The 115,343-nt window shown below is 39.4% G+C and carries 100 protein-coding genes, 1 other RNA gene and 1 pseudogene (2 of these 102 only partly in view); 59 read left to right on the plus strand and 43 right to left on the minus strand.

Going from position 1 to position 115,343, the window contains the following annotated elements:
- Together F928_RS11615 and F928_RS11620 are read left to right on the plus strand one after the other, a co-directional pair.
- A protein-coding gene (locus F928_RS11615) for an SLC5/6 family protein (protein WP_005075306.1) crosses the window boundary here: on the plus strand, positions 1–556 show its 3' portion. 512 nt of this gene lie to the left of the window's left edge; 556 of the gene's 1,068 nt are visible here — the last part of the coding sequence; its start codon lies off the left edge, out of view; the stop codon is at positions 554–556.
- The gene (locus F928_RS11620) at positions 556–870 is read left to right on the plus strand and encodes an RnfH family protein (protein ID WP_002121714.1); all 315 of its coding nucleotides are present in this window, start codon (positions 556–558) and stop codon (positions 868–870) included. Before F928_RS11615 ends, F928_RS11620 begins: the two co-directional genes overlap by 1 nt.
- A gap of 64 nt (positions 871–934) precedes the next feature.
- Here the strand turns inward: F928_RS11620 and omlA are convergent, their stop codons facing one another.
- Complete coding sequence (gene omlA / locus F928_RS11625) at positions 935–1,333, minus strand: outer membrane protein assembly factor BamE (RefSeq protein WP_002121740.1); 399 nt, start codon at positions 1,331–1,333, stop codon at positions 935–937.
- Between the two features lie 111 nt (positions 1,334–1,444).
- Here omlA and fur point away from each other — a divergent pair, with 111 nt between their 5' ends.
- On the plus strand, positions 1,445–1,882 hold the full coding sequence (gene fur, locus F928_RS11630; RefSeq protein WP_002121758.1) for a ferric iron uptake transcriptional regulator: 438 nt from the start codon (positions 1,445–1,447) through the stop codon (positions 1,880–1,882).
- Positions 1,883–1,951: 69 nt separating this feature from the next.
- Here the strand turns inward: fur and pilU are convergent, their stop codons facing one another.
- A complete protein-coding gene (gene pilU, locus F928_RS11635; protein WP_002121759.1) occupies positions 1,952–3,070 on the minus strand; it encodes a PilT/PilU family type 4a pilus ATPase in 1,119 nt (372 codons plus the stop codon).
- Between the two features lie 19 nt (positions 3,071–3,089).
- On the minus strand, positions 3,090–4,127 hold the full coding sequence (gene pilT / locus F928_RS11640; RefSeq protein WP_002121749.1) for a type IV pilus twitching motility protein PilT: 1,038 nt from the start codon (positions 4,125–4,127) through the stop codon (positions 3,090–3,092).
- A 126-nt stretch (positions 4,128–4,253) separates the two neighbouring features.
- On the opposite strand from pilT, the gene yggS reads away from it, so the two are divergent.
- Positions 4,254–4,946: a YggS family pyridoxal phosphate-dependent enzyme gene (yggS, locus tag F928_RS11645; RefSeq protein WP_005075313.1), complete on the plus strand. Its 693-nt coding sequence runs from the start codon at positions 4,254–4,256 to the stop codon at positions 4,944–4,946.
- A gap of 200 nt (positions 4,947–5,146) precedes the next feature.
- On the opposite strand, the gene sbcC is transcribed toward yggS, so the two are convergent.
- Positions 5,147–8,743 (minus strand): AAA family ATPase, encoded by a 3,597-nt coding sequence (sbcC, locus tag F928_RS11650; protein WP_005075315.1) that lies wholly within the window; start codon positions 8,741–8,743, stop codon positions 5,147–5,149.
- Between the two features lie 9 nt (positions 8,744–8,752).
- Entirely contained in the window at positions 8,753–10,021 is a 1,269-nt protein-coding gene (sbcD, locus tag F928_RS11655) for an exonuclease SbcCD subunit D (protein ID WP_005075321.1), read from the minus strand.
- A 166-nt stretch (positions 10,022–10,187) separates the two neighbouring features.
- Here sbcD and F928_RS11660 point away from each other — a divergent pair, with 166 nt between their 5' ends.
- A complete protein-coding gene (locus F928_RS11660; protein WP_005075322.1) occupies positions 10,188–10,661 on the plus strand; it encodes an OsmC family protein in 474 nt (157 codons plus the stop codon).
- Positions 10,662–10,737: 76 nt separating this feature from the next.
- Here F928_RS11660 and F928_RS11665 read toward each other — a convergent pair whose 3' ends face one another.
- Positions 10,738–11,115, minus strand: coding sequence for a VOC family protein (locus tag F928_RS11665; RefSeq protein WP_005075324.1), 378 nt, complete (start codon positions 11,113–11,115; stop codon positions 10,738–10,740).
- Between the two features lie 380 nt (positions 11,116–11,495).
- Here F928_RS11665 and F928_RS11670 point away from each other — a divergent pair, with 380 nt between their 5' ends.
- Complete coding sequence (locus F928_RS11670; RefSeq protein WP_005075329.1) at positions 11,496–11,948, plus strand: ABZJ_00895 family protein; 453 nt, start codon at positions 11,496–11,498, stop codon at positions 11,946–11,948.
- 83 nt (positions 11,949–12,031) lie between these two features.
- Positions 12,032–12,937: a TIGR01777 family oxidoreductase gene (gene yfcH / locus F928_RS11675; RefSeq protein WP_005075332.1), complete on the plus strand. Its 906-nt coding sequence runs from the start codon at positions 12,032–12,034 to the stop codon at positions 12,935–12,937.
- On the opposite strand, the gene F928_RS11680 is transcribed toward yfcH, so the two are convergent.
- Both F928_RS11680 and hemB read right to left on the minus strand, forming a co-directional pair.
- The gene (locus F928_RS11680; protein WP_005075334.1) at positions 12,929–14,044 is read right to left on the minus strand and encodes an NAD(P)/FAD-dependent oxidoreductase; all 1,116 of its coding nucleotides are present in this window, start codon (positions 14,042–14,044) and stop codon (positions 12,929–12,931) included. The two genes, yfcH and F928_RS11680, sit on opposite strands and share 9 nt — an antisense overlap.
- A 25-nt stretch (positions 14,045–14,069) precedes the next feature.
- Positions 14,070–15,083, minus strand: coding sequence for a porphobilinogen synthase (gene hemB, locus F928_RS11685; protein WP_005075335.1), 1,014 nt, complete (start codon positions 15,081–15,083; stop codon positions 14,070–14,072).
- A gap of 142 nt (positions 15,084–15,225) precedes the next feature.
- On the opposite strand from hemB, the gene F928_RS11690 reads away from it, so the two are divergent.
- From F928_RS11690 to F928_RS11715, 7 genes are all read left to right on the plus strand, one after another.
- On the plus strand, positions 15,226–15,723 hold the full coding sequence (locus F928_RS11690) for a thioesterase family protein (protein WP_002121786.1): 498 nt from the start codon (positions 15,226–15,228) through the stop codon (positions 15,721–15,723).
- A 267-nt stretch (positions 15,724–15,990) separates the two neighbouring features.
- Positions 15,991–17,142, plus strand: a complete 1,152-nt coding sequence (locus F928_RS11695) for an EmrA/EmrK family multidrug efflux transporter periplasmic adaptor subunit (protein WP_005075337.1) — start codon at positions 15,991–15,993, stop codon at positions 17,140–17,142.
- Positions 17,143–17,148: 6 nt separating this feature from the next.
- On the plus strand, positions 17,149–18,672 hold the full coding sequence (locus F928_RS11700) for a DHA2 family efflux MFS transporter permease subunit (RefSeq protein ID WP_005075338.1): 1,524 nt from the start codon (positions 17,149–17,151) through the stop codon (positions 18,670–18,672).
- A gap of 304 nt (positions 18,673–18,976) precedes the next feature.
- A complete protein-coding gene (gene ggt / locus F928_RS11705) occupies positions 18,977–20,959 on the plus strand; it encodes a gamma-glutamyltransferase (RefSeq protein ID WP_005075339.1) in 1,983 nt (660 codons plus the stop codon).
- Between the two features lie 160 nt (positions 20,960–21,119).
- Positions 21,120–21,479, plus strand: a transfer-messenger RNA (tmRNA) gene (gene ssrA, locus F928_RS21965).
- Between the two features lie 455 nt (positions 21,480–21,934).
- Positions 21,935–24,037 (plus strand): McrB family protein, encoded by a 2,103-nt coding sequence (locus tag F928_RS11710; RefSeq protein WP_005075342.1) that lies wholly within the window; start codon positions 21,935–21,937, stop codon positions 24,035–24,037.
- Positions 24,034–25,434, plus strand: a complete 1,401-nt coding sequence (locus tag F928_RS11715) for an McrC family protein (RefSeq protein ID WP_005075344.1) — start codon at positions 24,034–24,036, stop codon at positions 25,432–25,434. Before F928_RS11710 ends, F928_RS11715 begins: the two co-directional genes overlap by 4 nt.
- Positions 25,435–25,745: 311 nt before the next feature.
- Here the strand turns inward: F928_RS11715 and F928_RS11725 are convergent, their stop codons facing one another.
- The 6 genes and pseudogenes from F928_RS11725 to F928_RS22760 all read right to left on the minus strand — a co-directional run.
- Positions 25,746–26,273, minus strand: coding sequence for a hypothetical protein (locus tag F928_RS11725; RefSeq protein WP_005075347.1), 528 nt, complete (start codon positions 26,271–26,273; stop codon positions 25,746–25,748).
- A gap of 126 nt (positions 26,274–26,399) precedes the next feature.
- A complete protein-coding gene (locus F928_RS11730) occupies positions 26,400–26,888 on the minus strand; it encodes a hypothetical protein (RefSeq protein WP_005075349.1) in 489 nt (162 codons plus the stop codon).
- A 14-nt stretch (positions 26,889–26,902) separates the two neighbouring features.
- A complete protein-coding gene (locus F928_RS11735) occupies positions 26,903–27,511 on the minus strand; it encodes a hypothetical protein (protein ID WP_005075352.1) in 609 nt (202 codons plus the stop codon).
- A 9-nt stretch (positions 27,512–27,520) separates the two neighbouring features.
- The gene (locus tag F928_RS11740) at positions 27,521–28,066 is read right to left on the minus strand and encodes a PAAR domain-containing protein (RefSeq protein ID WP_005075354.1); all 546 of its coding nucleotides are present in this window, start codon (positions 28,064–28,066) and stop codon (positions 27,521–27,523) included.
- Positions 28,067–28,260: 194 nt separating this feature from the next.
- A complete protein-coding gene (locus F928_RS11745; RefSeq protein WP_005075358.1) occupies positions 28,261–28,545 on the minus strand; it encodes a hypothetical protein in 285 nt (94 codons plus the stop codon).
- Between the two features lie 644 nt (positions 28,546–29,189).
- Positions 29,190–29,285 (minus strand): annotated as a pseudogene (locus F928_RS22760) (hypothetical protein); the annotation flags it as partial.
- Between the two features lie 227 nt (positions 29,286–29,512).
- Here F928_RS22760 and F928_RS11750 point away from each other — a divergent pair.
- A complete protein-coding gene (locus F928_RS11750) occupies positions 29,513–30,913 on the plus strand; it encodes a type I restriction-modification enzyme R subunit C-terminal domain-containing protein (RefSeq protein ID WP_005075360.1) in 1,401 nt (466 codons plus the stop codon).
- Between the two features lie 86 nt (positions 30,914–30,999).
- Here the strand turns inward: F928_RS11750 and F928_RS11755 are convergent, their stop codons facing one another.
- From F928_RS11755 to F928_RS11765, 3 genes are all read right to left on the minus strand, one after another.
- Positions 31,000–32,346, minus strand: coding sequence for an OprD family outer membrane porin (locus F928_RS11755; RefSeq protein ID WP_005075362.1), 1,347 nt, complete (start codon positions 32,344–32,346; stop codon positions 31,000–31,002).
- Positions 32,347–32,423: 77 nt separating this feature from the next.
- Entirely contained in the window at positions 32,424–33,809 is a 1,386-nt protein-coding gene (locus tag F928_RS11760) for an MFS transporter (protein ID WP_005075364.1), read from the minus strand.
- Between the two features lie 172 nt (positions 33,810–33,981).
- Positions 33,982–34,926 (minus strand): dihydrodipicolinate synthase family protein, encoded by a 945-nt coding sequence (locus F928_RS11765; RefSeq protein WP_000050879.1) that lies wholly within the window; start codon positions 34,924–34,926, stop codon positions 33,982–33,984.
- Between the two features lie 187 nt (positions 34,927–35,113).
- Here F928_RS11765 and cynR point away from each other — a divergent pair, with 187 nt between their 5' ends.
- Complete coding sequence (gene cynR / locus F928_RS11770; protein WP_005075367.1) at positions 35,114–36,004, plus strand: LysR family transcriptional regulator; 891 nt, start codon at positions 35,114–35,116, stop codon at positions 36,002–36,004.
- Positions 36,005–36,017: 13 nt separating this feature from the next.
- On the opposite strand, the gene F928_RS11775 is transcribed toward cynR, so the two are convergent.
- Positions 36,018–36,293 carry a hypothetical protein gene (locus F928_RS11775; protein WP_000061136.1) on the minus strand — a complete coding sequence of 92 codons (276 nt, stop codon included), beginning with the start codon at positions 36,291–36,293 and terminating at the stop codon, positions 36,018–36,020.
- A 412-nt stretch (positions 36,294–36,705) separates the two neighbouring features.
- Between F928_RS11775 and F928_RS11780 the strand changes: the two genes are divergently transcribed.
- The 7 genes from F928_RS11780 to F928_RS11810 all read left to right on the plus strand — a co-directional run bounded on the left by F928_RS11780 (position 36,706) and on the right by F928_RS11810 (position 45,978).
- Entirely contained in the window at positions 36,706–39,333 is a 2,628-nt protein-coding gene (locus F928_RS11780; protein WP_005075370.1) for a type VI secretion system Vgr family protein, read from the plus strand.
- The gene (locus F928_RS11785) at positions 39,334–40,239 is read left to right on the plus strand and encodes a DUF4123 domain-containing protein (RefSeq protein WP_005070783.1); all 906 of its coding nucleotides are present in this window, start codon (positions 39,334–39,336) and stop codon (positions 40,237–40,239) included.
- 8 nt (positions 40,240–40,247) lie between these two features.
- The gene (locus tag F928_RS11790) at positions 40,248–40,697 is read left to right on the plus strand and encodes a hypothetical protein (protein ID WP_005075374.1); all 450 of its coding nucleotides are present in this window, start codon (positions 40,248–40,250) and stop codon (positions 40,695–40,697) included.
- Between the two features lie 201 nt (positions 40,698–40,898).
- Positions 40,899–41,315, plus strand: coding sequence for a hypothetical protein (locus F928_RS11795; protein ID WP_002117504.1), 417 nt, complete (start codon positions 40,899–40,901; stop codon positions 41,313–41,315).
- 13 nt (positions 41,316–41,328) lie between these two features.
- Positions 41,329–43,017 (plus strand): T6SS phospholipase effector Tle1-like catalytic domain-containing protein, encoded by a 1,689-nt coding sequence (locus F928_RS11800; protein ID WP_005070781.1) that lies wholly within the window; start codon positions 41,329–41,331, stop codon positions 43,015–43,017.
- A 191-nt stretch (positions 43,018–43,208) separates the two neighbouring features.
- A complete protein-coding gene (locus F928_RS11805; protein ID WP_005075376.1) occupies positions 43,209–43,916 on the plus strand; it encodes a YoaK family protein in 708 nt (235 codons plus the stop codon).
- Between the two features lie 148 nt (positions 43,917–44,064).
- Positions 44,065–45,978 (plus strand): esterase/lipase family protein, encoded by a 1,914-nt coding sequence (locus F928_RS11810; RefSeq protein ID WP_005075379.1) that lies wholly within the window; start codon positions 44,065–44,067, stop codon positions 45,976–45,978.
- Positions 45,979–46,033: 55 nt separating this feature from the next.
- Here F928_RS11810 and arcD read toward each other — a convergent pair whose 3' ends face one another.
- The 7 genes from arcD to betI all read right to left on the minus strand — a co-directional run bounded on the left by arcD (position 46,034) and on the right by betI (position 55,024).
- Positions 46,034–47,368, minus strand: coding sequence for a basic amino acid/polyamine antiporter (arcD, locus tag F928_RS11815; protein WP_002117544.1), 1,335 nt, complete (start codon positions 47,366–47,368; stop codon positions 46,034–46,036).
- Positions 47,369–47,373: 5 nt separating this feature from the next.
- Entirely contained in the window at positions 47,374–48,252 is an 879-nt protein-coding gene (locus tag F928_RS11820; RefSeq protein ID WP_002117706.1) for a homocysteine S-methyltransferase family protein, read from the minus strand.
- A gap of 216 nt (positions 48,253–48,468) precedes the next feature.
- Positions 48,469–48,939 (minus strand): hypothetical protein, encoded by a 471-nt coding sequence (locus tag F928_RS11825; protein ID WP_016806446.1) that lies wholly within the window; start codon positions 48,937–48,939, stop codon positions 48,469–48,471.
- 91 nt (positions 48,940–49,030) lie between these two features.
- Positions 49,031–50,671: a malate dehydrogenase (quinone) gene (gene mqo, locus F928_RS11830; protein WP_005075384.1), complete on the minus strand. Its 1,641-nt coding sequence runs from the start codon at positions 50,669–50,671 to the stop codon at positions 49,031–49,033.
- A 510-nt stretch (positions 50,672–51,181) separates the two neighbouring features.
- The gene (betA, locus tag F928_RS11835; RefSeq protein WP_005075386.1) at positions 51,182–52,840 is read right to left on the minus strand and encodes a choline dehydrogenase; all 1,659 of its coding nucleotides are present in this window, start codon (positions 52,838–52,840) and stop codon (positions 51,182–51,184) included.
- Positions 52,841–52,935: 95 nt separating this feature from the next.
- Positions 52,936–54,408, minus strand: coding sequence for a betaine-aldehyde dehydrogenase (gene betB / locus F928_RS11840; RefSeq protein ID WP_005075388.1), 1,473 nt, complete (start codon positions 54,406–54,408; stop codon positions 52,936–52,938).
- Entirely contained in the window at positions 54,401–55,024 is a 624-nt protein-coding gene (betI, locus tag F928_RS11845) for a transcriptional regulator BetI (RefSeq protein ID WP_005070763.1), read from the minus strand. The genes betB and betI overlap by 8 nt, the downstream gene beginning before the upstream one ends.
- A 264-nt stretch (positions 55,025–55,288) precedes the next feature.
- Here betI and F928_RS11850 point away from each other — a divergent pair, with 264 nt between their 5' ends.
- The 4 genes from F928_RS11850 to vdlD all read left to right on the plus strand — a co-directional run bounded on the left by F928_RS11850 (position 55,289) and on the right by vdlD (position 60,491).
- Entirely contained in the window at positions 55,289–56,911 is a 1,623-nt protein-coding gene (locus F928_RS11850) for a BCCT family transporter (protein ID WP_002117782.1), read from the plus strand.
- Positions 56,912–57,032: 121 nt separating this feature from the next.
- Positions 57,033–59,099, plus strand: a complete 2,067-nt coding sequence (locus F928_RS11855; protein WP_005070759.1) for a choline transporter — start codon at positions 57,033–57,035, stop codon at positions 59,097–59,099.
- An 11-nt stretch (positions 59,100–59,110) separates the two neighbouring features.
- Positions 59,111–59,725 (plus strand): MarC family protein, encoded by a 615-nt coding sequence (locus F928_RS11860; protein ID WP_002117499.1) that lies wholly within the window; start codon positions 59,111–59,113, stop codon positions 59,723–59,725.
- Positions 59,726–59,975: 250 nt separating this feature from the next.
- Positions 59,976–60,491, plus strand: a complete 516-nt coding sequence (gene vdlD, locus F928_RS11865; protein ID WP_005070756.1) for an acyl-CoA thioesterase — start codon at positions 59,976–59,978, stop codon at positions 60,489–60,491.
- Positions 60,492–60,621: 130 nt separating this feature from the next.
- On the opposite strand, the gene F928_RS11870 is transcribed toward vdlD, so the two are convergent.
- A complete protein-coding gene (locus F928_RS11870; protein ID WP_000761577.1) occupies positions 60,622–60,822 on the minus strand; it encodes a hypothetical protein in 201 nt (66 codons plus the stop codon).
- A gap of 500 nt (positions 60,823–61,322) precedes the next feature.
- On the opposite strand from F928_RS11870, the gene F928_RS11875 reads away from it, so the two are divergent.
- Positions 61,323–62,321 carry a CobW family GTP-binding protein gene (locus F928_RS11875; protein WP_005075392.1) on the plus strand — a complete coding sequence of 333 codons (999 nt, stop codon included), beginning with the start codon at positions 61,323–61,325 and terminating at the stop codon, positions 62,319–62,321.
- Between the two features lie 45 nt (positions 62,322–62,366).
- Here the strand turns inward: F928_RS11875 and dctA are convergent, their stop codons facing one another.
- Positions 62,367–63,629: a C4-dicarboxylate transporter DctA gene (gene dctA, locus F928_RS11880; RefSeq protein WP_005075395.1), complete on the minus strand. Its 1,263-nt coding sequence runs from the start codon at positions 63,627–63,629 to the stop codon at positions 62,367–62,369.
- Positions 63,630–63,818: 189 nt separating this feature from the next.
- Here dctA and yaeQ point away from each other — a divergent pair, with 189 nt between their 5' ends.
- The 5 genes from yaeQ to pgaD all read left to right on the plus strand — a co-directional run bounded on the left by yaeQ (position 63,819) and on the right by pgaD (position 68,788).
- A complete protein-coding gene (yaeQ, locus tag F928_RS11885; protein ID WP_005075397.1) occupies positions 63,819–64,349 on the plus strand; it encodes a YaeQ family protein in 531 nt (176 codons plus the stop codon).
- Between the two features lie 87 nt (positions 64,350–64,436).
- Entirely contained in the window at positions 64,437–64,775 is a 339-nt protein-coding gene (gene fbp / locus F928_RS11890) for an FKBP-type peptidyl-prolyl cis-trans isomerase (RefSeq protein WP_002117532.1), read from the plus strand.
- Positions 64,776–65,017: 242 nt separating this feature from the next.
- Positions 65,018–67,012, plus strand: coding sequence for a poly-beta-1,6-N-acetyl-D-glucosamine N-deacetylase PgaB (gene pgaB / locus F928_RS11895; RefSeq protein WP_005075399.1), 1,995 nt, complete (start codon positions 65,018–65,020; stop codon positions 67,010–67,012).
- A 13-nt stretch (positions 67,013–67,025) separates the two neighbouring features.
- Positions 67,026–68,285 carry a poly-beta-1,6-N-acetyl-D-glucosamine synthase gene (gene pgaC / locus F928_RS11900; RefSeq protein WP_002117710.1) on the plus strand — a complete coding sequence of 420 codons (1,260 nt, stop codon included), beginning with the start codon at positions 67,026–67,028 and terminating at the stop codon, positions 68,283–68,285.
- An 83-nt stretch (positions 68,286–68,368) separates the two neighbouring features.
- The gene (gene pgaD / locus F928_RS11905) at positions 68,369–68,788 is read left to right on the plus strand and encodes a poly-beta-1,6-N-acetyl-D-glucosamine biosynthesis protein PgaD (RefSeq protein WP_005075401.1); all 420 of its coding nucleotides are present in this window, start codon (positions 68,369–68,371) and stop codon (positions 68,786–68,788) included.
- A 102-nt stretch (positions 68,789–68,890) separates the two neighbouring features.
- Here pgaD and F928_RS11910 read toward each other — a convergent pair whose 3' ends face one another.
- The gene (locus F928_RS11910) at positions 68,891–69,679 is read right to left on the minus strand and encodes a crotonase/enoyl-CoA hydratase family protein (RefSeq protein WP_005075403.1); all 789 of its coding nucleotides are present in this window, start codon (positions 69,677–69,679) and stop codon (positions 68,891–68,893) included.
- A 247-nt stretch (positions 69,680–69,926) separates the two neighbouring features.
- Here F928_RS11910 and pnuC point away from each other — a divergent pair, with 247 nt between their 5' ends.
- Together pnuC and F928_RS11920 are read left to right on the plus strand one after the other, a co-directional pair.
- Entirely contained in the window at positions 69,927–70,508 is a 582-nt protein-coding gene (gene pnuC / locus F928_RS11915) for a nicotinamide riboside transporter PnuC (RefSeq protein WP_005075405.1), read from the plus strand.
- A gap of 14 nt (positions 70,509–70,522) precedes the next feature.
- Complete coding sequence (locus F928_RS11920; RefSeq protein WP_005075406.1) at positions 70,523–70,822, plus strand: hypothetical protein; 300 nt, start codon at positions 70,523–70,525, stop codon at positions 70,820–70,822.
- 46 nt (positions 70,823–70,868) lie between these two features.
- Here the strand turns inward: F928_RS11920 and F928_RS11925 are convergent, their stop codons facing one another.
- Positions 70,869–71,681 (minus strand): IclR family transcriptional regulator, encoded by an 813-nt coding sequence (locus F928_RS11925; protein WP_005075410.1) that lies wholly within the window; start codon positions 71,679–71,681, stop codon positions 70,869–70,871.
- A 273-nt stretch (positions 71,682–71,954) separates the two neighbouring features.
- Here F928_RS11925 and ndoA point away from each other — a divergent pair, with 273 nt between their 5' ends.
- The 14 genes from ndoA to F928_RS11995 all read left to right on the plus strand — a co-directional run bounded on the left by ndoA (position 71,955) and on the right by F928_RS11995 (position 85,408).
- Positions 71,955–72,260 carry a non-heme iron oxygenase ferredoxin subunit gene (ndoA, locus tag F928_RS11930; RefSeq protein WP_002117586.1) on the plus strand — a complete coding sequence of 102 codons (306 nt, stop codon included), beginning with the start codon at positions 71,955–71,957 and terminating at the stop codon, positions 72,258–72,260.
- A gap of 27 nt (positions 72,261–72,287) precedes the next feature.
- Positions 72,288–72,587, plus strand: coding sequence for a recombinase-like helix-turn-helix domain-containing protein (locus tag F928_RS11935; RefSeq protein WP_005070730.1), 300 nt, complete (start codon positions 72,288–72,290; stop codon positions 72,585–72,587).
- A gap of 16 nt (positions 72,588–72,603) precedes the next feature.
- The gene (locus tag F928_RS11940) at positions 72,604–73,671 is read left to right on the plus strand and encodes an aromatic ring-hydroxylating oxygenase subunit alpha (protein ID WP_005070727.1); all 1,068 of its coding nucleotides are present in this window, start codon (positions 72,604–72,606) and stop codon (positions 73,669–73,671) included.
- The gene (locus F928_RS11945) at positions 73,664–74,428 is read left to right on the plus strand and encodes an SDR family oxidoreductase (RefSeq protein ID WP_005070723.1); all 765 of its coding nucleotides are present in this window, start codon (positions 73,664–73,666) and stop codon (positions 74,426–74,428) included. The genes F928_RS11940 and F928_RS11945 overlap by 8 nt, the downstream gene beginning before the upstream one ends.
- An 11-nt stretch (positions 74,429–74,439) precedes the next feature.
- On the plus strand, positions 74,440–75,369 hold the full coding sequence (mcpII, locus tag F928_RS11950) for a VOC family protein (RefSeq protein WP_005075412.1): 930 nt from the start codon (positions 74,440–74,442) through the stop codon (positions 75,367–75,369).
- Between the two features lie 28 nt (positions 75,370–75,397).
- Positions 75,398–76,609 (plus strand): NAD(P)/FAD-dependent oxidoreductase, encoded by a 1,212-nt coding sequence (thcD, locus tag F928_RS11955; protein ID WP_005075414.1) that lies wholly within the window; start codon positions 75,398–75,400, stop codon positions 76,607–76,609.
- A gap of 42 nt (positions 76,610–76,651) precedes the next feature.
- Positions 76,652–77,875 carry an MFS transporter gene (locus tag F928_RS11960; RefSeq protein ID WP_005075416.1) on the plus strand — a complete coding sequence of 408 codons (1,224 nt, stop codon included), beginning with the start codon at positions 76,652–76,654 and terminating at the stop codon, positions 77,873–77,875.
- A 23-nt stretch (positions 77,876–77,898) separates the two neighbouring features.
- Positions 77,899–78,420: a cupin domain-containing protein gene (locus F928_RS11965; RefSeq protein WP_002117566.1), complete on the plus strand. Its 522-nt coding sequence runs from the start codon at positions 77,899–77,901 to the stop codon at positions 78,418–78,420.
- A 35-nt stretch (positions 78,421–78,455) separates the two neighbouring features.
- Positions 78,456–79,280 (plus strand): alpha/beta fold hydrolase, encoded by an 825-nt coding sequence (locus tag F928_RS11970; RefSeq protein ID WP_005075418.1) that lies wholly within the window; start codon positions 78,456–78,458, stop codon positions 79,278–79,280.
- A gap of 15 nt (positions 79,281–79,295) precedes the next feature.
- A complete protein-coding gene (locus tag F928_RS11975) occupies positions 79,296–80,090 on the plus strand; it encodes an SDR family oxidoreductase (RefSeq protein ID WP_005075421.1) in 795 nt (264 codons plus the stop codon).
- 15 nt (positions 80,091–80,105) lie between these two features.
- Entirely contained in the window at positions 80,106–80,897 is a 792-nt protein-coding gene (gene nadX, locus F928_RS11980; protein ID WP_005075423.1) for an aspartate dehydrogenase, read from the plus strand.
- A 13-nt stretch (positions 80,898–80,910) separates the two neighbouring features.
- Complete coding sequence (locus tag F928_RS11985; protein ID WP_005075425.1) at positions 80,911–82,377, plus strand: aldehyde dehydrogenase; 1,467 nt, start codon at positions 80,911–80,913, stop codon at positions 82,375–82,377.
- A 38-nt stretch (positions 82,378–82,415) separates the two neighbouring features.
- Positions 82,416–84,056, plus strand: coding sequence for a thiamine pyrophosphate-binding protein (locus tag F928_RS11990; protein WP_005075428.1), 1,641 nt, complete (start codon positions 82,416–82,418; stop codon positions 84,054–84,056).
- Between the two features lie 155 nt (positions 84,057–84,211).
- The gene (locus F928_RS11995) at positions 84,212–85,408 is read left to right on the plus strand and encodes a hypothetical protein (protein ID WP_005075431.1); all 1,197 of its coding nucleotides are present in this window, start codon (positions 84,212–84,214) and stop codon (positions 85,406–85,408) included.
- A gap of 57 nt (positions 85,409–85,465) precedes the next feature.
- Here the strand turns inward: F928_RS11995 and proP are convergent, their stop codons facing one another.
- Entirely contained in the window at positions 85,466–86,764 is a 1,299-nt protein-coding gene (proP, locus tag F928_RS12000) for an MFS transporter (RefSeq protein ID WP_005075433.1), read from the minus strand.
- Between the two features lie 234 nt (positions 86,765–86,998).
- On the opposite strand from proP, the gene def reads away from it, so the two are divergent.
- Positions 86,999–87,481 carry a peptide deformylase gene (def, locus tag F928_RS12005; RefSeq protein ID WP_005075435.1) on the plus strand — a complete coding sequence of 161 codons (483 nt, stop codon included), beginning with the start codon at positions 86,999–87,001 and terminating at the stop codon, positions 87,479–87,481.
- Positions 87,482–87,659: 178 nt separating this feature from the next.
- On the plus strand, positions 87,660–88,982 hold the full coding sequence (gene glsA, locus F928_RS12010) for a glutaminase (RefSeq protein ID WP_002060167.1): 1,323 nt from the start codon (positions 87,660–87,662) through the stop codon (positions 88,980–88,982).
- On the opposite strand, the gene F928_RS12015 is transcribed toward glsA, so the two are convergent.
- Positions 88,949–89,737, minus strand: coding sequence for an AraC family transcriptional regulator (locus tag F928_RS12015; protein WP_005075440.1), 789 nt, complete (start codon positions 89,735–89,737; stop codon positions 88,949–88,951). The genes glsA and F928_RS12015 overlap by 34 nt on opposite strands.
- A 106-nt stretch (positions 89,738–89,843) precedes the next feature.
- Between F928_RS12015 and fsr the strand changes: the two genes are divergently transcribed.
- A complete protein-coding gene (gene fsr, locus F928_RS12020; protein WP_005075442.1) occupies positions 89,844–91,064 on the plus strand; it encodes an MFS transporter in 1,221 nt (406 codons plus the stop codon).
- A gap of 66 nt (positions 91,065–91,130) precedes the next feature.
- Here the strand turns inward: fsr and mro are convergent, their stop codons facing one another.
- Positions 91,131–92,276, minus strand: coding sequence for an aldose epimerase family protein (mro, locus tag F928_RS12025; RefSeq protein WP_005075444.1), 1,146 nt, complete (start codon positions 92,274–92,276; stop codon positions 91,131–91,133).
- Between the two features lie 192 nt (positions 92,277–92,468).
- Between mro and F928_RS12030 the strand changes: the two genes are divergently transcribed.
- Entirely contained in the window at positions 92,469–92,915 is a 447-nt protein-coding gene (locus tag F928_RS12030; protein WP_005075445.1) for a hypothetical protein, read from the plus strand.
- 9 nt (positions 92,916–92,924) lie between these two features.
- On the opposite strand, the gene F928_RS12035 is transcribed toward F928_RS12030, so the two are convergent.
- From F928_RS12035 to metH, 3 genes are all read right to left on the minus strand, one after another.
- Positions 92,925–93,128: a hypothetical protein gene (locus tag F928_RS12035; protein WP_005075447.1), complete on the minus strand. Its 204-nt coding sequence runs from the start codon at positions 93,126–93,128 to the stop codon at positions 92,925–92,927.
- A 220-nt stretch (positions 93,129–93,348) separates the two neighbouring features.
- Positions 93,349–94,776, minus strand: a complete 1,428-nt coding sequence (locus F928_RS12040; protein ID WP_005075449.1) for a nucleoside phosphorylase-I family protein — start codon at positions 94,774–94,776, stop codon at positions 93,349–93,351.
- A 68-nt stretch (positions 94,777–94,844) separates the two neighbouring features.
- Positions 94,845–98,531 carry a methionine synthase gene (metH, locus tag F928_RS12045; RefSeq protein ID WP_005075451.1) on the minus strand — a complete coding sequence of 1,229 codons (3,687 nt, stop codon included), beginning with the start codon at positions 98,529–98,531 and terminating at the stop codon, positions 94,845–94,847.
- 462 nt (positions 98,532–98,993) lie between these two features.
- Here metH and pitA point away from each other — a divergent pair, with 462 nt between their 5' ends.
- Together pitA and dsdA are read left to right on the plus strand one after the other, a co-directional pair.
- On the plus strand, positions 98,994–100,625 hold the full coding sequence (pitA, locus tag F928_RS12050; RefSeq protein WP_005075453.1) for an inorganic phosphate transporter: 1,632 nt from the start codon (positions 98,994–98,996) through the stop codon (positions 100,623–100,625).
- A gap of 165 nt (positions 100,626–100,790) precedes the next feature.
- Positions 100,791–102,125 (plus strand): D-serine ammonia-lyase, encoded by a 1,335-nt coding sequence (gene dsdA / locus F928_RS12055; RefSeq protein ID WP_005075455.1) that lies wholly within the window; start codon positions 100,791–100,793, stop codon positions 102,123–102,125.
- A gap of 47 nt (positions 102,126–102,172) precedes the next feature.
- Here dsdA and F928_RS12060 read toward each other — a convergent pair whose 3' ends face one another.
- The 5 genes from F928_RS12060 to F928_RS12080 form a co-directional block, all read right to left on the minus strand.
- Complete coding sequence (locus tag F928_RS12060) at positions 102,173–103,720, minus strand: hypothetical protein (RefSeq protein ID WP_005075457.1); 1,548 nt, start codon at positions 103,718–103,720, stop codon at positions 102,173–102,175.
- Between the two features lie 554 nt (positions 103,721–104,274).
- A complete protein-coding gene (locus F928_RS12065; protein ID WP_000854552.1) occupies positions 104,275–104,439 on the minus strand; it encodes a hypothetical protein in 165 nt (54 codons plus the stop codon).
- Between the two features lie 109 nt (positions 104,440–104,548).
- Positions 104,549–105,553: a formylglycine-generating enzyme family protein gene (locus F928_RS12070; protein ID WP_002117717.1), complete on the minus strand. Its 1,005-nt coding sequence runs from the start codon at positions 105,551–105,553 to the stop codon at positions 104,549–104,551.
- Entirely contained in the window at positions 105,550–107,226 is a 1,677-nt protein-coding gene (locus tag F928_RS12075) for an arylsulfatase (RefSeq protein ID WP_005075460.1), read from the minus strand. Before F928_RS12075 ends, F928_RS12070 begins: the two co-directional genes overlap by 4 nt.
- 170 nt (positions 107,227–107,396) lie before the next feature.
- Positions 107,397–108,014: a rhomboid family intramembrane serine protease gene (locus tag F928_RS12080; protein WP_002117778.1), complete on the minus strand. Its 618-nt coding sequence runs from the start codon at positions 108,012–108,014 to the stop codon at positions 107,397–107,399.
- Between the two features lie 158 nt (positions 108,015–108,172).
- Here F928_RS12080 and nfuA point away from each other — a divergent pair, with 158 nt between their 5' ends.
- Together nfuA and pfeA are read left to right on the plus strand one after the other, a co-directional pair.
- Positions 108,173–108,811 (plus strand): Fe-S biogenesis protein NfuA, encoded by a 639-nt coding sequence (gene nfuA, locus F928_RS12085; protein ID WP_002117617.1) that lies wholly within the window; start codon positions 108,173–108,175, stop codon positions 108,809–108,811.
- A gap of 169 nt (positions 108,812–108,980) precedes the next feature.
- Entirely contained in the window at positions 108,981–111,245 is a 2,265-nt protein-coding gene (pfeA, locus tag F928_RS12090; protein ID WP_005075462.1) for a TonB-dependent siderophore receptor, read from the plus strand.
- A 23-nt stretch (positions 111,246–111,268) separates the two neighbouring features.
- Here pfeA and F928_RS12095 read toward each other — a convergent pair whose 3' ends face one another.
- A complete protein-coding gene (locus tag F928_RS12095; RefSeq protein WP_005075464.1) occupies positions 111,269–112,276 on the minus strand; it encodes a hypothetical protein in 1,008 nt (335 codons plus the stop codon).
- 25 nt (positions 112,277–112,301) lie between these two features.
- Entirely contained in the window at positions 112,302–113,327 is a 1,026-nt protein-coding gene (locus F928_RS12100) for an alpha/beta fold hydrolase (RefSeq protein ID WP_005075465.1), read from the minus strand.
- A 284-nt stretch (positions 113,328–113,611) separates the two neighbouring features.
- Between F928_RS12100 and cynT the strand changes: the two genes are divergently transcribed.
- The gene (gene cynT, locus F928_RS12105; RefSeq protein ID WP_002117769.1) at positions 113,612–114,226 is read left to right on the plus strand and encodes a carbonic anhydrase; all 615 of its coding nucleotides are present in this window, start codon (positions 113,612–113,614) and stop codon (positions 114,224–114,226) included.
- A 35-nt stretch (positions 114,227–114,261) separates the two neighbouring features.
- Here the strand turns inward: cynT and tesA are convergent, their stop codons facing one another.
- The gene (gene tesA / locus F928_RS12110) at positions 114,262–114,885 is read right to left on the minus strand and encodes an arylesterase (protein ID WP_005075467.1); all 624 of its coding nucleotides are present in this window, start codon (positions 114,883–114,885) and stop codon (positions 114,262–114,264) included.
- A gap of 44 nt (positions 114,886–114,929) precedes the next feature.
- On the opposite strand from tesA, the gene ybbA reads away from it, so the two are divergent.
- Positions 114,930–115,343, plus strand: partial view of an ABC transporter ATP-binding protein gene (ybbA, locus tag F928_RS12115; RefSeq protein WP_005070633.1) — the 5' portion only. Its footprint extends 279 nt past the window's final position; only the first 414 of its 693 coding nucleotides appear in the window; its start codon is at positions 114,930–114,932; the stop codon falls past the right edge of the window.

The following is a 115,343-nucleotide window of genomic DNA, read 5'->3' on the forward strand; positions in this document are numbered from 1 at the left end:
GTTTAAAGAATGGGGTAATGCGACTGTACTTGCACTTGTTGCGAGTGGATTGGGCTTAGGGCTTTACTGGCAAAATAGTGTAGGTACTGTTCAGTCGCAAGAAGGTGCAACGAAAACTGTTCTTCCAATTTGGTTAGCTCAGTTAATTGCTGTGATTGCCTTTGGTTTCTTTTCTTTACAAGCACAGCTTCCTGTTTTTACTTGGATCTTTACCGCAGTAATGACCACAGCGTTATTTGTACAATTGGCTAGAGAGCAGCTTGCTCAGCGTCAGCTTATGCCTATTTTACAGTGGGTGATTATTGTTGTAACGATTGCTGTTTGGGCTGTGCCTGAGCTTCATAACATCTTTACGCTGATTTTGATGCTTTGGGGATTACTCATTTGCTTGATCTATGCCATTTTTGCTGGCTGGGTTATGAAAATTAGCCATTTACGTAAATCTATGAATTTTAGCAATGAGTTGTTTTATAACTTATGGCGCATTGCGGTACGTATTGTATTGCCGCTTTCAATTGTTATTGCCATGATTGCGGTGATTGGACAAATTATCTGATGGAAAAAGCTCAGCAAGTGTGGGTTGCTTATGCAGCCCCAGAGCAACAGTTTTTAGTTGCTATTCCATTTGAAGCTGGTATGACTGCATTACAAGCAGTTGAGGCGAGTGGCTTGCAGACACAGGTCAGTTTGCCTGAGCCATTACAATTTGGCATCTTTGGTGCAAAAGTTGAAGCACATGCGATTTTGCAAGCTGGTGATCGAGTTGAGGTTTATCGACCTTTAACGATTAACCCTAAAGATATACGTCGTAAACGCGCCGAGAAAAACCCTGTGGGGCGATATATTAAAAATAATCGCTTTAAGCAATAAGCCCCATAAACAAAACCCCTCAAAGTATTTCACTTGAGGGGTTTATTTTTATTAGAAAAAACGATTATAGTGGTGGTGCAGTTAAAATCGCTTCTTTAGAAGCAGGTAAACCTGGTTGCGATTCTGGAATAGTTTCTAAACCTTCAATTTTAGTTACTGTGCCAGTGCCATCAAAGTAAATTTTTAAATGCTGACCATGTGCTGCGGGGATTTTTGCTTTTTTAGCATAAGTTCCCGGGATATAGTTGTAAATGTAGTCCCAACGTAGAGGATTGAGGGGATCAGTCACAGTTGGACTACCAAGCAAAAAACGCACTTGCTGGAAATTCATGCCGACTTGTACTTGAGAGGCTTGAGCTTTGGTCAATGGAGTCCCTTGAGGAATATCAACCTTATATACACCAAAGATTGAACAACCAGCAAGGAGTGAAGTGACTAATAACGTCAGCACGAGTTTTTGCATTTTGCTACACTATCCCAATAAATTATGATGCATTTGATCAAAGGATAGATCATACTTCATCTAAATTCTATTGCCTATTCCAACTTGAGATTTGTTGAGAGACCTTTTTTCATGCCTATTTCCAATCAAGATTTGCGCAAAGCTGGACTTAAAGTTACCCTTCCTCGAATTAAGATTTTGGAATTATTAGAAAATTCAAAACAACATCATCTTAGCGCTGAAGATATTTACAAGACTTTGTTAGAACAAGGGGAAGATGTCGGTCTTGCGACAGTTTACCGTGTGTTAACACAATTTGAAGCTGCAGGTATCATTCAGCGCCACCATTTCGAAAATAATCATTCTGTTTTCGAAATTATGCAAGAAGATCATCACGATCATTTGGTTTGCCATAATTGCAACAAAGTTATTGAATTTACTAATGATGTTATCGAGAAAGAACAGCATGCTGTAGCTGAGCAACATGGGTTTACCTTAACGGGTCACTCATTAAACCTCTACGGTTACTGTAACGAACCTGAATGTCAGGAAGTACTGCGCAAGAAATAATCGTTTTCACACAAAGAAAACAAATAAAAAAGGAAGGTTACGTTTAACCTTCCTTTTTTTATGAAGAAATTACTGTCTGTCGAAGGTTAAATGCTGATTTGTGCCTGCAATTTGCTCAGGACCTTCTTCGGCAAGCTTAATTGTTAAACGTAAATCGTTTGGTGAGTCGGCATGTTTTAATGCATCTTTGTAGGTAATTTGTCCTGACTTATAGAGATCAAACAGTGCTTGGTCAAAAGTTTGCATACCGAGTTCACGTGAGCGTTTCATTAAATCTTTAATTTCATGAATTTCGCCTTTGCGAATATAGTCTGAAATTAGTGGTGAGTTAATGAGAATCTCGATCGCTGCACGGCGCGAATTACCATCTGGAGTCGGAATAAGTTGTTGTGCAATCATGGCCTTTAAATTAAGCGATAAATCCATGTAGAGCTGGCTATGACGGTCACTTTCAAAGAAGTGAATAATACGGTCAAGTGCTTGGTTGGCGTTGTTCGCATGCATCGTGGCTAAGACCAAGTGACCCGTTTCGGCAAAACCAATCGCATAGTCCATGACTTCACGCGTACGGATCTCACCAATCAAGATTACATCGGGTGCTTGTCGCAAAGTATTCTTTAAAGCAATTTCAAATGAGTCTGTATCGATCCCGACTTCACGTTGGGTAATGATGCAGCCAGCATGTTCATGAATAAACTCGATAGGGTCTTCAATGGTAATGATGTGACCTTTGGAGTTATGGTTACGATAGCTAATCATTGAAGCCAATGATGTCGATTTACCTGTACCTGTTGCCCCTACAAAAATAATGATGCCGCGTTTGGTCATCGATAAATCTTTAAGCACAGGTGGTAACTGCAAGTCATCAATTGAAGGAATTTTAGTTTCAATTCGACGTAGTACCATGCCGGGCATGTCACGCTGTTGAAAAGCACTCACACGAAAGCGGGCAGTTTTATCGCGGTTCATAATGGCAAAATTACATTCACGAGTCTCTGCAAATTCTTTGCGTTGTTTTTCACTCATGATGGAATGTAATAGTTGTCCAATAATTTCGCCTGAAAGACTATTTTTTGAAATGGGAACAATTTGCCCGTTAATCTTCATCGATGGTGCAACGCCATCTGTAATAAAGAGGTCGGATGATTTTTTTTCAACCATGAGGTTGAGTAGGTCGTTAAAATCCATATTTATTCTCTAGTTATTTTTATAGAAATGATTCTGGCTGTTTTGCAGCAGTACGAGCGGTTTGCGGGCTGATCACACCGCGAGACACCAAATTCTTTAAGCTTTGGTCGAGGGTGGTCATGCCATGATTTGCGCCAGTCTGAATAGCTGAGTACATTTGCGCGACTTTATTTTCACGAATTAAGTTACGAATGGCAGGAATACCAATCATGATTTCATGAGCTGCCACACGACCGCCGCCATTCTTTTTAAGCAGGGTTTGTGAAATTACAGCCTGCAATGATTCAGAGAGCATGGCACGAACCATGTCTTTTTCTTCGGCTGGGAATACGTCAATTACACGGTCGATGGTTTTCGCAGCAGACGTGGTATGCAGCGTGCCAAATACCAAATGTCCTGTTTCGGCAGCAGTAAGTGCTAAACGAATAGTCTCAAGGTCACGCATCTCACCGACCAAAATAATATCTGGGTCTTCACGCAGTGCTGAACGTAGTGCCTCATTAAAGCCGTGTGTATCACGATGCACTTCACGTTGGTTAATCAGGCATTTCTTTGACTGATGTACAAATTCGATAGGATCTTCAACCGTTAAAATATGGTCATAACGGTTTTCGTTGATGTAGTCCATCATGGCTGCAAGTGTGGTCGATTTACCAGAACCTGTTGGACCCGTAACTAATACGATGCCGCGTGGGTAGTCACAAATATCTTTAAAGATTTGACCTAGGCCTAAATCTTCCATGGTGAGTACTTTGGACGGAATGGTACGAAACACTGCACCCGCACCACGGTTTTGGTTAAATGCGTTAACACGGAAACGAGCAACGTTGGGTACTTCAAAAGAAAAGTCGGTTTCGAGTTTTTCTTCGTAGTCACGACGCTGTTTATCATTCATGATGTCGTAGACCAGACGATGAACATCTTTATGATCTAGAGCAGGTAAGTTAATACGACGGACCTCACCATCAACGCGAATCATTGGTGGCATGCCAGCAGACAAATGTAAATCGGACGCGCCATTTTTCACAGAGAAGGCGAGTAGCTCTGTAATATCCATAATTTCCCCAAGTAAATCAAAATATGTCATTATTTTGTAGAATAATATACGGCTTTCACCGAGGCTTACCAACACCTCGCTTTAGGTGAAAAGCAAAAAAGTTTTTTGAAAATGAGAACCTTGTCAATGAATTACCTGCAAGATGCGCGGCAGCACGTATTACAGCAAATCCGAAGTGCTTGTGAACATGCTCAACGTGCGCCTGAAACTGTGCAACTTCTAGCCGTATCAAAAACACATCCAAGTGAAAGTTTGCGTGAAATGTATGCAGCAGGGCAAAGAGCATTTGGCGAAAACTATTTGCAAGAAGCTTTGGAAAAAATCGAAGCTTTACACGACTTAGACATTGAATGGCATTTTATTGGTCATGTTCAACGCAACAAGACGAAGCATTTGGCCGAGAAATTTGATTGGGTACATGGTGTAGATCGTTTAATTATTGCCGAGCGATTATCTAACCAGCGTGGTGATGATCAATCTGCGCTTAATATTTGTTTGCAAGTGAATATTGATGGGCAAGACAGTAAAGATGGCTGCGCACCAGAAGAAGTTGCCGAGTTGGTTGCTCAAATGAGTCAATTATCAAAAATCAAATTACGCGGTTTAATGGTCATTCCAGCGCCTGACAATACTGCCGCTTTTGCAGATGCCAAAAAGTTATTTGATGGGGTGAAAGACCAACATGCCCACCCAGAAGATTGGGATACTTTAAGTATGGGAATGTCGAGTGATTTAGAAGCTGCAATTGCTGCTGGTTCAACCATGGTACGCGTGGGGACAGCTTTATTTGGTGCTAGAGACTATTCGCAAAAAGGCTGATGTAAGCTTTATCTTACAGAAGTTGCGGCCTTTTGCGGCTATGGCAGACAACGCTTTTTTCGTATTATGAACTCATCAGGAAACAGGATGTTTCTAAGAATAACAATAAACAGTGATGAATGGATGCATACAGGTACGACAGGAGTTATACCAACGCAGAATCTAAAAAAGCCCCGATAGGATGTCGGGGCTTTTTAGTTTTAACCTACTACTTCAATAGTACTTGCACCCGCGCCGAGAGGTTTTACCTGAATTTGTACTGGAATACGCTCATGCATTTCTTGAATGTGTGAGATGAGAATGACTTGGCGTCCCTGATTTTGCAATTGGTCTAAAGCATTCATCACCATGTGCAAAGATGAGGCGTCTAAAGTACCAAAGCCTTCATCAATAAACAGCGATTCAATTTTCATTGAGCCCGAGGCCATATTGGCAATCGCTAAAGACAAGGCAAGGGCAGTTAAGAACGACTCGCCGCCAGATAAAGAAGCAACAGAGCGGGTTTCGCCGTCCATGTCATGGTCAATAATCGCAAGGCTTAAAGACTGATCTAGACGTTTTAACGTATAACGTTGAGAAAGCATCGCCAGTTGCTGGTTGGCATGTTCCACTAAAATATCTAAGTGATATTGCTGGGCGTAGTCGCGGAACTCTTTACCTTTTGCATCACCAATCAAACCTGAAATTTTGCTCCAACGATGTTCTTCTTGCTGAATATTTTGAATTTGCTCAGCGTATTGTTGCTGTTTAGCCAGATTTTGCTGATGCACTTCGAGCTTAAGCTTAAGTCGATCACGTACTTCAAGTTGTGCTTTAAGCTCTGCAATATTGTCTTGAATAAGGCTAACAAGCTTTTCATATTCAATATCTGGCTGAGTTTGTAAGTGCTCGCTCAATTGCTCTTGCATGGTTTTAAGGGCAGAAGAGGCTTCACTTAATAAACGCTCGGCATGATTAAGACGGTTACGGATATCTTGCTCTTGAGCTGAATTAATTTGTATGAGCGCTGTAAGATCAGTTGCCTGAAAATCAGTATGGGCTTTTAACCAGTTTTGAATTTGCCCATCAATCTGCTGTTGATGTTGTTCTGTGTGTTGATACTGATGTTTAAGTTGATCGAGCGCCTGTTTTTGCTGTTCAAAGTGTTGTCTGGTTTGTTCGAAACGTTGTTTAGCCTCATGATACGCCGTTTGTTGGTGCTGACGTTTAGCGTCATGCTCAATTAACCATTCATGCGGCTTAATATCAGAGAGGCCCGTCATTTGCTGAATGAGCGATACCGCTTTTTCATTATTTTGTTGGCCTTTAAGCGTAATCTCTTGGAGATTTTGATCGATCTCATCAATTTGCTTGGTCATTTGTTCAAAGTTAGCAGTCAACATTTTAAGTTCTTGTTGCTGCTGTTCAAAACGATGTGAAAGCTGTTCTTGTTGCTCAAGCTGCTTAGCGCGTGCATCAAGAATAGTCCAAGTCTGCTTAGCCGTTTGGCTACTCGACTGCTGCCATGCATGCTGTTCGGCTTCAGATAAACACTCAACAATATGTTGAACTTGTTGTTGCCATTGCTGTGCCGTATTGAGCAAGCTTTCATTGCGCTGAATAGATTGAACCAGTTGATTGTGATGTTTAATCGCTTGGGTTAAACGCAAGTTTTCTGAGTCAAATGAACTTATGGCAGTTTGCGCGGCTTGTCTGAGTTCGTTTAGCGTTAGCAAGATCTGCTCAGGAGCTTGATTAAGCTCAATATGTAATTGATTGAGCTTAAACGTTTGCTCAAACTCTTGCTGCAAGCTTGATTGTTTTGTTTGAAGTTGAGCTAGATATTTCTGAACCTGTTCAAGTTCGGCACAGCACTGAGTAAGTGCATGCTGTTGGGTTTGCCATGCATTAAATTTAGTTTGCTCTAGTGCAACAGCTTGCTGCTCTTGTTGTTGCTGCAAATCGAACAAGGCCTTGGAGACTGCACTGTCATCAACACGATAGGGGTGATGTGTGCTTCCGCACACTAGACAAGCTTCACCTTCTTTAAGATTGGCTCGTAATTGCTCAATATTTTCAGTGTGTAGTAAACGCTGCTGTTGCAGGATGTGCTGTAAATTTTCACGCTCAGTTTTTGCTGTTTGGTATTCTTGTTCAGCTAACTGGCAAACGGTTTTAAGTTGCTGCTCTTGGGCTGATACTTGAGTTTGTTTTTCAGAGAATTGCTGAAGCTCAGCATATAGCTCATGATAAATTTTTATTTTTTGCTGAATCAGATCTAACTGCGTGACTTGAGCAAGTTTCTGATCTTTATCTTTACGTTGCTGTTCAAGCTTTAACTCAACTTGTTCAACTGTGCCGAGTGAAGCTGTGAGTTGTTCGAGTTCACCTTTAGCTTCCGATAATTTTTGGCGGGCAAGGGTAGGATTGCCAAGCTGTTGTTCAATCGCTTCGTAATTTTGAATAAATTGCCCAAGCTGATGCAGATGCGCTGAAAGGCCTTTGTCCAATACAACGTATTGCTGAGTATGGATAAGCTGCTGTTGTAGATGAACTTGGTTCTGCTCAAGCTGTGTAATATGCTGTTGCACAATGTTTTGCTGCTGTTGCAATGGACCGAGTTTTTGCTCAAATACATTTTTCTTTTCTTTGCACTTTTTATATTCATCGGCAATAAAAGCACGTTCTTGAATGGACTGCCGAACTTGATTTAAAGCTTGTTGATGCTGTTGTTCAAAATCGAGCGTTTGTTTGAGCTGTTGTTCTGCAACTTGATATTGTTTTTGGCTCGTTTCAAAAATTTGCACCAATTCATTAAACTTGCTTTGAGCTTGCTGAATTTGCGGCTCAAGTTGTTGTAGGGTTTGTAAATTTTGAGATTGCTGAAAAACTTGTGGGCGTATTTCAGAGAAAATTTCGAGTCGTTTTAATTGCTCACGCTCACCAGCCAATTGTTGATGATGATTTTGTTGAGTTTGAAACTGTTGTTGTTTCGCTTGAACTTCTTGCTCAAGTTTTGCTTTGCGCTCAAACCATTGTTGTTGTTTGTCTAAGACATGTTTTTGCTGTTCTAAGTTTTGATGATTTTGTTCGGCCTGCTGATATTGTTCGGTAAATGCAGCAATTTCTTCATCAGACAAAATTTCAATGTGGCCTAAGAACTCTTCAAGCTGTTTACGCTGCTTTGCAATATCGGCTGTTTTACGAAAGGCCAGTTCACCGATTTTGGCGAAAATGCTGGAGTTGGTCAGGTACTCGAGTAATTCACCGCGTTCGCTGTCTCGAGCTTTTAAAAATGCGGTCACTTCGGACTGGGCAAGTAGCACCGCACGCGTAAACTGTTCAAAAGAAAGCTGGGTAATTTGCTTAACTTTTTCATCAACCGCTTTGGCTTTGTCTGCAAGTACCACTCCATCGGTCAGGCATTTTAAATGGCGTTGCACGCTTTGTAATTTACCGCTTGGGTTTTCACGCGCACGTTTAATTTCCCAACGAGCCAAATAGCGCTTTTGATCTTGTGCGATAAAGCAAATTTCCGCAAAACCATGTCCTGTACCACGGCGTAAGACAGTTAAAGGTGAGTTAGTGAGTAACTCTGAACCATCGACATCTTTTAATTTGCCGTCGCTGTCTTTAAGGCGAGGAACCCGATTAAACAAAGCCAGACACATTGCATCTAAAATGGTCGACTTGCCTGCACCCGTTTTCCCCACAATTGCAATGAGACCTGCATGGGCGAGGGGCGCGCTTTCAAAATCAATAAAGTGTTCATCAGAAAGAGATGCCAGATTTTTTATTCGAATGGATAAAATTTTCATGACATATCCTTAAGGGGTTGCATCATTTTCAAGATTTTTTTGTGCTTCTTGTACCAAACTCAGAAAATCTTTTAAGACCGCATCATCAGCGTTGTAACCTTGTTTTTCCCAGATATTTTGAAAGAGTTTTTCTGGTGTTGGTGGTTCAAGTGCGATTTGCTGAGTAGTATTTGAGTTGATCGCGTCTTTATTCACATATTGACGTGAAATACGTACTAAACGATAGCGGTCAGGTGGTAGGGCCGCTTCAAACTGCTGACGTAGATTAGGCTGTGGCGGCGTTAAGCTATAATATTCAATATCGACATATTCACGGTGGTCAATATTCTCAATCACGCCGCTTGGTAAGGCTTTGAGTTGTTGCAAGACTTCATTTAATTCACCACGAATGCGGTGCAACTGTATACAACGCGGAATTTCTACAGCTTCAAATTGCAAACGGTTGTCTGTCTCTTGAGTCGGATCAACTTTGACCTCAACCACTTGATGCTTATAGTTAATTTCACTAAAAGAAAGTGGAATGGGCGAACCACTATAACGAATGTGTGGCTGACCTACTTTTTGTGGTTTATGCAAATGCCCTAAAGCCACATAGTCGACAGCATCTTCAAATAAAGTTGTTGAAAGTGCCTCTTCATTACCAATAATAATTGGGCGTTCAGAGTCGGATGTTTCCCCACCTTGCATATGCGCATGCGACATCAAAATAAGTGCTTGGTCTGGTGTCTTGCGACGTTTGGCTTCTGCTATGAGTTGCTGGTGCAAATAGGCAATTGCGTTTTTGCTATTGGTGGTATGTTCGTTAAAACCCGTAATTTCGGCCGAACGTAAAAAAGGCAGGGCAAGGCACCACGCCACAATATCCTGATTTTGATTATAAATAGGCAAAAGTAGTCGATCGAGATCTAGAGTTTTATCTTCATTCCAGCGAACCACGCCCACGGTTTTTGCATTGTATTTTTCTAAAAGTGGTTCGACCTGTTCAATACGGTAGCCTGAGTCATGATTGCCCGCAATCATGAGTGTTTGCATGTGCGGTGCAATGCGATGTGCATCTGCTAAAAATTGGTAGAGTTGTTTTTGTGCTTGAGATCCAGGGTTAATGACATCAAAAATATCGCCGGCAATGAGCAGAGCATGCGGTTGTTTTTCTTGAATTTGAGTGAGTAACCAGCTTAAAAATTGTTGGTGTTCGTAGTGGCGTGAATGATTATAAAAAAACTGCCCCAAATGCCAGTCAGAAGTATGTAGAAAATGTACGGACATAGAAACAGACATCAAGCCAAAATAAACACAGATACGTTAGCATAAATTGGCGAGAGATTTTATCAAGACATTTTAAAGTGCTCGTTATTTAAGCCTAAGTTGAAACTTGAATTAAAATTTTTCACTTTAAACACCGCTTTGTTACTATCGACTTAAACCTTGAACTTTGAGAAAAAAAATGACCATTCACGAATACGAAGTAAAAATACAGTGGGAAGGCAATACGGGTACAGGCACTTCATCTTATCGTTCTTATAAACGCGATTTTAGTATTCAGCATCCGCAAAAGGCCACCATTCAAGGTTCATCAGACCCTGCTTATTTGGGTGATGTGACCAGATGGAACCCAGAAGATTTATTGGTTGCATCAGCTTCAGCTTGTCATAAGCTTTGGTATTTACACCTATGTGCAGTCAATCATATTCATGTGCTGAGTTATGTCGACCATGCACTTGGCTTTATGGAGGATGCAGATCCAGTTAAACGTGGTCACTTTACCCAAATTATTTTAAGACCAGAAGTTGTTTTGGAAAAAGGCGCTGATCAAGAACTTGCTGCAAAACTACATGAAGAAGCGCATCATGAATGCATGATTGCCAATTCGATGAATTTCCCAATTACATGTGAAGCCAGCTTTAGCTTTGCTGAATAATTAATATGGAATAGCCACCGATAAAAAGGCGTTGGCTATACATTAAAAAAATAAATAGAGTCATTAAATAAGATCTTTAAGCTGCATTTTCATCGACTTGAAAAATACCAAAAACGTTGTGGTCTAAATCGACAAAATAACCATGCCAAGCGCGGCCCGGAATAGCGAATTTATCCATTGCGACAATACCACCTTGCGCTAAAATTTTTGCAGCTACCTCATCGAAGTTTTCCACCTGAACCGAACAGGTAAATGCATTGGTGCCATATTCCATCGGAGGTGTTTGAGCGGGGCGTTTTAATAGTCCACCCATAATCGAAGGTGTCTCTATGCGATAATATTCAATCGGTAAGTTTGGATCTAATTTAAATTGCCAACCAAACACAGCTTGATAAAACTGCGCATCGCGGGCAGGGTTTGAAGACTGGATTTCAAAATAGGCAATAGTGTTCATATTATTTAAATCATATTTTTATGGTGCAAAAAGTATACGCATAGCCTTTATAGCCACGAAAGCACTATTGTGTATGGTGAGCGTAAAATAAATGAAAGTGCTAGAAAATAAAAACCGACGATTCGAGTGATGAGAGAATCGTCGGTCAAAAACTTCATCAAGGGTTTCGGCTGCTAACAAAACCTAATCCGAAGGAAGGAAAGAGTCGTAATGAAAGGTCACCGAAACAATTTTGCGGATGCCGTGCAAAGGAAGTATTCGGTTGCTGCGACCTTGTTACCCTATATAACGTCAAGAGATCAGGATTGGTTGACAGAAAAATGAAAAAAAATCGAAAAAAATTTATAATTATTTTTTGAACCCATAAATTAGGCAAAAATATGACCAAATTACGTTCTTACTTTCTCTGGTTTTTTGGTTTATGCATTGTGCTCACCTTAATTGTAGGTGTGGTTGCAGCACTATTACCAGCGAGTGTAGGTGGTATTTTAACAGCCGTTCCATATTTAGGCGCAATGATTTTTGTCTTATTTAAATTTTTAAAGAAAGAACGCCGTGCACCGACTGTACCAGAAAAAAAGAAATTTACTTTAGGTTTTAGTCTGATTTTTTGGGGCTATAACTTGTGTGGTGTTTTATTTGGCCTGTTTTTATTTGCCAGAAAAGACCCTGAGATTTTGCAAAACTTTATGCTTTACCTCAAACAACCTCAGTTTTTAAGCATTATGGTGATTATGCTTTTAATGTTAGCTATTCCACTTTATTTAATTACCTACTGGTTTTATGGCAAACAAGCACAGCGAATGGCTGACAAAATGTTTAATGTGCAATAGATCACTATGAAAACTCATACGATTAAATATAAATGAGTCTTATACAATTAAATAAAACTTGAATCCTCAGCTTAGGAGGAAATATGAATAAGAATGTATTAATCACGGGTGCCAGTGGTTTTATTGGCACGCATTTAATTAAGTTCCTGCTACAAAAAAATTATAACGTGATTGCTGTGACACGGCAGGCTGGAAAGGCATCTGACCATCCTGCCTTGCAATGGGTGCAAAAGTTTGAAGATATTTCGACACGGCAAATTGATTATGTGGTGAATTTGGCGGGTGCAAATATTGGCGAGAAACGCTGGACCGAGTCACGTAAAAAACAACTCATTGAAAGCCGTGTAAATACGACCCGAAAATTGTATGCATGGCTCAAGCAGACTGAAGTTTTCCCCGAAGTAATTGTGTCTGGTTCTGCAATTGGTTATTACGGAATAGATGATCAAGAAAAGTGGACAGAGGTGTGCATTGAACAAAGCTCGCCACAGCCTATTTTTATGTCTCAGCTTTGCCAAGAGTGGGAGCGAGCAGCTTTAGCAGACGCTCAGCAAAATACTAAAATTATTCGTTTAGGCGTAGTGTTTGGGCAGGGCGGTGGCATTTTGCCTAAGATGTTGCTTCCTATTCGACTCAATTTAGTCGGTCAAATTGGTCACGGTCGTCAGCCTGTGGTTTGGGTACACACTAAAGATGTATTAAACGCAATTGAGTTTATATTTAAACATCCTCAATCTGCCCAAATTCACAATGTCGTGGCGCCAGAAAATGTGACTCAAAAAGCTTTTGTTGAACAAGCTGCCAAAGTTTTGAATAAGAAACCATTGTTGTCAGCACCAAGCACTGTTTTTCGCTGTTTGTTGGGCGAACAGTCTCAATTGATCTTAAATGGTCAGTACGTCAAACCCGCTGCCTTACAAGCAGAAGGATTTGAGTTTGCTTATCCTCAGTTAAAAATGGCTTTAGAGAATATATTGGCGTCAGGCTAAGATTTTATTTTGCAAACGCTCTGGCGAATATGCTTTGGCATCAACTAATGTCGGTTGATCCAGCATAAGCTGACGGAGCAATTGTGCAGAACCTGCACCCATACATAAACCATTTCTAAAATGACCAAAGTTTGCCCAGAGGTTATCCATTTCAGGCATTTTGCCAATGTATGGAACGCCATTTGGTGAACTTGGTCTGAGTCCTGCCCAGCGCTGTACAATCGGGAAATCGGCCAGTTCAGGCACCATTTCTAAACATGCTTCTAAAATATTGTGCTGGGTGGTTTCATCGGTAGAGGTGTCAAAACCACGATGTGCCATGCTTGATCCACACACAATATGACCGTCCATACGAGGAATCAGATACATCACTCGATTCATACACATGGTCGGTAGCCAGTGAGCAGGGGTTTTAAATAACAGCATCTGACCTTGAACAGGTTCGACTGGAATATCGAGTTGTAATTGGTAGTTCCAGTAATGACTCCAAGCACCGGAAGTTATTACAAAATGGTCTGCTGTATGTTTGCGACCATCTTCAGTTTGTAGTGCCTGTATCACATCGCTCTGTTGAATCAGTTTTTTAACAGGAGTGTGTTCGAAAAACTCAACATTTGGATGTTGTTTTAAATAGCGAATCAAGGACTGTAATACACGTGGATTACGAATATTAGACAGTTCAGGGAAATAAATGGCTTCTTGGAACTGATCGGAAATATGTGGATTGACTTGCTCTAGGGCATCTCGCTGTAAATATTCACAGCGCTGCATTGGTTCTTGATGCTGCTCGGCGTAAGAAAGCCCAACGTCAAAATCTTCTTCATCAAAAATCAGCATGCCTGTGTCATGAATTTCAAAATCAATCCCTGTAATAGGGTAGAGCTTTTGGTTCCATGCTTGATAAGAGGCTTTGCCAAATTGGGCAAGTTGGTTCACTGCATGCACATAGCGCCACGGGTACATCGGAGAGAGAATACCTCCGCCAGCCCAAGAGGCTGCTTGTCCCGCTTGTTGTTGATCAAAAATGCTGATGGTACAGCCTTGTTCAACCAACTCCAGCGCAGACATTAATCCACTTATGCCCGCGCCAATAATTGCAATATGCATGCAGTGTTATCCTTTCTCTGCGAACTTAGTTCATTTCCTTGAGTTTTTCAGCAGCGGTTTCTGCAAAGTAAGTCCAGATTCCGTCTGCACCTGCGCGGCGGCAGCACATGAGTGATTCTAAAATGACTGAATCTGATAACCAGCCATTTTGAATTGCGCCCGCTAACATTGCGTATTCGCCACTCACTTGATAAATGAATGTCGGAATACCAAAGGTATCTTTCACTTCACGTACCACATCTAGATATGGCATGCCCGGTTTTACAATTACCATGTCGGCGCCTTCTTGAATATCAAGCGCGATTTCATGTAATGCTTCGGCACGGTTGGCAAAGTCCATCTGGTAGTTATATTTATTACCACCTTTTAGGTTGGATGCAGAGCCAACAGCATCACGGAACGGGCCATAGAAGCTAGACGCATATTTCGCAGAGTAGGCCATGATGTTGGTATAGATGTGACCATTGGCTTCTAAAGCCTGACGAATAGCGCCAATACGGCCATCCATCATGTCACTTGGTGCAATCACTTCGGCACCTGCTTCTGCGTGACTTAAGGCTTGTTTAATCAAGCACTCTACAGTCTCGTCATTCAGCACATAGCCTGTTTCATCAATAATGCCGTCTTGACCATGAGTCGTGTAAGGGTCGAGGGCACCATCAGTAATTAACACCATTTCTGGTAATTCTTTTTTAAGCAGACGGCAGGTGGTTTGTACTAAACCATCTTCATGCCATGCAGCTTCTGCGGTAAGACTTTTATCTTCTTGCGGGGTAACTGGAAAAAGAGCCAGTTTTGATACGCCCAATTCCAGAAGTCTTTCAGCTTTTTTCAGTAACAAATCTGCCGACAAACGCTGAATGTTTGGCATACTTGGAATATCTTGGGTTTGATTTTGTCCCGGTAATACAAATACTGGATAAATCAAGTGATTGGTAGTGAGCTGTGTTTCGCTGACCATCGCACGCAACTGGTCATTTTTACGGATACGGCGCATGCGAGTGGCTGGAAATGCAGGACGATTGAACGTATAAGTCATAACAATCTCGATGTTCGGTATTACACTAGGATAGGTTGGCGGATATTCCATTACTGTCAACCGACTGCTGTATTGTAGCCCCATAATGCTGGATTTGTACAAAATTATGGGTGTTTATCATGCTTTTAAATTTAGGCAACATATGAGTGAAGAAAAGAAAAATTGGACTGGGAACATTCATTTAGGTGCAAAAACTGACCTAACTGTGGTTCTCAACCAATTATGTAAGGCGTTTAATAGCTCTCCTTTTTTTAAGCATAGTGGAATGATTATGCGTGTGGTGGACGGGCACATTGAAGGCTATATCGAGATGCAACCCAACCTGATTGGCAATTTGGCATTTCAGATTTTGCATGGCGGCGTTGCTGCAACTTTGCTCGATAGTATTGGTGGAATTGTGGCTATGGAACACCTCTATCGCCGTTCAACCCCAGAAACTTTAACTGAAACCATTAAGCAAGTGTCGCGTTTGGCAACAGTCGATATGCGTGTAGATTATTTAGCACCAGGGCGTGGTAAATATTTTATTGCACGTGCTGAAGTATTACGTTTAGGTCGTAAAGGCTGCACCATGCGCATGACCATGGTCAATGATGAAGATAAAGCCATTGCTGCCGGCATTGCTTCATATGCCTATTAAGCAATGAATTGAATCATTTAAAAGCGCCAAGTGCGCTTTTTTTAGTGTTTGAAAAGCTAAAATTTTCATAAAAACTTTGAGATAAACATTAATTTAATTAGAACGAACGCATGAGTTATAAAATTTTATTCTCATATTATGAGGTTTTAGCGTTAAAATTAGCTCCTTTGACAATGCGGTATGTCTTGTTTATAGAAAAAGAAAAACTCTATAACAAGGTGTAGTGCGAGATTGATGGCAAAGCCAACTCATCTTTAGGAACATACCATGACTGATGCACAAAGCAATGTACAAGAAACAGTGCCAACAACATCTGCCTCGGATGAAAACAATCAAAACAAGCGCAAAAAATTTCTTGGTTTTTTTGCGCTGATTTTATTGATCGCCGCTATTTTGTATGCAATCTGGGCATTATTTTTAAATAATTCCGTGAGTACGGATAATGCCTATGTCGGTGCAGAAACCGCGCAAATTACTTCAATGGTGAGCGGACAGGTCGCTCAGGTTGTCGTAAAAGATACCCAAACTGTACATCGTGGTGACGTGCTGGTTCGTATTGATGACCGTGATGCCAAAATTGCATTGGCCCAAGCTGAGGCAGAACTTGCCAAAGCAAAACGCCAATATAAACAAACTGCGGCAAACAGTAGTTCTTTAAACTCTCAAGTGGTGGTGCGTGCTGACGAAATTAACAGTGCTAAAGCACAAGTTGCACAAGCGCAGGCCGACTATGACAAAGCTGCTTTAGAACTGAACCGCCGTGCACAGCTTGCTGCCTCTGGTGCAGTGTCTAAAGAAGAGCTTACTAAGGCACAAAGTGCAGTTGAAACAGCTAAAGCAGGATTAGAACTTGCTAAAGCTGGTTTAGCGCAAGCCTCTTCAAGTCGTAAAGCTGCTGAAAGTACCTTAGCTGCAAATGAAGCGTTAATTCAGGGTGTAAGCGAAACTTCAACACCTGATGTACAAGTTGCACAAGCACATGTTGAACAAGCTCAGCTTGATTTAGAACGTACCGTGATTCGTGCGCCAGTCGATGGGGTGGTTACGCGTCGTAATATTCAAGTGGGTCAACGTGTTGCGCCGGGTACGAGCATGATGATGATTGTGCCACTTAACGATTTATATGTAGATGCAAACTTTAAAGAAAGTCAGTTGAAAAAAGTCCGTCCGGGTCAAATCGTTACGCTAACTTCAGATTTATATGGCGATGACGTTGAATATCACGGCAAAGTGATGGGCTTCTCTGGTGGTACTGGCTCTGCCTTTGCCTTAATTCCGGCTCAAAACGCAACAGGTAACTGGATTAAAGTGGTTCAACGCTTACCGGTTCGTATTGCACTTGACCCGAAAGAACTTGCTGAACACCCACTGCGTGTTGGCTTATCGATGGAAGCAAAAGTCGACTTATCTGCGAAGTAAACGCTTATGAAAACGCAAACACCTTTTGCCGAACTAAGCGGTGGCCGTTTAATACTGGCAGCGTTTGTTATTGCCTTGTCGAACTTTATGGTCGTGCTCGATACGACTATTGCCAACGTATCTGTACCGCACATTACCGGTAACCTTGCCGTTTCAAGTACACAAGGGACATGGGTTGTTACGTCGTATGCTGTTGCAGAAGCGATTTGTGTACCTTTAACAGGTTGGCTTGCAGGTCGCTTTGGAACCGTTCGGGTTTTTATTTTTGGCCTGATTGGTTTTACCATTTTTTCTTTTCTGTGCGGCCTAGCAAACTCGTTAGGCATGCTGGTGTTTTTCCGTATTGGACAAGGTCTTTGCGGTGGCCCACTCATGCCACTCAGCCAAACCTTGCTGATGCGTATTTTCCCTCAAGAAAAACATGCGCAGGCGATGGGCCTATGGGCCATGACTACCGTCGTTGGACCAATTTTAGGACCAATTTTGGGTGGTCTGATTAGTGATAATCTGTCTTGGCACTGGATTTTCTTTATTAACTTACCGGTTGGTATTATTTGTGTTTTAGCGGCAATGCGCTTGTTAAGAGTGGCTGAAACAGAAACGGTTTCTTTAAGAATCGACACGGTCGGTTTAGGTCTGTTAATTCTGTGGATTGGTGCGCTACAGCTCATGCTTGACTTAGGGCACGAACGAGATTGGTTTAACAGCACCAGCATTATCGTTTTGGCTTTAACTGCCGCCATTGGCTTTGTGGTGTTCCTCATATGGGAGCTCACCGACAAACACCCCGTCGTAGATGTGAAAGTCTTTAGGCATAGGGGCTTTGCTATTTCGGTACTGGCCTTGTCGCTCGGCTTTGGAGCATTCTTTGGCAGCATTGTACTGATTCCGCAGTGGCTGCAAATGAACCTTTCCTACACCGCCACGTGGGCAGGCTATTTAACTGCAACCATGGGCTTTGGTAGTCTGACCATGTCACCGATTGTGGCAAAGCTCTCGACCAAACATGACCCAAGAGCACTAGCGAGTTTCGGTTTAATTTTGCTGGGTGGTGTGACCTTAATGCGGGCATTCTGGACCACAGATGCCGACTTTATGGCGTTGGCTTGGCCGCAAATCTTGCAAGGTTTTGCTGTACCGTTCTTCTTTATTCCATTGTCAAATATTGCACTGGGTTCGGTACTCCAGCAAGAGATTGCATCCGCTGCGGGTCTTATGAACTTTTTAAGAACTATGGCAGGGGCGATTGGTGCTTCAATTGCGGTGACCGTGTGGGATGACCATGCTAAAGTTGCGCGTAGTGAAATGGTGTCAAACCTACATACGACTGAAGTACAAAACACACTTTTGCAAAATGGTTTTACGGCTGACTCGACGCTCGGAATTATTTCAAACCTTGTCGATAAAGAAGCCATTACCATGTCGGCAAACCATGTGTTTTTGCTGTTTGCGATTGTGTTTGTCTTTGCAGGGCTGGTCATTTGGCTGTGTCCAAAACCCAAACAGGTCAGTGGCATGCCTTCTCACTAAACATCAAAAAAGCATCTCTTCGGAGGTGCTTTTTTTAGGCCAACTACAAAATGAGTGAGTTTATAAATAGCAGATTTAGCCTTTATTGAAAGAAATAAAGCATGCCAGAATTGGGCAAATCAGTTATAAAAGAGTGTGATAACAAACAAGGAGACATCACACAGAGCACAAAATAAATACCCTCAATCATTTAATATTATTAAAACTTTATTTTTATCAAAGATTAAAAAACTGAAGACCTGAAAACAAAGAAGCTTGCATGGCAATTGCATGGATAGGCAGGCGTATATATTGGAGTTATCACGTGAATAAAAGATATTCATTTTTGTTCAGTAGTTTATTAGCAGTCGGTTTATTACAAGGATGTGGAGATGATTCTTCAGATCAGCCCAAGGATGATTCAAATACAACCCCGCCCAATTTAATTGTAGATAATGACCCGACCAGTTGTAGCAAACTGGCTCAAGACGGTTCAAGCGTGGTGGTCGGTTCAAACCAAAATGGTGACCCAGCCGCACCAGAGGGTGCTTCGGGTTATAGACTCGGTAACACGGTTAAATACGCAGATAAATATATGGTGGTGGCAAACACGCCACTTGCGGTAAAAGCAGGCTGTGATGTTTTAAAAGCCGGCGGTAGCGCAGTCGATGCAGCCGTTGCGGTACAAGCAGTGCTTGGTTTGGTCGAGCCACAGTCGAGTACCATTGCTGGTAGTGGTTTTATGATGTATTACGATGCCAAAACCAAACAAGTCACTGCCTATGATGGTCGCGAAACCGCACCCGCCGCAGCTAACCCATATTATTTAATTCGCCAAAATATGGATGACCCGAATTCACCAGCACCTGTACCAAGTGCGCGCCGTAGCGGTCGCTCGATTGGTGTGCCGGGTGTGATGCGTTTGCTTGAACAAGCGCAAAAAGAACACGGCAAACTCAAATGGAACCAGTTGTTTGATGAAGCCATTGGTTTAGCTGACAACGGTTTCCGCATACCGGGGCGTTTGGCAGATGCCATTGCAAGTAATGCAAATAGCTTGGCGCTCGATGCAAATGCAATGGCGACCTATTTCTACTCAGATGGATCACCTCGTAAAGTCGGCGAGACCATGACCAATAAAGCCTATGCCAGAACACTTGAAGCACTCGCTTCACAAGGCGCAAACGCACTCCACACTGGTCCAATTGCGCAAGCCATTGTGGCAAAAGCAGGACAGACGTTAGGGGATGATCCAGCAAAAACTCCAATTACCCCAAGTTTGATGACCTTGCAGGATTTATCGAACTATCAGGTTAAAAAACGCGACCCGATTTGTACGACGTATCGTGACCGTTACTATGTATGTACCATGCCACCTCCATCTTCGGGAGGGATTGCGGTTGCGCAAACACTGGGTATTTTAGAAAACTTTGATATGTCGCTCTATCCACCTAAAAACCCTGAAAATGAAGGTGGTGTACCTGATGTGATGGGCGTGCATTTAGTGTCTGAGGCAGAGCGTTTGGCCTATGCTGACCGTGATAAATATGTGGCAGATACCGACTTTGTTCGTTTGCCGGCACAGGGTATTCCAAGTTTTATTGATAAAAATTACTTAAAACAACGTGCTGCACTGATTAACCCGAACCAAAGTATGGGCATTGCGCCAGCAGGTAATTTCAATACAGCGGCAGGTGTGGACACCACTGTTGAACACGGTACAACTCAGTTCACGATTGTAGATGCCTATGGCAATGTGGTTTCAATGACATCGACTGTTGAATCGAGCATGGGTTCCTTCCATATGGTGGATGGTTTCTTGCTTTCGAATCAGTTAACTGACTTTAGCGCCAACCCGCTTGATAGCACTGGGGCACTGGTTGCCAACCGTGTAGAAGGGGGCAAACGCCCACGTAGTACCATGGCACCAACCTTAGTGTTTAAAGGCACCACACCAGATGAATTTTATATGGCAACAGGTTCACCAGGTGGCGGTACGATCATTCAATATGTGGTTAAAACGTTGGTGGGTGCATTAGACTGGAACTTAAATGCACAGCAGGCCACTTCGCTTGTAAACTTTGGCGCGACCAATAGCAAAAACACCAATGTGGATAGCTCGAATGTACAGCTTTCTTTAGTTGACCTGATTGAAGGCTTAAAAGCAAAAGGGCATGGCATTTCTAACACTGCGCAAACCAGTGGTATTTCAACGATTATGAAAGTAAATATAAATAATCAAAGTAAATACGCAGGTGGGGTAGACCCACGCCGTGAAGGTATTGTGTTAGGCAATGGAGCCTTATAGACCCAACTTTAAAAAAGCTGTCATTTTTGGCAGCTTTTTTATGAGGGGCCTTGAAAAAAACAAAAGGCTCTCCATTATGTAAATATGTTCATCAGTAGCAGACTGTTGATAAATTGCACAGCATTTTATTTTAGTTATGCTATGATGTTCAGACATTCATGGGGATGTTATTGGCTTCGACGCCGGTGATGAAACTCATAGATGCATGCCGAGAGCGCATTTTCTCTCGTAAATAAAATTTGCATTTTAATAGTCGCAAACGACGAAACTTACGCTCTAGCTGCCTAAGGGCAGTTTGTCCGCTTCCTAGAATACTTGTGGTTTAGGAACCCGACCGTAGCGCACGCACACAAGTCCGTATAGAGTCAAGCCTCGGGGCTTTATACCAAACTTAGAGGATCGCACCTTGTACCCTGTTCGTCGGGTCACTTGGTGTTAAAACAATAGACGATATCTAAGCATGTAGTATTCTCGAGCGTAGTGCTGGCGGACGCGGGTTCAACTCCCGCCATCTCCACCAAAATACTTTAAATAAATCAGCCACTTAATGTAAGTGGCTTTTTTATTGACAGGTTTTTGACAACTTCTAGTTTGCTTTAATTTTTACTTTCTAGTCTGATCTTTCATTTATTAAAAAAAGTATTATGGGGTTTTATTGATCAATAATGATTCGAGTTTTATCTTCTGGTTTCATACTTTTGTTATTCTAACCTCGTCTAAATATATGGTATGAAAATAATTTTCTGTTTTGAATATTCTTATAAATAAAGTAGTTGTTGTCTGAAAAGATGATGAGTTAAATTGGGGGGGGAAATCTAGAGCTTTAATTTTTTAATGAGTAAATTCCTTTAGAGATTTTGGATGAGTTCAATTGCCATTACCATGCCACAAGCTGTAAGAAATACAGATGATAGAGCTATTGTTAAAATCGGCCTTTTTCCTTTTCTAAAATACGACAACACATATTGATATTAAATGAACTATTGGCACATACAACTACACCCAGACTCAAGATTAGACGTTGATACGCTAAAAGCTATACTTATGAAAAAACAAGTTATAGGTATGGGTGAATATTGGCAAGACAAAAAAGGAAATTCAGTAATTGATCCTAAGCTTTTCAAAAATGATATGAAAATTGACGATGTTGTGATGGTTCGTGATGGAAGTACGCCAGTAGCATTAGTAAAAGTAAAGGGTGATGCTTATATAGAGCAGAATACAGACGATGAATTTGATTGGTTCAAACTTAGAAGACAAATTGAAATTCTTGGTTTTTACGAAGAAGATGAGAAAAATCTTCTTTATCAGATTTTAACAGCTTATGGTAAAAGTCATATACAAGCGCCAGGCACTTTAACCTGTTGTAACGGGTCTAATGCTACAAATAATTTTATTGTAAAGTGGTATAAGTTAAGGACTTATAAGAGACTAATGGAAAATATAAAACTGTCAGAAGAGCGACAAACTCACATCAAAGTACTTTGGAACAAATTTAAAAATGAAACAAAAGAGGAAGAAAAAAAATTTAATAAGGACGAAGTTGAGAAATTAATTTCTGAATGGAAATTATATAAGCATAAAATTTTAAATGACACATTGAGTTTGGATGACTACACAAACATTTTAGGAAGTTCCACAGCAATAATGCCCGGCGGATATTTATGTAACTTTTTAGAACGAACCACGAGAATTGTTTTAGGTTCTTCAAAGCCTGGTACAGCATTCAATTTTGAAGTGAAATTGAATGATGACAATTCTACTTATCATATCAAAAGTGTAAACAAGTCAAATGCTACTCGACAAGACGCGGAACTTTATTTTAATGAAAAAATAAAAGGTTTACTGAAAAGTATTGTCTCAAAAACTGATCCGTTAGAAAAAATATATTTGATTGAAAATTCAAATTACAGTGCCAAGCAAGTTTTAATGAAACTAGCTGTATTGGATAATTTATCGGACTTTCTCTATATCTACTCTACACAATGGTTAGAAGAACTATATAACGAGTTTATTGATAGTGATGCTGAAGAAATCTTTAGAAAAAACCATCAAGTTTGTCTTGTAGCAAAGAAACTTTTAGACGTAAATGAACAAGACAAAAACGAACTTGTTTTGCTTTCACGTTTCTTATGGCGTTTTGTAAATTCCAAATCGATTGCAGACACAAACAATCCTAATGTTATTCTTTATGGGCCGCCAGGAACAGGTAAAACATTTTCTGTAAAAAGTAGTTTAGATTTTGTTTGTCAAGGTGATACTTCAAGATATGAGGTTTTACAATTCCATCCATCATTTACTTACGAAGATTTTATCGAAGGTATTAAACCAAAAGGCGTTTCAAAAGATGGAAATATTCGCTTTGAGTTAGTAAATGGTATTTTTAAAAACTTTTGTATCAAAGCGAAAAAACACCCTGAAAAGGATTTTTATTTCGTCGTGGACGAAATAAACCGAGCAAATCTTTCAATGGTTTTTGGCGAAACTTTATCGCTATTGGAAAAAGATTACCGACAAGATACTGAAAATAAAAACCTGATTCGAACACAATATTCTGCGCTAATTGAAGATTTGATCAAAGAGGACAATAAATTTAAAGATTTAGCTTATGAAATTCACAACAATGAAGTGAAGTTTGGAGTTCCTAAGAATGTATTTTTTATTGGAATGATGAATGATGTGGATAAAAGTATTGATGCTTTTGATTTAGCACTCCGTAGACGTTTTAAATGGATAAGAAAAGATTGTGATTACGAAGTAATTGAAGAGGAGACACGTTTCAAAGGAAAAGATCAGTTCAATAATATTGGACTGTATGTCAAAGCCTGCGAAAAATTGAATGACTATATTTCTAAAGACTTAGGTTTGGGAAAATCATATGAATTTGGTCATTCATTTTTTATGAAGATTAGCGATATTGCTAAGCGTAAAGATATTACAAATAACAATATTGAAATTTTATTTAACTTGTATTTGCGACCAACATTGAAAGAATATCTAAGAGCCGTATTTGTGGAAAGCGAATTGGAAAGTAGGTTAGATGAAGCGTTGAATAAGTTCAAAGAAACAATAAAATGAAAATTAGTATTCCAGTCAATCATAATTTTTACGAAGAAGCCCCAATTTCAAACTTAGGTAAAGCTTTCGGAGTAAAACAGTCAAGCGTAAAAAACTTGCAAGAAATATTTTCGTCTGTTTATGAATTAAAACTTGGTGCAGAACAACTAAAACAGATCAAAGTATTTCATTTCAAAAGCAAACGTATTTTTGAGCAAGATGAAGAACGTCTAATTTTAAAATTATATTCAAAAGAAAAAGAAAAAGAAAAAAAATACTTTATTCAAACTGGTGTATATGCTGGAGTGCTTTTTTACAAAGGTTGTAAAATTAATATTACAACAAAATATGGCGACACTTTTCTAAAACGTATGCTTAACTTCGTAAATGATATTTACGTTGACAATGAGCCAATACAAGCAAAGACAGATGAAACCGAAAATCAGTTCTTGTTTATTATTGCTCATTTATTTATTCAGTCATTAGAAAAAGCGGTGGTTTTAGGTTTGCCACAACAATACCAAAAACAGCAAGAGCGAAGTCAAAAAGTAAGAGGAAGTATAAATTTTAATGATTACTTAAAAAGAGATATTCCATTTCAAGGAAAACTAACAACAACTTTCAGGGAACGAATGTATATTCAAGAAATCATTGATGTTTTATATTTGGCATTAAAGAAATTAGAAAGTGTTTTCGGCAAAGAAATTCACAGCCGTTTGCTTGGTTTAAGTCAATTTTTAAAACAACAATATTCTGGTCGTTTTGCGAGTTACGAAACAATACAAAGAGCCAAAACATACCAAACTATAAACAATCCAATGTATCGTGGTTTCAAAAAAGTTTTGGAGTATGCAGAAATAATTTTATTGAACAAAGACCTAATACCCGATAATGATAAGAAAAGTTTAGAGACAATAGGTTATTTGTTTGATATTGCAGAATTATATGAAATTTATCTTGAAAAACTTTTGAGTAGAAACTTTCCTGAATGGTCGGTAAGTGGACAAGTTGATATTCCAATTTACAAACAGCAATTTTATCGTAGATCAATATTTCCAGACTTAATAATGAAACATAAGGAAACAGGCAAAATTATTGTTTTTGACGCAAAATTTAAGAAAATGGAAATGCAAAATAATGACATTGATAGGTCAGATTTACACCAAATACATTCTTACTCGGGTTATTACCAAAATAACTTAATAGCAAGTGGTTTGATCTATCCATTATCAAAACAATTAGACGTTGAGAAGTCTTACTCTGAGACTTTATACGGTAACAATAATAATGATGTGTTATTTATAATAGATGGAATTTATGTTCATGAGACCCAAACAATGGATGATCTAATTGAAAGTGAAGATATATTTGTAAAACGAATAGCAGATTTGATAGGCAAAAAAGACATAACTATTTAACAAAAGTAACATCCCTATTTCTTTCTTGAAGAGCGTATTTAGAAACTCGGTAATTTGTAGTTATTATACTGACTGCGGCACGCCCTGCATTAATTAAAGCTTCTCTATCGCTATTTATCTGGGAATTTGCACAACCATTCATAAAAAGCATAAACAGAAGAGCACAGATAAATTTAACATAAGTTCTGCTTACTAACATTGTGTGGATCTCCGAGGAATTCTCTGAGTTGTTTTTATTATTTGAATCAGTTGGGGTAATTTACGTTAACTCACTTTAGAAAAAGCCTTCAACATTCAGGGCCTTTCCTCGCTTAGATTAATTTTTTACATTCAATATCATTTAACGGTGAATCAGTTTTCATGATGATTTTTTCAATTTTGGGTTGAAGTATCAAAGCCTCTTTTGAAAGTTCTTTAGCTTTAGCTGATATCCCACTTCCGCTTTTTTCTTTAAGTTTTATATATTTTTCAATGTATTTATTACTTACACATAATGAATCTAAAGCATCAATTGACATCTTACTTTTTTGACCCGAAGCCATTAAATCTAGATCATCATTAAGCTGTATGTCTAAAGAATCGTAAGTTGTATTGATTGCATACATTAAAAAAGTGGCATAACTTAGCAACTGATCATTAGTTTCATTTACCTTGTTAGCTTCATTGTATGCTGCTTTATATAAAAACTTTGTGTAGTAAAGCTGGTTAAATTGGGCATAGAGTGATGCTTCATATGCTTGGGTTATGTCAGCTTCAGTAATTCCATGTTTTTGAGGGCGGACTTGGCTACATGCTACCGTTAAAAGAGACAATAAAATAATACAAAGTTTAGATTTCACAATTAATTAACCATTTCTTATTCAGGCAGGGAATAACTAGATTTAGCTATAACTAATTTATAAAATTAGCTATTAAAAGCTCCTTTTAATTGGAGCTTTATATAGTAATATTTAATTAATTTTCAACTATTTACAAACTTTCTGAAAAGTTGCTAGAGATTTGTCTTTGCTATCTCTTAACTTGATAATTTCATTTCTTGCTTCGTATAGTTGTTTAACACTTTTCTTGGTATCTTCGGTAATATTAGCTTTATATCGCTCATCCATATTATTTATATAGTTTTGCATGTAGACGGTCAGCCAACAGACATCGTTGAGGTCGGTATAATCAAACTTGTTCTTATCTAAGCCAGTTAACCAATTACCATATTCATCATTCAGTAGACTTTGTGCAGTTCTTACCTTTACAAAAGTATTTTTGAAAATAATCTCTTTTAGAGCTGGCTCTTGTTTTACGTCTTTATTGGCTTCCAAAATCAACTTTCTATTATCAGTAACGTAATTCTTGAAGTCCTTTTGAATAAATGTATCTACATCCTCTTTTTCAGATGCTTTACATCCATTGAAGCCAACCAAAAGAAGCGGTGCTAAAAATATTAATATCGTTTTCTTCATATTATTACTCGTGACTAGAAACTACTAAGTGGCGGTGTATATTGATATTGTCGTATAAACTGCGATACGGTAGCACTATCATAAGGACGACCAAATACTTTCTTATACATATTCTCATTAATTAGATATGGTCCATTATTCTCATGGATGGCAATAGCATTCCCCGCTAAAACAGGCTTGTTTGCATTGGAAAGGGCAAGATCAATAACTTCACCAAAGTTTTTCTTAGCAATTGCCATACGTGCTGTAAAAGAATCTTTAGTAAGTTCTCTAATAAAAGTTGAGCCTTCATTTAAGGAATGCTTTTGAGCATACATCGTAAACTTAAGATACATCATTGTATGAAAAGAATATCTTTCTAAAACTGATTCACTAAACTGACGTAAATCATACTCAAGCCCAAAACGAATTGCTAAATCGTGTTCAAAAGGTATTCTGTTTTTAACACCATCCCATTGACCTTGATCCATCATAAAGGTGTAAGGCACTGTAGTGTGATAATTAAGAATTTTAACAATGCTATTGCATAATAATGGATCTAATAATTCATCTGCATGACAGACTTTAACTTCATTATCTAAAGATGGAATTAATGTTGGTGAGAAAACTCTATCTTGTGCCATTTTAAATCCTTACAGTGGAGGTAACGGTTTAGAAGCATCAATGGTCTGAAACTCTACTTCATCTGGTGAGTCAGCATTGATGACATGGGTTTTACCTTCTTTATCCGTCCAACCGGTTTCTACTTTTCCATCCTTCTTGTAAATAATTGAATAGGGAATTTCACTAAAAACTTTTTGGGTCTTTTCATCCTTTAATTGGAACTGAATACCATATTCTTTAGATTTGTCTTCCACAAAGCTATCTTGAGTTTGAGCTTTACTCGCTGGCGAACTTTGAACAGAACCACCGCCATTGTCTTGAACTACTAAGTTTTGTTGAGGTAGTAATTTACAGCCACAGGAAAGAGAGTCGTTAACACGGGCAGCAGCTTTACCAAAGATTTGCATATATGGGTCGCCAGACACAATGGTTGCAACAACTTTATGAGTGGGGCAGGTAGCTTTGTCACCGACACAAGCAACGGGAATCCCGTCGACTAGGAACATACTGTTCCCTGAAATTACTTGACCACCGCCACTAGTGGGGCAGCCTATTGTTATATATGGTGTTGCCAAACTTATTCCTTCTTATCTTTATGAAGTGCCAAAATCATACCAAAGAGGGGGTAGACAATACTGTATAGTTTTATTGTTTAGTAGAGTTAACTTATTTCTCAAGGCCCCCGTGCCACAACAGAACTTTAATTTTTTGCGCTGATTTAAAGTTATCCACCATTGCGACACAGAGATAAGGGAGCTAAGCCAAACGCTTAGCCCATGTCTTCTTTATCGCACCGCCGCATTACACTAAAAAATGTAGGAGCAAAGTCCTGTGGGAGAGCAGGACTTTGCAAACTGACATGTTCTAGACGTTGCATGAGCTTAGGTGAATACACTTGTTCAAGCCGTTGGTAAATACAGTCGCAACTGGCTTGGGTGTGCCCACCCGACAGGCAAATTTTTTCAAAATCCTGCTGTGTGTGAAGGTCACAACCTGAAACGCTGTAATCGCCGATCATAAGGCCTAACACCAAAATAGTTTTATAAAATTTCATATTATTCTCGTAATGATTGGGGATATATCAATGAGAAAAAATAAACCGCTATATTTTAAGTTTTAAAATCATTTTTAGAGGCAATAGTTAACCCGCCTATAAAAGCAATAAAATAAAATGACTTAAATTTTAAAATAAAAATAATTTATAAATTTGAAAATTTAGATAATAGAAAACCAAAATTTTAAATAAATAAAAAGTTTATAAGGGAGAGGGGATTAATCTAAAAAAGGTCATGGTTAACTCCTTAAAATTTATGGAGCTCTACCACCAAAAATCACCGTCAATTGATTATGGTGGTAGAACGAGAAGGGGTTGACAGACTGGGTATACACCAGCACGCGCAAGCGCGTCCCCCTCCCGTCCTACCGCAACGGTAAGGGGGAGGTGCAGGTTGCGCACAAGTCTGATACTCAGGAAGTATAAACCTGATACGCTGTATACTCGGTCTGTCAAAACCGACTGGCAATGTAGGCCAGCAAGACCATAATAATCATAAGTTTTTAACAGGTCAATTCAATTTAAATAAAATATTATAAAAAATTAAAATATAAATTTATATTTTAATTAAACTCAAAAGTTTAGCGATTTAAATCGGTGAATTAATAAATATAATAAAGTTAAACTAAACGTTTAGCATGCTCTTAAAATGTATAACGGTAATTAATAAATACACGGTGCTGGTCCCAATCTTTCCGAGACATGCCATTTATTTTTTCACCTAGGTTTGCATTTAGAAAAAAATTCAAATCAAAAATAAAAGTTTAAAAAATCTTGATTGAAAACTTGTAGGCATCTGTAGTAGTTTGCTTAATTTCTCCTCTAATTCGAGCTATTGAAATATAGCTGTAAAAATAAGCAAAAGATTGTTAGGAACGACATGTATTGCCGCTGAATGTATATGGCTATAGCATTTCAAAAGTATTTCTAACACAATACGCATCGAAGAAATTTGAGGTTCAACATTGTGATTACGGGCGAAATTAAAAGTAAAATTGACCAAATTTGGAATGCTTTCTGGAGTGGTGGAATTTCTAACCCTTTAGAAGTCATGGAGCAAATGACATATTTACTGTTTATTCGCCGTCTTGATGAAATTCAAACTACAAAAGAAAAAAAGGCAAATCGTCTCGGTACACGACTGTGTAAAGAGCTATTTGCACCAGAACAAGATAAAAAAGAATTTTATATTTTCGATTATTGCTCAAACTTTGAATATTTTAATGAAAACCCTGAAGGTGCTCCAGTTTCTACAACTGAACCGTTGGGACAGCGATTATTTAAAGCACGATTAAATATTTTAAGTTTATTGAATACCAAAGATTTTGATACTGAAGAACTAAAAGCAGTACAGCAGGATATTCGTCAAAGCTTACAGACAGAAGTGAAATCGATGAACAATGAGAATTTCATTGTGCGGTCTGAACTCGAATATGTTGAATATTTCAAAAATGATGATGCTTGGAATAATTTAGATGACCTATCTATGGGCATATTACGCGAGCATATTTCAAAATTACCAAATGAGCTTGAGGCTGAAACCTTAGAAGCAAAGTTATTTGATATGTTGTGCTATAACCTTGAACTTGCAGTACTAGCAAAGAACAATAAAGCAATTCAAACGTATGCTAATAAAGTGATTGAAGTTGCATCTAAGCTAGAGACTAAAGAAAATATTCCTGTTGTTGCTGCACAAATCACTTTAATTCAAGAAATTCAAACTGCTGAATATTGGAAAGATATTACACTTCCAATGCTTGAATCGATGCGTAAACGTATTCGTGGCCTAGTAAAACTGATTGAGAAATCCACCTCTACCATTGTTTATTCCATGCTAGATGATGAAATTGGTAATGCAGTAGAAATTGATATTCCTGTCGTTTCTAGCGGTGTCAATCTTGCACAATATCGTAAGCGTGTTGAAAATTTTATTAAGGCAAATGAAAACCATATTACTATCGCAAAATTAAAACGTGGCCTAGCATTAACCCCGACTGACTTAATTGAGTTAGAGCGTTTTGTCTTTGAAGCACAAGAAGTTGAGAGTAAAGAAAAATTTGAAAAGTGTTTTGGTACAGAAAAGTCTTTAACTCTCTTTATCCGTTCTCTAGTGGGTTTAGATCGGCAGGCAGTACAAGAGGCATTTTCAAATTATTTACATGGCACTACATATAACGAAAAACAAATCCGTTTCGTAGAGATGATTATTGACCATTTAACTATGCGCGGAACTTTAGAAGCGTCTCAACTTTATGAACCACCGTTCAATCAAATTCACTATGAAGGTATTGATGGCGTGTTTGCTGATAGGGATGCTGACAAGATATTTGGCGTTGTTGAAGCATTTAATCAAAGTGCGGTAGCGTAATATTTTTAGTTAAAAAATCATGATTACGACCAGTGCTTTTACATAGTTATAATCATGATTTTGTAACCTAAATGTTCAGCCTATGCTTAAAATGTATAACGGTAATTAATAAATACACGATGCTGGTCCCAATCTTTACGGGTCATGCCATTTATTTTTTCACCTAGGTTTGAATTTTCAAACTTTGACTCATAATGCAAAAATGAATAACGCACATCTAAGTTTTTTACCCATGGCAAGGCATAACTCACCGTAAAGTCAAAGTAACGTTCTTTACCCTCAATATCACTGCTGATGTTACTTTGGTGCGCGCCAAAGCCATAAATATACTTCGCTTCGGTTTTTAAACCTTTCACATAGTCTTTCCAGTTATATTTCAAGCGAAGGGCAACGGCGGTTTCATCGTTATTGGTAAAGTCGGGGCCAATGGTCGCAGAGGTCGGAAATGGGTTGGTGCCGTGGTCTTGCGTTAAAACCGAATTGCGGGTGGAGTGCACGGCAAAGTTATCTTCTATCCAAAAACCGTCAAACTTTGAAACGGCAATGCCACCTTCAAGGTTATTTTTGGCCACATTTACATCGACAAAATAACCATTCCCACGGTTGTTAATGTCTTGGCCTTTGACACAGTCCAGCTCGGTTTCGGCACCACATTTAAACAGCTTGCCATCATCACGCGAGAAAAAAGCACCTGTGTTGAATGTCCATATAAGGCCATGCATCGGCAATTTATATTGAGCAATCGCCCCATACTTTTTTAAATAATCTTTGCTATTTAAATATTCGGCATTCACGCTCCAGTTTTTGTACTGATATTTGGCACCGAGCAAACCCACATAATCAATGCGCTCATCATTTTCAGTCACCAGTTTTTCAAAAGAGTCCATGCTGCGCGGTTTCCAGCGGTCATAGTAGGCTATGTAAGTCTGTAGCTGATCATTCAGTTGAAACTGACCACTCGCACCCGAAAAGGTATCGGGCACAGCGCGGTTATTGGTGCTTTTAAGCAAGAGCGAGTCTTGCAGCTGGCGGCCTAATTTAATTTCGCCTTTATCACCCAGTTTTGCCTTGATGTAGAGCTGTCCTAAAGTCGCAAAGTTTTGGTCGAGCTTGCCGTTATTTTCAACCTCTAAAAGCTGAGCGCTAGGCTTGCCAGAGTCAAATAACTTGGTGACTGCATAGAGTGAGCCATCTACCCCAAGCCAGTCCCACATGTAGGGTGACTGATAATTTAACTCAAGCCCTAAAGCACTTTGCTCATATTCACTCGACGAAGGTGAAGGGTTTGCAAGCGTAGGGTGAGCGGTGCCTTCATCGTTCCAGTAACGGGTGTTAAGTTTTAATTCTAACTTGCCAAATTGGTGAGGAAGCTCTGCATAAGCGTTGCTTACACTGCTTAAACCAATACAGCCCCATAGCAAATATTTATTCATTTTAAATTCCTTTTTTAAGCATGAATAAGCCCTTTGCCTAACGCTGGGTTAGGCAAGCTTTTTATGAAATGGATGAATTAAGGAGAGAGTTTTTCGAGTACTTGGCCTTTGGTTTCAATGGCAAACAAGAAGGTCACAAGGCCACCAATGAGCGCCACAACAGCAAGCACACTAAACACATATTGAATGCCATAACCACCAACCACGAGGCCGACCATAACTGGCCCAATTGCAGAGCCGGCACGTAACCAAGCGGTACTAAAACCAATGCCCATCGCACGTAGGCGAGTTGGGTAAAGTTCGGCAGCATAAAGGTATAAAGAGAATGAAATGGTTTGCAAAATGGCATAGCTAATCGTTGCGAAAATTACAACTTCCATCGCCGATTTTGCGCCTAAAACCGAGAGACTCATGAGTGGAATAATTGCCAAGAAAAACGCTGCACTGTACCAAGGGCGGCGGCCGACTTTATCAATCATTAATGCACAGATAATAGAGGCAATCACACCCACGCCCGACGTAATCCAGCCATAACCTAAACTGGTTTGCAGCGACAGGCCAAAGTGTTGTTTGTAGAGAGATGGCAGCCAAGTCACCATGGCATTGTTCACCATATACACGCAAAACCACATGCCCCACAGGGTAAAGGTACGTTTGCGGTAAATGCCACGGAACAGCTCGCGCCAGTCGGTTTTTGCCATGCCTTGCGGGTTAATTTCTTTAACCACAGGTTCAGTCAAAGTTTTACCGCTTTTAATGGCACCGTCTTCAAAGCTTTTCACCACTTGATCGGCTTCTTTAAAACGACCTTTTGAAGCAAGCCAGCGTGGTGACTCAGGCAAGAAAAACCGTAAAGGAATCACAAGTAAAGATGGAATTAGGCCCACAATAAACATGACTTTCCAGCCGTAAATGGGCATGAGAAAAAATGCTGCCATGCCTGCGAACATAAGACCAAGTGGGAACAAAACTTCATAGAGCAAGAAAAACTTACCGCGCTTTTCTGCACCAATAAACTCGTTAATGTAGGCACTCGCAACAGGCACTTCGCCACCTGTTCCAACACCTTGTAAGAAACGGAAAATTAGCAGTGACATTCCGCTCCACGCAAACAGACAGGAAATGTCCATTGCCACAAACAGTAAAATGGTAAAAGACAGCACTTTTAAACGACCGACTTTTTCGGCAAGTGAACCAAAAAAGATCGCACCGACCAGTTGCCCGACATAGCCCGCAGCAATGATCGCACCGATGTAGGCAGGCGTTAGATGCCATTCGGTAATAAGTTGGGGTAAAGCAAAGGCAATCGCAAGAACAGTATAAGCGTCAAAAAAGGTCGCGATACCGATGGTAATTCGCATAAATTGCAATCGACCAGTGACGGGTAGCCGTTCGAGTCTTGCAATAATTTCCGCATTTTTTTGATGATGACTAATTTGTTCTACATCCGCTAGATTTGTCATCTTCTATCTCCTTATTACTACATTCCTCGTAGTTTTGTTGTTCTATTTCGCACTACCTGTTCACCACAGTTTGCATGCTTTTTATTATTGTTTTTAAGAGACATGCCCGATGTTTGGCCTCAGGCAGCGTACAGGAAAAAAAGGCTAGCGTACATGCTAGCCCGAATAGAATTTAAGCAACGGCTTGGGTTAAATCGACCTTGCCAATTCCGGCTTGGCGCATTGCATCATGAATTTCTTGCTCAGCACCATCTGCCAGTGGAAGCAGAGGCGAACGCACAGTGGCATGGTCCAAAATGCCGCGAGCAACCAATGCATGTTTAAGCGCGACTGTGCCTTCCATGTGTGAACCGCGGTGATAGACATTGCGAGTCACTGGTAATAATTGGTCGTGAATCGCACGAGCTTTGGCGTAATCTTTAGCTTTACCTGCTTTAATCATTTCAATTAACAGTTCAGGGGCAATGTTGCCATAGCCAACCAAAGCGCCGTCTACATCAAACATGGTGTGAAGCAAATATTCATCGTGGCAAGTCAACACCTGTAAGTCTGGGCGTTCACGGCGAATAATTGGAATTTCGACATCCCAGCGGCGCATGTTACGCACACCATTTTTCATGGCAAACACACCTGGCTGTGCAGAAATATCGAGTAGAGTCTCTAGGTCGTAAGTGGCCTTCGTTGCATCTGGATATTGGAATAAAATAGATGGCAAACCACTTTCTTCATAAATCGCTTTATAGCGGTCTTGTGGTGCGCCTTTTTGATAGCCAAAACGCAACCAGCCATGTGAAGGGTAAATCAAACCTGCCGAAGCACCTGCGCTGACTGCACGTTTTGCTTCTTCTGCTGCAACCGAAGTACCTTCGAGCGTAATCCCTGCGATTACCGGAATTTTGTCATCTACCGATTTAACAAAGCTTTCGATGACCTGCATTTGTTCTTTTTGCGACAAGAATGTTCCTTCACCTGCATGCCCAAGAACAACCAAGCCTTTCACACCATCAATACTGCCTAACCATGAACCTAAACGTTGAATTGCATTATGGTCTACTTGTCCGTCACGGGTAAAAGGAGTCACAGGTGCTGGGGTTAATCCACGTAAATCTAAACTCATAATCGTACTTCCTATACAGTGTAATTAAATATTCTCTGGTTCTTAATCTGACTTAAATCGTGTTGTAGAGAACATGATTGGAGTATAGGAATAGGTGAGTTATGTAGGAATTACCAATTCTTGAATTTCAGTTATACTGAAAATGTATAGCTCAAAATGCTGCCTATTTACGATTTGGGAAGAATCGATGAATTATGAATTATGGAAAATATTTTTAGACGCGGTGGAACTTGGTAGCTTAAGCAAAGTCGCCATGCTGCATAACACCAACCAGCCGCAAATCAGTCGGCAAATGAACGAGCTTGAGGCGCAATGTGGCGGTCGTTTGTTTAACCGAACTGGACGCGGTGTCGAACTCACCGATTTAGGCCAGCATTTACTTCCTAAAATTCGTTCATGGCTAAACGTGACCGACCAACTCAATAATGAAATTTTGCACTCGACCGATACCCCGATCGGGACGGTTCGTATTGCCAGTTTGCCGTCTACTGCACATCCGTTGTTATCGACTCTCTATAAAGTGCTTCAAGAGAAATATCCCCTAATTAAGCTGTCGGTGCGTGAAGGGCAAGGGGTACATTTAGAAAAATGGCTGGAAGATGGCAGCGTCGATTTAGCCATACTCTATCGATTTAACCCGACACCTAAACAAGGCGATGTTTACCTTTCCGAAGCTGATACCTATTTGGTCGGTTGTGAAGGTGATGAGTTAACTCAGGCCAATGAAGTCGACTTTAAAGAAGTAAGTGAGTTACCACTGGTCACGTTTTGCAGGCCAAGTAACTGGCGCAATTTTTTAGACCACATGGCTTATGAAAATGGGGTAGACCTGAATATTGTGTTTGAAGCTGACTCGATTAGTTTACAAACGCATTTGGTTTCCGAATCTCGCATGTATACCATGCTGGGGCCGCAAGCGTTAAAGAAGGCCAGCCAATACACCTCAATTCAAGCCGCAAAAATTATTAACCCTGCGCTCAAGCGCTATATTTCTTTGTCTATTTCTAAGCACGGCTATTTAACGCCTGCGTGTAAGGCAGTGATGGAAGAAATTAGGAATTTGGCTGATTTGCTTTAAAAAACTTGTAACTTTATGACTGGCACTGTTGCATCGTTCGAAGCATGGTTTTTACAAAATCACGCGGCACTTCTGGGCTTTGTAGACTTAACTTTCCAAGCTTATGCATGAGTTTTGGGGAATATTGGCGCTCTAAACGGTGATAAATACACAGACAGGTCGCGCGGCTATGTCCAGCGGCTACGCATTTTAAGTAAAAGTCACGGTGTGCATTACTTTTATAGCCAGCAGAGGCAATTGATACAAATAATAATCCACCCAAAAAAACTGAAAAATTATAAAGAGACATATTCCTTCTCGTCGTTGTTGTTTTCTTTATCAATCACTCAGCACAACAGCCGTTTGTGCAAAATATTGGCGAAACTTGCGGCTTCATCATAGTTAGAACGGTTTTAGAGGTCAAATTGATTTGGTGATAAAATGACTAACTAATTTTTTGAGATAAGTTTCAGAATTTAATAAATATTTTTAAATAAAAATTTAAGATTATTTTATTTTTAATTAAAATCGATAAATATTATGAAATTACATTTATTCAATTAAGCAAAAGTTTATTTTAAGATAACTTTTTAATACAAAAATATTATTATATTTAATTGTTTGATTTTAATTAAATTTATTGGATTTTAATATGTTTCTTTGTTTGAGCTTATTGTATCTGTTTGTTAATATAATTAAGTCAATTCGTGGTTAAAATAACAATGTTGAATAATATTTTTGATTTCTTAGACAAGATTGGTTTTGCTTCACAAAAACGGGCTCTACATATTTATTTTACTAATCCTGAAATAAATAATCAGGTTTTTTTACAACGTATTGATGGCTTTCATTCTATAAATGAAGGGCTTTCTGCTGAGCTTATTTGCTTATCAATAAACCCTTATATTTCTTTAAAACAATTTATTGGATGCCAAGTTGCCGTAGAACAAGTAACAGATTCAGGTAAATTATTTAGAACGACAGGAATTATCACAGGGGCGAGTCAAGGGCAAAGTGATGGCGCACTTTGTTTATATAAACTGACTATGCAAGATGCGACAAGTTTATGGCACAAACGACGTAATAGTCGGGTGTTTATGAATAAAAGTGCAGTAGAAATTATTGAGATTATTTTTAAAGAATGGCAAAACAAAAGTTCTTTATTTGCCGCAAGTTTACAACTAGATAGCAGTGGCTTAACTAGGAATTATGATATTCGACCTTTTTCTATGCAGTCGAATGAAAGTGATTACGCGTATTTAACCCGTCTCATGCGGGAAGAGGGTATTAACTGGTTAATTGATGAATCAGAGACTATGGTCTTGAGTAATAGCCAGACGATTGAGCCTCAAAAACTACGCCTTATTGATCATAATAATGAATATAAAGTCTTAGAGCGTCGAGCTATTCGCTATCATAGAAGCGATGCAACTGAACAAAATGACAGTATTACCAGTTTTATTGCACAAAGACAGCTGCAGCCCACGGCAATCCATCTTCAACGTTGGCAAGCAGATAACTTAAGTCAAGAAGATGCAAGTGGTAGTGTTTTAAGCGCACATCAGCATAGTTCACAACGTGATAATGAAAGTTTAAGTCTTGAACAGGCATGGACAATTGCACCTGCTTGGATTACGGACTTAAACGGAGAAGATCAGGCAACCACTTCAAGCAATAGTCAGATTGAAAAACTAAATAAACAATTAAATCAATATCAAGCTTTGCAGGCAAAGTATTTTATTGCTCGAAGCAGCGTACGAGATGCTCAAGTTGGCTATTGGTTTCAGTTAAATGAACACCCTGAACTTGAAAGAAATCATGAAAGTTCTGATAAAGAGTTTTTGATTTTAAGTAAGCGGTTTTATAACCAGAACAATTTACCAAAAGATATACGTGATCAAGTTGTACAACTATTAAGTTTGAGCCATTGGCAAGTCAGCCATGATCGAGCGCAAGAACGTCAAGCCAATGAACTCATGGTTGTACGCCGCTATATCGATATTGTTCCAGAGTTTGACCCATTACATCGTCCCTCTGCCCATGTGCAACGGGCCAAAGTAGTGGGTTTAGATGGAGAAGAAATTCATGTAGATGAATGGGGACGTATCAAGGTTCGTTTTTTATTCACCCGTACCGATGACCATCAACATGATGGAGGTGCAGGAAGCAATGACAATGATACTGACTCGGCTTGGGTAGATGTATTAACGCCATGGGCAGGGGAAGGATACGGTGCACGCTTTTTGCCACGAGTGGGTGAAATCGTTGTAATTGACTTTTTTGATGGAAATATTGATCGTCCATTTGTTACAGGGCGAGTCCATGAAGGGCAACGGTCACCTACCAAATTTGATATTAAAGGCCAGCTACCGGATACCAAAAAGTTAAGTGGTATTCGTACTAAAGAAGTAAGTGGGTCTGGTTTTAACCAACTTCGGTTTGATGATACGACTGGGCAAATTAGTACTCAGCTTCATAGTAGTCATGGGGCAAGTCAATTAAATTTAGGTAACTTAAGTCACCCTAAAGAGCAGGCTGAAAGTGATGGAAGAGGTCAGGGATTTGAATTAAGGTCTGATTTATCTGGTGCGATTCGTAGTAAAGGACTATATGTTTCAACTTTCATTCAACCGGGTGCTCAAAAAACACAACTCGAAGCAAAGGAAGCTATTGAAAATCTTTCCGAGGGCTTGGAGCGTATGAAAGCTTTATCTGAATATGCAGGTAAACAGCAAGCAGAGGCAGCAGATATGCTTCAAAATGTTGAGTTCTATATCAAAAAAATAGAATCTCAATGGAAAGATTTAAAAGCCATGAAAGATGCACTCATGCTTTTAGCTGCTCCTGAAAGTATTGGCCTAACTTCAGGCAAAGATATCCATATTCAGGCATCCGAAAGCATTACGCTTGGTAGCGGAAAATCTATTAATACAAGTACAGATGAAAATCTAATTTTAAATGCGAAGAAAAAAGTAAGTTTATTTGCAGGTCAAGAAGACTTAAAAATTTATGCTGCTAAAGGCAAGTTTGATATTCAGGCCCAAGACAATGTACTCGACGCTTCTGCAAGATTAGATGTCAAAATTACTTCATCAGAAGGCAAAGTTGAAATCAATAGTCCTAATGAAATTGTATTAAGGGCTAAAGAGAGTGCATTAAGAATTGATGCATCAGGGGTAACAATAATTACCCCGCAAAAATTTACGGCTAAAGCTGGTCAACATCTCTTTACAACAGGAGCAAGTGAAACCCCAACCTTACCGATTTTTCCAAATAATGTATGCTGGGAATGTTTGGCGAGACGAGCAGCGCAGAGGGGTGCATTTATAAACAGAGGGGATGGTCGATAAATGACTGCTAAACTACCGCTTCAGACATTTTTTAAAACATTTGAGCCACACTCTTTAGCAGAAGTTGGATTAAACGTTTTTGCACTTGCAGATGCTGCACAAGATGATAGTTTCTTGAAGAAATTTGAGCATCTACGTCAAAAATGCCTTTTGTTAGAAGCTAGTGGTGAGGAGGCAAAAGCGGTATCTCCCCATTTACTTCAACTCCCTCAAGATTTTTCATCACAAGAATGGCAATGGATACAACAAAATATTGCAGGCACGGCTCGCATGACAATTATAGTAAGCCCTTTGTCCTTCAATTATTTGTTTGAGCATTTAAGAAAATTTTTAGAAGTGAAATTTGAAGGTGGACTCGAAATGTTTTTGGCATTTTGGGACCCTGTAATCTTAGCTACCTTGGTTGGCCATAAAGAAAATAAAACTTTGTATGTCGATGGGCCTGTATTCAATGCTCAGCAGATTAAAGACTTACTTACTCCTATTCAAAGTTGGTGGTATTGGGATAGGTTAGGAAAACTTCAAGTAATTTGGGGAATAAATGAACGGGTTGAACAATTACCTTATGTGCAAGTTCCTTTAACTTTTACTGTTGAACAAGAAGAAATGATGGTTGAGGCAACTTTTCCTGATAATCTTATTTATTATTTAAAACTCAATAATGAATTCCTTATTAGTCATATGACAGATAATGAATTATATCAATTTGTTATTAAATCCATTCCTGAGGCTAGAGCGTATAACTTATTTGGTACACGAGATATTTTAAATTTTATTTGTTTAAAATTGATTTATAAAGAAAACTTTTTAACAGATAAAGGGTTAAATCAAAAACTAGAACGCTTAAAAGATAAAAAAATATCTATGGATGAAGTGATGGTCCAACTTGTAGCAAATGCGAGTTAATAAATTTTATGATGAATAAAACACAATGGTCGAATAGATTATTACTAATATTTGGTTTGATATTCAGTCTTGTAGGCTGTGTTAGCCTTGGTTCAAATGCGACTTATGATATGGCAACAACATCTTTTAATTATGATCCAAGTTATACAAGTTACATGGTGGAGTTGAATGGTTCTGAAATAGGTGGTGGATTTGGAGGTGGAACAAATACCTCTAGTGTAAAGATAGGGCCACAGATAGTTACATGGGGCGAGACAGAGACAAATAGTAAAAGAAAACATGTAGCGAAGAATCAAGTTCTTCTTACAAAAGAACAATTGAAAGGGAAAAAATATTTAGCAGTACATATTTATCCTGATGATACGGTTGAAATATCAACTTCAAATGATTGGCCTGAACCTATTCAAAAGGGACTAGATTGGCGAACTGAAATCTGGAAGAAAATTCATAGAAATTAAGAGGCTTATACTATGAATATAAAATTTAAATAGGATAAAAATATTAAATGATGAGGAAATTCATAAATCTTATTTTCGTAAGGTGGTATATATTTCACTTTTTAATTAGTGAGTAAGTAAACTTATTGTAAATTCTTAATTTATAAGAATCCTAAGTTTTTATAAATTTGATAATTGAGTTTTAAAATGAGGTTTAATTAAATGAGTTTAAAGAAAATATTGTTATTACCAATAAGCCTAATGATGAGTGCAGCTGGTTGCGCAGGTATTGGTCCCAATGCGACTTATTATATGGGAACCACATCTTTTCAATATTTTACTTCTTACCATGCTTATATGACTGAGCTAAATGGTGAAGAAATTGGAGGAGGATTTGGTGGAGGCATGAATACTTCTCCAGTTAAGATTGGTTCACAAGTCATTACATGGGGTGAGACAAATAGTAAAAGAAAGCATGTAGCGAAGAATCAAATTGTTCTTACAAAAGAACAATTAAAAGGGAAAAAATATTTAGCTGTACATATATATCCTGATGAAACCGTAGAAATAACGACTTCAAATGATTGGCCTAAACCTACAGAAAAAGGACTCAAACTATTAGATCAATTAAGAAAATAATAGGGAACAATAAATGATTCAAAGTTTATTACAGCGAACAAATTCAATAAATACAGATGTCTCAAATGAAAAACCATCTTGTAAACAAGACTGTAGAGATATCATCAATATATCAGTATTTTTTGATGGTACTGGTAATAATAAAAAAGATGATGAAGATACCAAAAGGTGGTCAAATCCTGCTCGATTGTGGAAAAATGCTAGTGAATATGCATTGAGTGACTTATTGTCTTCTAAAGAGAAAATAACTTCAAATTATGCAATTTATATTTCTGGTGTTGGAACAAAATTTAATGCTGAGCTAAATATCTTTCAAAGAGCTATTTCGTGGGTACAAGATAACCTTGGTCTGGGTGCTGGTGCTGGGTTGGGAGGTTCAAGACGTTTAGATTATGGTGAAGACCAGTTAAATGATGCTTTAAAGCAAATCCTGATTTTTAATGCACAAAAGGTTGAAAAAGACATTAAAAAATATGTAAGTGAAAAAAAGGAGTACAGCTTTGCTGAAGTCGATAAAAGCTTAAAAGAACATCGCTTAATTAAGAAAATTAATATTTCTGTGTTCGGTTTTTCACGTGGCGCTGCACTTGCCCGTGCTTTTACAAATCAGTTTATGTGGCAGTGTCAATCAGACTGTGATGGGCTGACGTATGGTCAAGGTAAGTATCCGATTGAATTTAAGTTTTTAGGAATTTTTGATACGGTTGCTTCATTTGGCTTGCCTGCCACAAATTTAAGTAATAGCTTACCTTTTTTAGAACGTGATTTGGTTGTAGATGAGCGGGTTCAAAACTGTTCACATTATATCGCTGGTAATGAACTGCGCTTTGCTTTCCCTGTTGATGTTATTCATAAAGACAATAAGTTAGCTAACAGTAATTGGAAAGAAGTGGTATATCCCGGAGTACATTCTGACGTTGGTGGTGGTTATGAACCAGGTAGCCAAGGAGTAAATGACAATTTTGCCCGAATTCCGTTAAAACATATGCTAGAGGATGCCTTACAAGCAGGTGTCAAAATGTATAGCTATGATGAGTTGAAATTAAAACATTCCGAAATTTTTGAGCAGTTTGAAATTCAACCAGATTCTCAAAAATATTATGATGCTGTAAAAGCCGCTATACCAAGCCAAGGAAGTATTCAAAATCAGATTAAAGGTTGTATGAAACTTTACTACGGTGCCTACGGTACGATTGCACGTGCTGGAAATGAACTTTCTGTTAGTCAGCGTGTACGTCAGGAAAATAAATATCGTGAACTTATACCAGTTGGCCCATCCGATATGGCAACTGAAATGCAAAGATTGATGAAACTAAAAGAAGCAACCGCTTCGAAAAAAGATGGTTTTAATATTTTTAGAGTTTTTTCACCGGTTTCAACTGCCTATGAATATATGATTGGTGTAGAAGATTGGCAATTTGAGAGTTGGAATACAAATGTCAGTGATGATGTTAAAAAATTCTATTTAAATTATGTTCATGACTCTAAATATGGCTTTTTAAGTAATGTAGAACCATTTAGTTATTTCCGTCAGAGAAAAGTTTATGAGTCACGTCGTAGCGCCAGTGGTGAAGGGTGGGATAAAAAAGCTGCTGAACAGAAAGTAACTTGTAGTTTCCCTAAACAAGAAATACCGCAAAATCAGTTTATTGATGCTTATAAACAAGCTCAACAGACAGATAACTTTTTAAATGCATCTTAGTGATGCATTTAAAATACCTTAGCTTTAAAAATAAAAAGTCCAATTGCATTGTATCTTTTTTAAATACACTCTGACTTAAAATGAACAGCTAGGTTTTTACATAAAGATCTGTTGTTATTAAAGATCGAAATTTATATTAAATTTCTGACAAAAATTTCTAATTAAAAAACCAATATTTGATAGGAAGTGTAATGCCAGAGACTTCAATTCAACAAGAAACACAAAGCACATGGGCCATATGTCGAGATCCTGTTTTACTCACCATGGTGGGTGGGGCAATTGATACTATTGGTTTTATTGCATTGTTTGGCTTTTTCACCGCGCATGTGACGGGAAACTTAGTGTTGGCAGGGGCAGCATGGGTTAAAGGTGGCTCGGGTTTATGGATTAAGCTCGCAGCAATTCCACTATTTATTTTGACCGTTGTTATTACCAAATTGTTGATTGACCGCAGTCAGGTCAAGCACAAGACGCTGTCTTATTTATTTTTATTTGAAGCTATTTTTCTATGTGCCTTTATGGTGGCAGGGCTTTACTTCGAGCCATTTAAAAATCCGGATGCGCTAACAGTTGCAGTAACGGGTGGGCTAGGTTTAATTGCTTTGGCTATTCGTAATACTTCAAGCAAAACCCTTATTAAAAATATTAGCCCAAGCACCATGATGACAGGTAATACCACCCAGCTCGGAATTGATATTGCCAACTTACTTAAAGACAATAACGCAGCCAATCGGGCCAGTTTTCTAAAAAGTGCCAGTATTGTAATTGGTTTTGTGATTGGTGCTTTCTTAGGGGCGATACTTTATGTCTATTTTGATTTCTGGAGTGTAGCGCCGTTTATCTTACCAATTTTGTATTTCTCTTATTTAGCTTCACAGCAAAAGTTCAACCAAGCTTGATTTGACAAAATAACAAAAAAGCCTGAATTAAAATGAGTTCAGGCTTTTTTCGTAATATAGCAAAACGGAAGCGAAGTCGAAATTGTTCGTTCACTGCTTTACAGGCATAATGACCAGATGGGGAATACATTCGATTAAGGAAGGCAGAATGACAAAGTCTTACCATTATTCAATCATAACAATAATGGCTTTGCTCAGTGGCTGTCAGGTCATTCATTTAAAAGAAAGTAATTTAAGCAATGCTTTAAAAAGTAAGAATGAAAGTATTCTGACCGACGGCACCTTAAGTCATCAAACCCAAAACTTACTGTATTTGGTCAAAGAAGATGAAAAAACTTGCCTACAAAATTTTGATGATTGTTTAAAGAAAATTCAGAGCCTGTCCGAAAATAGTAGCCGAGAAGAACGCTATGCCGCGCTGAGTGAAATTTACTTGGCAAAAGCTTTAGATGTCGGGCGTAGTAGCCAGTGTAACGTCATTAATAAAAGTAACAGTTGCGTTGAGCAAGAGTTAGCGCTGTTCGATAAAAGCTTGCGCTATAGTTATGTCTATTTATTTGATTCTGAAGAGTCACCGTTTGATCGGGTATTTGACCATCGCCAAAATCAGGTACGTATTTTTTATAACGTGGCCTTGTCAAAGCTTATGACCACGTATTTTAATCATTTAAATACGCATCGTTTTCCGCCATTGCTGAAAGCAGATGGGCATGAGTACCATGTCAATTTTGACCACGCGTTAGATGTACAAAAAATTGAAGTCGATACTTTTCGCTCCAGCTATAACATGAACTTTTCCGGTTTTAATACCGTCAACCGTAAGGATGGTTTGGGGGCAGAGTTTATTGTTGGGCGTAAAGAAAATGATGTGAATCACGGCTTCATTTTAGACCCAGATAATTTTTATGCTCACCAAGCCAACCCTAATATTCATTTACCACGCTTCTTTCCAGCCACTGCTATTGCATACCCAAAACAAAAAGCCACAGCCGATCAGGTGATTGCTGGGGCAGAGTTAGAAATTGCGATGTTCGATCCATATCGACAAGACCGTGTAAAAATTGAAGGTGTGGACTATCCACTGACTGCAAACTATTCGGCACCTTATGGGCTGTGGCTATCGAAATATAATTTAGGTGCGGCAGGTTATTGGTCTTTAATTAATAAAGAAGCCAATTTAATCATGCCGCATTTATATATGCTGGAACCTTTTAACCCGAATAAGAAAATTATTGTGTTTGTTCATGGTTTAGCAAGTAGCCCAGAGGCGTGGGTGAGCCTAACCAATGACATTATGGGCGATGCCGAATTAAGGAAAAACTATCAGGTTTGGCAGGTGTTTTATTCAACCAATATGCCGATTTTTGAAAGTCGTTTTCAGATTTATTCATTGTTGAATCAGGCTTTTCAAAACATTGCTAAAGAAAGCTATGCGGCACATGATGCAGTGTTGGTCGGGCATAGTATGGGGGGAGTAATTAGCCGTTTACTGGTGAGTAATGCCGATGTTTCGGAGCAAGCCATACAAAAAATGAATGAAGCGCAGCTAAACCGTTTAAAAGAAAATCCAGTCATTCGTGAGCGTTTTCAGTTCAAAGCTTTGCCATATTTTAATCGAGTTGTTTTTGTTTCGGCACCGCACCATGGTACTGACTACGCTGACCGATGGTTTACCCAAATTGCCCGCCGTATTATTCGTTTGCCCGCTAATTTTTTTATTGCAGTTGAAATGAGAGACGAGAAAAATACAAAACTCAGAAAAGGCTTAATTGAAAATGGAGCGAGTAATTTAAGTCGCTCTTCTAACTTTATGCAGTTGACTCAAGCCATTCAACCATCACCCCAAGTGGTCTATCACTCGATTATGGGCAATATTAACGGGACAACAGATAAGTTAAAAAGCAGTGATGGGATTGTGCCTTATCAAAGTTCACATTTGGGTGGGGAGCAGTCAGAGCTGATTATTAAAGGTGGCCATTCAATTCAAACTAGCCCTGAGGCAATTTTAGAATTACGCCGTATTTTACGATTGCATTTAAAGCAGTCGCAGCTTTCAAAGTAGAGAGTTTTATTCTTAGAAAACCACTGCTGAACTAGGTCAACAGTGGTTGAAATAATTAATTTAGCTGATTTTGTTTGAGCGATTTTTTATGCTCAAAGTAGCTGATTGAAAAAATAACCAAGCCGACCAAATACAAGACACCAGACAACAGCAGTAAGTCTAAACCTGCTGCATAGAGTAACCAAAGCGCATAGATTGAAGCGACACTTGCAATCGCAATATGCGGCGTGCGTTTGTGGCGAATGGATTCTTTAAGGTAAAAAGCTGACACCAGAAAATAAGGCAGCAAAATCATGACCGATGAAATCAATAAAAGCTGAGTGTAGTTTTTATTGAAAAAATACACGGCAATGAGTGAGCCTTGTACCACAAGCGTCGTCAACCAAAGTGATGAAATGGGTACATTATTTTGGTTATTCTTTAAAAATAATTTCGGGAAAGCACCATTTTTTGCAGCTAAAAATGGAATTTCAGTGGCAAATAAGGTCCAACTTAAGTAAGAGGATGCAACCGAAATAATCAACCCGATGGTAATAATGATGGTACCCGGCAAGCCGATCAGTTGCTGTAAAATGGTCGCCATAGATGGGTTATGCATGCCTGCAAGCGCTTCACGACTTGCCACACCATAAGCCAATACGGTCACCATCACGTAAAAACTTAATGCCAGCAAAACACCTAAAATAGTTGCTTTGCCAATGTCATGACGTTTTTTTGCACGCGATGATAAAACTACAGCACCTTCAATACCGGTAAATACCCAAAGGGTAATCAACATCAGGTCTTTCACTTGCTGCCAAAGTGGAACTTGCAAAGAAAAGTCATGTAAGTTGAGTTTGAATAGATCAAACTTAAAGGCAATGAAGGTAAAGAAGATGAAAACCACCATTGGAATAATTTTGGCAATGGTTGCCAGTAAATTTACAATCGCAGCTTCTTTAATGCCTCGACTCACTAACCAGTGCACCAGCCATACAAAAATGCTTGAGCCAATCAGTGAATAGAGTGTATTACCTTCACCAAAAATAATATGGTCTTTGCTGTCGGTAAACATGCCGACGCCTGAAAAGGCAATCACCACATAACCCACAATACCAATGGTAGTACACAACCAATAGCCCCACGCCGAGCAAAACCCGATCAGGTCTCCAAAGCCTTCGCGTGCATAGTTATAAATACCGCCGTCAAGGTCTGGTCGTTGACGCGTTAAATGCAACAATGAGAGGGCCAAGAAAATAATGCCGACCCCAGTAATGAGCCATGCAACAAGAAGGGCAGAGCCGTTAGCAACTTGAGCCATATTTTGGGGGAGGCTAAAAACGCCTGACCCCACCATAGAACTAAAGACCAGCGCTGTAAGAGACAATAATCCGATTTTGGCAGCAGACATGGTATTTATTCTTTAAAAAATTGAGAAAGTTCAGCAATGTGTTCTGGCCCGATACCACAACAACCGCCCACTAAACTTGCACCTGCTTGCTGCCATTGTTTAGCAAAACCAAGATAAGCTGGAGCATCTAAGTCTTTACGAATTTCATCCAGACCATCGTTGGCAGTAGCGCTTTCATCTTGCGGTGGGAACGCGTTGGCATAAGCACCAATCTGCACCGACTCTGGAATGAGTCCTTTAATTTCATTAATTGCTTGCAAGATCACTTCAGGTTGGCAGCAGTTAAACAATACTGCTTTGGCATTTGATTGTTTGATGAAATCAGCCACTTGTTGCATATTTTCGCCTGAACGAAGTAATGCTTGTTCTTGTTTAATCTCATCTTGCAGCGTAAATGACACCCAATAGTCTTTACCATCTTGTGGTAATAACGCATGGACTGTTTCAACTTCTTTTAAGCATGATTGGGTTTCTGCTAACCAAAAATCTACTTCCGGTGCCAAGGTATTAATGATGGGTTCTGCAAGGTTTTTAGCTTGTTCAGGTTGAAACAGGTCTGCACGGTAAGAGCCAAATAACGGTGGTAAGCAGCCCGCGATTTTGACATTCTTGCCGCTTTCTTGAACTGCATTTTTTGCTTGTTCAATAGCAACTTTAATTAAACGCACGCCGTCAGTTTCAAAGCGTTCTTGACCAATATGAAATGGCACAACAGCATAGTTATTAGTCGTAATGACTTCTGAACCAGCGTTAATAAAATCGAGATGTACTTCTTTTACTGTTTCTGGTGCTTCAATGAGTGCAAGCGCAGACCATTCTGGTTGACGAAATGGAGCGCCACGACGGGCCAATTCACGGCCTAAACCGCCATCTAAAATTTTCATAAATTACAACGTAAAGGGAGAAAAATAATTCAGCTAATCTAGCGTGTAGATGGATCGTATTCAATCGCGAATATGCTCGATATATTTCTAAATAAATTAGATTGTTATGAATATTTTTTCTTAAAAGGAATTCTGTAGATCATGTTCAGTTTTACTGATGAACTTCATGTGAAAAAGATTACGTATTTATTTGAAAATATAGACTAAAAAATAATCTTATAACGCGCCATATTGTTGCCAACTTTCGCCAGTGTGCTGCGTTCTATAATACGCTTTAAGCTGTTCAAGCTGCATAAAGTGTATGCCTGACCAAATTAATAAACTGATGAATATTAAAACTTTAGATAAGCGACGAACTTTTTCTAGGCGAGCAAAAGCTAACAGTACAAAAAATAAGGCAGGTAAAAATATAAAGAATTGAACAGGGGAGAAAAATAAATGAGCAGTACTAAAATATAACGCCACTGCACTCATCAGCACATTTAAAACAGAGCATAGTTTTTGATATTTGCCGAGCTTAAAAGAGTAGGCAGTAATGACAAATAGCAGGGCTGAGCTAACATAAATCGCTGTACCACCAATCATCCACATATAAAACCCGCTCACCAAAAGATAAGCAAGTAGCAAAACAAGCACGAGCTTAAAGCATAATGACAAGAGGTGAGAAGATGAGTTTAAATGGGTCATAGCGAATCTAAATATCTCAAATGAGGGCTTAAAAAACAAAAGGACGAATCGAAATTCATCCTTTTGGTATTTTACTTATATATCGTCAAACTTAGTTTGCTTTTGCAACTGGGGCAGTAGCAGTTTCATCGTTTGCAGCTTTGAACGGAGATGTATAGTTCAAGCCAAGTGTAGAGCTTGTGTACTGACGAACTTTGTCAAGTAACACAGGGTCTTTGCTTAAGTCTTGTTTATAAGAAACCACAATTTCATGAAGCTTCTGGTTCCACTTACCTTCAGTTTGCTCAGGGAAAGCTTTTTCAAGCAAGTTAAGCATGATATATGGAGAAGTCGAAGCACCCGGAGACGCACCTAACAATGCAGTTACAGCACCATCTTTAGATGCAAAGATTTCTGTACCGAATTGAAGTGTTGCAGGTTTACCCGGTTCTTTTTTGATGATCTGAACACGTTGACCACCTTGGCTTAAACGCCAGTCTTCAGCTTTCGCATCTGGGTAGTATTTACGAAGTTCATTTAGACGGTCTTCATCTGACATCATGACTTGGCTGACCAAGTATTTAACAAGATCAAGGTTTTCCAAGCCAACAGTCGTCATTGGTAAAACGTTGTTTTTGTTGGTTGATGCAAGTAAATCAAGCTGAGAACCATTTTTCAGGAACTTGTTTGAATACGTTGCAAATGGGCCAAACAATACATATTTTTTACCGTCGATATAACGTGTATCAATATGTGGTACAGACATTGGAGGCGCACCAAGTTCAGCACGGCCATATACTTTCGCTGTGTGTTCAGTAGTAATTTTTGGGTTGTCAGTAATTAAGAACTCACCACCAACAGGGAAGCCAGCATATTGTTTAGCTTCAGGTAAACCGGTAAGTTGCAATAATTTAACTGCTGCACCGCCTGCACCGATAAATACAAAACGTGTTTTAACGTGATCTACTTTACCAGTTTTCAAATTTTTGAAAGACACAGTCCAAGTTTTGTCATCATTTTGGCTGATGCCAGTCACTTCAGTTGATGTCTGTAATTTGAAATTCGGGTTTTGATTTAAATGACCTACTAATTGTTTAGTGATTGAACCATAGTTCACGTCAGAGCCAACATCCATACGGGTTGCTGCAACTTTTTGACTAGGGTCTCGGTCATTCATCACTAAAGGTGCCCATTGTTTAATCACAGCTGGGTCTTCAGTAAATTTCATACCTTTGAACAACGGGCTTTGGATCATGGCAGCATAACGTTTTTCTAAGAATTGAACGTTATCGCCCCAAACGAAAGCAATGTGTGGAACTGGATTAATGAATGATTTTGGTTCAGCTAAAACGCCTTGTTTTACCTGATATGACCAGAACTGTTTAGCAACTTCAAATTGAGAAGCAACTTTTTCAGCTTTGGCAATTTCCATCTTACCGTTTTTCTCTTCGGTATAGTTCATTTCCATAAAGCCAGAGTGGCCTGTTCCGGCATTGTTAAAGCCGTTTGAACTTTCTTGAGCAACTTGGTCAAGACGCTCAAACATACGAATTTGCCAGTTTGGTTCAAGCTCAGTGAAATAAGTACCGAGAGTGGCACTCATGATGCCGCCGCCAACAAGAACAGCATCAACAACTGGCTCATCTTTTGCAGTTTCAACTTGTTTTGACGTTGTTGGTCTAAACAAGAATGCAATACCTGCAATTAGAATAAGAATGATTAATACCAGAAGGTATTTCAAAAACTTTTTCATGTAAGGGGGACCTTAAAATAAGTTATTTGAGTCACTTAAGGTGTGAGGAAACCTAGACAGCGTATCCAGACAAAACGGATATAAATGCGAAAGTAAATTCTCAAAATTAGAGAACTTCGAAAAAAATAAAAATTACTTGGGATTATCGCAAACACTCTATATTTTAGACTAATTTTGCATTGACAAGACAATTTTTATAATAAATGGGGTTCATCAAAATCATAAATATGATTTATATTTAATCAAATTGAGCTTTAAAAAGATAATTTAAGACAATTATTTTTATTTAAATATTTGAAATTAAATTAATAATTTTAATTTGATTAAAGTTAAATCATTTGAAGAATATTTGCCTATAAAAATCGATTAATTTTTATTTCGTACCCTATTTATGTAAATAAGCTCTTCGTAGACGCTTATTTTCTGTCATACATTGTTCTTATTAATATTGGTTCTATAAAGATTAAATTAAGGGCATATCTCTGCATAAGAAATATGCCCTTTCAGATTTTATGATGCTACATAGAACGGTGCAGTTGAACGTGGTAACGCTTCACGTCCACGAATTTGGTCTGCAATTTTCTCGGCAATCATAATGGTAGTTGCATTTAAGTTACCGGTAATAATGAGCGGCATGATAGAGGCATCGACAACACGTAAACCACGCATACCGTGTACACGACCTTGACCATCTACAACAGCCATTTCATCTTCACCCATCTTGCAGCTACAAGATGGATGGTAAGCTGTTTCTGCATGGTTACGAACAAAGTCATCAAGCTCTGCATCGGTTTGCAAATGTTTGCCCGGACTAATTTCTTCACCACGATATGGATCAAGCGCAGGTTGCTGCATGATTTCACGAGTAATACGAATTGCATCGCGGAACTCGCGCCAGTCTTGCTCAGTCGACATGTAGTTAAACAAGATACTTGGATGCTCAAACGGATCTTTTGATTTAAGTTTGATTCGACCACGTGAAGGCGAACGCATTGAACCAACGTGGGCTTGGAAGCCGTGTTCTTTCACTGCATTACTACCGTTGTAGTTAATGGCAACCGGCAAGAAATGGTATTGGATGTTTGGCCACGTAAACTCATCCGAACTACGGATAAATCCGCCTGCTTCAAACTGGTTACTTGCACCAATGCCTGTACCGTTAAATAACCACTCGGCACCAATCGCAGGTTGGTTATACCATTTCAAGGCAGGGTATAAAGAAACGGGTTGTTTACATTTATATTGTAAGTACATTTCTAGGTGGTCTTGCAGGTTTTCACCTACGCCCGGCAAATCATGAACCACATCAATGTCCATTGATTTTAAGAAAGTGCTTTGACCCACACCTGAGCGCTGTAAAATTTGCGGTGACGCAATTGCACCTGCGCACAGTAATACTTCGCGTTTAACCAATGCACGTTGTAAGTTGTTTTGGTCAGCACCAATAATGTATTCAACACCAATAGCTTGCTTTTGATTAAACAAGATTTTATTGGTTGTGGCGTGAGTCAGAATGGTCAGGTTTGGACGACCTTTTGCCATATCCAAATAACCACGTGCAGTGCTTGAGCGACGACCTTTAGGTGTAACCGTGCGGTCCATTGGACCAAAGCCTTCTTGTTGGTAACCGTTTAAGTCAACAGTACGCGGATAACCTGCTTGTACACCAGCTTCAACCATGGCATGGAACAACACATTGTTGCCATTTTTAGGGGTAGCAACGGACACAGGACCATTGCCGCCATGGTAGTCATTTTCACCAATGTCACGGGTTTCGGCTTTTTTGTAGTATGGCAAACAGTCGGCATAAGACCAGTTTTCAAGGCCTTTATGAGTTGACCATTGCTCTAAATCCATTGCGTTACCGCGGATATAGCACATGCCATTAATTAAAGATGAGCCACCTAAACCTTTTCCACGACCACATTCCATACGACGGTTATTCATGTGTGGTTCTGGGTCGGTTAAATAAGCCCAGTTATAGCGACGGCCTTGAAGAGGGTAGGCCAAAGCTGCCGGCATTTGTGTACGGAAATCCAAGCGATAATCTGGTCCACCCGCTTCTAATAATAAAACGGTGGTATCTTTGTCTTCAGTAAGACGCGCAGCGAGTACATTTCCGGCAGATCCTGCGCCAATAATAATGTAATCATATTCTTTAATATTCATAACTATCCTTTTTTTACTAACAGTTTGCCAGAGCAATCTATAAAGACTGCTCGGCATATGTGATTTAGGTTGAAGTGTTTAAAGCGATGGAGGCATTAAAAAATGCTTTGATAATCGCCAAGTTCAACTTGAATAGATTTGATACGGGTATAGTGCCCAAGCGTAGTTAAGCCATTTTCACGGCCTACACCAGATTGTTTATAGCCACCGACTGGCATCTCGGCAGGCGATTCGCCCCAAGTGTTAATCCAGCAAATACCAGCTTCAATTTGGTGAATAATGCGATGAGCACGGCTGATGTCTTGAGTAACAACGCCAGCAGCTAAACCAAAGGTGGTGTCGTTAGCACGACGGATGACTTCTTCTTCGGTTTCATAGCTTAAGATGCTCATGACAGGTCCAAAAATCTCTTCTTGAACAATCGCCATCTGGTCAGTGCAGTCGCTAAATACTGTCGGTAGTACATAAGCGCCTTTGGCAAGTTCGCCTTCTGTTGCGCGGCCACCGCCAATTAACACTTTAGCGCCTTGTTGTTTGCCTGACTCAATGAAAGACAACACTTTTTCCATGTGAGGGAAGCTAGTGAGTGGACCGAAGTTGGTGTCTTCAGCCATTGGGTCGCCAATGCGAATACGTTTTACACGCTCTACAACGGCTTTTTCAAAGTCGGCTAAAAGTGATTTTGGAACAAATACGCGTGTACCGTTGGTACATACCTGACCTGAGCTAAAGAAGTTCGCCATGACTGCAATATCTGCGGCACGATTAAGGTCGGCATCTTCACAAATAATGAGTGGAGATTTACCACCAAGTTCCATAGTCACTTCTTTTAGCGTAGAGCCAGCAGCGCTTGCCATAACTTTTTTGCCAGTTTCCACACCGCCAGTGAATGAGATTTTTTCAATCACAGGATGTTCAGTGAGCCACTGACCAATTTCACGACCAGCACCTTGCACCACGTTAAAGACGCCGTCTGGAACGCCTGCTTCTGTATAGATCTCTGCAAGTTTAAATGCAGTGAGTGGAGTGGTTTCACTTGGTTTGAAAATCATGGCATTACCCGCAGCAAGGGCAGGGGCAGATTTCCATAAAGCAATTTGAATTGGATAGTTCCAGGCACCAATACCAGCAACTACACCTAACGGTTCACGGCGTGTATAAAAGAAACTTGATTCGCGAAGTGGAACTTGTTCACCTTGAATGGCTGTTGCAAGTCCTGCGTAGTATTCGAGTACATCTGCGCCAGTCACAATATCGACTGTAGATGTTTCGCTAAAAGCTTTACCTGTGTCGAGTGTTTCAAGACGGGCAAGCTCATCATTACGTTCACGAAGAATGTCGACAGCACGACGTAAAATACGTGAACGTTCCATGGCAGTCATGGCAGCCCAGATTTTTTGTCCTTGTTGGGCACTTTGTACAGCAGCTTCAATATCTTGTTCAGAAGCTTGCTGAAGAGTCGCGATTGTCTCGCCGTTGGCAGGGTTAATACTATTAAATGTTTTACCACTGGTTGCTTTAACGTAGCGTCCATGGATATACAATTGATGAACTTGTACATCACTCATTTTGTCTCTCCTGCAAAGGCTTGTTCGCAAATTGCAATTGCGTTTGTACATAATCGTAAGCAATGGAACGAGCAAGGTTGCTGTCAAATTCGTTATGACGGCTTAAACTGCCTCGTAACCATAATCCATCAATCAATGCTGCCAAACCTCTAGCGGCAACACTGGCCTGTTGTTCATCCATTAACTTAAGAAAATAAAACTTTAAGTTGGAATACAGGCGTTGATCATTAATCTTTTGCAAGCGGCTTAAGTCCGGTACATGCATACTTGCTGACCAAAAGTCCAACCAGACCCGCATTGCTTTTTCATTGACCTGACTAATGTCAAAGTTGGAGTCGATAATGGCCTTAATTTGGCTCTCTGGATGCGAATCTGCTTCTGCTCTGTACTGTTCGGTTTTACGACGCAGAACATTTAACATTTCTTGCATGCAGGTATTTATCAACCCTTGTTTGTCGCCAAAATAATGGCTGACAATGCCGGTCGACAGCTCGGCTTTTTTTGCAATTTGTGCAATGGTGGTATTAGATAACCCCACTTCATAAATTACGTCGAGTGCAGCGTTCATGATTTCTTCACGTCGCACATGTTCTGGTTTTACTCTGCGTTTTGTCATGGTTGTCCACATCAGCACTTTTAGTGGTGCTTAAAATTCAACATGTTAACTTGCAGAGCATCATAGCACTTTTTTATCATACTTGTTATTGATTGAACGTTCAATCAATAACAAGTATGATATGTAAAAATCAATGAATTTTTGAACAAGCTTCTAAAAATAAAGAGGTGAAATCAAAGGTTCTTAAGGATAGGATGATGCGCATAAGTACATTACTTATCACGTTATTTTGAGAAAAATACACCGATTGCAAGGAGCAATAAGATGGTGTTGAAAAGTGATGGATATTCTTCAGACCATATTCGGTTAAATCGTTTCGTATTTTGGAGTTCAGCAATCAGTATCGGTATTTTTGGCCTACTTTTTGTGCTGTTTCCAGAAAAAAGTCAGTTTTGGCTGACCTATGTACAAGAGCAAGTAAATCACTTTTTTGGGTGGTATTACATGCTGGTTATTGTGCTGTGTCTGGGTTTTGTTGGTTGGCTCGCTTTTTCAAAAGTAGGGCAGATTCCTTTGGGAAAAGATGACGACAAACCAGAGTTTAGTTATTTGGCTTGGACTTCAATGCTGTTTTCGGCAGGGATTGGTATTGCGCTACTTTATTATGGTGTGGCCGAACCTGTTGACCATTTTTTAAGACCGCCAGAAGGTGAGGCAGGAACGATTCAGGCAGCCCGTAATGCGATGACTTATAGCTTTTTGCATTGGGGGATTCATGGCTGGGTGCTCTATGCATTGCTCGGAGTTACTTTAGGTTACTTTGCTTTCAGACAAAACTTGCCATTAGCACTTCGCTCGGCGCTTTACCCAATTTTTGGAGAGCGAGTGCATGGCTTGGTGGGTGATTTTGTCGATGGCTTTGGAATTTTAGCGACGGTCATTTCTTTGGTCACCAACTTGGGAATCGGAGCGTTGGTGCTGGTATCGGGCATTTGTTACTTACTGCCGCAAATTCCGGATAACTCTGCGACCTTAATTACTGCCGTGCTCATCATGATGTTCGTTGCCACGATTACGACCGTGGTGGGTATTGAAAAAGGTTTGGCGTGGTTGTCGCGTATTAATTTACGTCTGCTATATGCCTTACTTTTATTTGTATTTTTAACGGGTCCGACAAACCATTTATTAAATGGTCTGGTACAAAATACGGGCGATTATCTCAATAATTTTATTGGTAAAAGTTTTGATATGTATTTGTACAATCAAAAAGCCAGTGGCTGGTTGGGTTCGTGGACTGTATTTTATTGGGCTTGGTGGATTGCATGGGCGCCTTTTGTCGGTATGTTTATTGCCCGCATTTCAAAAGGACGTACCATTCGTGAAGTAGTATTAGGTGTATGCCTGATTCCACTCGGCTTTACACTGGCTTGGATTTCGGTTTTTGGAAACACTGCAATTTATTTTATCTTGCAGCAAAAACAGAAAGTATTAGGCGATATGGTCTTAACTGATCCAGCATTATCTTTATTTAAATTACTCGAATATCTGCCGTTTAATCCTTACGTTGCAGGTATTGTTGTTGTAATTTGTTTCGTTTTATTTTTGACACCAGTTGGCTCTGGTACACTAATGATCGCTAATTTGTCCTCAAAAGGGGGCACCAATGATAGTGATTCACCGATCTGGTTACGCGTCTTTTGGTCTGTGGTAATTACCATTGTAAGTATTGGCTTGCTTTTAGCCGGTAGTTTTAACTCCATGCAAAGTGCTGTGGTGTTATGTGGTTTACCATTTTCAGTCATTATTTTGCTCTATATGTTTGGTTTAGCCAAAGCGTTAAAGCAAGATGATTTTGACCCTCAATTAGTGAAAAAACAGTTAGCTGTTTCAAAAGACATTTCAGTCCCATCGAATTGTGACCAGAATAAAGTGACCGAGGTTTTATAACCTCAATCGATCACATCTATATATTATTTTTTTGCGTTTAAAGTCGTCTTTTCATTGTTTTAAATAAGAGTGAAAAGACGAAATTAAATATTTTGTTTTTATTTTATTCCTTGAGGATTGTATGGCAACAGATAATCCAAGAGCAGTTGATGATTTAACATTATCTAAATCTAAAAAAGACCCGCTCAACCGTGTGGTTTTTTATTTTTCAGCTGTACTTATTTTAATTTTTTCTCTCGTCACGTTTTTGTTCAACGATTTTGCAAATCGAGTCATGAATGCCGTGCTTCAGTGGGTGACTTCAACCTTTGGTTGGTATTATCTGCTTGCCGCAACCCTATATATGGCCTTCGTGATTTTTATTGCCTGCTCAAGATATGGCAGTATCAAATTAGGCCCTAAGCATTCAAAGCCTGAGTTTAGTTTACTCAGTTGGTCTGCCATGCTGTTCTCGGCGGGTATTGGTATCGATCTGATGTTCTTCTCGGTCGCTGAACCATTGTCTCATTACATGCAACCTCCGGTTGGAGTAGGTCAAACCTATGAAGCAGCACGCCAAAGTATGGTCTGGACATTGTTTCACTATGGCTTAACTGGCTGGTGTATGTATGCCTTGATTGGTATGTCATTGGGATACTTTAGCTATCGTTATAATTTGCCGCTTACTATTCGTTCTGCACTTTATCCAATCTTTGGTCAAAGAATTAATGGTGCGATTGGGCATAGTGTTGATACAGCTGCCGTGATCGGGACAATTTTTGGTATTGCGACCACCTGCGGGATTGGAGTAGTACAGCTGAATTATGGCCTACATGTGTTATTGGGGTTACCAGAAAATATCTGGATGCAATTTATCCTGATTGCTGTCGCGGTGGGTATTAGTATTATTTCGGTGACATCTGGGGTTAATAAAGGCCTGCGGATTTTATCTGAAATCAATATTTATGTTTCGGTCGGGTTATTGCTGTTTATTTTATTCTTGGGAAATACCGAGTTTTTACTTAATGCCCTGGTCCAAAATATTGGTGACTATTTAACTCGTTTCCCTGCTTTAGCATTACAAAGTTTTGCTTTTGAACAGCCTAAAGAATGGATGAGTAGTTGGACTTTCTTCTTCTGGGCGTGGTGGATTGCTTGGTCTCCATTTGTAGGACTCTTTTTGGCACGTATCTCAAGAGGACGTACCATTCGTGAGTTTGTATGCGGTACCTTAATTATTCCACTTCTATTTACACTTACGTGGTTATCTATTTTTGGTAATAGTGCTCTGCACAGCGTTATTTTTGAAGGCAATCAAACCTTAGCAGCGACGGTGTTAGCAAATCCGGCTCATGGTTTCTACGACCTGTTAGCGCAATATCCGGGCTTTACCTTTATTGCTTCAATTGCCACTGTGACGGGACTTTTGTTCTACGTGACTTCTGCCGATTCAGGAGCTCTGGTTTTAGGTAACTTCACGACTAAACTCACTAATATTGATAATGATGCTCCACGTTGGTTAAGCGTGTTTTGGGCAGTGGCGATTGGTTTACTCACATTAGCCATGCTCATGACCAACGGCATTACTGCCTTGCAAAACGCAACTATTATTATGGGTTTGCCGTTTAGTTTTGTGATGTTCCTTGTGATGGCCGGGCTTTATAAGTCCCTCAGACTTGAAGATTACAGGCATGCTAGTCTCAGTATGAATGCAGCGCCAGTCGTAGGGAACGTGGATATTCTTAACTGGAAACAGCGTTTAACTCGAGTCATGCATCATCCGGGAACTACTGAAACACAGCGCATGCTAGATACGGTATGTTTGCCAGCTGTTCAGGCTGTTGCTGATGAGTTGATTAAGCAGGGTATGAATGTGGACGTACAGCAAACCCCGCTTGAAGATGAAGATACGCTTTACCATTTAGATCTGACTATCCATTTGGAAGAAGAGCAAAACTTTGTTTATCAAATCTGGCCTGTACGCTATAGCGCGCCGAACTTCAGTCAGCGTGTAAAACGTGGCAAACAGTTCTATTTCCGACTTGAAACCTATCTTTATGACGGCTCGCAAGATAACGATCTGGTTGGCTACAGTAAAGAACAGGTCATTAACGATATTTTAGATAAATATGAAAGACATATGACGTTCTTACATATTAATCGTATTAGCCCCGGGAATCGTCCATTGTTCCCAGATCCACAAGCTTAAGAGGAAAATGCATGGCTTCTCCTTATCTACATTCTTTTGCTTTATTTTTCTCATTGCTCAATCCATTTTTAATGAGCATTTATATGATTGGCCTGATCCGCCATTCAGAAGCCAAGGTGTTTAATAAAGCACTGATTCAGGGAAGTTTGATTGCTTTTGTCGTGTTCATGCTATTTGCATGGGGCGGCGAAACAATTTTTAGTAAATATCTGAATGTACGTTTTGAAGCCTTTCAGATTTTTGGAGGTCTTATCTTTTTGGTGATTGGCTACCGCTATGTGTTTCAGGGTGCCGACACCATTGGAGAAATGCGTGGTGCTCCAGAACATCTGGCTGGCACCATTGCCATGCCGTTTATGATCGGCCCAGGGACTATTAGCGCTGCGGTAGTCACAGGGATTGAAATGTCAATTGGTGAAGCAGCCCTAGTGATTGCTTTTACCTTGTTTTTAACTTGCAGTATTTTGATTTTGATGAAATTTTCACATGATCATTTACGCTATAAACATGCCAAACATATCGACCGCTATTTTGATATTGTCGGACGTTTATCCGCTTTATTAATTGGTACGATCGCCATTGATATGATTATTAATGGTGTAACAGGCGTCATTAATAAAGTTTAGCAAGTCACTCATAAGAACCTGCTATGCCATTGAACATGGAATAAAATGGCATAGCATCTTCTAAAAAATTCTAAGATAAATAGAACAGCTTTAAAAAATAACTTTAAAAATAGTGCCTTAAAAAATTAAATTTTTAAAAACAATCAAAGATATTAAAAAATACGATGCTATGTTATGGATTTAAGCATGTTTTTTTTGTGAATTATCAACCATAATGTTGACTGAGCTTGTTTTAAGACAGAGTTGAACTATGCCTACATTAGATGAAATGACCACAGCAACTGATGATCAGTCTGAATTGACGATGTCAGTTTTGATGACGCCTGATATGGCAAATTTTTCAGGTAATGTTCATGGTGGTACGATTCTAAAACTACTAGACCAAGTCGCTTATGCTTGCGCAAGTCGTTATTCGGGTGGCTACGTGGTGACTTTATCTGTAGATAAAGTAAATTTTAAAGAACCTATTTATGTAGGTGAGTTGGTAACCTTCTTGGCAAGTGTGAACCATGTAGGTCGTACTTCAATGGAAGTCGGTATCCGTGTTGAAGCGCAAAATATCCAGAAGCGGACAGTGCGCCATACCAATAGCTGTTATTTCACGATGGTTGCTGTTGATGAACAGGGCAAGCCATGTGAAGTACCTCAATTAAATCTCAATACAGAATGGAAGCGTTGCCGCTTTGAAGCTGCTGAGCATCGTAAGGTTTTACGTCTTCAAGAAAACCACAATCCATCTTGTAGCATGTATAAGAAAACTTCTTAAAAAATAGATCGAATTAAAAAAAGATCGAACCGCAGCATGGTTCGATCCTTTTTCTTCTTTACCAAAATTCAGCGTCCATTTTTCATTTCAGTAAAATTATCTCTGAGCTTGGAGGAGAATGCTGAGAGAATTAACGAGTTGCAGGAGCAGCTTCAGAAGCAGAACCTACAGCATCAGATGCAGCATTTGCAGTGTTTGCTTGTTCTTGAGTTGAAACAACAACTTTTTCTTCACCAGCAGTGTTATGTGCTTGGTCGTGCTTAGAAGCAGCGAAAGTTGAAGCAGCAGTTAAAGCAAGTGTAGTAGCGAGTAAAGTTTTAGCTAATTTCATTTTATGGCATCCTTAAATTTCATTTAAAAATAAATTAAACCTAATCATTCATACCTACCTGAAACCTGTATGGCTGAATGACTAAGCTAGGACACATGCTAAGCCGAGCTTGGTATTACATCAATTAACTTAACAATCTATTACGGCTATCTTAACAATATGAAATATACGGGTCATTTATGTGAGCAATCTGTAAAATAAAAGGGCTTAAATACACCTTAAAATGTGAAAAAATATTTCTTATCGAGTAAAAAAAAGCCAACTTTGTTACGTAAACTTAACACTCTGGCATGAATTGTGAATGCACCTAAATAGAATATTCCGATTGAATTATAATTATCCAGAGTTAATATTTATTTTAAATGAGATGTATGTCACATATTAACTATTTTGGCCTGATAATTGAAAGGTATATCTTCAAAGTGAAAAATCATTTTCATGCTACTTAAACAGTGATATATCTTTCTTAGTTTTTTAAACCTTGTTGATTTGAGCCGCTTGTGAAACTGATTGCCCAAAAAACTGTTCCCACCCATATTATTTCTGGTTTTTTAGGGGCAGGAAAGACCACATTATTACAGCATTTATTAAGCCAAAAGCCTAAAGATGAGGTGTGGGCTGTATTAATGAATGAGTTTGGGCAAATTGGAGTAGACCAACAGCTCTTACCCCAAGATGAAGGGTATGCAGTCAAAGAGCTATTAGGGGGCTGTCTATGTTGTAGCAGTCAATTGCCGATGCATATTGCTTTAGCTCGACTGTTGAGTGAACAAAAACCAGATAGACTCTTTATTGAGCCGACTGGACTTGGGCATCCTTCTCAGTTATTTGACCAACTGACTGAACCTCATTGGCAAAGTAGTTTAGCCATGCGAGCATTAATTACTGTGGTAGATGGCAGTCGTTTGCATGATACCAATTGGGTTAAACAAAACCTTTATGAAGATCAGTTAAAAGCTGCCCAAATTGTGGTGGTGTCACATACCGATGTGATGACTTTTGAAGATGAACAAGCGCTTGAGTTATTAAAAGACGAATATCAGCCTTATCACCAAGAGTGGATTAAAACTGAACATGGTCAGTTAGCTTTAAATAAAATTGATATAGCTGCTCGTTTAACTGAGCGATCTATACAACCTTTACTGAAACTTCAAAAGCAAATGACTGAAACCGAAGTCGCAAAGGAAATTAATCAATTACCTTATCATTATGTCGAGTCGGCACAAGGTTATATTGTGGCAGGTTGGAAGTTGCCTAAACGCTGGAAATTCGAGTTTTATGCTTTGCTAGATTTATTATGTGCACAGCAAGGCTGGCTTCGAATTAAGGGAATTTTTAACACAGATCAAGGATGGAAGGTTTTTAACTTTAATCCTGATCAGTTTAATTATAAGTCAGGTGAAGAGGGCATTGATAATCGTATTGAAATCATTAGCGAACATAATCACGATTGGTTGGCTTTTGAAACAGCATTACTTGCCTGTCAGCTTGAAGAATAGAGAACATTAAACCAAAAGTAATTCAACGTTCTCTGAAGAGTGGGATTAAGGTTTGCTATCTAACACAGCTTTAGCTTGCGCATGGTCAATATCTTTTTCCCAGTGAGCAATCACTACGGTCGCGACACAGTTACCAATTAAGTTGGTACAGGCACGAATAATTCCAATAAACCAGTCGACTGAAAGTAGAAGCACTAAGCCAATTGCAGGGAGACTTGGTATCACTGAAAGTGTGGCTGCAAGAATAACTAAAGCCGAGCCTGGAATACCGTGAGCGCCTTTCGATGTAATGAGCGAAACCAGCAAAATAGCCAATAAGTCATGCATAGACAAATCAATATTGCAGGCCTGTGCAATAAAGATCACCCCTAAAGTTAAGTAAATTGAAAAGCCATCTAAATTAAAAGAATAACCAGTTGGAATAACCAAACCGACAGTTGAATCTTTAATTCCCAAATTTTTGAGCTTTTTCATAATTTGTGGAAGAACAGAGTCAGAAGAAGCGGTACCTAAAACAATAGCGAGTTCATCTTTAAAATAGCCCACAAATTTGAAAATATTGAGACCGGTAAGTTTTAAAATTGAACCTAAAACAATAACGACAAATAAAATGCAGGTTGCATAAAACAGTAAGACTAAATAACCCAATTGTAAGAGTGAATCTAAACCAAATTTGGCAGTGGTATAGGCCACTGAGCCGAATACACCAATTGGAGCTAATCGAATAATAAGTCCCATAATTTTAAAGAAGACTTCTGAAAAAGCTTCAAGCGCTTGACGTACCAGCTCTGCCAAATGTTTAGGAATTAAAAGTAGGGAAACACCAAATAAAATAGCGATCAATAAAACCTGTAAAATATCGCCGTTTGCAAAAGCAGCAGTGAAGGTTTTCGGAATAATATTGAGTAGAAATTCCGAACCTGTATGCATCTCGTGGGCACGTTCGGTATAGGTACTTAAATCTTTTGCATCTAAATGGCTAATATCGATATTCATACCGACGCCCGGTTTAAATACATAGGCCACAATAATGCCTAAAATTAAGGCAATAGTAGTGACCACTTCAAAATAAAGAATGGTTTTTGCACCGACTTTGCCCATTTTTTTAATGTCGTTTGCACCATAGATTCCCAGTACAACCACACAAAACACAATTGGTGCAATAAGCATCTTAATTAAAGAAATAAAACCATCACCTAATGGCTTTAGAGAAAGGGAGAAATCATGGAAACCGATTCCAACTGCAACTCCAAGAAAGAGAGCACACAGAACCTGTAAAAATAAACTACGCTTGAGCTTTAGCCACATAAGTCATCAATTTTAGCAAGAGGAAAATATCTCTCTCTAAAGCAAAAAGTCGGCCAACTATAAAATAAGCTGAGCGTTTTGGAAGAATATGCAAATTTCACATGACTATGCTTTGTATTGTTCAGTTTTTTTATAATTTTTTATCTAAAATCGAGTATCCTTAGCGCCAAATTTTTGGACATATTAATCATGGCGCTTAAAGCAACAATTTATAAGGCAGACTTGAATATTGCCAATATGGATGACCATATTTATGGTGATTATCAACTGACGCTTGCCTTGCATCCTTCGGAAACTTTAGAACGCTTAATGGTTCGTTTGATGGCTTTTGCCCGTTTCGCAAGTGATGAGCTTGAGTTTACTAAAGACCTTTTTGAAACTGATGAGCCAGCATTATGGCAAAAAGATTTAACGGGTCAGTTAGAAACATGGATTGAAGTTGGCTTACCGTCTGAAGATAAAGTCAAAAAAGCCAGTGCGCGCTGTAAAACAGTTGCTCTTGTTGTGTATGGCACACAAGTCGAAGACTGGTGGAAACGAAACAGTAAAATTAAAACGTTAAGTAACGTTCAGGTGTGGCAAATTGCTCCTCAAAGTACAGCAGAGCTTGAACAACTTTGTGAACGTACAATGCAGCTTCAATTAAATGTCATGGACAACGAGTGGACGCTTTTAGGTGAAAAGGGCCAGGCAAGTGTTGTGTGGACACAGTTACAGTAACATAGAAAAGCGCAACAAATTCTACAGATTCAGTTGGTACACTAAGTACCAATTGCGATTTTAAAGATTCAGATTAAGGGGTAAACCATGTCAAATGAATTAGAAATTATCGATTTAAAAGTAGGTGAAGGCAAAGAAGCGGTTAAAGGTGCTTTGATTACAACTCACTATACAGGTTGGTTAGAAGACGGCACAAAATTTGATTCTTCAATTGATCGCGGTAACTATTTTGAATGCGTGATTGGTACAGGCCGTGTAATTAAAGGCTGGGACCAAGGCATTATGGGAATGAAAGTTGGCGGCAAGCGTAAGTTAATTGTGCCTGCTCATTTAGCTTATGGTGAGCGTAAAATGGGTAAGATTATTCCAGCGAATTCTAATTTAATTTTTGAAATTGAATTATTCGATGTCAAAACTCGTGACTAGTGAAATTTAAAGCCCTTTAGGGGGCTTTCTTGTTTATATGAGCTTTAAATATAAATACATTATTAATTTATATTTTAGCTTTTTGAATATTTAAGATTATTTTCAGATTATTTGATTATAAATGCTGACTGAAAAACTGTTCATTTGCAGGCAGTGTGATATTAAGACCAAATTTCAAAAAGTTTGTGGCTTAACATCAAATTTCCCATAAATAATCTATATTGATATTGAGACGCTATTTCATGACTATCCGCTTTGCATCTCCTTTGTTGAACATATCACTTGGCTTGGCCTTGGCAGGTTTGTCAGGCATGGCATTAGCTAAACCACCTAAACTGGACGCTTCAACACTTACGGTGATTGGTTATCATGAAATTACCGATACTAAAAATGCATTAATTCCTCAATATGCAGTAACGACGCAACAATTTACACAGCATGTTGAATGGCTGCAAAAAAATGGATTCCATTTTATTACGGTTGATCAGTTGATCCGTGCTCATCAAGGTAAATTTCAACTACCTACAAAACCTGTTCTATTAACTGTAGACGATGGTTACCAATCTTTTTATCAAAATGCTTATCCTGTTATTAAAGCTAAAAAAATTCCTGTTGTCCTTGCAGTAGTAGGTTCATGGTTAGAGCCAAAAGCAGGGCAGAAAGTCGATTTTTCAGGGGAAGAAATTCCACGCGATAAAATCTTAAGCTGGCCTGAGCTGAAAGAAATGCAAGATAGTGGCTTTGTAGAGATTGCAAGCCATAGCTACCATTTGCACCGCGGTATTACAGGCAATCCACAAGGCAACTCTGAACCTGCTGCAACAACTCGTTTTTATGACGCTAAAACTCAAACTTATGAAAACGATGAACAGTATCAATCACGTATCTATAATGACTTAAAGAAAAATAACGAATTACTCAAAGCTCATGGCTTGCGTTCACCACGTATTATGGTCTGGCCTTATGGTCGCTATAATATGCAAACAGTTCAAATTGCTAAAAAGCTTGGTATGCCAATTACCATTACACTGGATGATGGGGCAGATCACGCGAAACAATCTCTACAAAATATGAGCCGTATTTTGGTAGAAGGCGATATGACGACTGATGATTTGGCTCAAGAAATTAAAAATCGTGAATTGAATTTAACGGATAACAACCGTCCGCAAAAAATTATGCATATCGATCTGGACTATATTTATGACCCGGATCCGAAACAGCAAGAACGTAATTTAGGTCATTTGTTAGACCGAATTAATGCGATGGGTGTAAATACTGTCTATTTACAAGCATTTTCAGATCCAGATGCGAATGGCTCTGCTGATATGGTGTATTTCCCGAACCGTCACATTCCAATGCGTGCTGACTTGTTTAACCGTGTTGCATGGCAAATTCAAACGCGTACGCCTGTGAGTCGTATTTATGCGTGGATGCCTTTATTGGCATGGGAACTACCAAAAACTGATCCAGTTTCTAAAGACTTAGTTGTGACAGAACAGGCAAAATCTGGTGAACACCTCAACATGGGTTATATCCGTTTAAGTCCATTTTCACCAGAGGCGCGCCAAACTATTCGCGAGATTTATCAAGATTTGGCGAAGTCATCTTCATTTAACGGCATTTTATTCCATGATGATGTCACCTTATCTGACTATGAAGATGCAAGCCCAGAAGCATTAAAAGCCTATGCAAAACAAGGCTTGCCAACAGATTTGGCAAAAATCCGTGATAACGATCAAGATTTGCAAAAATGGACTGCATATAAGACAAAATATCTAGATGATTTTGCAATGCAACTCATTGATGACGTGCGACAATATGAACCGTTCTTGCTCACCGCACGTAACTTATACGCGCAAGTTGCTTTAAAACCATATGCAGAAAACTGGTATTCACAATCGCTTGAAGAGTCATTAAAACGTTATGACTTTACGGCTATTATGGCAATGCCTTATATGGAACAGGTAGATAATGCCGATCAGTTCTATAAAGATATGGTTGATCGCGTGAAACAATATCCAAATGGCATTAAGAAAACCGTTTTTGAATTACAGGCAACTGACTGGCGTAAAAACGAAAAGGTACCTTCAACTGAAATGGCTGCAACAATTCATTCTCTTTATCAGCAAGGTGTAATGCATGTCGGATATTATCCAGATGACCCAATTAAAGATCATCCGGATGTGGACACTATGCATAAAGCATTTGCTGAAAAATCATCTCGTCTTGTGCCGTAGTTGAGGCTAAAACATGACAATCTTTGCTGCAATATGGTCGCATGCCTTAAAATTCGTTTTCTATTATCCATTATTCATGTCGTATTTATGGATGATTGGCGCGATCATTTTCTATTGGAAAGAACGTCAGGCTCCGCCTTACGATCAACCTGCTCCATTAGAGAGTTATCCAAAAGTCGCTGTATTAATTCCTTGTTTTAATGAAGGGGATAATGCAGAAGAAACCATTAGCCATGCATTAAAACTGGACTATCCTCATTTTGAAGTGATTGCGATTAATGATGGTAGCTCGGACAATACAGGAGAGGTACTCGACCGTTTAGCAGCACAACATGAAAAACTCCGTGTTGTTCATTTGGCTCAAAACCAAGGTAAAGCCATGGGGTTGCAAGCCGGAAGCTTAATGACCGATGCCGAGTTTTTAATTGGTATTGATGGCGATGCTTTACTTGACCCACATGCAGCAAAGTGGATGATTCGTCATTTTCAGGAAAATCCAACAGTTGCAGCGGTTACAGGTAACCCGCGTATCCGTACTCGCTCAACTTTATTAGGACGTATTCAGGTCGGTGAGTTTTCTTCGATTGTCGGCATGATTAAACGTGCACAACGTACCTTTGGACGCTTATTTACCGTATCGGGTGTAATTACCGCTTTTCGTAAGAGCGCTGTTCACCAAGTGGATTATTGGTCACCCAATATGTTGACTGAAGATATCGATATTACTTGGAAATTGCAGCGTGCAGGTTGGGACATTCGTTTTGAACCGAATGCCTTAGTCTGGATTTTAATGCCTGAAACTTTAAACGGTTTGTGGAAACAACGTTTACGTTGGGCTATGGGTGGGGCACAGGTATTAATTAAAAATATTGATGTGTTCACCAAGCCAAAATTAAATTTTTTATGGCCTTTAATGTTTGAGCTTTGCTTAACCTTAGTTTGGTCATATTTAATGCTCGCGATGGCTTTATTATGGTTGGTACATTTTATTTTACCGGTCCCTGCTTTAGCCGTTGTGAGCTCTCCATTTTTACCGTATGGTAGCGGTATTTTATTGGGGGCAACCTGTCTCATTCAGTTTGCTTTAAGCAAATGGATGGATAGTCGTTATGAACCACATCTAGGAAAAAACTATTTCTGGATGATCTGGTATCCATTGGTCTTTTGGCTAATCACCATCTCGGCAACTATTGTGGCATTTCCAAAAGTTTTAAAACGTGGAGATGAGAAACGTGCGCGTTGGGTGAGCCCGGATCGGGGCATTCGTGGATGAAATGCAAGAGTCATGAGATTTTAAAGATCGTGCTGTATTGATGTCTGGGGAAAACCACAGCACTTCGTTAGGTAAAGAGAGAAATGAAGACAAATTCGTTGATTATTGATTTACGCCGTCAATTACCATGGCATAAACGCTATGCTTCTACAACAAGCACAGCCATGATGTGGGCGGTTTGGTTGTTGCTGTGGCGTCCATTTGTACTTATCTGGGTTTTGGCTGAACTCCAAAAAACACATTTAGTTCACCGTTTGTTTAGTGCCTTTGGTTTGGGCATTGAACATGGCATTACTGCGTTAATTGCTTGTGCAATTTGCTTATTGTTGTGGAGTCATGTGCTGCCTGAGCATCGTGTTGGCGGTAATGCGCTTAAAGCAAAACAGACAGAGGATTATGCGCGCTATTTTGATTTACCTGAACATGAAATTGAACAGGGACGTAGTCAGAAAATTACAGTCGTTCACCATGATGAGCTAGGTAAAATCGTTAGAGTTGAATAAAGCCAATTAATAAAAAAAGCCCGCATCGTGTGGGCTTTTTTTTATGCTAATTTCAGTATATCCATAAGCTTTAAACTGTAGAGCGCAGTGCTTGAGCAGGTATTATTTACCTTTAAAAACAGGAGGTCTTTTTTGCAACATGGCAAATACACCTTCTTGAACATCTTCTGTTGTGAGCAAAGGTTGAAGATGGTTTTGTAATTGCTTAAAGGCAACCCCGTAACCTTCGTTAATAGCTTCGCGAGCAGAGGCGAGAGTTGCTTTTACAGCAAGAGGAGCAGCTTGTGAAACATGTTCAGCAAGTTCTATTGCACGGTTGAGCTGAGAGCCTTCTGGACATATTTCGGTAATCAGGTTCATATCAAAAGCTGCTTGAGCATTAAAAGAGTCACCAGTGAGTAAATAGCGCATGGCTTTGGCCCAACCCGCGGCTTGAGTAAAACGGGCGGTTGCTCCGCCAAAAGGTAAGATGCCACGTTGAACTTCCATTTGAGCAAATTGTGTATTTTCACTCGCAATCGTAATATCTGCGTTGAGGAATAGTTCTATACCAGCTGTATAACAATAACCTTGTACTGCCACAATCAAAGGTTTACTGAGCTTTCGACCTACAGTGCCCCAAGGGTTAATTTCATTTTCACTAAAATCAAAAACACCTGTAGCGAGTTTAGGTTGTAACTCAACTAGGTCTAAACCAGCTGTAAAATGATCACCATGAGCAAAGATAACCGCACAGCGCAGGGCATCATTATTTTCATATTCGGTGATCGCTAGTGATAAGTCTTTAATCATGTGACTATCAAAAGCATTACGTTTTGCTGCCCGATCTAGGCCAATTAAAAAAATATGTCCGCGAGTTTCACGGCTGACTTTTCCTTCTTGATTTGACATATTGTCATGCTCTTTATTTGTCTTTAATCATGTTTTAAACAATCGTTTAAAAACTAGCAAATATAATTTGTTCGCGACTCGATCGGTATTTCTTTTGTCTGTGCATTGAAATAAATCGATGACATTAGAAAAGAGTAAAACCTCAGCCAACGTCAATTTGCATAATTTATTTAAATTAGCAGTTTGCTTCGCTTTATATTTTTCTCATAATACCTCGTCAAATTGATCTCAATAAGCAGCTGTTTTTATGTCACCTCTAGAAATCTTTGCGGTCTTGATTAGCCTGATTGGAGTCGGATTAACGGTAATCCGTAATATGTGGTGTTGGCTGTTTAATTTCTTTGCCTTTGTTTTATATGCCTATTTGTTTTACGAATTTAAGCTATATGGCGAAACGATTTTGCAGTTCTTTTTTATGGTCGTAAATTTTTATGGCTTTTACTACTGGCTTAAGGGAAAGCAGCAAGATCATGACATTCGTATAGAGCCAATAGCTCCTAAAGTTGCAATTTTTCAAATGATCATTGCCGCGGTAGGTGGTTTACTTTTTGGTTTGATACTTAAAAACTTTACCGATGCAGCGGTGCCTATGCTCGACTCACAACTTGCCGCATTTAGTTTGCTTGCAACGTATTGGACCAGCCGAAAACATATTGCGACTTGGATACTTTGGGTATTTGTCGATATTATTTATGTCGGTATGTTCATCTATAAAGATTTATTTTTAACAGCCGCTTTGTATGCAGCATTTGTTTTGATGGCAGCTTATGGTTGGTATCAATGGGAAAAGGTTAAAAAGAAACAGCTTTTAGCCTCAAACCAGCTTTAATTTGGAGTGTGATCATGTTGTTGAGCTTAGAGGTCTATAAACAACAACAGTTTGATCAAATGGCTGCAAAAATAATGGCCAAGCCAAAACAGTATTGTGAATTTAATTCTGTATCAGATTTTTATAACGCTGCATGGCTTAAGAAATTTCCACAAGGCAGCCAGATTTCTGCTACCGGTTTAGATGATGGTGCCGAAGAGTTTTATGCAATTATTCAGTTTAAAGAGCAGTATTTAAAGTTTGATATTAAAGAGCATCATTCGATACTTGTTTTTCAGGATATGAATGGGAACGTTTTTAAAAATAACTTTTAATTTATGAAATAAACTGCCATAAAAAAGCGACTTAACGTCGCTTTTTTTAATAAATAAATTTGGAAATTTTATTTGCTGTTTCAACAACTAAACTTGCGATATCTTCTTTAAATGTTCTTTCATCATAAGTCGTAATTGGACAACTTACAGAGATAACAGCCACCATTTTACCATTTGACTGTTTAAAAATAGGCGCCGCACAGGCTGCCATATCATGGTTGTAATGACCCCAGCTCACCATAGTTTTTTGAGTTTTTACGAAAGAGAGTCTTTGCAATAAAGCTTTTAAATTGGTTGGCGTCAGTTCAGAGAAACTGTCCCAATCACTAAAATTGCGGTAACGCTGACGTACTTCAGTTTCAGGTAAATCAGATAAAAGCATTTGACCAATGACGGTTGCATGGGCAGGCCAGCGAGTTCCTAAGCTAATGTTGCTCGTAAAGGTTCCCATCGACTGGATATTATTTACAAAGACAATATGAGTGCCTTCTAAAATAGAAAGATGTACCGCGAGTTTGGTCTGGTCACGTAGTTCTTTCATTAAAGGTGTCGATAAATCAAGTAATGAAAGTTTAGATAAACTGTTAAAACCAAGTTCCATAACTTTTGAATCGAGAGCGTAAGTTTTTTGAGATGCTTTTCTTAAATAGCCACAAGATTCGAGTGTATAGATCAGACGAAATGCACTAGAACGGTTCACTTCTAAAATTTCAGCAATTTCTGTAATGGTCATTTCTTGCGCTTGTTGGTTAAATGCTTGCAAGATAGCTAAACCCCGTACAAGTCCGGGTACTAAATATCGATCATCATTTTTTGTTGTTTCCGATTCTTGCGAATCTTCATCAATTGCTATGCTCATTCGTGTCATTTTCCTATAAATAAAACATGATTCAATTTGGGGCATGCTGCTTTATTTTATAACTATTGTAATTGTTAAAAATGTATAAAACAATTTTTATATTTAAAACTTTGTTTCCTTCTTGAAACGTAACAAAATATTTAAAAATTAATAAACCAATGAATTTTATATTTATTTTTACTTTGACAAAAAATGATCAAGGGGATTATGCTTAGCTTGTGTTTTGAAAATCAAATTATGTTTTGTATATAAAACAAAATGAGGACGCAAGGTATGAGTTGGATCTCAGTTTGTCAGCAGGGTGACGTTAGCGAAGATGAGCCGAAAGCCATCGAAATTGAAGGGAAAAAAATAGGCGTATTTTTCGTCGATGAAAATTACTTTGCTATCGAAAATGTTTGCCCTCATGCGTATGCCTTATTAACCGAAGGATTTATCGAAGATCAGACTGTTGAATGTCCATTGCACGAAGCAATTTTTGACATTCAGACAGGTGAGCTAAAAAGTGGACCCGGGTGTAGAAACCTATGTACGTACCCAGTTCGTGTTGAAGGACAGGATATTCAAATTCAACTCTAGTCCTCACATGTACAAGGAAGCAGAACAATGAAGACATTTAATGAAAAGTTGGCAAGCTGGATTCATGCAACGCCGGCAACCGAAGCAGGTATCAACAATATTCAAATTCCAGGTCAATCTGAATTGTTGGTTTGGCAAACACGTTATAAAGAACCAACTCTCTATGAACAGGATTTTGTAAAAAACTTGATTCAGGCATTTTCTGCGGGCGCAACAGAGTTAGATGACGTTGTTTCTGCACTTAATCAACAGGGTTTCCGCTGTGAATCTGGTGATGAATGGACTTCTGCAAGCTTTACAGAAGAAATGCAACGTTTAGGTTATTGATTCAGGGAAGAATAAAATGAACGCAATCGTATCAACTTCACAAAGCGCTGAAGAATATTTAGAACTTGGTTTACGTGACCAATGGCATCCGGTTTTGGCAAGTTGGGAAGTCGCTGCTAATCCAGTCGGAATTACCCGTTTAGGCGAAAATATTGTGGTTTGGCGTGATGCCGAAGGTCAGGTTCATGCACTTGAAGATCGCTGTCCACACCGCGGTGCTCGTCTTTCCCTTGGTTGGAACTTAGGTGACCGAGTTGCTTGCTGGTATCACGGTGTTGAAGTTCGTGCTGATGGTGTGGTTGCCGATGTACCAGCAGTTCATGAATGTCCAATGACCGGAACTAAATGTTTAAAGAACTATCCTGTCATTGAGCAACATGGCGCAATCTTTATCTGGTTTGGTATTGATGCAAATGAACAACCAGCACCGCTTGAGTTTCCAGAACAACTTGCAAGCGAAGAGTGGAGTGCGTTCCTTTGCCAAGCAGACTGGAAAGTAAACCATCAATATGCGATTGATAACGTGATGGACCCAATGCATGGGACCTATTTACATGCGACATCACACTCGATGGCAGATGGTGAACGTACTGCAGAGATGAAGCACCGCACGACCGATAATGGCTTTGTTTTTGAAAAAGAAGGTCAAACAGGTGTGAACTTCGACTGGGTTGAATATGGTTCAACTGGTGCAAGCTGGTTACGTCTTTCAATTCCTTACCGTAAACAATTTGGCCCAGGTGGTGAATTTTGGATTGTAGGTTATGCAACGCCGATTGATGCCAATAATACTCGTGTATTTTTCTGGCGCTGCCGTAAGGTAAGTGGTTGGCAACGTAATGTATGGCGCTTCTTATATCGCAATCATTTAGAACAGTTGCATTGGGATGTATTGGAACAAGACCGCATTATTTTAGAAAACCTTGCGCCAAATGCGCGTGAAAAAGAGTTCCTCTATCAACACGATGTGGGTCTTGCACGTTTACGCCGTTTAATGAAAAAAGAGGCTGAAAAGCAATTAAAGAAAATTGCTGCGCTAAATGCATCAAACCGTATCGAGATGCAGGAAGAAGCTCATGGCTAATGTAGCGTTGTTGCAAGGCAAAAAAGTTTTAGTGACTGGTGCTGCGCGTGGTTTAGGCCGAGATTTCGCTCAAGCGATTGCCGAAGCTGGCGCTGAAGTTGTGATGGCAGATATTTTGTCTGACTTGGTGCAACAAGAAGCACAGGCGTTACAGCAACAAGGGCTAAACGTTCATGCTGTCACCGTTGACCTTGCCAATGCAGACTCTATTGAAAATGCGGTTGCAAAAAGTGTGGAAGTATTACAAGGACTAGACGGACTTGTGAATTGCGCGGCACTGGCGACCAATGTCGGTGGAAAAAATATGATTGATTACGATCCTGAACTTTGGGATCGGGTCATGAATATTAATGTGAAAGGCACATGGCTCATCAGTAAGGCATGCGTTCCCCATTTAAAGCAATCGGCTGCCGGCAAGATCATTAATGTTGCTTCCGATACAGCACTTTGGGGTGCACCAAACCTGATGGCTTATGTTGCAAGTAAAGGTGCAATTGTTGCCATGACGCGTTCAATGGCAAGAGAGTTGGGACAATCTAATATCTGTGTCAATACATTGTCACCGGGCCTTACTCTGGTTGAAGCAACCGAGTATGTGCCTCAAGAACGTCACGATTTATATGTCAACGGAAGAGCGATTCAACGTCAGCAACTTCCACAAGATTTAAATGGAACAGCATTGTATCTACTGTCGGATTTGTCCTCTTTTGTGACAGGTCAAAATATTCCGGTCAATGGCGGTTTTGTCTTTAACTAAGGAGTAGTCAAATGATTACAGGGATCGAGATTTTAAAGTTTGGAGTTGAAGATAGAGCCGCTTCAAACAAGTTTTTGGCAGATTTTGGTTTAAGCCAAAGTACTTCGGATATTGAAGGCACTGATCTTTACCAAACTCAAAATGGTAGCAAGATTTATCTATTTAATTGTGATGATGAGCGTTTGCCGACTGCTATTGAACAAGGTTCAACTTTACGTGAAGTGATTTGGGGCGTTGATAGTGCTCAAGACCTTGAAGACTTGGCAGCTCGTTTGGCCGATGTAGAAGGTTTTAAACGTACTGAAAATACAGTTCAGTGCCTTGACCCAAATGGCATGACCATTCGTTTTGAACAAAGCTTTGTTAAAGAAGTACCTGAACTTAAAACGGAAGGTATTAACCAATACGGCAATATTCAACGTGTTAATGCAGCAAGTCCTGTCTATGAAAAAGGTCAACCTGTTGCGATTGGACACGTGGTGTTTTTCACACCGGATTTGGCAACAACTGAAAACTTCTATATTGGAAAAGTAGGCTTTCATTTATCGGATGCCTATAAAAATCGTGGTGCTTTCTTACGTTGCCGCGGTGAAGGTTATCACCATGATTTATTCTTGCTCAGTGTTCCAAATAAACCTGCTGGCTTAAATCACGTTGCGTTTGTAGTACGTGATATCCATGAAGTGATTGGGGGCGGTTTAAATATGAATCGTTCGGAATGGTCAACTTTCATTGGTCCGGGACGTCACCCAATTTCTTCTGCGTATTTCTGGTACGTCAACTCACCATTAGGTGGTGCATTTGAATACTACACCAACGATGATTATTTGACAGAAGAATGGCAACCACGTGTAGAAGAACATCGTCTAGAGCTTTTCACTGAATGGGCGATTGAAGGTGGTCTTGATGACACAACCCGCCGTCAGGTGAAGCCTGTTTAACAGGTATTGCTTTACAAGGAAGATGGCTATGGAAAAGATCGTAATTGTAGGTGCCGGACAGGCAGCGGGTTGGGCAGTAAGTACCTTGCGTCAAAATGGGTATGTGGGTGAAATTCACGTGGTTTCAAATGAAGATCAAGTGTTTTATGAACGTCCGCCACTGTCTAAGCAAGTACTTTCAAAAGAAGCAACTTATGAAAGTTTGAATCTGTTCTCACCTGAACAGGTTCAAGAGTTCAACGTTCAATGGCATAAACCGGAAATTGCAACAAAAGTCGATCGTGAGCAAAAACAGGTTCATTTAGAAAGTGGTCAGATTTTGCCGTATGACAAATTGCTGATTGCAACTGGAAGCCGTGCGCGTGTACCCGTCAATACATGGCAGTTCATTCCAAATGTTGTGACTTTACGCAATGTGCATGATTGTGAACGTTTGGCTGAAATTTTAAAGAATGCAAAAAATGTCGCTGTGATCGGTGGTGGCTGGATTGGTTTAGAAATTGCTGCAACTGCACGTAAGCAAGGTAAAGATGTTCATATTTTTGAATATGGCGATCGTTTATGTGCAAGAAGCGTGAGTCCGGAAGTTTCTGCATTTTTAAAAAATATGCATGAGACCCAAGGCACAAAAATTCATTTAGACAGCAAGAGCCTTCACTTAGTGGAAGCACCAGATCAAAAAGTTGAAGTAGTGAATCATCCTCAACATAGCCAGTTATTTGATTGTGTTGTAGTGGGTGCAGGTGCCGAAATTGCTAAAGAATTAGGCGTGCATGCTGGGCTCGATGTGAAAGATGGCATTGTGGTGAATTGTTTTGGGCAAACTTCAGATCAAAACATTTATGCTGCAGGTGATGTCGCTATTCATCCGGGCTTGGGTTATTGCATTCAGTCTTGGGCAAATGCACAAAATCAGGCAATTGCAGCAGCAAAGTCGATGCTCGGAATTGAAACTGAATATAGCGATATTCCATGGCTTTGGTCAGATCAATATCACTTTAATATCCAGATTTTAGGTACGTATCAACCTGAAAAAACGAAGGAAGTAGTCATTCGCCAAGGCGGTGAAGATCAGGTGAGCTATTTATATCTGGACCATGAAAATCGTTTGCTCAACATGATTGCCATTAATGACTCGAAGCTAGTCAAACTGGCAAAACGTTGGATGCAAGCTAACACCGTTTTAGATCCAAAACTATTAGCAGATGCTGAATTTAATGTCATGAAGTTAAAACCGTAAACATTAAATCTGGTTCTCATTACCAAATCGAAGGAATGACACATGAGTAATGAAGAGAAAAGTGGATTGAAGCATTGGGTACCTGCTTTTGTCCTTATGGTGTGTGTGGTACTGGCGTTTTTCGACAAGATTAGTATTGCGGTTTTATTTTCAGATCCTCATTTTCAAAGTGCAATGGGAATTGCTGAAGATAAGGCCAAGCTCGGATGGCTCATGACAAGTTTCTTACTTGCTTATGGTTTTTCATCAGTCTTTCTAAGCTTTTTGGGTGACATTTTTAACCCAAAGAAAATGCTGTTCTGGAGCGTAACATCGTGGGGCGTACTCATGTTTTGCATGGGGTTCACCACTAGTTATTCAGGTATGTTGATTTTGCGTGTATTGCTTGGTTTAGCAGAAGGCCCATTATTTGCCTTGGCATATACAATTGTTAAGCAGACTTATTCAGACCGTCAGCAGGCACGTGCTTCTACTATGTTCTTACTTGGAACGCCAATAGGTGCATTCCTTGGGTTCCCAATCACGGCAAATGTTTTAGCTCACCACGACTGGCACACCACTTTTTTTGTGATGGCTGCGCTAACCCTGATTGCGATTTTTAGCATTGTTTTTGGTTTACGTAACTTGCAGCTCAAGAAAACTGTCGAAATTGAGGGCGAGAGTAAACGCACCAACTTCAAAGGTCACATTACCAATACTAAATTGCTGCTCAGCAACAGCGCATTCTGGTTGGTTTGTCTCTTTAACATTGCATTGATGACGTATTTGTGGGGCTTAAACAGCTGGGTTCCTTCTTACTTAATGCAAGACAAAGGATTCAATCTCAAAGAGTTTGGGATGTATTCAAGCTTTCCGTTCATTGCCATGTTAATTGGCGAAATTATCGGTGCATTTTTATCTGACAAGTTAGGCCGCCGCGCGATTCAAGTATTTAGCGGTTTATTACTCGCGGGCATCTTCATGTATGTGATGGTCATAATGACTGAGCCACTATTGATTATTGCTGCCATGTCTTTAAGTGCTATGGCGTGGGGTTTTGGAGTAGCAGCGGTATTTGCTCTGCTTGCAAGAGTAACGACCTCAAATGTAGGGGCGACTGCGGGTGGAATATTTAACGGTTTGGGTAATTTTGCAAGTGCAATTGCGCCTGTTCTTATCGGTTACATCGTGATGCAAACACATAGTTTTAATTTAGGAATTACCTTCTTGGCTGCTGTCGCTGTCATTGGGTCGTTGTTCTTGGTTCCTCTTTTAAAACGTTATTAATTCACTGTATAGGAGTTTAAAAAATGACTACACAACAATTCGAATCGTGGGCACAACCAGAGGGTGCTTCTTTAGAAGATTGGTTAAACACACGTATTGCTCGCTTTGAGACACGTAAATACGACTTCGATGCTTTGAAGTTCCAAGCAGATTACGACCCGAAATATCGCCGTGCACAAATGCGTTACATGGGTACGGGTGCAACAGGTGTTGCAAATGACGGTAACACCGTTCCAGCAGAAAACTTCACGTTTTCAACCATGGTTCTACCACCACAGTGTGAAGGTCCTTTGCACATTCACCACGATGTTGAAGAAGTTTTCTTTATGCTTCGCGGCGAAATTGATTTGTTCATTGAGCACAACGGCGAAAAATTTGAAACCCGTTTAAAAGAGCGTGACCTGATTTCAATTCCACCGGGTATTTACCGTGGTCTATTTAACCCAGGTCAAGAAGATGCCTTGATGTGTGTGATGTTGGGAACAGGTAAACCAACCATTCCGAACTATCCACCAGAGCATCCGTTGTCTCAAATCAAACGTTAATTGTTTGATGAAGTGAATGAAGGAAAGAATTGAAAATGATGACACTCATTGAAAAGTTAGCAGAATTTCCGGTGAAAACCGTTACTGTTCAAGGCCAGCAGCAAGCCTATCGGGAAGCCGGTCAGGGCGAGTACCTTGTGCTGTTGCACGGCATTAGTTCAGGTTCTGCTTCATGGGTAAACCAACTTGAAGTGTTGTCTCATCATTTTCATGTCATTGCCTGGGATGCACCAGGCTATGGCAAATCAGATGAACTTTTAACTGATCAGCCCAATGCGACCGACTACGCAAAGCGTTTGGCAGCATTGTTCGATGTTTTAAAAATTGAAAAAGCAATAGTGGTGGGACACTCATTAGGTGCCTTACAGGCCAGTGCGTTTGCTGCACTTTACCCAGAGCGAGTGAAACACTTGATTGTTGCTAACTTAGCTCAAGGCTACCAACGCCACGATGAGCAGACACAAATTCAGGTTTTTGAAAAAAGACCAAAAATGTTGAAAGAACTCGGTGCTAAAGGAATGGCTGAAACCCGTGGACCTCATTTGATTTATAAACAAGAGCCACAGGCCTTAGCTTTAGTTTCAGAGGTGATGCAGCAATTGACCCTACAAGGTTTCACCCATGCATCGTACTTACTGGCATATGACGAAATACGTAATTACTTAACCGATTTAAAAGTCCCATGCACAGTGATTGCAGGGCAGCAAGATCAAATCACTCCTGCGTTAGGTATACAAGAGCTTGCTCAGGAATTGCAGTTGGAACAGCGCTTCGTCATAGAAGATGCAGGACATTTAAGTTATGTCGACCAACCGCAAGCATTTAACCAAATTATGTTGACGATTCAGGAACAATCGTAAGAGAGATTAAGGATTATGAGCTTCCAAGTTGAAGGAAAAGTTGCAGTTGTTACCGGTGGCTCATCTGGGATTGGGCTGGCTGCTGTTGAAATACTGGTTGCAGAGGGTGCAAAAGTTGCTTGGTGTGGTCGCGATGAAGAACGTTTAAATGCTTCTAAGCACTATATTTTAGAAAAATTTCCACATGCCAATATTTTTACCAAAGCATGTAATGTGTTGAAAAAACAAGAAGTTCAGCAATTTGCCAAAGAGGTCAAACTTAATTTGGGCAATGTGGACATGCTCATTAACAATGCTGGGCAAGGCCGTGTTTCAAATTTTGAAAATACGCAAGATGAAGACTGGATGAAAGAAATTGAGCTGAAATATTTCAGTGTTTTACATCCGGTAAGAGCTTTTCTTAACGACTTAAAACAGTCGGCAAATGCCTCAATTACCAATGTGAACTCATTACTGGCATTGCAACCTGAACCGCACATGATTGCGACTTCATCTGCACGCGCTGCACTTTTGAACTTAACCCATTCTTTGGCACATGAGTTTACTCAATATGGCGTTCGTGTGAACTCGATTTTACTTGGAATGGTCGAATCTGCGCAGTGGAAACGCCGTTATGAAACCCGTTCAGATTTAAATCTGTCATGGGAAGAGTGGACAGGCAATATCGCAAAAAATCGTGGCATTCCTATGCAGCGCTTAGGCCGTCCAGAAGAGCCTGCACGTGCATTAGTTTTCTTGGCATCACCATTGGCATCTTACACCACAGGTTCGGCAATAGATGTCTCGGGTGGTTTTAACAAACATTTATAAATATCAGGTGCTGTCATGAAAAAGTTGATGATGATTGGTTTTGGCGCAATGGCAGCAGAAGTGTATGCCCACTTGCCTCAAGATCTGCAACTCAAATGGATTGTAGTGCCATCTCGCAGTATTGAAAAAGTGCAGTCACAAGTCTCTTCCGAGATTCAGGTGATTTCAGATATTGAGCAATGCGATGGTACGCCAGACTATGTCATTGAGGTGGCAGGTCAAGCAGCAGTGAAAGAACATGCTCAAAAAGTTTTAGCGAAAGGTTGGACCATTGGGCTGATTTCGGTGGGTACTTTGGCTGATAACGAGTTTTTAATTCAGCTTAAAAAAACTGCCGAAAAAAATGATGCACATCTGCATTTACTTGCAGGGGCTATCGCAGGCATTGACGGTATTTCTGCTGCTAAAGAAGGTGGTTTGCAAAAAGTCACTTACAAAGGCTGCAAAAGTCCAAAAAGCTGGAAGGGCAGTTATGCAGAGCAATTGGTCGATTTAGACCATGTTGTTGAAGCTACAGTCTTTTTCACTGGAACTGCCCGTGAAGCTGCGACCAAATTTCCAGCCAATGCCAATGTTGCAGCAACCATTGCACTTGCAGGACTTGGTATGGATGAAACCATGGTTGAGTTAACTGTTGATCCAACCATCAACAAAAACAAACACACCATTGTGGCAGAAGGTGGCTTTGGGCAAATGACCATTGAACTGGTGGGCGTGCCATTGCCAAGTAACCCGAAAACATCAACTTTGGCTGCGCTTAGCGTGATTCGTGCTTGTCGCAACAGTGTAGAAGCAATACAGATTTAAGAAGGATTTGATCATGGCAAAGGAAATTTATATTGCAGGTGAATGGCGTTTAGGCCGTGGTGCAGTCATTCAAAGCCTGTTTCCGGCAGATCAGTCGGTAAACGCTGAGCTTTCAACAGCAACGCTTGAAGATGTAAATGAAGCAATTGAAAAAGCGGATCAGGCTTGGCGTCAACCCAGCTGGAGAAACAGCTTGCCGCATGAGCGTGCACGTATTCTCTATAAAGTTGCAGACATTATTGAAGCGCGTGTAGATGAATTATCAAAACTGCAAACCCGCGATAATGGGAAGCCTTTAACCGAAACTCGTGGTTTGGTGATGAGCGCGGCGGCAACCGCACGTTATGTTGCTGCGGCATGTGAAACGCTAAATGATGAGTTAACTACTCAACGTGCTCCAGACTTTATGACCATGAGTGTGCATGAACCTGTAGGTGTTGTAGCAGCTATTACCCCTTGGAACTCTCCAATTGCGAGTGAGGTTCAAAAGCTTGCTCCTGCTTTGGCAGCAGGAAATGCCGTGGTGTTAAAACCAGCAGAAGCGACTTCACTGATTGCTTTAGAGCTTGCCAAAATTTTTGAAGAAGCTGGCTTACCAAAAGGCTTACTTAGTGTGTTAGTGGGACGTGGTTCTATCATTGGTGATGCAATTGCTCAGCACCCATTGGTTCGTAAAATTTCTTTTACAGGTGGAACAACCACAGGTCGTCATTTGGCACACATTGCCGCAGATAAACTGATTACTACTTCGCTTGAGTTAGGTGGTAAGTCACCAACCATCGTTTTGCCGGATGCGGATGTCGAACTGGCGGCTAAAGGTGTCGCGTACGGTATTTTTAGCTCGGCAGGCCAAGCGTGTATCGCAGGTTCTCGCTTGTTTATTCATAGCAGTCTTTACGATCAGTTTTTAACGCGTTTGGTTGAAATTACCAAAGGCTTACGTGTGGGCCATCCGGAACAAGCTGGAGTGCATTTAGGGCCACTGGTCAATGACAAACATTTGCAGTCCGTCGACCGCTATGTGCAGCTTGCTAAAAGCGAAGGTGGTCAAGTTCTGATTGGTGGAGAGGCACTTACCACTGGTGACTATGCCGAAGGAAGCTATTACTTACCAACCATTATCACGGGCTTAAATAACAGTGCTCAAACCTGTCAAGAAGAAATTTTTGGCCCTGTTTTAGTTGTTATGAAATATGACAACGAGCAAGATTTAATTGCCCAAGCCAATGACAGTTGTTTTGGCCTTGCCGCAGGCATCTGGACTGAAAGCTATCGCAAAGCTTGGCGTATTGCACGTGCATTAGAAGTGGGAACGGTATGGATTAATACCTATAAAAAATTCTCGATTAGTGCGCCGTTTGGTGGCTTTAAAGACAGTGGAATTGGGCGCGAGAAAGGCCGTTTGGGCATTTTATCGTACATGCAACAAAAAAGTATTTATATGGGGCTGAATGAACAGCCTAACCCTTGGTGCGATTAATAAATTCAAGGACTGAAAACAAATTTTGAGGAACAGACATGACTGAACGTGTAAATGTAGGCGAAGCAATCGCAAGAGTTTTAGAAGCGCACCAAGTTGATAGTATTTATGGTGTTATTTCCATCCACAATTTACCTATTGCAGATGCGGTAGGGCGCCGTGAAAGAATGCGCTTTGTTGCAGCCCGTGGTGAGGCTGGCGCAGTTACCATGGCAGATGCACACTCACGCTTTAAAGGCCTAGGTGTAGCGTTGACCAGTACAGGTGCTGGGGCAGGTAATGCCGTAGGTTCACTGATTGAAGCAATGAATGCGGGTAGCCCTGTATTGCATTTAACGGGTCAAGTTGAGCGTGAATATCTCGACCGTGATGCAAGCTTCATCCATGAAACCAAAGACCAACTTACATTCTTGCGTGCATCGAGCAAAGCGGCGTTCCGTATTACCAGCCCAGACAATGCCGTTGGCGTGATTCGTGAAGCCATCCGTGTAGCAACTACAGTTCCAATGGGACCGGTTAGTGTTGAGTTACCAATTGATGTACAAGCAGCAGAAATTGATTTGCCACTTAATCTTGGGCCAGTGAAAGCACTTGAGTTGCCACAGGCAGAGCAAGCTGAAATTGATCTTCTTGTAAGCGAAATCAAAAAAGCAAAACGTCCGATTTTCTGGATTGGTGGTGGAACTTTAAATAGTGTTGCTGAAGTTAAAGCAATTGCAGATTTAGGTATTCCGGTTGTTTCATCGACTCATGCTCGTGGGGTGTTGGCAGATGATCATCCACGTAGTTTAGGTGCGTTCCATAACTCGGCGGGTGTTGAGCAGTTATTAAAAGATGCTGACTTAATGGTAGTCGTGGGTTCTCGTTTACGTAGTAATGAAACAAAAACTTATTCGGTTGAATTTCCTGAAAACATTATTCAGGTAGATGCCAACCCAGTAGCTCAGCAACGTAATTACAAAATCCGCAACTTCATTTGTGGCGATGCTAAAGATGTCTTAACACGTGTTTTGGAGCAGCTTCAAGGAACTTCAAAAGTTGATGCCGATTACGATGCTGCTGTTGTGGCTGCTAAACAAGCTGCAATTGATGCACTGCGTAAACAAATCGACCAGTACGCATTAATTTGTGATCACTTGCGTGCAGCTTTACCTCAAGACGGCATTTTTGTACGTGACATCACCATGTCGGGTAGTACATGGGGCAGTCGTTTATTCCCTGTACAGGCACCAAACCAAAACATCCACTCACTTGCGGGTGCAATTGGTTTAGGTCTTGCAACAGCAATTGGTGCTTCGGTTGCTAACCCTGACAAAAAAGTAATTGGTTTAGTCGGGGATGGCGGCTTAATGCTTGGCATTGGTGAAATTGCAACTATGGTGCAAGAAAACACCAACATGGTCTTAATGATTATGAATGACGGTGGCTATGGCGTAATGCGTGGCATTCAAAATAACTACTTTGGTGGTCGTCAGTATTTCAATGAATTACATACACCTGACTACAAACTCCTTGGCGAATCAATGGGTGTGAAAAGCTGGAAAGTGGGTAGTGCAGATGAGTTTAAAACGGTTATTCAAGAGGCAGTCGCTTTTGAAGGACCAACCGTGATTGAGCTCGATATGAACTCGATTGGACCATTAAACTTCGCGGGTCCACCGCAAAAGAAACTGTATTAACCAGTTTGGATGGTTTAGTACATATGCGATGGGAGCTGCTAAGCCATCCTTTTTTTAGATAAATTTTTTTATCTAAAAAACAATAAAAACGAAGTTTTACAGGTAAAACAAATAAAGTTCCAGCAGGACGCTGGAACTCAATCAAGGATGTAGAGATGAAAAAGACTTCATTGATCATGGCATTCATTGCACTGCTTACGCTGGGGGTAAGCGTCAATGTATTTGCAAAAGATTCATTGCTTGAATGGAAAAGTGATGACGGCACGGATTCATTAAAGTTAGGTGGGGTAGTTCGGTTAAATCAGCGCTATGAAGATTGGGAAGGACCGAACCGTGGCTTTGGTAAGCTCCATTTTGATATTTTCAGGGTCGATCTAAAAGGTAAATTTGATGATGCCTACATCAATGCCAGTTATATGTTTCAAGACCAACAGAAAACGTCCATTGAAAAAGCATATGTCGGCTATAACCTAGATGCCAATAACAGCATTGAAGCAGGTTTGGTTTATAAACCTTTTACGATTTATCCTTATCCGCAAAATGGCTGGACCTATCACATCCCATTCTTTTTAGGTTATGGCAACAATATTGCACCGGGGATTAACTGGAATTATCACGACAAAGATTGGGATTTAAAACTCGGTTATTACCCGCAAATGTTAGAGACGAATTTGCGTTATTCACCAGAGAGTGCAACTTATGATGACTTGGCAGGAAATGCATTTCCATCTCAAAAAGCCTATCAAAATGAAAAACGCAATCAGGTGAATACCCGTATTGTTCGCAAGTTAGAAACTGATTTCGGTAAACAAGAGTTTGGTGTATCAGGTGCAATTGCCCAGTTGCATAATGATATTACCGATAAAGACGGCAAATATTATGCTGTTGGTTTGCATACCGAAAACAATTATAAGCGCTTTAACTTACAAAGTTCGGTCATTCACTATCAGTACGATGCTAAAAATCCGGATGGTGTAAATAGTGATATGACTTTGATGGGAGCGAATGGCCTTACGCCTGCTTATTTCATTGCTTCGGAAGGTACGATTGCCAGTTTAAACCTTGCCTATACGTTGCCTGTGACCAATATGGGCAAGCTAAAAGCCATTAAGTTTTATAATGACTATAGTTATCTCGATAAAAAACGTGATGATTGGTCAGATTCGCAAATGAATACCACAGGGATGATGTTTATTGCTTCACCATTTATGGTTTGGGCGGATTATACGTGGGGTAAAAACTCCAACATTATTGGTGGGGCAACCAATTCAACAGGTTATACCTCTGCAACCTCGCCAAACAGTGATAAATGGCTATACCGTATTAACTTTAATATCGGCTTTACTTTCTAAAGTAAGCAGCAATAAAAAACCACGCGATCAGCGTGGTTTTTTCATAGGTTAAAGCTTTTAATATCTGTTTTTTTCAAACTTATTCCAAAATACAAAAGCAGTCACAAAGGCTAAAATAGTCAGCGCGAAAATATAATACATCGCACCAATATCACTATATTGACTGAGCCAATGCACTAAAGGCAGGGTCATACCGCCAACAATCGCATATGACAAATTATAAGAAAATGAAATGCCCGAGAAACGCACAGGCGCGGGGAACATTTTAACCATACTGCTCGACACCATGCCGACAGTACCAGAGCATAGACCCAACAACATATATAAACCAAAAATGGTTGAATGGGCGGCATGTCCTAAACTGTTATAAAAAACTGCTGCTGTAAGTGCAACGGCAAGCGCACCGAACATCATGACTTTGCCACAGCCAAAACGGTCAGCAAAATAGCCTGCTAAAATACAGCCCACCATTTGCATGACAATGGCTGCACTTTGCATTTCAAAAGTCTGTGCGCGCTCAAAGCCAAACGTACCAGTTAATAAATTTGGCATGGCTAAAATCACTACTACCACACAGCCTGTTAAAAACCATGTAAACAACATGCCAATTGCAACAGCTGTTTTATGCGTTTTTAAGACTTGTTTTACAGGCATTTCTTTTGAAATTTCTTTACGAGCCTGTATGGCTTTAAACACAGGCGTTTCTTTTAAATAAGTCCGTAAATAAAGTGCAACCAAACCAAAAATACCACCTGCAATGAAAGGAATACGCCATGCCCAGTCATGGATTTGTCCTTCACTAAAATTCAGTGAAATCCATAAAGACATGAGCGCGCCTAATAAAATTCCTAAAGACAGCCCAGCGGTGAGTAACCCATTTGCCAGCCCAATTTTTCTTTCAGGTACATGTTCAGACACAAATGTCCACGCGGCTGGAATTTCCCCCCCAATTGCAATACCTTGCACCACTCGCATAAGCAATAAAAGTAGCGGTGCCAAATACCCAATATTTTCAAAGGTCGGCAAAATCCCGATAAACAGGGTAGGCAGTGCCATCAGTAAAATAGAAAGTGAAAATAACTTTTTGCGCCCGACCAAGTCACCAAAATGGGCCATGACGACCCCGCCTAAGGGCCTAAAAAAGTAACCTGCTGCAAAAATGCCGTAAGTATTGAGCATGGCCCAAAACGGACTAAGTGTGCTGGGGAAAAAGAGGTCGGAAATGATTTTGGCGTAAAATACATAAATCACAAAATCATAAAACTCTAAAGCTCCACCCAATGAAGAAAGGGCGAGGGTTCGTTTATCTTCTTTATTAAGATAGTTCGCATCCTGCAAAGTTAATTCCTGATCCATTTTTTACTTAATTGTTGTAATTGAAGTTTGGATATTAATGGAAAAGTGAAGTAAAAGTAAATGGAGGAAATTTGTTCTATATAGCAACGTCGATTGGACTTGCTCTGATCAAAAAGCTTTAAAACAAAAAACGCTTTAGATAAAACAAAAACAGATGTAGGAATGGCTTTTCTTTTGGTTTGTTCAGCGACACAATAAAACTTGTTATAGCCAGTTTAATGAGAGAGTCAAAGGATGAGTGTAGTTTTACCTGTCGCGAAGCGTGGTGAAGATATTTTGAAATTGATTGCGGCTCCCGTCTCGGCAAATGAGTTAAACAGTAATTGGCTTTATCAGCTTGCTGACGCTATGCATGCGACAATGCTCGAACGTAATGGAGTAGGGATTGCTGCACCGCAAGTTTATATCTCTAAACGCGTCATTATTGTGGCGTCTCGACCAAACCCACGCTATCCCGATGCACCTGAAATGGATGCGGTAGTAATGGTGAATCCTGAAATTTTAGAGTTCTCAGACGAAGTTTGTTTAGGTGAAGAAGGCTGCTTAAGTGTGCCAGACGAACGTGGACAAGTGGAACGTGCCGAAATGGTTAAGGTTAAATACTTAACACTTCAGGGCGAGACGGTGGAAACAATTTTTCATGGTTTTCCAGCTCGCATTGTTCAACATGAGGTTGATCATTTAAATGGGATATTGTTTGTAGAAAGAATAAGCTAATCTTCAGTTTAAAGTTTTGAAAAACCTATAATGAGCTTGAAAAGGGTAAGTCATCGGAATTACAATACTTATAGCGTGATATTTAAATCATTACAAAAGATATAATTTTAATATTATCAGCAGGTTGTGCTGAAATTTTGCGCGATGTTGTAAATCTCCTCATTTAAGGTTACTGACCATGCAAACCCCTCTCCCAGATTATTTGGCAAATGTTATAGAAGCCTGTGACATCGATAACAGCGGTCATCTCGCCGATTATATTCCTGAGTTGGCAAATGCAAACCCAAATCGATTAGCTTTAGCAATGTCTACGGTAGATGGTGAAATTTATTCGGTCGGCGATGATGATGTTGAATTCACCATACAATCAATTTCTAAACCTTTTGTATATGCCTATGTTTTACAACAGCTTGGCATTGATGCAGTACTTGCGAAAGTAGGGGTAGAGCCTTCTGGTGAAGCCTTTAATGAAATTTCATTAGGTAAAGACGGACGTCCGAAAAACCCGATGATCAACTCTGGCGCAATTACTGTACATTCCTTGATTCAGGTCAAGCATGGTTTACATAGCGCAGAAATTCTACGCCGTTTTATGAGCGAGCTTGCTGGTCGTGAATTAAGTTTTGATGAGTCTGTTTATGATTCGGAAGTCAAAACAGCCTACCGTAATCTTTCGATCGGTTATATGTTGCGTACGGTGGGGATTTTGGAAACTGACCCTGTCGATATTGTGAATGGTTACATTCGTCAATGTGCGATCATGGTTACAGTTAAAGACTTGGTACGTATGGGCAGTGTACTTGCTAATGGCGGGGTCGATCCTAGAACTGGAAAGCGCCTATTGAATCGATCTGTAGTTAGACAAGTCCTCAGTGTCATGATGAGCTGTGGTATGTACGATGCAGCGGGTGACTGGCTTTCAACTGTAGGTATTCCTGCTAAAAGTGGTGTAGCAGGCGGTATCTTGGGTGTGCTACCGGGGCAGGTCAGTATTGCTGCTTTTTCACCTCGACTAGATGAGCATGGTCATAGTGTTCGAGGTATCGATATTTTAGAACGATTATCTCGTGACATGGGATTACATCTCATGGAAGGTACACCTTCTGCCCAGACCATTGTACAAAGTCATTACCGTACAGGAAAAGATGCATCATTAAGTGTGTATGTGCTTCGGGGCGTATTGAAATTTACCGAAGCTGAAATGTTGTTGCGTATTTTACAAGACGAGACAACTGACCAAAGCACGATCGTTATTGATTTAACCCAGATTTCACTTATCCACGATGTGGGTAAACGTATGTTTTTAGAAGGCGTAGATCGTCTGATTGATGACGGCCATACTCTTGTTTTAGTCGACCCTGAACAGCGCTTAGACCATGCCAGAACTGGTAAAGATCGAGAACTGCATGTCTATCATGATTTCGATGATTTGCTCGAAAAGCATGACCTACCTGCAAAAAAAAAGACTTATAGCGACATCGCGGCACTTCTAAACTGCTGAGGTGTTTTTCCTAGATGTCGCTTAAACATCGCACTGAACGCGCTGGGGTTTGTATACCCCAGTGACTCTGAAATTTGAGCAATAGATTCACCATTCGCGATTTTACTTAAGGCAAGTGCAATATGCATTTGTTGTAACCATGCCCGATATGACAGCCCAGTTTCTTTTTGGAACATACGCATTAGGGTTCTAGAACTCGCACCAATATCATCAGCCCAATCTGTTAAATCTTTTGAACTGTCAGGCGTATGTAATAACTCTTGGCAAATTTTTAAGAGTCTTTTGTCTTTCGGCCACGGAATCTGAATGGGCAACAAATTGGCTCGATGAATTTCTTCAAAAATCAAAATTTGTAAAGAACGGGAAAGCTCTTGAGAGGTTGCTGTATTTGGAGTGTCTTCTCGTTCAATTTCATTTAAACGAATCAAAAGCTCATGCAACAGATTGCTTACCCGAATAATAAAACAATGTTGTCCCATTAAAGCTGCTGCATTTACTTCAACCAATGCCGTATTTAACTTAACATGACTCAGTGAAATCACGCTGTGCTCTACATGTGCTGGAATCCATAACGCGCACATGGGTGGCACAATCCACACATGATTAGGAGTGAAAACCTGAATAGTTCCAGTAGAGGCATATAAAAACTGCGCACGTGTATGCGTATGGGTAGGCGTGATTTCTCGGTAAGAATGCTCAGAAGATAGCCCAATCACAAGTTCAGACAAATCAGACTGAATAAGAGAATCGGACATAAACTATCCTAAAAATTGTCACTTATACGATGATTATTGGAAGATAACTTTATAAGCGACAATTTACAATAAGCATCTCATTTAAAAATATTGGAGTTTTTCAGGTATGACGTCTTCAATACAATTGAAAGATGGTATTGCCAATACCGTTGCAAATGATCAGCCTCAAGGAATGATTATTAAAATTGTAGGCGCCGTGGCAGTCGCACATTTACTGAATGATTTAATTCAGGCGGTGCTACCAGCCATCTATCCAATGCTAAAAGCAAACTTTTCGCTGAGTTTTGCGGAGGTTGGCCTAATCTCGTTTGTATACCAGATTACAGGTTCACTGCTACAGCCTTGGATTGGACTTTATACCGATAAACATCCAAAACCATATCTTCTACCACTCGGAATGGTTGTCACATTCTGCGGCATTATCTTGTTAGCATTTTCACCAAGTTTTGCTGTGTTGTTATGTGCATCTGCGCTTATTGGGGTGGGGTCTGCAACCTTTCATCCAGAGGCTTCACGGGTGGCGCGAATGGCATCGGGCGGGCGCTTTGGTACGGCTCAGTCGACTTTCCAAGTAGGCGGAAACACAGGTACTGCCATTGGTCCATTATTAGCAGCTTTACTCATTGTCCCATTTGGACAGCATGCAGTTGCCGGCTTAGTGATATTTGCACTTTTGGCGATTTGGGTTTTATTTGGTGTAAGCCGTTGGACTGTGAGCCATGCTAAAAATCAGGTAGCTGCACGTGCAACTCAAGCACATACTAAATTGCATGGTCGTAAGCTCATTATTGCTTTGAGCACAATTAGTGTATTGATGTTTGCTAAATTTACCTACATTGCTAGCATTAGTAACTACTTTACCTTTTACTTAATTCAAAAGTTCCATATCAGTATTCAAACAGCTCAGTTGCATTTGTTTGCCTTCTTGGCAGCCGTTGCTTTAGGTACATTTGCAGGCGGCCCAATTGGTGACAAAATTGGCCGTAAAGCAGTGATCTGGGTTTCATTTATTGGTATGGCACCGTTTGCATTAATGATGCCGTATGCAAACTTATTTTGGACAACAGTTTTCTCAATTATTGCAGGTTTGGTGTTGTCATCTGCTTTTGCAGCGATGGTAGTTTACGCACAAGAAGCCGTTCCGGGCCGTGTGGGTATGATTGCAGGTTTAATGTTTGGTCTGATGTTTGGGGTAAGTGGTATTGCCGCAGCTGGGTTAGGACATTTAGCTGATATTAACGGCATTGAATGGGTATTTGGTTTATGTTCATTGTTGCCATTACTTGGTTTTGCAACCGCATTTTTACCTAACACAAAAGTTAAATAAATAAAAAGACTCTCAGCCATATTCAGCTGAGAGTCTTTTTAGTCAAATATATTTCTAATTAAAAGACTATTTTTGAACACCAAACTTAAATACGGTGACACTGTTATAAGTTTGATTTGGGTTCAAACGTGTAGATGGGAAAGCCGGTTGATTCGGGCTGTCTGGAAAATGCTGTGTTTCTAATGCTAGTGCGTCTGCTTGTCGATAGAGTACGCCATTTGCGCCAACAATATTTCCTAATAAATGATTGGCTGTATACATTTGGACGCTTGGTTCAGTGGTTAAAACCTGCATGGTCCGTTTAGATTTTGGGTCAACCACAATAGCTGCAAGATTGAGTTTCCCTTGAGTCTTTTGATTAATTACCCAAGTTTGGTCATAGCCATATCCATAGGCCAATTGCTGATTATTTGCTCGGATATCTTTTACGATTGCTTTAGGCGTTCGAAAATCAAAAGGTGTACCTGCAACTGAAGCAATTTCACCTGTTGGTAAAGAGTTTTGATCGGTTACCAATATACGGTCTGCATTGAGTTGTACCACATGATCTAGCACGCCATAAGGATTGTTCCCAGCGCCTGATAAGTTGAAATAACTGTGGTTGGTGAGGTTGATGACTGTAGGCTGATCAGTTTTGGCTTTATATTCAATCTTAAATTCATTTTGATCTGAAAGACTGTAGATTACTTCCACATCTAACTTTCCGGGAAAACCTTGATCACCATTTGGACTGGTTAACTTCAGAGAAGCTTTAACAGTTTCACCTTTAGAAATGAGGGGTTTAACTTGCCAAACACGTTTATCAAAACCAGGATTGCCGCTATGTAATGAGTTTGGGCCATTATTTTTTTCGAGGTTATACGTTTTCCCATCTAAGCTAAATTTAGCATTACCAATCCGGTTCGCATAACGGCCAATCAAACCACCAAAATGAATACCTTCCTTGGTATCAGTGACTTCATAGCCTTTTAGATCATCAAAGCCCAAAACAATATTATTTTGTTTGCCTTGGGCATCGGGAGTCAAGATTTGTGTAATTACACCACCGAAGCTAATAAAAGATACCGAGACTCCTTTGTTATTGCTCATGGTGTATAAATCAACTTTTTGACCGTCGTGAGTCGTACCATATAGTTTTACATTTAATGTGGCTGCATTGGTAAGTTGTGCAAAGCTATAAATCGTAATACCTAAAATTACTAATTTTTTCATGTTTATACTCTATTTTTTAATAGTAAGACTGGATGAATATAAGATTGATTTTTCATCTTTTTAAAGAGGTTTTTATTATATGTAGTGTTAATAATAATCGAGCAGTGAATGTTAAATATTGGAAAAATTGGTTCAATTTAGGCTTATAAAGAAATTAATCTTATGAGCAAAATTCCACGGTAAGCTATTTTTATGAATCATCCCGACTCGGTTTTAAAATTTTCGCTTGGTCTCAATGGTCTATCATTTGACGTAGACAGCCAACACATTTACCTTGAACAGGGCTTAGGTTTTGTTAATTCAAAAAGTGTCAGTGATGGTGTTATTGATGAACTCGCTATCGAAAAGATGATTTATTTTATTGAAGAAATCATCGAGTCAAAGCCCCTCAGAAATTTAAATATAAGTGGGGTAGCTGTTACGTCTGATGCTGCTATGACACACCTCAGTCAGTTATTTTTTAGTGCTAAAAAGCAAATCAGCCGTATTGAGCTTGGGCATGGATTTAATGATTTTATTGAGCGTTTGAGCTACTACACAAATCAAATGGCTCCAAATCAGCTTTATGTTTTTACCTACTTTGTATTTGTTCGAGAGATGATGCATCACCTAAGAGTTGAGGAAGTTCAAATCCTTTAAGAAATGGCTCTAAAAACGTAAAAAATAGGGAATAATAGATAGTAGAGTACCAATGCCACTAAGCAAGACATTACTTTCAATAAAATAAGGGAAAATCATTAAAATTAAACCCACAGTAAAAGGTACAGTCATTTTTTGCTTTTTCCCATAGAGAAAATAGCCGAGTCCAATTGAACTAAAGATTACGCCGAGAAAGAGTTGAGTTGTGTTCATGATGATGTTTCGTACATTGTTATTCTCTGAAAGATATTATGCCAAGACTCTTAAAAGAATATTTAAAAAATAAGAGGCAACCTCATAACACGTGCTTAAAACTTCCATCGGTGATTTATGTAGTAATATGACCGATAATTGAAAATGAATTTCTTTTTTAGAGTAATTTATTTAGTATTTTTAATTAATTAATATTTAAAATTGTTCAGATTTTTTATTTCTAGAAAAAAAATCTAACTTTTTCTGGGAATTGAATCTTTAATTCTTGAAATATTGATATTTGGATTTCATTGTTTACTTTAATATAAATATATTTTCCATCTTCTAATTGTTTTTTGCAAATAATTATTAAGTGTGGATTTATTGATCCCATAGAGTATTTGCTCAAATCGATTAGAGATATAAAACAACTATTACTTGGCTGAATTGGAAGATTATAGTCTATTTTACATTCGTTGCTTATGGCATCCAAACTTTCAATATTGTTGAATTTAAACTGATATTTATTTTCTTTATAATCATATGTAATAATATTATTTTCTACATAGTTTTTTTTAATATATCTCCAAGCATTTTTTCCACCACCATCATTTTCAGTTGATATATTTGGATCATGATATGAGCAATTATCTTTATATTTTATAATGTTGTAATTAAATAAAATGGAAATTTCCTGTGATTTTCCATGAATGATCGAGTTTTGAATCATTTCTAAAATAAGTATACAGAAATACTTCACTAAATTACTGTCATGTTGTATGTAGTCATAATTATCCATTTTTGCTTTTAATAATGGATGTATGTATTTGTTGAGATAATCATTTAAAGAATATTTATCAGATGGAAGTTCGGAAGATGATATTTTTATTTCATTATCCATTAAGAAATTAATAAAATCAGGTCTTTGTTCAAATAATTCGATACTTATAGTATTTTCTTTTAATAAATGTTTTGTTATGACACTAATATAATTAGCAGAAAGGTGTGCACATTCTTCTTGTTCTTCGCGAGTTGTGGAGTTATCACCTAAATCAGAAACTGATTTTAATATTAACCATGGCATTGGGTTTAAACTACTAATAAAAGCCCATCCCTCCATTTCTCCACCACCTATATCCGGTCTTGATGATATTAATAAATTCCGCTGTTCGGTATTTGATAAAAAACAATCAAAACTAATAAGTCTTTTATTTTTTAATGTTGGATATTCACCTAAAAGTTCTTCAAAATAACTCGGCATATTTAATATGCTTTGTATGTTTTGTGATCTAAATTCTGTATTGTTTGTATAGAATCGTGTTTGGTTTGATGATTCTATTTCAGTACAAATGATAGTGTCTTTTAATTCAACAACACGGGGATTTCCCCAGCAGAAACCGACTAAAAAAATGATTGATGGTTTGGGGAGCATATTACGTAATAAGCAATAATTTAAAATTTTTCCGATAGAGTTATCTGTTGATCCTCCACTACTTCCATGAAGATGAATCACAAAAAAATTTTCAATTATCCCAACACATACATTTAACTCAGGCTGGAGTTGAATTCTTTTTTTATATTTTAATTTTGAACGGATAGCATTTTTTTCTTTACTATTAGAGGTAGCAATTAAAATATAGTTTTGGTCTAAATCTGGAAGTGTATGCATAATGGTACTTGATTAGTTATAAAAACAGTAGCTTCTTAAAAAGCTACTGTGCTATTTTTTTAGAATATTTAAGCAATCGAATCATCTAAATTCGGCACTAACCAACGCTTTGCTTCATCCAATGTCCAATCTTTACGTTTTGCATAATCTTCAAGTTGGTCTTGAGAGATTTTACCTACGTTAAAGTATTCACTTTGTGGATGAGAATAATAGAAACCACTCACTGATGATGGTGGCATCATTGCAAAGTGCTCAGTCAGTTGAGTACCGATTTTGTCAGTTGAACCTAACCAGTCAAACAACACTGCTTTTTCAGAGTGCTCAGGGCAAGCAGGATAACCTGGTGCAGGGCGAATACCGACGTATTTCTCTTTAATCAGTTCTTCATTGCTGAGCTGCTCATCCGCTTTATAGCCCCAGAACTCTTTACGAATACGTTCATGTAAATGTTCTGCAAAGGCTTCAGCAAAACGGTCAGCTAATGACTGCACTAAAATTGCAGAGTAGTCATCACCTTTGGCTTTGTATTCATTGGCCAGTTCTTCTGCACCAAAAATCGATACAGTGAATCCGCCCAAGTAGTCTTGCTGCTCGCGGTCAGCACGAATGTAATCTGCTAAAGACAAGTTCGGTTTACCTGTCACTTTGTCAGATTGCTGACGTAAGTGCTCAAAAGTATGCGTAACATTTTGACCAGCTTCATCAAATACGCTGACGGTATCTGCATCTGTACGCTGAGCAGGGAACATACCAAAAACAGCACGAGCATCAAAACGGTTGTTGTCGATAATATCTTTCAACATTGCTTGTGCTTGGTTGTACAAGTCAGTTGCTGCTTCGCCGACCACTTCATCCTCTAAAATTTTCGGGAATTTGCCAGTTAAACTCCAAGAAATAAAGAATGGCGTCCAGTCAAAATAATCCACGAGTGTAGCAAGCGGATAATTCTTTAAAACTTGTGTTCCCAAAAGATTTGGTTTTGGTGGCACATAGCTTTCATCAATTTTAAAACCATTTTCAACCGACTCTTTATAAGTCAGTTTGGCCGCTTTTGGTTGTTTGTTGGCTAAACGCTCACGAATTTTGGCATATTCAGCACGATGCTCTTCAATAAATGCACCACGCATTTCTTTCGAAAGCAAGGTTGTCGCTACACCAACAGCACGTGAAGCATCGGCAACATAAATCACAGCATCGTTTTGGTACTGAGGGTCAATTTTTACTGCTGTGTGGGCTTTAGAAGTAGTCGCACCACCAATTAATAAAGGAATATTAAAGCCTTTGCGTTGCATTTCTTTCGCAACAAATACCATTTCATCTAAAGATGGAGTAATTAGACCTGACAAGCCGATGATGTCACATTTTTCATCAATTGCAGTTTGTAAGATTTTCTCGCAAGGGACCATTACTCCAAGGTCAACAATGTCATAACCATTACAGCCGAGTACCACGCCTACGATATTTTTACCAATATCGTGTACGTCGCCCTTAACAGTTGCCATCAGGACTTTACCTTTAGATTGGCTACCTGTTTTTTCAGCTTCAATGTACGGGTTGAGCCAAGCCACAGCTTGCTTCATAACACGTGCAGATTTCACAACCTGTGGTAAGAACATTTTGCCCGAACCGAACAAGTCACCAACCACGTTCATACCGTCCATCAAAGCGCCTTCGATTACATCTAAAGGACGTTTGGCTTTGAGACGAGCTTCTTCGGTATCTTCATCAATATAAGTGGTAATACCTTTGACCAAAGCATATTCAAGACGTTTTTCGACTGACTCATTACGCCATTCTAGATTCTCGGCTTCTTTTGTAGCACCGCCTTGTCCGCGGTATTTTTCAGCTACTTCAAGCAGTTTCTCAGTCGCAGCTTGACCAGATTCACCTTGGTTTTGGTTTAAGATGACATCTTCCACAGCTTCTTTTAGCTCGGCTGGAATATCATCATAAATTGCCATTTGGCCGGCATTCACAATACCCATGGTCATGCCTTGCTTGATGGCATGGTACAAGAACACAGAGTGAATGGCTTCACGAACAGGCTCGTTACCACGGAACGAGAACGAAACGTTCGATACACCACCAGAAATCATGGCGTGAGGTAAGTTTTGTTTAATCCAACCTGTGGCCTCAATAAAGTCGACGCCATAGTTATTGTGTTCTTCAATCCCTGTTGCAACTGCAAACACGTTCGGGTCAAAAATAATATCTTCAGCAGGGAAGCCTACATCGTTAACCAAAATATCATATGAGCGTTTACAGATTTCACGCTTACGTGCAGCAGTGTCAGCCTGACCTGTTTCGTCAAATGCCATGACAATAATTGCGGCACCATATTGACGGCACAGGCGAGCTTTTTCTACAAACTCGTCATAACCTTCTTTTAAAGAAATCGAGTTAACAACGGGTTTACCTTGTACGCATTTTAAGCCAGCTTCAATGATTTCCCATTTTGATGAGTCAATCATGATTGGCACACGTGAAATATCTGGTTCAGAAGCCACAAGATTTAAGAAATGCACCATCGCATTTTGCGAATCGAGCATCCCTTCATCCATGTTAATGTCAATAATCTGTGCGCCAGCTTCAACTTGTTGCTGTGCAACTTCTAAAGCTTCAGCAAAGTTTTCTTCACGGATTAAGCGTAAGAATTTTTTCGAACCTGTAACGTTAGTACGTTCACCCACGTTCACGAAAAGTGAGTCATCATAAATATTAAATGGTTCTAAACCACTCAAACGACATGCAGGTACAGTTTCAGGAACTTGACGAGGCGCAATATCTTTTACCGCATTGGCAATCGCGCGGATATGGTCTGGTGTTGTACCACAGCAACCACCAGTAATATTAATTAAGCCGCTTTCTGCAAATTCTTTTAAGAATGCTGCAGTTTGTTCTGGCGTTTCATCATATTCACCAAAAGCATTTGGTAAGCCCGCATTTGGGTGCGCTGAAACAAAGGTATCTGCTACATCGGAAATGGTTTTTACGTGAGGACGCATGGCATCTGCACCAAGCGCACAGTTAAAACCAATCGATAGTAAGTCACCATGACGTACAGAGTTCCAGAACGCTTCCGCAGTTTGACCTGTTAAGGTACGACCCGATGCATCAGTAATGGTCCCTGAAATCATGATTGGTAATTCACGACCAATTTGTTTAAAGACTTCTTTAACCGCAAAAATTGCAGCTTTACAGTTTAATGTATCAAATACGGTTTCAATCAAAATGATATCTGCACCGCCTTCAATCAGCGCATGTGTCGCTTCAATATAGTTTTCTTTTAGCTCATCAAAAGTGATGTTACGAAAGGCAGGGTCATTTACATTCGGTGAAATGGAACAAGTACGCGATGTTGGTCCAAGTACACCTGCTACAAAACGCGGTTTATCTGGAGTCGAATACTTCTCACAAGCTGCTTTAGCTAAACGTGCTGCTTCACGGTTAATCTCTGGAACAAGATCTTCCATGTGGTAATCAGACATAGAAACACGCGTGCCGTTAAAGCTGTTGGTTTCAATAATATCTGCACCCGCATCAAGATAAGCTTCATGAATACCTTGAATGATTTGAGGCTGGGTCAGAACCAAAAGGTCATTGTTACCTTTTAAGTCATGTGCCCAATCGGCAAAACGCTCACCACGGTAGTCTGCTTCTTCCAATTTATGGCGCTGAATCATGGTACCCATTGCACCATCAATAATCAGAATACGTTTGGCAAGAAGCGCTTTTAGGGTGGCAAGCGTGGACATATAAAACCCCGATATTGTACGAATTTAAAAATGCGGCGCTATTGTAACAGAATAGTTGCGCAATAGATGATCTATGACGACCCACCATTCACCGTAAATTAGTCGTAAAAAAAAGTGTTTTCGAACAAAAAGAGGGTGTTTTTTCATCAAATATTCATAAAATGATCATGATATTGAAATATTTCATCTCCAATATTCGGTTTTATGACAGTTGTGGTGTTTAAAAAGTAGACGTTTAGGTAATTTTTTAGATATTTTTGCTTCAAAAATAGTCATAAAATAGATGGGTGGGGATTTATGTAAATTATTGTATTTAAATAAAAAAATAAAAATCATAGAGGAAAGGTGCATCAAATGAGGTCAAAATGTGAAAAATTGACTTCATCAGGCGCCGCTTTGTCATATAATTGTCATAATTTAATTTAAGAATACAGAGGATTTTTTTATCCTCTTACCGTCTGCATGAATTCTAATCTACCCCCTGTTTCGGATTCAAAACTTGCGGCAAACCTGCAAGTCAAATCGACGAATGTACATGTCCCGACACCTAAATTTTTTATGCCGGTGTTTCTGACGATTATTGTTGCAACACTTATTTATATTGGATTTCAGGTGAGTGCTGATTTAGCGCATGTACCACCTTTGAGTCTTTATTCAGTTATTCTTTTATCAACTGCACTCTTGATTGCTTTAGGCTTTGAGTTTGTAAATGGCTTCCACGATACTGCAAATGCAGTGGCAACAGTAATTTACACCAATGCTTTACCTGCACCGGTTGCAGTCATGTGGGCTGGTTTTTGTAATTTCCTTGGGGTAATGGTTGCAAGCGGCGCAGTCGCTTACGGCATTATTGCATTATTGCCTGTTGAATTGATCATGAATATGGGTAGTGGTGCAGGTTTCGCAATGGTTTTTGCATTGCTTATTGCTGCAATTCTCTGGAACTTAGGTACTTGGTTCTTGGGTATTCCTGCTTCTAGCTCTCATACCTTGATTGGTTCAATCTTGGGTGTGGGCATTATGAACCATCTATTGAGTGCATCGACTGGCGTAACGACCAGTGGTGTTGATATGGATCAGGTGATTAAAGTCGGTAAGGCATTATTATTTTCACCTTTAATTGGTTTCGCTTTTGCAGCGATTGTATTCTTGTTGGTTAAAACTATTTTTAAACGCCAATTAGAATTATTCCAGCCACCTGAAGGGAATAAACCACCACCAGCAATCATTCGTGCAATCTTGATCTTTACCTGTACAGGTGTGAGTTTTGCACATGGTTCTAATGACGGTCAAAAGGGTATGGGACTCATCATGCTGATTTTGGTTGGTCTGGTGCCGTTGGCTTATTCATTAAATAAAAATCTTGATACTCAGCAAGTTCAATCATTCCATCAGCTTTCTTCTCAAACTGCCGTATTGTTGAAGCAAAATCAGCCAGAATTAACCGATGAAAAAGCACGTGTTATTCTGACTAAATATATTCAAACTAAACAGCAAACTCCAGAAGTCGTGCCTGCATTGGCAAGTATGACTGATCACTTGGGTGAGCGAGTTTCTAGCTATAACAACTTAAAAGATATTCCTGAAACTGCAATTAGTGAAATTCGTAATGATATGTATTTAAGCACCACGACGTTTAAGCGTTTGGATAAAGCAGATGCTTTACCAAAAATGGATCAATCACAAGAAAAACTTGTGAAAGAATACCGTAGTAGCTTAGATTCATTCTTACAATACATTCCGACTTGGGTAAAAGTAGCTGTTGCTTTAGCACTTGGTCTAGGCACAATGGTGGGTTGGAAACGTATCGTTGTGACTGTAGGTGAGCGTATTGGTAAGCATCACATGACTTATGGTCAAGGGATGTCTGCTGAGCTTGTTGCAATGAGTACAATTGCAGCTGCTGATGGTTTAGGTATGCCAGTTTCAACAACACACGTTTTAAACAGTGCTGTTGCGGGTACGATGGTCGCGAATAAATCAGGTTTAAACTTTAATACCGTGAAGACAATTCTCTCTGCATGGGTATTTACTCTTCCTGCAACAATCTGCTTGTCAGGTGGTTTGTACTGGTTATTCTTACAGTTTGTATAAACGCATTTAAAAAATTAAAGCCACTGTTCACAGTGGCTTTTTTATTTGTTTAGTTTTTAAAGTTGAGACTATTTTTCATGTACATTCATCTATAAATTAATAAGTTGTTATAGGCCATCAAACAGCTTTATAGGCTGGGCTTAAAATTTTATATCAGGATATATTATGAATGCGGTTCAAATAGATCAGCTAAAACAACAATTTCCACTTATTGAAACACTTCAAGCCTATCAAGAAACATTTTGGTTTACACCTCATCGCTATCCTTTAAAAGAAGCTTTAGAAAAAGTTGGACTAACCGCTAAGGACGTAAGTGAAGCAGAAGCAAGACTAGTGCGTTTCGCACCTTATTTGGCAAAAGTATTTCCTGAAACTCAAGCACAACATGGAAAAATTGAATCAGATATTGTTGAAATTGCTCATATGCAACAAGCACTTTCTTCAGCAAAACAAGTACAGCTTAATGGTAGATTCTGGCTGAAAAAGGATAGTCATCTACCTATTTCAGGCTCTATCAAAGCACGTGGTGGCATTTATGAAGTGCTCACACATGCTGAAAAACTTGCCATGCAGGCAGGGTTACTCAAACCAGAAGATGATTATAGTAAATTAGATCAAGATTCATTTAGAGCATTCTTTTCTAAGTATCAAATAGCAGTAGGTTCTACAGGTAACCTTGGGCTTTCTATAGGCATTATGAGCGCCAAACTCGGCTTTAGAGTCACTGTTCATATGTCGGCTGATGCTAGACAGTGGAAAAAAGACGAACTACGTTCACTTGGCGTCAACGTTGTAGAATATGCGAGTGATTACGGCGTAGCTGTTGAAGAAGGACGAAAAGCCGCAGAGCAAGATCCACACTGCTTTTTCATTGATGATGAAAATTCAACCACATTATTTTTAGGTTATGCCGTTGCAGGAATACGCCTAAAACAGCAATTTGAGCAAAAACAAATTAAAGTCGATGCTGAACACCCATTGTTTGTTTATTTGCCGTGTGGCGTCGGTGGTGGGCCTGGTGGGGTGAGTTTTGGACTAAAACTGGCTTTTGGTGAACATGTACATTGTATCTTTGCAGAGCCAACACATTCACCATGTATGTTACTTGGTGTCCACACAGGTTTGCATGATCAGATTTCAGTCAATGACATTGGCATTGATAACGTTACTGCGGCAGACGGGCTTGCGGTAGGGCGTGCTTCAGGTTTTGTCGGGCGTGCTATGCAACAATTAATCGATGGCTACTACACCATTCATGATGAACGTTTATATGAGCTTATTGCGCTTTTAAATCAAACTGAGAATATTCAACTTGAGCCTTCTGCGGTAGCAGGCATGATGGGACCGTATTATGTTCAGACGAGTCTTGATTACTTGGCTTTACACCAGTTAACACCTGAGCAGTTACAGCAAGCAAATCATGTAATATGGGCTACCGGGGGTGGCATGGTGCCTCCTGATGAAATGCAAAAATATCTATCACACTTTCAATATAAATAAAGACACATTAGAAAAAAGCCCAATTCTAGGATTGGGCTTTAATCAAATTATTTTTTAGATGATTTTCTAAAAGGAAGTTTTTCAGTAGCAAAACCATAAATTGCGGCAAAAGGTAGGGCAGTTCGTGCTAAATAAGCGACACGCCATAGACCACCATGATTGGCACCTTCCATCATAAGTTCAAGCGGATGGTCTAAGACAGTTTCAGGATTCGCCACAGAAGACTCATTTCTTAAGTCATGAATCCAGAGTGCCGCCATAATGGCATTGGTGGTTTCAGGGCTAAATGCTTCTACATCGAAAAGTTCTGCGCCATTAAAAGCTGCTTTCAATAATGGATTTTTAGTCACTGAATGAGTCGTTGTCGATGGTGCAATATTAATGCTGACACGTTGTCCTTGATGGCGGGCCAAAATAGCACGCCATTGTTGAATACGCTTTGCCAAAGCATAGTTTGGACCTTGTTCAACCACTAAGCAGTCGGCAATACCATAAGTTTTTCCATTTTCACATGTAACCAAGTCTTGGTATGGCGCTTGAAAAAAACGATTGAGCGAAAGAGCAGAAACGCCTTTTACTGCCAATTTTTGCATTTTTCTGCGGGATTTAAATTTCTCTTGAGCAGCCTCTGTAACTTCTTTTGGTACTGCATAAACATCGGTTGGAGTACACATAAACATAAGGCTTGTATCAGGCTTATGCTCGCTTACAAATTGCATGATGCTATCCATTGCCATGGAAACGCGGACATGCTTTTCACCATCTAAATAGGCGATTGCTGCTAAATCTAACTTTTGTGGAAACTGCCCCAGCCACTGCGCTATTTCTGGTAATTGGGTCAGTAAATTTGCACCCAGCTTATCTTTTAACTCAGAAGCTTTTGCTGACGAATCAATGGCTTCAACACATGGTGCAATGAGTGTTGCATTCCCTTGTTGAATCGTATTTAAAATTTTGCCCCAGACTCGTGAGTTTGGTAAATCTACAGCAACAATATTTGCTTTCCATTTGGCTAACCAAGGCAGTGGTCCTGCTTCTGAGGCTGCACCAAACAGCACCATCGTACGGTCAGATAAATCGAACCATTCAGGATGAGCAATAGCTTCACGAAGTGCCTTTGCATGACTTGGTTCAATAATACCAGCTTCTTCCCAGCGTTGAATTTGGTCCAGTAAGCTTTGTCCACTCAGCTTTTGTCCTTTATAAGGAACATACCATTCAGGTGCTGCCTCACTTTCACCTTTAAGTTTTACTTTATAAAGAGGAGTAGATGAAGCAATATGAACTGCATCTTTTAAAAGGTAGTGTTTACCATCACGATAATAATCAAAAATATGGTGAGCTTTATGCAACCCTTGCTTCGCAATAGTAATTGGGTTGTTGATATTAGAAATCCCTTGTTTAACAAGAGCTTTAAAATATAAAGGATAGTTTTTTCGCCAGTTTTTTTCATTCAACACTTGTTGTGCGGTTTTATTATCTACAATAGATAAGGCCTCTGACAAAATCTCTTGGCCTGTAAGAGATGTACTTTGTTTTTTTGTTGAGGCGTGTACCGGAAATTGTAGACCTTCGACTTGACTTGTGCTGGACATAAAATATCTCGTTTATACGACTGGGTTAATATACATGTGTATACATTATCTATGCCAATGAAAGGAAACGAGTGGCAATAACTGACAAAATAATATTGATTATTTATGTGATGAAACGTGAAAGAGAAAGTTATTATGATAAATTCATCTCATTTTGGCCTTAATTTTTTTCACATTTTTAGAACATTTTTATAGACTTACGTTACATAAATGTTTATTTTGTATTAAGCAAATACATCAGTATTAACCTGAAGGTAAAATGTTCAAAATGTATCAATAATAGAGATACAGAAGTGATTAAAAACTAGACTTTTTTCTTAAGCGGTAAGAAAAGTCAAACGGAATAAGAAAGAATTGGGGTGAAACTAGATAGAAGACAACGTAAGATTGTCTTTTAAAAATCTTGGGGATATGGTGATTTTTTTACACCATAATTTTCTAGTTTCATCCCATCTATTTTTGGGCTGGAACCCTCCATTTAGTATTCAATTCATCACTTGATTGAAGCCTATTTCTTTAGAGTAACTTCAAAATTACTTTAAAAGAGGGTATTTCTAACAACGTCCTTTTTTAGCTTGTCCTGGTGGGCAAAAGCCTCCTGGATGTCCGTAATATGGTGAATCAGGGTCAATCACAATACTACCTTCAGGTGTATGGACCGCACAGGCTGATAGTGACATTGTGAAAATTGCTGCGGCACAAAGAAGTAAAGTTTTCATCTTGTTCTCACTTTTTTATCATTCTCACTTGTACTATAAAAACATTTTGATTATTTTTCGATCTAATTTTGGTTAAAAAATATCTTTAATCAGTCGAATTAAGTAGAAATTAAGGAGACCGTAAAATAGTCCGAAATCCAACATGTGTTGCAGCTAAATCAAAATCTTGTGGATAACGGCTACTGCTACGATAACGTGAACAATAATTTTGTGCACAAAGAAAAGATCCACCTTTAATTACATATTGAGTGCTGGTGATTTGTTGTTGTCGTAAATCAGAATAATTTCCCATATGCTGGTCATGAGCACCTTGATAAGGAGAAGATGTCCATTCCCATACATTTCCAATCATATCAAATAGTTTGAATTTATTTGCCGCAAAACATCCAACGGGTGCAACACCTTTAAAGTGATCTTGATTTAGGTTTTGAAAAGGGAATTCGCCTTGCCAGTAATTGGCTTGCGGATGTTGATGTTCATCGGTAGGGGGCTGATGTAAAGGCGTATCAGTTTTTGAATTGGCTTTAGCTGCATATTCCCATTCTAGTTCTGTTGGTAAATCACGTCCTAGCCACACTGCATAATGTTCAGCATCGTTTTTACTTACATACCTTACAGGCTCATTAGGAGTTGCTATAGCACCCATACTGCCGTTTGGAGTTTTCCACGTATATCCAGACTTTAGTTGCCACCATTGCTGTGGGTGATGAGGGTCTGGTGAGAAAACAGCAGCCTGTTTTTGTTTTTCGGCATCGGTAATATAGCCAGTTGCTTTTACAAAACTTGCAAATTGAGCGACCGTAACTTCAGTTTGGTCAATCCAAAATCCTTTGACTTCGCGCTGTTTTTTTCCAAAATTAAGTTCATCGGGATATGCCTTTTCAGAACCAAAGTTAAAATCTCCATCGGCAATTAAAACCATTCCTGCTGTAGGCTGTTTGAGCCAACCCTGAGGCAGACCACTATAGTTTTGACATTTTTCAATAGACCCTAAATCAGCTAAAGAAGTTTGCTGTTGCGTCGAAGATGTAGGTTCAGAAACTTTTGAAGATTGGCTACAGCCCGTCATAATAGACAGGCTGATTGTGGTAACTAAAAATGGCTTCAATTTCATTTGGCGTTATATTCCTGCACACCATTTTTTTCAGTATATTTTTGATAGACCGATAAAAGTTCTTGAACTTTTGCAGGATAAAGCTGAGCAACGTTTTGTCTTTCACCGCGATCTAATTTAATGTTGTATAGCTCCCAAGTCCCTGTGCCTAATTCAGGCCGCCCTTGAAGTGCGATTTTCCATTCACCTTGTTTTGCATATTTGCTGCCATGCAGCTCATCGGCAAAGCTAAAATTTGCAGGGCGAATAGTATCGGTTTTGTTTTCAAGCAAAGGTTTCCATGAAATTCCAGATGGCGTATTAATGGCCCGGCCATTGTATTGACCTTGTGGTACTGGAATATGAGCATATTCTAGTAAGGTAGGGAAAACATCGAGTACAGATGCAAAGCTATGATTTGTCTCTTCCGCTTTTTTCTGATTTGGTAATTTCACAATAGCAGGGGCAGTCGTTGCGCCTTCGCCCGCTGTATCTTTCCATAAGTGGAAAGGTGCGGCACTGACTTCGGCCCAACGTGGCCCGATATAGTGGTACGAACTAGGTGTACCTACGTTTGCTACAGAGTTATCAAAACCAGATTCACTGCCATATCCGCCACGTACAAAACCTTCTGCACCATTGTCTGAAACAAAGAAAATTAAAGTATTGTCATAAAGATTATTTTGTTTGAGATATTGAATAATGCGGCCTACATTGGCATCAAGATTTTCTACCATGCCCGCATAGATTTCCATCTTACGAGCTTCTAATGCTTTTTGTTCGGCTGTTAACTCATCCCATTTCCCATATTTTTGTGGAGCATTTTGAGTCGCAATTGGTTCTGCTGCATCAAAGTTTGCAGGAATAATTCCAAGCTGTTTTTGTCTCGCAATGCGGGCATTACGAATTGCATCGTAGCCTACATCATAAACTCCGCCATATTTTTCACGATATTCGGTTGGGGCTTGAATTGGCCAGTGAGGTGCCGTGTAGGCAGCATAAGCAAAGAATGGTTTGCCACTATTTTTGCCTGAATCTAAGTAGCTCAGTAATTTGTCGGTAAAATAGTTGGTAGAGAAAAAGTCATCAGGTAATGCCGAAATTGGAATAATTTGCCCATCTTCTGTATAAGTTGAATTTCGTTTAAAGGCACTTGGGGCTTGTTTAAAATGATGGTCTAAACCTTGTAATAAGGTAAATGAATGATCAAAACCTTTAGCATGTGCATTGCTTTCAGGGGTTAAGCCTAAATGCCATTTACCACTAATATACGTGCGGTAACCATTGTCTTTAAGTACTTGGGCAATCGATAAAGAACGTTCGTTTAAATAGCCTTCATAGCCTGGTTGTCCCTTTAAATGCTCTGGGGTGAGTTCCGCCATTGCACCAATACCAGCTAAATGATGATCAGTACCGGAAATAAGTTGAGAACGTGTTGGCGAACAGGTTGGGGCAGTATGATAATCTGTTAAAAGGCGTCCTTCTTGAGCCAGACTATCAATATTAGGGGTATGAATTTCGCCACCAAAAGCCCCTAAATCTGAATAGCCTAAGTCATCAGCCATAATAAATAAGATATTGGGTTGCTTAGGCGTGCTTACGACATTTTCTTGATTATCATTGTCATTACATCCAGCCAGAGATAGGCTAAATAAAGCAATGGAAAGGCTAGATAAAATTGCTCTGTACTTCATTGTATCATCTGAATTATTAAAAGAATTGGCATGAGTTTAATCAGATGGTTTTTGCAAACAAAACAACGAATTGATCAAAGAAAATCAGAAAAAAGACTGAGAATTTATGCAGATAAATAAATCAGAAAAAAAGAAAAGCCCATAACGGGCTTTTCTTTGATTTATATCGTTTAGAAAGGAAGACGGGTAAGCTGGTCTAAGAAATGTGGAATAACTTTAGGTTCAAGTAAAATGGTTACGATGATCCCGTAAGCTGCACCCCACAAATGAGCGCTATGGTTGATATGACTATTACCTCGCTTACCAGCCCAAATACTGTACGCCACATATAAAATAGCGAAAATAATAGCGGGTACAGGAATGAAGAATACAAAAATCAGCTTCCATGGCTGAAACAGAATATAAGCAAATAAAACCGCTGAAACAGCACCTGAAGCGCCTAGACTGGCCCAGTTCGCATCATTTTTATGTTGTAAATAGCTTGGCAAAATCGCAAAGATTAAGCCACCTAAGTAAAACAACACAAAACCCATGTCATAGAAATATTGACGGTAAAAACTTTCAATAATACTGCCAAAGAAAAACAGGGTAATCATATTGAAAAGTAGATGTGTTCCGTCGGCATGGATAAAGCCATGAGTAATGAATCGATCAATTTGTCCACGTTGCATTGCAGGTGGCCAAAAAATCAATCGGTTCATTACGTTTTGATTGCTAAAAGCAAGTAAAGAGATAATGACCGTAATAATAATAAGAGTGACTGTATGGTTAAACGGCAAATGCAACATAAGAAATATTTAAAAAATGATCAATACTGAGCTCAATAATGCCATTAAAAACTTAACTTGAAACCCTGTTGTGTATAAATCCGACAAATTTAGTTGATTTTTTTTAAATCCACCTCATCTTCGGTTAATATAAAGGCATCAGCTTGAGGAATATTGTTATGTCGACTGAGAACACCAACACTGCTGTTGCAGAAGAAATTCCAAACCTTTTGATTACACCATCTGCACAAGAGTATTTGCACGATTTACTAACGAAGCAAAATACTCCGGGAATTGGCGTTCGAATTTTTGTTGAGCATCCGGGTACGCCACGTGCGGAATGCTGTATGGCATATAGTGCGCCAGAAGAAGTGATCCCAACGGATTATAAACAGGACTATCCTGATTTTCCTGCGTATATTGATGCGCCATCTATTCCTTATCTTTTAGATGCCGTAATTGATTACAACAAGGACCGTTTTGGTGGTCAGCTCACTTTCCGTGCTCCAAATTCTAAAGTTCCACGCGTTGGTCCAGATGCTTCGATTGAAGAACGTATTACTTACATTCTTCAGGCAGAAATTAACCCAGGTCTTGCAGGGCATGGCGGAAATTGTAGCTTGGTAGAAGTACAAGATGATCCAGAACACGGTTTAACTGCTGTATTGAAATTTGGTGGTGGTTGCCAAGGTTGTTCTGCAATTGATGTTACCTTGAAACAAGGTGTAGAAACTACTTTAAGAGAGAACATTCCTGAGCTTCAACGTGTGGTTGACCAAACAGACCATACACAAGCTGAAGGTGCTTATTTCAAATAATCAAATTATTTGAAAAGTGAAATAAAAAAGCCTCGCAATGAGGTTTTTTTATTATTCAATACAAATAATGATAATTATTATCAATATCATTTGTAATTTTATTTATCTTTGTTACAATGCGGAACTGAAAATGAGAGATGTTTAATAAATCAATATATTGGGAATACTTATGTCGAAGCGTATTATCCAGTCAGTGCTTTCTGTTTCAGTACTGGCAAGTATGATGTCTATGGCTTATGCTGCACAAAATGAGCAACAACAAGCTGAAAAAGCATTAGAAAAGCCTGCTGAACCAGTGAAATTGGAAACAATTTTTGTAACAGCTGAAGAGCAGGTGAAGCAGTCGCTCGGTGTATCAGTAATCACCCAAGAAGATTTAGAAAAACTACCAGTTCGTAATGATATTTCTGATTATGTGCGCCGTATGCCTGGTGTCAATTTAACAGGTAACAGCGCAACAGGTCAGCGTGGCAATAATAGACAAATTGATATCCGTGGAATGGGGCCCGAAAACACGCTTATTTTAGTGGATGGAAAACCAATTAATTCTCGTAATTCAGTCCGTTATGGCTGGAAAGGAGAGCGTGATACACGAGGTGACTCAAACTGGGTGCCAGCAGAAGCAATCGAATCGATTGAGGTTTTACGTGGTCCAGCAGCAGCTCGTTATGGCTCCGGTGCGGCAGGTGGTGTGGTTAACATCATTACTAAAAAAGTGACTAATGAAACCCATGGCTCAGTAGAGTTTTATACGTCACAGCCTGAAGACTCTAAAGAAGGTGCATCAAATCGTGTTGGTTTTAACGTAAGTGGGCCACTGATCAAAGACGTTTTGTCTTATCGTTTATATGGTAATTACAATAAAACAGAAGCTGACGATGTTGATATTAATAAATCAATTGGTAGTACCGCAGCTGGGCGTGAAGGCGTTAAAAATAAAGATATTTCAGGTCGTTTAGCTTGGCAGGCAACAGATCAGCAAACTGTTTTGCTTGATGTTTCTTCTAGCAAACAAGGTAATATTTATTCTGGTGACTCTCAGTTAAATGCAAATGCTGAGGCGGATGCGATTCTTTCAGAACTTATTGGTAAAGAAACCAATACTATGTACCGTGATAGCTATGCATTAACACATGAGGGGGATTGGTCTTGGGGTAAGAGTAAGCTCGTTGCTCAATATGACAAAACGCATAATAAACGTCTTCCAGAAGGCCTTGGCGGTAGCACGGAAGGAAAAATTAATAATCTTGATGATAAAGCCACTTCACGTTTGGAAACTCTTCGATTTAATGGTGAAGCCAATATTCCTTTTGAATATTATGTACCGCATGTATTAACACTTGGTACTGAATGGGTTGAAGACAGATTTAAAGATAATGTATCGACAAACCAAGGGAAAGACAGTAGTGGTTCAGGTTATGGCGATCAATTGGCTAAAGGCGATCGCAGTAAAATGGAGTCACGTATTGCTTCTGCATATGTCGAAGATAACTTGAAACTCACAGACAGTACAGATATCGTGTTAGGCCTTCGTTTTGATGACCATAGTAAATCTGGTTCTAACTGGAGCCCAAGCTTAAATATTACCCAAAGACTTAACGATTATTTCACTTTAAAAGGTGGGGTAGCAAAAGCTTATAAAGCACCGAATATGTATCAAAATGCCGAAGGGTATTTATTAAGTACAAATGGTAATGGTTGTCCGGCCAATATTGAGTCACGTTGCTTGTTGCAAGGTAATGGTGATTTAAAACCAGAAACTTCGGTAAACAAAGAGCTTGGTATCCAGTTCCAAAAAGATATCGTGAATGCAAGCTTAACTTGGTTCCGCAATGACTATAAAGATAAAATTGTGGCTGGTACAAATGTGGTTGGAACAGTTGATGGTTCAAGCACGAATGCAAATACAGGAGCTGTGACCAATACCAAGTGGAATATCTTACGTTGGGAAAATACGCCTAAAGCATTAATTCAAGGTTTTGAAGGAAGCTTAGGATTAGACTTCGGTGATATCCGCTGGACTAATAACTTTACGTATATGATGGATTCAAAAGATAAACAAACAGGTAATCCATTATCTTTAGTTCCAATCTATACAATTAACTCAATTTTTGATTATGACATCACAGATCAGTTAGATGTAAATTTTGTATTTACTCAATATGGTCGTCAAAAATCACGTCAGTTTGCAGAAAGTAGAATCGAATCTGGTATTGGTTCAGGTGGAGCAAATTCTGCGCTTAAGCCAAGTACTGTAAAAAGCTATAGTACCGCTGGAATCAATGTCGGTTATAAATTTTCAGACAATATAAGTACGCGTGTTGGTGTAAGCAACTTGTTTGATAAACAAATTTTAAGAGACAGTAATTCAATCAGCCAAACTTATAATGAACCAGGTCGAGCTTATTACGCTTCTTTAAAATATTCTTTCTAATCAACACAAATAACAAAGGCGCTTTAAGCGCCTTTGTTATTTAAGATATCTAATGTTTTTTCAGAATAATAAAACTTTTCTAAGTAAACACGGGCACGGCGTCTTAAATGTCCTGTTGTAATTAACTGCTGTAATACAGGCACAAGTAACTTGGTCAGCTCATGTTGTACTAAACCTTCATCAATATTGAGGTCACGAAGTAACAAGTCAAAACTACGCTCCTGATTACGTACATACCAAGTATAGATACCATCATGTACTTGCTGTTTTAGATAATCAGTTTGACGAATGTGGTCCCAGATTTCATGCCCTAAACCAACCGTTTTTGATAAGTCTTGAGTTTCTACATAATTTTTTAAAACAGAAAGTGGCATAGTTTTAACTTTATGCCAAACATTTGCCTGAAAATGGTAGAGCTTATCATTGTCAAAATGTTGGTTTAAAACACGCTCACTCATTTGGCTGAGTTTTAAAATATTCTTTTGCAAATAATGATTAATCGTATCGTCCAGATTTGAATCGGTTACTGTTTCTAAAACAGATTTCCCCATTTTCATAAAACGACCTACACCGGGCACACGTTTTGACATCGATTCATCTAAATAATCATGCATTGTTTGCTGAATCAGTTGCGTGAGCAGGGCCGAAAAAGCAGGGTTATTCACAATCGTTTTAATCAGTTTTTTACGGTGCTGTTCCTTACTTGCAACGTATTGTGCAATTCGGTCAATCGTTAGAACAGGAATAACATCTTCAACAGTTGCGGTTTCATTTGCAGGATGAATCAATGCAAAGCGAATATGCTCAGCAATTTGTTCAATCAGGAAATCAGAAGCAGGCGTATCTAAAATCTGCTTTTGAATGAGCTGTTGAATTTGTTCAAAAGTCCACAGATGTTGTAATTGCCGACTCCCCAACCAATGATAAAATTGCTCAAACTCTTGCTGGATCACCTGAGTCTGAGCAAATTGCTCATCTAAAAAATCTAGATGAGCTTCAATAAGTTTTTCAATAAGTGGTTGGGTAGACATAAGGTCTCACAAGTCCGAAGTTTTATTAAGGTGTGGTCGTTTTTGACGACTGATTTGTTTCTACTTTAAGTAAAAACGGTAGATATTGTTGCATAACCAACTGTTCAGCTTCCAATATTGGCATATGACCTACATTTTCTAAAATAACTGGAGGCTGAGCATTCTTTAAAAGTCGTTTTAGTTCACTTGCTACTTCGACATTAATAATCTTATCTTGTTTGCCCCATAGAATGAGCGTCGGTGCATCGATCGTTTTGGTAAGTACCGCAAAGGAGTCTGGTGTATAGACTTTATTAAGTGCAATCAATTGATCAACCAGTTTTTGTGTTTGAGGTGCCTGATCAATCATCAACTTTTCTTGAGCTTGAAGAAACTCTTTAGGAATAAACGGAGGATTAAACATGGTTTGTTTTAATAAATAATTAAAGTCACCTTTTTTAGACACTAAAAGTTGTTTGAGGTAAGCAGGATCTTTTAAATAAATTGTATTGGCTGAGCGAAAAATACCGCCGCTATCTACTAAAAATAAACTTTTGGTTTCAAATGGATACTGTCCAGCATAGAGTAGGGCAATAGAGCCACCAAGTGAGTGCCCAGCAATATGAATTGGACCTTTTAAATTTGCAGCCTCAACAAAGCGACGTAATTTTTCAGCAAGATTTGGTACAGAATAATCGAAGTCTTGGGAAACGATAGTTTCGCCACTACTCGGCAAATCAGGAATAATGACATGATAATTTGTGGTGAGGTAACGAGCCATTCGGTTCCAGTTATCACGACTGCCCGCTAAACCATGAATGAGTAGTAAAGTCGGTTTTGTTGTAGAGCCGCCTTCGCTATATGACCAAGTCACATCACCGACTTTTAAGCTTTTGCTTTGTAGGCCTGCCCAGTTACGTTCTTGTTGTAATACATTCTGGAATGTCACATCAATATTATCGGCTGCCTGTGTTTGAGAAATACTCATCACTGACAATACGCTATAAGCCAAAGTCAGGGCGGTAGCAGTTTTTTTCATAGAGGCCATAATTGATGTGGACAGCCTTGTCATAGATTTCATCCTTGAAGCTTAAGCGAGTTTGAAAAATTATTGAAAAACTTTGCCAATGAGTCATTTGCCAAATGTTTAGAATGAAGAAAATTATAGTCAATCCGAGAACCAAAGTATGTCTATTTTTTCACTAAACAGTAGCGAATATGCAGTGAGCTCTACATTAAAACAGGTTAAGTATTTTTAAATTTTTTCATAGAAAAGGATTTATTTTTTGTCAGTGACATTCAAATTTTGACACATTAAAATGATTTCCAACCTTGAAAAAACAATGGAAATATAAAATGCCTACTGCGCAAGAAGTTTTAGATCGTCTGAAAGCCGGTAATCAACGATTTGTAAATGGAAATACTTCCCTTGCAAAAACCTTATCTCATCAAGAACGCGCTGAAATGGCAAAGGATCAAAATCCGTTTGCAATTGTACTTGGCTGCTCAGATTCTCGTGTTCCAGCAGAGATGGTATTTGACCAAGGTCTTGGTGACTTATTCGTAATCCGTGTAGCTGGTAATGTGGTTGCACCTTCACAAGTCGGTAGTGTTGAGTTCGCAGCAGAGCGTTATGACTGCCCAGTTGTAGTTGTATTAGGACACAGCCATTGTGGTGCGATTCAAGCAACAATTGATACGTTAATGAATCCTGATCACCCGCCATCATCTAACCTAATGTCGATTGTGAACCGCGTTCGTCCATCAGTTGAAATTTTAATGCAGACTGATTTAAAAAATGATTTGAAAAAACTTTCATGTCATGCGGTACGTTCAAACGTTTTTGCTTCTGTAAATCAATTACGCCATGGTTCAGCGGTGTTAGAGAGCCTGATTGCAAAAGGTGAATTAATTGTTGTTGGTGCAGAATATTCACTCGAAACTGGTGAAGTTACTTTTTTTGATTTCTGATCATATTAAAAAGAATGCTTAAAGATAAAAGGTGCCTATAGGGCACCTTTTATATATGGGTAAGCTAAATTAAGTAGTTTTGACTGCGCTTGAGCATTGGGATGAATTAAATCATTTTGCATAAGCTGTTTTTGACCAGCAACACCATCTAGAAAAAACGGTAGTAGTTTCACCTGATATTTTTGACTTACAACTTTATAATTATTTTCAAAAGCTTTGCTATACGCAGCCCCATAATTTGGCGGAATCTTCATGCCAAAAAGAATAACTTTGGCTTTTTGTTTCTGGCTTAATTGAATGAGCTGATCCAGATTTTTTTGAATCATTTGAGGTGGTTGCCCACGCAAGCCGTCATTTCCACCTAATTCAATCACGACCACATTAGGCTTATAAGTCTGCAATAATTTAGGTAATCGGGCTAAAGCGCCGCTTGTTGTTTCTCCACTAACACTTGCATTGACCACTTTGTGTTGTTTGGGATACTGTTGGTCTAAGCGTTTTTGCAGTAATTGTACCCAACCTTGTTTGGGATCAATTCCGTAACCGGCACTAATACTATCTCCTAAAATTAAAATAGTTTTCGCCGATACAAGCATAGGCAGCATACTTAATGAGATGAGCATGATGCTTTTAGAACCAATCAAAAAAGATTTATACATTTGTACTTCGACCCTGATTCTGAATACATAGGACTTTTTACATCATGCCACAACCCATCATTGCTGCCCATCAAGTTACACAAACTATTCAGATTAACCAAAATCAGTTTACGATTTTAAAAGATATTGATTTAGAGATTTTTGAAGGGGAACAGGTAGCAATTACGGGACGTTCCGGCTCAGGTAAATCAACCTTACTAGGAATTTTGGCGACTTTAGATCAACCATCTGAAGGAGAAGTTTGGTTGTGTGGTCAAGCTGTTCATCAGTTAACAGAGGAACAACGTGCCCAAATCAGAATGCAGCATATTGGTTTTGTATTTCAGTCTTTTCAACTTCTGCCTCAGTTGAGTGCGCTTGAAAATGTGATGTTACCTTTACGATTACGTAAAGACTTTGATTATAAAACAGCGGAGAAAAAAGCTTTAGATTGGTTGCATCGAGTAGGGCTGAGTCGT

Source organism: Acinetobacter pittii ATCC 19004 = CIP 70.29, from assembly GCF_000369045.1.
GTDB lineage: Bacteria > Pseudomonadota > Gammaproteobacteria > Pseudomonadales > Moraxellaceae > Acinetobacter > Acinetobacter pittii.

What these genes read in the sequence shown, in the direction of transcription:
- F928_RS11620 (WP_002121714.1), top strand. Translation starts at nt 556, where the DNA reads ATGGAAAAAGCTCAGCAAGTGTGGGTTGCTTATGCAGCCCCAGAGCAA.
- omlA (WP_002121740.1), bottom strand. Translation starts at nt 1,333, where the DNA reads ATGCAAAAACTCGTGCTGACGTTATTAGTCACTTCACTCCTTGCTGGT.
- fur (WP_002121758.1), top strand. Translation starts at nt 1,445, where the DNA reads ATGCCTATTTCCAATCAAGATTTGCGCAAAGCTGGACTTAAAGTTACC.
- pilU (WP_002121759.1), bottom strand. Translation starts at nt 3,070, where the DNA reads ATGGATTTTAACGACCTACTCAACCTCATGGTTGAAAAAAAATCATCC.
- pilT (WP_002121749.1), bottom strand. Translation starts at nt 4,127, where the DNA reads ATGGATATTACAGAGCTACTCGCCTTCTCTGTGAAAAATGGCGCGTCC.
- yggS (WP_005075313.1), top strand. Translation starts at nt 4,254, where the DNA reads ATGAATTACCTGCAAGATGCGCGGCAGCACGTATTACAGCAAATCCGA.
- sbcC (WP_005075315.1), bottom strand. Translation starts at nt 8,743, where the DNA reads ATGAAAATTTTATCCATTCGAATAAAAAATCTGGCATCTCTTTCTGAT.
- sbcD (WP_005075321.1), bottom strand. Translation starts at nt 10,021, where the DNA reads ATGTCTGTTTCTATGTCCGTACATTTTCTACATACTTCTGACTGGCAT.
- F928_RS11660 (WP_005075322.1), top strand. Translation starts at nt 10,188, where the DNA reads ATGACCATTCACGAATACGAAGTAAAAATACAGTGGGAAGGCAATACG.
- F928_RS11665 (WP_005075324.1), bottom strand. Translation starts at nt 11,115, where the DNA reads ATGAACACTATTGCCTATTTTGAAATCCAGTCTTCAAACCCTGCCCGC.
- F928_RS11670 (WP_005075329.1), top strand. Translation starts at nt 11,496, where the DNA reads ATGACCAAATTACGTTCTTACTTTCTCTGGTTTTTTGGTTTATGCATT.
- yfcH (WP_005075332.1), top strand. Translation starts at nt 12,032, where the DNA reads ATGAATAAGAATGTATTAATCACGGGTGCCAGTGGTTTTATTGGCACG.
- F928_RS11680 (WP_005075334.1), bottom strand. Translation starts at nt 14,044, where the DNA reads ATGCATATTGCAATTATTGGCGCGGGCATAAGTGGATTAATGTCTGCG.
- hemB (WP_005075335.1), bottom strand. Translation starts at nt 15,083, where the DNA reads ATGACTTATACGTTCAATCGTCCTGCATTTCCAGCCACTCGCATGCGC.
- F928_RS11690 (WP_002121786.1), top strand. Translation starts at nt 15,226, where the DNA reads ATGAGTGAAGAAAAGAAAAATTGGACTGGGAACATTCATTTAGGTGCA.
- F928_RS11695 (WP_005075337.1), top strand. Translation starts at nt 15,991, where the DNA reads ATGACTGATGCACAAAGCAATGTACAAGAAACAGTGCCAACAACATCT.
- F928_RS11700 (WP_005075338.1), top strand. Translation starts at nt 17,149, where the DNA reads ATGAAAACGCAAACACCTTTTGCCGAACTAAGCGGTGGCCGTTTAATA.
- F928_RS11710 (WP_005075342.1), top strand. Translation starts at nt 21,935, where the DNA reads ATGAACTATTGGCACATACAACTACACCCAGACTCAAGATTAGACGTT.
- F928_RS11715 (WP_005075344.1), top strand. Translation starts at nt 24,034, where the DNA reads ATGAAAATTAGTATTCCAGTCAATCATAATTTTTACGAAGAAGCCCCA.
- F928_RS11730 (WP_005075349.1), bottom strand. Translation starts at nt 26,888, where the DNA reads ATGAAGAAAACGATATTAATATTTTTAGCACCGCTTCTTTTGGTTGGC.
- F928_RS11735 (WP_005075352.1), bottom strand. Translation starts at nt 27,511, where the DNA reads ATGGCACAAGATAGAGTTTTCTCACCAACATTAATTCCATCTTTAGAT.
- F928_RS11745 (WP_005075358.1), bottom strand. Translation starts at nt 28,545, where the DNA reads ATGAAATTTTATAAAACTATTTTGGTGTTAGGCCTTATGATCGGCGAT.
- F928_RS11755 (WP_005075362.1), bottom strand. Translation starts at nt 32,346, where the DNA reads ATGAATAAATATTTGCTATGGGGCTGTATTGGTTTAAGCAGTGTAAGC.
- F928_RS11760 (WP_005075364.1), bottom strand. Translation starts at nt 33,809, where the DNA reads ATGACAAATCTAGCGGATGTAGAACAAATTAGTCATCATCAAAAAAAT.
- F928_RS11765 (WP_000050879.1), bottom strand. Translation starts at nt 34,926, where the DNA reads ATGAGTTTAGATTTACGTGGATTAACCCCAGCACCTGTGACTCCTTTT.
- cynR (WP_005075367.1), top strand. Translation starts at nt 35,114, where the DNA reads ATGAATTATGAATTATGGAAAATATTTTTAGACGCGGTGGAACTTGGT.
- F928_RS11775 (WP_000061136.1), bottom strand. Translation starts at nt 36,293, where the DNA reads ATGTCTCTTTATAATTTTTCAGTTTTTTTGGGTGGATTATTATTTGTA.
- F928_RS11780 (WP_005075370.1), top strand. Translation starts at nt 36,706, where the DNA reads ATGTTGAATAATATTTTTGATTTCTTAGACAAGATTGGTTTTGCTTCA.
- F928_RS11785 (WP_005070783.1), top strand. Translation starts at nt 39,334, where the DNA reads ATGACTGCTAAACTACCGCTTCAGACATTTTTTAAAACATTTGAGCCA.
- F928_RS11790 (WP_005075374.1), top strand. Translation starts at nt 40,248, where the DNA reads ATGATGAATAAAACACAATGGTCGAATAGATTATTACTAATATTTGGT.
- F928_RS11795 (WP_002117504.1), top strand. Translation starts at nt 40,899, where the DNA reads ATGAGTTTAAAGAAAATATTGTTATTACCAATAAGCCTAATGATGAGT.
- F928_RS11800 (WP_005070781.1), top strand. Translation starts at nt 41,329, where the DNA reads ATGATTCAAAGTTTATTACAGCGAACAAATTCAATAAATACAGATGTC.
- F928_RS11805 (WP_005075376.1), top strand. Translation starts at nt 43,209, where the DNA reads ATGCCAGAGACTTCAATTCAACAAGAAACACAAAGCACATGGGCCATA.
- F928_RS11810 (WP_005075379.1), top strand. Translation starts at nt 44,065, where the DNA reads ATGACAAAGTCTTACCATTATTCAATCATAACAATAATGGCTTTGCTC.
- arcD (WP_002117544.1), bottom strand. Translation starts at nt 47,368, where the DNA reads ATGTCTGCTGCCAAAATCGGATTATTGTCTCTTACAGCGCTGGTCTTT.
- F928_RS11820 (WP_002117706.1), bottom strand. Translation starts at nt 48,252, where the DNA reads ATGAAAATTTTAGATGGCGGTTTAGGCCGTGAATTGGCCCGTCGTGGC.
- F928_RS11825 (WP_016806446.1), bottom strand. Translation starts at nt 48,939, where the DNA reads ATGACCCATTTAAACTCATCTTCTCACCTCTTGTCATTATGCTTTAAG.
- mqo (WP_005075384.1), bottom strand. Translation starts at nt 50,671, where the DNA reads ATGAAAAAGTTTTTGAAATACCTTCTGGTATTAATCATTCTTATTCTA.
- betA (WP_005075386.1), bottom strand. Translation starts at nt 52,840, where the DNA reads ATGAATATTAAAGAATATGATTACATTATTATTGGCGCAGGATCTGCC.
- betB (WP_005075388.1), bottom strand. Translation starts at nt 54,408, where the DNA reads ATGAGTGATGTACAAGTTCATCAATTGTATATCCATGGACGCTACGTT.
- betI (WP_005070763.1), bottom strand. Translation starts at nt 55,024, where the DNA reads ATGACAAAACGCAGAGTAAAACCAGAACATGTGCGACGTGAAGAAATC.
- F928_RS11850 (WP_002117782.1), top strand. Translation starts at nt 55,289, where the DNA reads ATGGTGTTGAAAAGTGATGGATATTCTTCAGACCATATTCGGTTAAAT.
- F928_RS11855 (WP_005070759.1), top strand. Translation starts at nt 57,033, where the DNA reads ATGGCAACAGATAATCCAAGAGCAGTTGATGATTTAACATTATCTAAA.
- F928_RS11860 (WP_002117499.1), top strand. Translation starts at nt 59,111, where the DNA reads ATGGCTTCTCCTTATCTACATTCTTTTGCTTTATTTTTCTCATTGCTC.
- vdlD (WP_005070756.1), top strand. Translation starts at nt 59,976, where the DNA reads ATGCCTACATTAGATGAAATGACCACAGCAACTGATGATCAGTCTGAA.
- F928_RS11870 (WP_000761577.1), bottom strand. Translation starts at nt 60,822, where the DNA reads ATGAAATTAGCTAAAACTTTACTCGCTACTACACTTGCTTTAACTGCT.
- dctA (WP_005075395.1), bottom strand. Translation starts at nt 63,629, where the DNA reads ATGTGGCTAAAGCTCAAGCGTAGTTTATTTTTACAGGTTCTGTGTGCT.
- yaeQ (WP_005075397.1), top strand. Translation starts at nt 63,819, where the DNA reads ATGGCGCTTAAAGCAACAATTTATAAGGCAGACTTGAATATTGCCAAT.
- fbp (WP_002117532.1), top strand. Translation starts at nt 64,437, where the DNA reads ATGTCAAATGAATTAGAAATTATCGATTTAAAAGTAGGTGAAGGCAAA.
- pgaB (WP_005075399.1), top strand. Translation starts at nt 65,018, where the DNA reads ATGACTATCCGCTTTGCATCTCCTTTGTTGAACATATCACTTGGCTTG.
- pgaC (WP_002117710.1), top strand. Translation starts at nt 67,026, where the DNA reads ATGACAATCTTTGCTGCAATATGGTCGCATGCCTTAAAATTCGTTTTC.
- pgaD (WP_005075401.1), top strand. Translation starts at nt 68,369, where the DNA reads ATGAAGACAAATTCGTTGATTATTGATTTACGCCGTCAATTACCATGG.
- F928_RS11910 (WP_005075403.1), bottom strand. Translation starts at nt 69,679, where the DNA reads ATGTCAAATCAAGAAGGAAAAGTCAGCCGTGAAACTCGCGGACATATT.
- pnuC (WP_005075405.1), top strand. Translation starts at nt 69,927, where the DNA reads ATGTCACCTCTAGAAATCTTTGCGGTCTTGATTAGCCTGATTGGAGTC.
- F928_RS11920 (WP_005075406.1), top strand. Translation starts at nt 70,523, where the DNA reads ATGTTGTTGAGCTTAGAGGTCTATAAACAACAACAGTTTGATCAAATG.
- F928_RS11925 (WP_005075410.1), bottom strand. Translation starts at nt 71,681, where the DNA reads ATGAGCATAGCAATTGATGAAGATTCGCAAGAATCGGAAACAACAAAA.
- ndoA (WP_002117586.1), top strand. Translation starts at nt 71,955, where the DNA reads ATGAGTTGGATCTCAGTTTGTCAGCAGGGTGACGTTAGCGAAGATGAG.
- F928_RS11935 (WP_005070730.1), top strand. Translation starts at nt 72,288, where the DNA reads ATGAAGACATTTAATGAAAAGTTGGCAAGCTGGATTCATGCAACGCCG.
- F928_RS11940 (WP_005070727.1), top strand. Translation starts at nt 72,604, where the DNA reads ATGAACGCAATCGTATCAACTTCACAAAGCGCTGAAGAATATTTAGAA.
- F928_RS11945 (WP_005070723.1), top strand. Translation starts at nt 73,664, where the DNA reads ATGGCTAATGTAGCGTTGTTGCAAGGCAAAAAAGTTTTAGTGACTGGT.
- mcpII (WP_005075412.1), top strand. Translation starts at nt 74,440, where the DNA reads ATGATTACAGGGATCGAGATTTTAAAGTTTGGAGTTGAAGATAGAGCC.
- thcD (WP_005075414.1), top strand. Translation starts at nt 75,398, where the DNA reads ATGGAAAAGATCGTAATTGTAGGTGCCGGACAGGCAGCGGGTTGGGCA.
- F928_RS11960 (WP_005075416.1), top strand. Translation starts at nt 76,652, where the DNA reads ATGAGTAATGAAGAGAAAAGTGGATTGAAGCATTGGGTACCTGCTTTT.
- F928_RS11965 (WP_002117566.1), top strand. Translation starts at nt 77,899, where the DNA reads ATGACTACACAACAATTCGAATCGTGGGCACAACCAGAGGGTGCTTCT.
- F928_RS11970 (WP_005075418.1), top strand. Translation starts at nt 78,456, where the DNA reads ATGATGACACTCATTGAAAAGTTAGCAGAATTTCCGGTGAAAACCGTT.
- F928_RS11975 (WP_005075421.1), top strand. Translation starts at nt 79,296, where the DNA reads ATGAGCTTCCAAGTTGAAGGAAAAGTTGCAGTTGTTACCGGTGGCTCA.
- nadX (WP_005075423.1), top strand. Translation starts at nt 80,106, where the DNA reads ATGAAAAAGTTGATGATGATTGGTTTTGGCGCAATGGCAGCAGAAGTG.
- F928_RS11985 (WP_005075425.1), top strand. Translation starts at nt 80,911, where the DNA reads ATGGCAAAGGAAATTTATATTGCAGGTGAATGGCGTTTAGGCCGTGGT.
- F928_RS11990 (WP_005075428.1), top strand. Translation starts at nt 82,416, where the DNA reads ATGACTGAACGTGTAAATGTAGGCGAAGCAATCGCAAGAGTTTTAGAA.
- F928_RS11995 (WP_005075431.1), top strand. Translation starts at nt 84,212, where the DNA reads ATGAAAAAGACTTCATTGATCATGGCATTCATTGCACTGCTTACGCTG.
- proP (WP_005075433.1), bottom strand. Translation starts at nt 86,764, where the DNA reads ATGGATCAGGAATTAACTTTGCAGGATGCGAACTATCTTAATAAAGAA.
- def (WP_005075435.1), top strand. Translation starts at nt 86,999, where the DNA reads ATGAGTGTAGTTTTACCTGTCGCGAAGCGTGGTGAAGATATTTTGAAA.
- glsA (WP_002060167.1), top strand. Translation starts at nt 87,660, where the DNA reads ATGCAAACCCCTCTCCCAGATTATTTGGCAAATGTTATAGAAGCCTGT.
- F928_RS12015 (WP_005075440.1), bottom strand. Translation starts at nt 89,737, where the DNA reads ATGTCCGATTCTCTTATTCAGTCTGATTTGTCTGAACTTGTGATTGGG.
- fsr (WP_005075442.1), top strand. Translation starts at nt 89,844, where the DNA reads ATGACGTCTTCAATACAATTGAAAGATGGTATTGCCAATACCGTTGCA.
- mro (WP_005075444.1), bottom strand. Translation starts at nt 92,276, where the DNA reads ATGAAAAAATTAGTAATTTTAGGTATTACGATTTATAGCTTTGCACAA.
- F928_RS12030 (WP_005075445.1), top strand. Translation starts at nt 92,469, where the DNA reads ATGAATCATCCCGACTCGGTTTTAAAATTTTCGCTTGGTCTCAATGGT.
- F928_RS12035 (WP_005075447.1), bottom strand. Translation starts at nt 93,128, where the DNA reads ATGAACACAACTCAACTCTTTCTCGGCGTAATCTTTAGTTCAATTGGA.
- F928_RS12040 (WP_005075449.1), bottom strand. Translation starts at nt 94,776, where the DNA reads ATGCATACACTTCCAGATTTAGACCAAAACTATATTTTAATTGCTACC.
- metH (WP_005075451.1), bottom strand. Translation starts at nt 98,531, where the DNA reads ATGTCCACGCTTGCCACCCTAAAAGCGCTTCTTGCCAAACGTATTCTG.
- pitA (WP_005075453.1), top strand. Translation starts at nt 98,994, where the DNA reads ATGAATTCTAATCTACCCCCTGTTTCGGATTCAAAACTTGCGGCAAAC.
- dsdA (WP_005075455.1), top strand. Translation starts at nt 100,791, where the DNA reads ATGAATGCGGTTCAAATAGATCAGCTAAAACAACAATTTCCACTTATT.
- F928_RS12060 (WP_005075457.1), bottom strand. Translation starts at nt 103,720, where the DNA reads ATGTCCAGCACAAGTCAAGTCGAAGGTCTACAATTTCCGGTACACGCC.
- F928_RS12065 (WP_000854552.1), bottom strand. Translation starts at nt 104,439, where the DNA reads ATGAAAACTTTACTTCTTTGTGCCGCAGCAATTTTCACAATGTCACTA.
- F928_RS12070 (WP_002117717.1), bottom strand. Translation starts at nt 105,553, where the DNA reads ATGAAATTGAAGCCATTTTTAGTTACCACAATCAGCCTGTCTATTATG.
- F928_RS12075 (WP_005075460.1), bottom strand. Translation starts at nt 107,226, where the DNA reads ATGAAGTACAGAGCAATTTTATCTAGCCTTTCCATTGCTTTATTTAGC.
- F928_RS12080 (WP_002117778.1), bottom strand. Translation starts at nt 108,014, where the DNA reads ATGTTGCATTTGCCGTTTAACCATACAGTCACTCTTATTATTATTACG.
- nfuA (WP_002117617.1), top strand. Translation starts at nt 108,173, where the DNA reads ATGTCGACTGAGAACACCAACACTGCTGTTGCAGAAGAAATTCCAAAC.
- pfeA (WP_005075462.1), top strand. Translation starts at nt 108,981, where the DNA reads ATGTCGAAGCGTATTATCCAGTCAGTGCTTTCTGTTTCAGTACTGGCA.
- F928_RS12095 (WP_005075464.1), bottom strand. Translation starts at nt 112,276, where the DNA reads ATGTCTACCCAACCACTTATTGAAAAACTTATTGAAGCTCATCTAGAT.
- F928_RS12100 (WP_005075465.1), bottom strand. Translation starts at nt 113,327, where the DNA reads ATGACAAGGCTGTCCACATCAATTATGGCCTCTATGAAAAAAACTGCT.
- cynT (WP_002117769.1), top strand. Translation starts at nt 113,612, where the DNA reads ATGCCTACTGCGCAAGAAGTTTTAGATCGTCTGAAAGCCGGTAATCAA.
- tesA (WP_005075467.1), bottom strand. Translation starts at nt 114,885, where the DNA reads ATGTATAAATCTTTTTTGATTGGTTCTAAAAGCATCATGCTCATCTCA.